Raw genomic sequence first — 112,801 nt, 5'->3', positions numbered from 1 at the left:
GGCGCCCAGGGCACCCCGCGTCACGATCAGCTTCGCCAGCTCGTCGCGCTTCGCCACGTCCATCGGATGGTTCCAGCAGACGAGGCCGCCGTGGGCGTGCAGGCGGCGGACCATGGACCCGGTCAGGTCGGGGTCGTTGTCGCGCAGCGGCGGGCTCGGAAACGGTGGGAAAGTCAGGTCGCCGCCGAACCAGTTCAGGTGCCTGACCATCGAGGCCTCGAGGGCCCGGAACTGGGTGACGTCCGGGTAGCGTTTCGCGACCGCGGCGATGACCTCGGCGCGCAGCTGCTCGCCGGCCTGCCCGGCGCGGCGGGCGCGGTCGAAGGTGAGCCGGTCGACCACGAACCGAGCCTGCCGGACCTCCAGCGCCAGCCCCGTGAGGGCGTTGTCGCCGGCGGTGATGTCGGGCCACAGCGCCGCGATGTCGTCGCACAGGTCGAACGTCAGCGACTGCCACACACCCGCCTTCACGGGGCGCGTCACCGTGCCGACCGCCTTGTCGGCCTTGCGCGTGACCAAGGTCGCGCCGCCGATGTCGTACCGCAGCCGCAGCACCCCCTTGCCCGGCTGGTTGGACAGCTGGATCTCCAGCGTCAGCGACCCGCCGGCGAGCTGCTCGGGCAGCACGTCCAGGGTGAGGGTGGTGTCGGCGACGCAGGCGTTCGCCATCGCGTTCCAGGCGATGCCCTCCATGCGCAGCGTGCCGCCGCCGGTGGCGCTCAGGCGCAGCGCCTTGCCGGTGCCGTCGCGCGGGGAGTGCGGCGAGGCGACGAAGTCGGCGGCGTGACCGCGGGGCTTGCCGGCGAGGTGCTGTTTCCACGTCCAGCCGAGGCCGTGCTCGGGCTCGGAGGCACCGTCGAAGTGCACGGCCTGGCGGTGCCCGGCCGCCGCGATCCGGAAGTCGTGGTCGGTCCACCAGACCACGTCGACCTTGTGCTTGCGGGCCTGCTCCAGGTGCGCGGCGTAGCTGGCGAGCCCTTCGCTGAACGGCCCGTGAATGTGCGTAGCCATGCTGACCGGCAGCAGCGCGCCGGCCGAGGGTGCCGCCGAGGCGTCAGTGGCGACTCCCGCGCCCGCACAGGCGGCCGCGAGCAGCACCGCGCGCCGGCTCAGCCCCGTTGCGTGATCCACTCCGTTGACGTTGCCCCGCCGCCGCCCTCACCCGCAGGTGAACAGCGAAACATCTGTGTTATGCGTCATTTGTACGATTTGAGGGCGGGACGGTCGACCGGGCCGCGGCGAACGGCGACGGTTCGGCTCCTGATAGTCTCATCGGGCCGTTCTTCCTTCGGCTTTCCTGGCTTCTCGCGGCGCATACGTGAAGGAGGAGCATGGCGGACACGACCTTGTGCACGTTCGCGGAGCTGGAGTTTCTCCTCCGCTCCGCCGCCGGCCCGCACGGTGAGCGCACGGCCGCGATGGATGGCGTCCGGCGCCGTCTCGCCCTGCAGCCCGAGGCGGCCACCGACATCGTCACCGCTGCCGGGGTCGCGTCGCTGCTGGCCCGCGGCCTGTGCACCGACGAGGGCGGCGATGTCGTGCCGGGCCCGCTGGTCCTGGGCGCGGTCGCGGCCCTGGCGACGCTGCACACGACGACGGAGGCGGCCGGGTCGACCGGCGACAAGACCATCGCGATGCACGTGTTCAGCGGCACCGCCGGCCGTGTCGCGACCTATCCGGGGCCGTTCGGGCTGTTCGGGATCGAGGTCCTCGACCCGGCCGAGCCCCTCGCGTCGCCGCTGGCCAGGTTCGTCGACCGGTGCACGGCCGGCGAGGGCGAGGCGGCCGTGGCGATCGCGTCGGACGGCGCGGGGGTCGCGATCGCCCGCGACGCCGACGGGACCTGGATGCTGTCGGCGGACGACGGCTCGGGGCCGCTGTCGCCGGTCGGGCGGGACGATGTCGTCGCCGCGCTGGTGTCGCGGTTCGGCGGCACCACGGTGCGGGCCGGTGCCTCGTGACGACGGTCCGGGCCGGCGCCGCCAGTGACGTCGGCCGGGTGCGCCAGCGCAACGAGGACAGCGCGCTGGTCGTCGACGGGGTGTATGCCGTCGCCGACGGCATGGGCGGGCACGCCGCCGGTGACGTCGCCAGCGAGCTCGCCGTCGCGGCGCTGCGGCGGCTCGCGGACCTGCCGGACCGCACCCCGCAGGATGTGCACGACGAGATCGCCCGCGCCAACGCCGACATCCTCGCCTCCGCCGTCGAACACCCCGTCCGCACCGGCATGGGCACCACGGTCACCGGTCTCAGCCTCGTGCTCGACGGCGACGCCGAGCGCTGGGCGGTGTTCAACGTCGGCGACTCCCGCGTGTACCGCTACGACGGCGAGGTCCTCACCCAGCTCACCGTCGACCACACCGCACCCCAGAGCGTCACCCGCCGCCGCGGCGTGATCACGCGGGCACTCGGCACCAGACCCGCACCCCCCGCCGACCTGTGGGTCCTGTCGCCGGTGCCGGGAGAGCGCTTCGTCGTCTGCTCCGACGGGCTGCCCCTGGAGCTGACCGACGACGAGATCGCCGCCGCCCTGCGGGCCGAACCGGTCGCCCAGGCCGCCGCCGACCTCCTCGTGCACCGGGCCGTCCTCGCCGGCGGCCGCGACAACGTCACCGTCGTCGTCGTGGACCACCTCGCGACCGGTCCGGACGCCGGGCCGCGCACCCGTGGCGCACACGCCGCCCCCGAGGACGAGGACACCGACCCGGGCCTCATCACCTATCTCGGCCTGGACACCGACCCGCTCGGCATCCCCACGCGCCCCTGACCGCCCGCCGCGGCGGGCGGGCTGGCACCATCGGGCGATGCATCTCGGCATCGATGTCGGCACCGGCAGCACGGTCGCGGTCCTCAAGGACACCGACGGGCGGGTGGCGCCGCTGCTGTTCGACGGGTCGCCGCTGCTGCCGTCGGCGGTGCACCTCGACGTGGCCGAGGGGGTCCTGGCGGTCGGCGCCGCCGCGCTCCGGGGCGGGGCCGGGGATCCCGAGCGGTTCGAGCCGCATCCGAAGTCGCACGCCGCCGCGGAGAGCGTGCGGCTCGGCGGGGTGGACGTCCCGGTCGTGCACCTGTTCGCGGCGATCCTGTGGGCCGTGCACGCCGAGGCGCTGCGGGTCACCGGCGGGGCCGCGCTGCAGGAGGTCGCCCTCACCCACCCCGCGTCCTGGGGCGCCCACGCCCGCGGCGCGCTGCTGACCGCCGCGTCCATGGCGGGGTTGCCGGCCGCCAGGCTCGTGCCGGCGCCGGTCGCGCTCGCCGGCGCCCTCGCCGCGCGGGTGCCGGTCACGTCAGGGCGGAGTTTCATCACGTACGAGCTGGGCGCCGCCACCTTCGAGACCGCCGTCGTCCAACCCTCCGCCGACGTCCCACGGATCGTCGCCTCCGCGGGCCTGGCGGGCGCCGGCGGCCTGGACCTCGACGCGGCGATCGCCGCCCACCTGCGCGCGGCGGCCCCGGGCGGCGGCTCCGGCGCCTGGCGCAGGCTCCTGGACCAGGCACGGCGCGCGAAGGAGCTCCTCGCCACCGGGGTGCCCGTCACCGTCCGCGTCGCCGCCGGCGTCGACGTGACCCTGACCCCGGCCGACCTGGAGCGGATCGCGACGCCCCTGCTGCGCCCCACCGCCGAGCTGACCCTGCGCACCATGCGGGCCGCCGGCGTCGACGAGACGTCGGTCGAAGGCGTGTACCTGGCCGGCGGCGCCACCCTGCTGCCGCTCGTCGCGACCCTGCTCCACCGCGTCACCGGCATCGAGCCGGTCGCCGCCGAGCACCCGAAGCTCGCCGCCGCCGAGGGCAGCCTGGCGGTCCTGAGCGGGTTCCCCCGGCAGGCGGCCGCCCCCGCCCCCGCGCAGCCGGCGCCGAGACGGCCGGGGCGCGACGGCGCGCACCTGTGGAGCTGGCTGCCGGACCCCTGGGCGGTGGTGCCCGGCGACGTGTGGCGGGACGCGCCGGTCCACCCGCTGCACCTCGGCCTGCCCTCCGGCAGCGGCTGGACGATCCGCGCCCGCCTCACCGAACCCGAGCGGACCGTGTTCCTCGCCCGGGCCGGCGGCCCGCTGCTGTTCCGCAGCGTCGAAGGGCTCACGGAGTACCTGCTGGACGACGACACCCACGAGCTCGCCGCCGTCCCGGGCTGGGACGCCGCCCGCGAGCGGTTCGTGACGCTCGTCGGCCACCCCGGCGACGAGGACGTGATCGACCTGGACCTGGTGCAGTACAACCTCGGCCACCCGCCGCAGCAGTGGCTGCCCGACCTGCTGATCGGCGCCCGGGACGTCGCCGTCGAGCTGGCCGACGCGTTCGACCTGCACGACGTCGGCGCCCTCCTCGCCCCCGGCACGCTCCTCGACACCGTCGACGACCTGCTCCGCACCGCCGACCAGCCCTTCACCGCCCGATCCACCCGCCGCCGCCTCGCGACCGTCGACGCCGACACGGTCCGCGCCACCTGGCACGCCATCGCCGCCCGCCTGGACGGCGTCGCCGCCTGGTCCGACTGACCGCGGGGGCTTACGGCAGCCGCAGCCCGTACCGGTCGCCGGGATGGACCTCCTCGACGGCGCCGGTGCGGACGACCAGCACCGGCACCCCTTCCGGCAGGTCGAAGCGCTCCCGCTCGCGCCGCGTCGGCATCCGGGCCGACACGACCCCGCCCGGCGGCACGTCGAGCACGTCGTCGGGGATGCTCAGCGGCCCGCGCGTGGCCCGGCCCGCGACCGGACCGACCCGGATCGACTTGTCCGGGGCCAGGAACAGCAGCCCCTCCCGCCGGAGGACGGCGATGCCCTTCAACGCCGTGTCCCGGCCGACGCCGTGCTCGTGGGCGAGCGCACCGGCACTGGGGATCAGCGACCCCGGGCGCAGCGTCCCGGCCATGATCTGGGCCCGGAGGGCGTCGGCGACCAGCTCGTACCGTGGCGGCATGCGCTGACTGTAGCCACTAGGCCACAGGCGGGGGAAGCGTCAGTTCGCGGCGGCGCCGAGGGCGCGCAGCGCGAAGTCGGTGACCTGCCCGGCGGCGGCCTCGGCGGCCTCGGGCGACGGGCTGGCGGCCATCCGCTCCTGGAACGCCGCGGACAGCGCCGCCGTGATCGTCCGCGCGTCCGCCTCGGGGTCGGCCCACGGCAGCGACCCGTCCACGCGCCCCCGCTCCAGGATCGCGGCGATCGCGCACCGGTGCGCGCCGAGCTGGCGCGCCCGCTCCGCCGCATAGCCGGCGGTGCCCATCAGCTCGCCGCACGACATGACGAGGACGCCCCGCCGGCGCCGGCTGTCGGCGGTCAGCGACAGGAACCCGGAGATCCACGCCCGCAACGCGTCCGGCGGCGTGGCGGCGGAGTCGGCGACCGCGGTCAGCTCCGCGTGGACCCGGTCGCTCTCGCGGCGGAACATCGCCAGCAGCAGCGCGTCCTTGGATCCGAAGTGCCGGTAGAACGCCCTGGTGGACAGGCCTGCGGCGGTGAGGACCCCGGTGACGGACAGGCCTTCGCCGCCGGTGTCGACCAGGCAGCGGTGCGCGGCCTCGATGATCCGCGAACGCTCGCCGGTGTCTGCGGTCACGGACATCAGCCCATGGTATCGCCTGCGCCACGGCGCGATCCGGTCATCGTGCGGTGAACGCGCCATCGGCCCGTGTCGCTGGATTACGCTGCGCCTCGTGAACCCGTACTTCGTCTGGGAGGACCACACGGCGGCGGACGGCTGGCGGCCGTTCACCGACCTGCTCACCCCGGCAGTCGCGGCGGAGCGGGTCGGGGTGGCGCGCGAGACGCTCCTGACGATGTTCGGGCTCGACCCCGCGGTGGTGCCGGTGCGGGTCGTCGCGTCGGTGACGTTCCTCGGTGTCGCGTCGCGGTTGCTCGCCCCGCCGCTGCTCGACCCCCGCTATCCGGATCCGGGGCAGCTGTTCTGGAAGCCTGTGCCCGCCGGGCCCTGGCCGATCGCGTGCACCACCCCGGCCGGCGGCCCTCTGGCGCGCGACGCCTTCCGCGAGCGGATCCTGCTGGGGCTGGTCGCGCCGTTGCTCGAGGTGTTCCGGGCCGAGTTCCGGCTGTCGCCGAAGGTCCTGTGGGGCAACGTCAGCTCGGCCCTCGCCGGTGCCGCCGGCCAGCTCGACGACCCCGCCGTCTGGGCGTTGGTCGCCGACCTGCTGACCGCCGACCCGCTCGCCGGCACCGCCGACCTGCACGGCCGCGCGCTGCGCCGCCGCAACTGCTGCCTGTACTACCGCATCCCCGGCGGCGGCACCTGCGGCGACTGCGTCCTGCGACGGCCCTGAACCCGGCTCAGTCCTCGGCGGCGGTGCCCAGCAGATGGCCGTCGCGGTCGGGGCCGGCTCAGTCCTTGGCGGCGGCGCCCGGCAGGTAGCCGTCGTGGTCGGAGACGGCTCAGTCCTTGGCGGCGGTGCCCAGCAGGTGGCCGTCGTGGTCGGAGACGGTGACCTTGTCGACGTTGGGCAGCTGGATCGAGCTGGCGCCCGTCACGCGGGCCGAGGCCGACGTGGTGCGGCCCCAGCACGCGGCCTGCTCCTCCTGGCCGCCGCGGCCCACGACCCGCAGCACGAACGGCCCCTCGCCCGGCAGGTCGGTCAGCTCCAGGGCCACCGACACGCCCCACTGCCGCGGCGTCAGCGTCGCCCGGCCCGACATGGCGCTGCCCGCGGCCGCGACGAACTGGACCACCGTCCCGGCGGCGGGCGACGATGACGGGGACGGCTGCGTCGACAGCTGCGTCACCGACTGCGGGACCGTCCGTGGTGTCGCCGTCGGTACCGGCGACGACTCCGGCCAAACGGCGAAGGCGACGGCTGCCAGCACGGCGGCGGCCGTGGCGACCCCCGCGATCAGCCGCGCCCTCCGGCGGCGCTCCGGCAGCGCGGCCCGGCGCAGGAACGCGTCGAGGCCGTCGCGGGTCGGGGCCTCCAGCGGAGCCGACGCCGGTCCGGCCGGCAGCCGTTGCAGCAGCTCGGGCACGGGGGCGAGCCGGTCGACCTCCGCGCGGCACCCGGCGCAGCCGCTCAGGTGCGCGTCGACGAGAGCCTGGTCGGCGTCGTCGAGGCCGCCGAGGACGTACCCGCCGAGCAGCGGACGCACCGCGTCATGCTCGTCGCTCATCGCAGCACCCCCATCTCCTCGAACACCGCGCGCAGCGCCCGGACCGCATAGTAGGCACGCGACTTGACGGTCCCCTCGGGCACGGACAGGTGGCGGGCGGTGTCGGCGACGGTCCGCCCGTCGTAGTAGACCGACTCCACCACCTGCCGGTGCTCCACGGACAGCCGGTCCAGGGCGGCACGGACGAGCCAGCCCTCGACGAGCTCGTCGACGTTGTCGGCGTCGGCGACCGCGGCGATCGCGTCGGGGTCGTCGACGAGCCGGGGCCGCCGCTGGTCGGCCCGCCACGCGTTGCTGACCACGTTGCGGGCGATCGTCAGCAGGTACGCCCGCGTGGTGTCCCGGCTGACGTCGATCCTCCCGATGTGCTTCCACGCCCGCAGCAGCGTCTCCTGGACGAGGTCCTCGGCACGGTGGCGGTCGCGCTCGTACCGTGACACGAAGCCGAGCAGCACACCGTAATGCTCGGTGTACAGCGCGGTCATCAGCTCCTCGTCCCTGGTCAACCGGGTACTCCCCTCGTCCGCGCCGGTCCTTGAGAGGTGTACACCACCAAACGGTTGCGGGTTCAACCACCTGCCGCATTCCGCCTCAAGGCCGCCCCGGGAGGCTGGCGGGTGCTGGCTCTTGCCGGGTCTGCGCGTCCGACGCCGACCAGCAGGGCCTCGCCCAGCCGTACCTCTTCGGCGCTCCGCATGGCGAAAGCCAGCGGCGACAAGGCATTCGGCGCGTCCGTCGTGGCGCTGACGAGCACCCACGCGTTGCACAACAACCAACCGCGGCTCGTCGTGCAGTACGCGGAGTCGGCGCTGCGCGCGGCGCGGGGGCATCTCAGCCACGCCCTCGCCGCCGATCTGCACTCCCTGGCGGGGAAGGCGTACGCCCGGATGGGACAGAGCGCCGACCGTCAGCGGCACATGGCCGAGTCGGAGTGGACCGCCGGGCGCATCAACCAGACCGACGAACCGGCCGAAGCGTCCTACGTCCAGCCGGGCCTCATCGAGACGCAGGTCGCGGAGGCACTGTGGCGCCTGGGTGACCTCAGCGCCGCGCAGACATACGCGGAGGAGTCCGTACGGACAGCTGGCGGAACGCACCTACGCGGCCGGGTTCACCGCTTCGCCGGCCTCGCGCTCATCGTCGCCCAGCGCGGCGACGTCGACGACCTCCCGAACTTCCGCTCAGGCTGCGGCGCCTGCTGCCGCGTCACGTATGCAGCCCAGGTGCTCCGAGTGACGCCGAGAAAGCGCGCACAGTCGTCCGCCGTCCACCGATCGTCAGGCAAAGTCAGTCGGTTCCATCGTCCCGTTCATTGCGTCCCACCGTTCGGCACCACACAAGCCGCCACAGCACACTGTCGATCGTGCAGGTGCATGCCGTCATTGACTTGTTCGCGATCCGGCGTCGAGTCAAGGGAGAAGATGTCGCCTGACGGGCCGCTGCGCGCCGCTCGGGGCACGCCGCACCTTGCCGCTTCGCTCCCGGCGCGGCGACCCCGGCTGCGCGAGGTCCAGCGGGCACACCGAAGCCCCGGCCATCCTCACCGCGAGGGACCGGGGCAACGTCGAGCACGGTTATGAACGTGCGTCAGACCTTGCTGCCATTGTCGACGGAGCGGGAGGCTGCGGCCGGCCACCGCACCGGACTGCGCCAGGTCCGTCGCGCGTCACCGTCTTGCCTCCGGCGGGCAGGGTCTCCGGCCGCTGCACCCGGAGGTGCGCCTCCGGCGGCCAGGGCTGCGCGCCCGTGGACCGCGGCAACCCGGGAAGCCCGGGGGGCGGCTCCGGGTTGGACCTTGTCACGGAGGCGACTACGACCTCGACCAAATCGCGGCTGAATGCGCACTGGCCAGGGCACACGGGCACTCTTACGATGATCGCCGGTTGGGGCAGCGGCTGAGGAAGGCAACAGTATGGGCGCGTGGGGCATAGGTCCATTCCAGAACGACAGTGCGTTGGACTGGCGCAACGATCTGGAGCATTGCGCCCCGCACGAGCGCGGCGGGCTCATCCGTCGCACGTTCATGGCCGTAGTCGAGCAGGGTAGCTCGTACCTTGACAGCGACTTCGCAGTCGAGGCCATCGCGGCAGCCGCAATTCTCGCGTCGCAACTGCCTGGCGGACCGACGACGGCGTCGTTGGGTGCCGACTTCATCACCGCAGATGGCGGGTTCGACGTACCGACCGATCTTCCGCCCCTTGCATTGCGCGCATTGGACCGAGTCGTCGCCGAGAACTCCGAGTGGCGCTCGCTCTGGGAAGAGGGCAGCCGTTTCGAGGAACTCGTCGGCGTGCTTGCACCCATCCGGTCCGTCCTTGAGCGTGCCGGTGACTGACACCGGACGTTCCTCGTCGGCCGGCAAGGTGGTGGCGACTCCCAGGCGGTCGTTCGGGTCGCGTCGGCAGATGTCACCCCTGCCCGACTCTGGGAGAAATCTGGGAGACGATCTTGCAGATTGACCCCGAGAACACCCACGGAGACCGACAGGCGCCAACGCTCTGAGCAGGGTAAACAGGATGAGCGCCAGTTCGTTGACCTGGGTCCGTACCTCGGGTTTCAGGACGGGCCCGACGAGACCTTCCCGCCGAGCGACCGCAGGACGAGCCTGACCACCGCGGCGCGACGCACGTCCGCCAGTGCGACTGGTCCCGCTTGCGGCTGGCAGCGTCGATCCGCCGCGACGACGGTGGCGACGATGAGCGGCGTCTGGTCGGCCAGGACGCGGTCGAGCTCGATCGGGCCCAGGGATGCCTTGACACGAAGAGGTCACTGGTTCCGCCCACGGAGCTTCGCTTCACCCACCCCCTCAACCGCAGTCGCCGGTTGCTCACGTGGGCGTCGGTTGATCGGATTCGCGTCGAGGTGCAGCACCAGGTGAATACGACGCAGCTCCTGGCAAGCTGGTCGCGACCATGAAACCAGGGGGAGAGACAATGAGCAGGGGTTTCGCGCTGGTCGTCCGGTTCCGGCTCCACGACGACGTGGCGGCGAAGGGGTTCGATGCGCTGGTTGCGCGGACGACTCCAGAGATCGAGCGGCTCGAAGCGGGCACGTTGGCGTACGTGGTGCACTCCGTGCCCGGCGAGCCGCTGATTCGCGTGTTCTATGAGTTGTACGCCGACCGGGCTGCCTTCGACGCGCACGAGCAGCAGCCGCACACGAAGCGTTTCCTGGCCGATCGGGCGCAGTACACGAGCGGCGTCGACGTGACGTTCATGCAGGCCGACTCCGGGAAGGCGCCGATGCCACGGTGACCATGAGGAGCACCGCGCGGTGGGTGGGGTGTGGCGCAGAATGCGACCGTGGTGGCGAGCGTGGGCGCAGGTCCACGATACTTCGGCAACAGCGACGGATGGGAATTGATCGCCCCGTATGTCGCCATCTCCAGTACCCGCACGGGCAGCCGCCAGTTGAAGCCGTGCACAACCACCAGATCCGGCCGGTAACCGACGAGTTGACGGGCCAGTCCATCGCCGCTCGCCGGCACCAGAAGGTCAATGTCGTCCGGCAGTTGGGTCACGATCTTTGAAAGCGATTCAGCCATCCACGCGTCAACTGATGAACGGGGACGCATCGACCTCGATACCACGTATGCAACCGGTTCATGGCCCGCCGCCAGGCACGTGTCGCGCAGCAGGTCGAACTGCTCAGCCCCGCTGGCGGCGAGCACCACGCGCATAGGTTGGGGCATCGGTTCACCATATCGGGCGGTCGTGTCCGCGCTGGTGGCGTAGGAGGCGGTCAGCGCTGATCCGTTGTGGTTGATGTCAGGCGGCGGTCAGTTGCTGGCCCAGGGGGCTGGGTCCCGTCTGGGTCTTTGGGCTCAGGCGCGGGGGCGGGTGCGCCGTTAGCGTCCTGGCCGGTGGGTGCCGGGCGGCGGTGCCCCGGGCCGACGCAGGAGACGTGCATGACATCCCTTCGACGCGCGCCGCGGTCGCGGCTGTTCGTCCTGGCTGGTATCGCGGTCGCGCTGGCCGGGTTCCTCGGCTGGTTCGCGACCGGGCCGCTGCACCTGGCGAGCGCGGGCGACACGCCGCTGTCGCAGGGGAAGCCGGCGACGGCCTCATCGCTGGAGGGGCAGGGGTATCCGGCGAAGGCCGCGTTCGACGGTGATCCGAAGACCCGGTGGTCCAGCGCGTTCAGCGACCCGCAGTGGATCCAGGTCGACCTCGGCGCTCCGGTGGCCATCGGCAAGGTGGTGCTCACCTGGGAGCGGGCCTACGCGACGGCGTTCGAGGTGCAGGTGTCCGTCGACGGGGCGGGCTGGCGCACGGCGTACACCACGACGACCGGCACCGGAGGTGTGCAGAGCCTCGCGGTGAGCGGCCTCGCGCGCTACGTGCGGATGTTCGGGACCAAACGGTCCAGCGGATACGGCTTCTCGCTGTGGGAGTTCCAGGTGTACGGGTCGGGCTCGGCCCCGGCCACCGCGACCGTGAACCCGCCGACGACGGCACCCCCGACCAGCCCCCCGGTGAGCCCCGGGGGCAACGGGGGCAACGGCGGCACTGGCGGCACTGGCGGCACCGGCTGGATCGACGCGCCCAACCCGGTGACGAACGTGAAGGCGTCGCACGAGGTGCCGCCGAACAAGGGCGGGTTCCACGAGTTCCAGGCGAACTGCTCGGTCAGCCGGACCAACCTCGGCGACGACCCGATCGTGTTCCCGGGCCTGCCCGGGGCCTCGCACCTGCACACGTTCATGGGCAACACCACCACGAACGCCGGCACGACCATCGAGTCGCTGGCGAAGGGCCAGACGACCTGCAAGGCCAAGGGCGACCTGTCCGCGTACTGGATGCCGACGCTGTTCAACGGCGACACCCCGGTCAACCCCGAAGGCCTGCAGGTCATCTACTACAAGGCCGGCGTGACCGACTACCGCAGCGTCCGGCCGTTCCCGAAGGGGCTGCGGTTCGTGGTCGGCAACGCGAAGAACACCGACGCCGACAAGTTCCTCGCCGCGACCGAGGAAGGCTTCGAGTGCGGCAACAGCTACAAGAACAAGAACATCCCGCTGACCTGCTCGTCGGCGCGGGACGTGAAGCTCAACATCCGGTATCAGGCACCGAGCTGCTGGGACGGGCGGCACCTGGACTCGCCGGACCACCAGAGCCACATCGTGTACCCGGTGGACAGTCACACCGCGTCGGGCTGGGTCTGCCCCGACAGCCACCCGGTCGCGGTGCCGAAGCTGGAGTTCAAGATGGCCTGGCCGGTCAACGGTGACATGTCGAAGGTGCGCTTCGCCAGCGGCGCCGGCCCCACGTTCCACTACGACTTCATGAACGCGTGGGACGAGCGGACCCTGGCCGCGATGGTCGACGGGTGCATCGTGGCGGCCCGGCAGTGCGACCCGCGGGGCCACGACGGCCGCGACGACCAGCAGCCGGCCCCGTACGTGCTGAACGAGAACTACCTGCTGCCCTGACCCCCCACAGGGCACCCGGCGCCGCCGTCCACGACAGAGGACGGCGGCGCCGCCGTCTGTCCAGACATGTGCCGTAGGGTCCGTCCGGGACGGGTGAAGGAGTGCAGTTGAGCCGGCGGCAGTGGCTGGGTGTGACGGTGGTCGCGGCCGGGATGGCCGCGGCGACGGTGCTCGTGCCGCCGCTGATCGCCCCGGACCGGGACACCGACGGCGGGACGCCTGTCGTTTCAGCGCCTCCTGTACGGGGTTCGGCGGCCGTGCCCGGCAGCGCACCGGCGAGCTTCGCCCCGATCGTCGTGGAGGCCGAGGACCCGGGCAACCGGCTGACCGGCGGCGCCGCCGTCACCGCGTGCGGCACCTGCCACGGCGGCGCCCGGGTCCGCTACCTGTGCTTCACCTGCGTGCTGGAGGTCCGTGCCGTCCTGCCCGCGGCGGGGTCGCGGACGATCACGGTCGGGTACGAGGTGGACGGCCCGCGCGCGGTGAAGGTCCGGGTGAACGGGGCGGCGCCGCGCACGTTCCAGGTGACCGGCCCGGCGTGGACGGTCCCGCGGTCGTTCCAGTTCACCGCCGACCTGCCGGCCGGGGAGCTGCGGCTGACGCTCTTCAACGACGACACGCCCGCGCCGGACATCGACGTCGTGACGATCACCTGACTTATCGGCTGATCAACATGGGCTGAAATCCGGCTTAGGCGCCTTGCCGGGGGTTCGGCGGCCGCGGCACGGCGGGTAGCGTTCGCTGTCGCGATCGCGTTTCCAGCACAGGCGGGTGTCCAGTGATGCAATCGGCGGGCCGGGAGATCGCCGCTGCGGCGTTGACCCGGGCGGTGCTCATCGCGCGGGCCGCGGCGACGATGAGCGCGGCCGCCGCCGGGCTGCTGCTCGTCGACGACCCGGGCCCGGTGATCGCGGTCCTCACGCTCGTCGCCATCGCCACCGCCGCCCAGCTCGGCGCCCTGGCCCGGTGGCCGGGGCTGGTCGCCCGGCCGGTCGTGGTCGTCGCCGCCGACCTCGCCCTGGTGTTCACGGTCCTGGCGGTGAGCCGCGGCGGCATCGCGTACTTCTGTTACGCCGCCGGCGCCGGCGGGCTCGCCGGGGTGGTGCTCGGCATGCGGGCGCTGCCGGTGTGGGTCGGCCACGCCGCGCTCAGCTTCGCGGTCACCGCCGAGGTGCTGCGCCGCAGCGATCCGCCGGCGGAGATCGCCGCGTTCGTCGTCGCGTTCCCGATGGCCGGCGCCCTCGCCGGGCTCGGCGCGGTCGTCGCGACCAACGCCCTGGCCCGCCACCTGGAGCTGTCGACCAGCCTCCTGGTGGCCGCGCAGCGCTCGGCGGCCGCGTCGGAGCGGGCCCGGCTCGCCCGCGAGCTGCACGACTCGGTGGCCAAGACGCTGCGCGGGGTGTCCCTGGCGGCGCTGGCGCTGCCGTCGTCGCTGCGCCGGCAGCCGGCGCTCGCCGAACACCTCGCCACCACCGTCGCCGCGGGTGCGACCGCGGCCGCCCGGCAGGCCCGCGAGCTGCTGCGGGAGATGCGCTTCGACGTGCCCGACCAGGACCTCACCACGAGCGTGGCGGAGGTGTGCGCCGCGTGGAGCGCCACGTCCGGCATCCCGGTGCGGACCGAGCTCGGCTCCGTCCAGCCGCCGATCATGGTGGCGTACGAGCTGATCCGGATCCTGCGGGAGGCCCTCGCCAACGTGGCCCGGCACGCGTCCGCGCGGCACGTCGTCGTCCGCCTGGCGCCGGTCCGGCGGGGCGCGCTGCTGGAGATCAGCGACGACGGGGTCGGGTTCACCGTCCCCGACGACCTGTCCCGGCTGCAGTCCGCGAGCCACTTCGGCATCGTCGGCATGGCGGAGCGGGCCCGGATGGCGGGCGGCCGCCTGCACCTCGACTCCGCCCCGGGCCGCGGCAGCGTCGTCGCCGTCCATGTACCGCTGGGCGCGGCATGACGCATCCCGTCGGGGTCCTGGTCGTCGACGACAACCCGATCGTGCGCGCCGCCGTCCGCGGCATCCTCGACGGCGACGACGGCCTGCGCGTCCTCGGTGAGGCCGCCAACGGCCGCGAGGCGCTGGCCGCGGCCCGCCGGCTGCGCCCCGCCGTCACCCTGCTCGACCACCGGATGCCGGTCGCCGACGGGCTGTCGGTGATCGGCGTCCTCGCCCAGCACTCCGCCGTGCTGGTGCTGACCAGCGACGACCACCCCGACCTGATCCGCGGGATGCTGCACCAGGGCGCCCGCGGCTACCTCGTCCACGGCGAGTTCAGCCCCGCGGAGCTGCTGCGCGCCGTGCACGAGGTCGCCCGGGGGCGCGGCTGGCTGTCCCCGGTGGCGGCGTCGGTGGCCGCGTCCGTGGTCGCCTCGGTGGGCCGCGACCAGCACCGGCGCCGCGACGGCCGGTCCCGGTTCGGGCTCACCGACCGCGAGGAGGACGTGATGGGCCTGCTGTGCCGGGGCCTGTCCAACGCGGCGATCGCCCGGCAGCTGCTGCTCACCGAGAAGACCGTGAAGAACCACCTGAACCACGTCTTCGCCAAGCTGCACGTCCGCAGCCGCACCGAGGCCGTCGTACGCTGGACGACCCCCGACCCGTAGCCGGCGCCGTCAGTCGACCGTGGCGTACAGGATGACCATGGCGATGGAGAACAGGATGCCGAAGGTGCCGCAGAGGACGCCGGCGATGGCGAGGCCGCGCCGGTTGCCCGCGCCGCCGGCACCGAGCAGGGCGACGACGCCGAGCACGACGGCGACGATCCCGGCGATCACGCCGACCGGGCCGCAGGCGGCCGCGGGGAGCGAGAAGATGCCGAAGACGAGGGCGAGCACCGGCGCCACCGGCTGCGGGTCGGCCTTCGGCTGGGCGGGCGCCGGCAGCGGGGGCAGGTCGCGGACGATCCGCAGCAGCTCGCCCCAGGTGCGGGCGGCGTACGTGTGGCGCGTGAGCGCGTCGAACTCGGACAGGCTGAGCCGGCCCTCGGACAGGCAGGTGCCCAGGTGCGCCACGACGGCCTCACGGTCGGCGTCGGACGCCCGGAACGACGGCGACGGGTACATGTCATCGACCGTACTGCGGTCGGACAACAACGGAGGGTGACCGGGATGGCGGCATCGGGCGGTATGTGGGTGCCTTCCGAGGATGAGATCCGCGCGCTGCACGAGCGGCACGCGCCGGACCGGGACACGTTCGACCTGGTGTGGGCGCACTGCGTGACCGTGTGGCGCATCGCCGAGCAGCTGCTGCCGAGGGCGGCCGGCGTGGACCCCGCCCTGGTCAAGGCCGGTTGTCTGGCGCACGACATCGGCGTCTACCGGCTGCGCGGCGACCCGTACATCAGGCACGGCGTCCTCGGGCACGAGCTGCTGCGCGAGGAGGGACTGCCGGAGGCCCTGTGCCGGTTCTGCTCGTGCCACACGGGGGTCGGGATCACCCGCGCCGACGTGGCCCGGCAGGCGCTGCCGATCCCGCCCGGCGACTACGTCGCGGTGAGCGAGGAGGAGCGGCTCGTCATGTACGCGGACAAGTTCCACACGAAGAGCAACCCGCCGAGGTTCGTGACCGCCGACGGCTACCGGCGTGACGTCGCGCGGTTCGGCGTGGACAAGGTGGTGTGCTTCGACGCGATGGTCGCCCGGTACGGCGAGCCCGACCTCACAGCGCTTCGACCGTGACGTCCAGCTCGCGCGGGGTGCGGGCGTCGACGGTGTACCCGAGCTCCCGCAGCGCCGTCGCGAGGGCGGCCGGGGTACGCGGCCGGGCGCCCGCCAGCACCAGCGCGCGGACGATCCGGCCCTTGGTGGCCTTGTTGAAGTGGCTGACGACCTTGCCGCCGTGCAGGACGCGGACCGTGACGCCGTTGTGCGGGGTCCACGTCGAGGCGTACGCGGAGGAGCGCAGGTCCAGCACGAGAGCGTCGCCGGCGAGCTCGTCGAGGACCGGGGGCAGCGCCGTGCGCCAGTGGGCGGCGAGGGGCCCGACGGTCGGCAGGCGGACGCCGATCGAGCAGCGGTACGACGGGATCCGGTCGGCCGGGCGGACCGCGCCCCACAGCCCGGAGAAGATGAGCAGCTGCTTGCGGGCCCGGGCCAGCGCGGGCCCAGTGAGCGACGCGAGGCCGAGCGCGTCGTAGAGGACGCCGGTGTACAGCGCGGCGGCCGGGAGGGTCGGCGCGGTGCGCAGCGCCTCGTTGCGGGCGGCCTCGTCGGCCAGGCCCGGGGTCAGCCCGAGCGTGGTGAGGGCGAGCGCCGGGTCGCCGCTGAGCTTCACCAGGTCGTCGACGACGGTGGTGCGGGCGTCGGACAGCGCGGGCAGCGACAGCCGGTCGAGATCCAGGGCCGCGCCGCGCCGCGGGGCGGCGGCCTTGCCCTCGGACGGTGGCAGCAGGATCAGCACCGCCCGAGGGTACAGCCGTCCTTACGCGTGCCGGCCCGACTGGACGAACGGCATGCCGTGGTGGTTGGTCTGGGCCAGCCGGCTGTTGAGGTTGCCGGCGTTGGCGATCTTGTCGTGGTACGCCTCGCGGCGGCGGGCGACGCAGCCCGTCGGTTTGTCGCTGATCGAGACCAGATCCGGGTCGAGGTGCGTGTTGAGGCCGTCGCGCAGCAGCATGAGCGCCTCGGCGCGCAGCTGCGACACCCGCGACTCGGTGACGCCCAGGTCGTGGGCGATCTCCATCATGGGCCGCTCCTGGAAGAAGTACCCCTTCACGACCTTCCCGAGCCGCTCCGGCAGCGCCTCGACGGCGTTGTGCAGGTAGCCGATCCGCTCACGGTGCAGGATCAGGTCCTCCGGGCCGGCGGCCCGCTCCGGCACCATGTCCTCGGCGCTGCCGGCCGCGAAGCCCTGCAGCGACAGCACCGCCGCCCGCTGCACGTCGTCGTCGATCGCCTGGAGCTCGTCGACGCTGACGCCGAGCGCCTCCGCCAGCTCGTGGTTGGTCGGGGTGCGTCCGAGCGCCGCGGTCAGCTCCTGTTGCATCGCGTCCGCCTGCCTGGCCCTGGCCCGCACGGATCGGCTCGCCCAGTCCAGTCCGCGCAGCTCGTCGAGGATCGCGCCGCGGATTCGGGTCGTGGCGAAGCTGCCGAACGGGATGCCCCGGCTCGGGTCGAACGCCTTCGCGGCGCCGGCCAGGGCCGCCATGCCCGCGGAGACGAGGTCCTCGCGGCTGACGTGGGCGGGTAGGCGTCCGAGCGTCTGGCGCACCAGATGCCCGACGAGTGGCAGGTGCTCGCGGATCAGGTCCTCGAGCTCGCGGCCTTCCAACTGGACCTTGAGCGTGGCACCCTCAAGGGTCGCTGTCATCGGTTCCCCCTCGTGTCTGTGGTGAACCCCGTGCAGGCGGTCCACCTGCTGACACGAAGAACTTTCGACTACGAAGGGTGCTGGCACCGTCACTTTCGGGTGCCTTTTGGTTGCGAGACAGTGAGAGTGCTCAGATTCGGCGTGTCGCGACAACTCGCTCAGCGCGCCGATGCATTCGAACACCGGTACAGTCGCCCGCGATGAATCTTGTGCCGCTCGCACCCCGCCTACGCCGCGCCGCCCGCCAGCACTTCGGCTGGGACCAGTTGCGCGCAGGACAGCTTCCGCCGATGCGCGCCCTGCTCAAGCGGCGGGACGCGCTCGTGGTGTTACCCACTGGCGGCGGAAAATCAGCCATCTACCAGGTTCCGGCGATGCTGCTGCCCGGGCCCACTGTCGTCATCTCACCACTCCTCGCGTTGCAGCAGGACCAGATCGCCGGACTGAACCGCCGGGCCGCCGGGCAGGCCGTCAGGATCAGCTCGGCCGAGACGCCCAACCAGCAGCAGGCCGCGCTCGAGGCGCTGCGGGCCGGGACGGCCAGGTTCCTGTTCATCACGCCGGAGCAGCTCGGCAACCCGGCGCGCCTGGCGGAGGTCAAGGCGCTGCGGCCGAGCCTGGTCGCCGTCGACGAGGCGCACTGCGTCTCCGCGTGGGGCTACGACTTCCGCCCCGACTACCTGCAGCTCGGCCACCTCATCCGGGAGCTCGGCGACGGGCGGCACCGCCCGGTGATCGTGGCGCTGACCGCGACCGCGTCGCCGCCCGTGCGGGCGGACATCACCGAGACGCTCGGGCTGCAGGACCCGTTCACGCACGTCGCCGGCCTCGACCGGGCCAACCTGGAGCTGTCGGCGGTGCACTGCACCAGCGACGAGCAGCGCTGGCAGCGGCTTCTCGCGCAGGTCCGCAAGGAGCCGCACCCCGGGATCGTGTACGCGCCGACGCGGGCGATCGCCGAGCAGTACGCGACCCGGCTCACCGAGCACGGCGTCGAGGCGGTCGCGTTCCACGCCGGGCTCGCCGCCGGCGAACGCAACCGCCGGTACACCGACTTCATGGCCGACAAGATCCCGGTCATGGTCGCGACCAGCGCCTTCGGGATGGGCGTCGACAAGCCCAACATCCGCTGGGTGCACCACGTGGCGCTGCCCGACTCCCCCGACAGCTACCTGCAGGAGATCGGCCGCGCCGGCCGGGACGGCGCGGCGTCGCGCACGGTGCTGTTCTTCCGGCCCGAGGACGTATCGCTGCAACGGTTCTTCGCCTCCGGCGCGCCCGACGGCCACGAGCTCACCCAGCTCGCCGCCGCCCTGCGGGAAGGGTCGGTGAGCCGGACCGCGCTCGCCACCCGCAGCGGCCTGCCGGCGCGCAAGGTGACGTCGCTGCTGAGCCTGCTCGAGCAGGTCGGCGCGGTCGAGGTCCTGCCCGGCAACAAGCTCGGCACGCCCCGCTACGCGCCCACGCCGGCGGAGGCGTCGCGGCTCGCGCTCGCGCAGTTCGAACGCCACCAGACGCTGCGGCGGTCCCGGATCGACATGATGCGCCAGTACGCGGAGAGCGCCAACTGCCGCGGCAACGCGCTGCTCGCGTACTTCGGCGAGCAGGCCGAGCGCGCCTGCGGGCACTGCGACAACTGCGCCAACGGCACCGTCGTCGTGGATCCCGTGGTGCCGCGCGTGCCGTGGTACCGGCGGCTGTTCCGGCGCCCCGCCGTGGCGGTGGCGGCGGACGAGGTCACGGTCGTCGACTCCGGCCGGCCGTTCCCCGTCTCCAGCGAGGTCCGGCACACCGCGTGGGGCACCGGCACCGTGATGGCCTACGAGCAGGACCGGGTCGTGATCCTGTTCGAGGAGGTCGGCTACAAGACGCTGTCGGTGCCGATCGTGCAGAAGTCGAAGCTGCTGGAGCCCGCGTGACCCCGGCGCCCGCCTTGGTCGGCGGGCGCCACGGCGGCCGCGGTTGCCGGGCGCCACGGCGCGGCACCGTCGCGGCGTCGGCCGCGGTTGGCGGGCGCCGCCGCCGGGCACCGCTTAGGCTGGTCGCATGACCGAGCTGCCCGTCGACCAGCGTGCGTACAACCGCGAGCTCATCGCCGAGTTCCGGGCCTCCGGGCGGCGGCTGGGTGACCGGCCGCTGCTGCTGCTCACCACCTCGGGCCGCAGGTCCGGCGCGCCGCACACCAGCCCGATGATGTTCATCCGGATCGACGACAAGATGTACGTCATCGCCTCCAACGCGGGCGCCGTCAACGACCCGGACTGGTTCCGCAACCTGGTCGCCGAGCCGGCCGTCACCGTCGAGGCGGAAGGCGAGGAGTACGCCGCCACCGCCCGCCCCGTCGCCGACGAGGACCGGCCCGTGCTGTGGACCAGGATCTGCGAGCGGTATCCGTTCTTCACCGACCACCAGAACGGCGTCGACCGCAGGATCCCGGTCGTCGAGCTGGTCCGCCCCTCGTACTAGGCGGGGCTGATCACCTTCTCGGGCTCGACGAACTCCCGGTCGGTCCCCGTCGCTTCCCCGCCCGTCCACCAGGAGTCGTCGCGGAACTCCTCGGGCAGCTCGTCCTCCCACGGGTCGAGGCCGCGCACCTCGACCGCGTCGAACCACGCGTCCCGCCGCGATTCCGGCAGCCGCCCGCCGCACCACGGGCAGTACCCGATCACGACCATCGACGTGCCGCCGTCGCGGACGGGCAGCCCGTACTCGTCGAACCTCGCGTCATGGACGACGACCACATCCGGGTCGTCCTCGCCGGCCTCGGACTCGGCCAGCGCCAGTTGGGCCCGCATTCCGTCGCAGCAGTGTTTGCGCACGGCACGCAGTATGGCGGGCGCGTCCTGTCGGGTGTCCGGCAGGCCCGCAACTGTCGTTTGAAGGATAGTCCAGGCCGCTGAGCACGGTATACGCTCGTTTCCACGGCAGTTGAACGGCTGGCACGTTTCCAGGATTCGACGCCCCCGACGGCGCCTTAGCGTCATCTGCGACACCGAACACCGAATCGCAAACACCCCCATCGCAATACCGAGAGGACCCACCATGAGCGAGTACGACGGCGGCGACACCGGCGCGGAATACGGCCACGTCGAGGCGGGCGAGAACCACGAGTCGCTGGACCAGCTGCACCAGGTCGACGCGAGCCAGAACAACTACGACTCGCAGTTCGGCGTCTACGAGCAGGACCACGCGTCGGCCGAGTCGACCTCCTTCGACCAGGGCCACCAGGTGTCGTACACCGACGCGAGCGGCGCGCAGTACCAGGAGTCGGACTTCACCTCCTACGACCACTCCGCCGCCGAGACGGACCACGTCTTCGCCGCCGAGGGCTCCGAGTCGGCGTCCTCCAGCGAGTTCCACCAGCTCGACGCGATCCGGGCGCAGCTCGACTCCGCCTTCAGCGAGGCCACCGTCATCGACACCGACACCCCGCCGTCGATCGCCGCCGGCTGATCTTCTCTACTGTCGCTGTTCTCCGGCGCCGGCCCGCGGACCTTCCGCGGGCCGGCGTTCTGCGTCCGGCCCGCCCGGCGGGTGTGCGGGCCGGCGTCCGGCCCGTCCGGCGGGTGTGCGGGCCGGGTGCGGGGCCGGGCAGGATGGCGGGCATGACCAACGCAGCGCTGTTCCGCTCCCTGCACGACCCCGCCGACCCGCTCGTGCTCGTCAACGCCTGGGACGCCGCCTCGGCGCGGGTCGTCGCCGCCGCCGGTGCCCGGGCGGTGGCGACCACGTCCGCCGGGGTCGCCTGGACGCTCGGCGTGCCCGACGGTGACGCGCTGACCCGCGACGCGATGCTCGCGCACCTGCGCCGGGTCGTCGCCGCGGTGGACGTGCCGGTGACCGCGGACGTCGAGTCGGGCTTCGGCGCCACCCCGGACGAGGTGGCGGAGACGCTGCGCGGGGTCGCGGACGCCGGCGCGGTCGGCGTGAACCTGGAGGACACCGTCCGCGGGGAGCGGCCCGGCCTGCGTGAGGTGGCCGGCCAGGTGGCGCGGATCGCCGCCGCCCGGGCCGCCGCCCCCGACGTCTACATCAACGCCCGCATCGACACGTACCTCCGCGGCACCGACGACCTCGAGCAGACGGTCGAACGGGCGCGCGCCTATCTCGACGCCGGCGCGAGCGGGATCTTCGTGCCGGGCGTGGTGGACACCGACACCATCGGCAGGCTCGCCGCCGCGATCCCGGCGCCGCTGAACATCCTGGTCGGGCCGGGCGCGCCGACGGTCGCGGAACTCGGCAAGCTGGGCGTGGCGCGGGTCAGCCTCGGCTCGTGGGTGGCGGAGGCGGCGTACGCCGTCGCCCGTCGCGCCGCCGAGGAGGCGTTCACCACCGGCACGTACACCAGCCTCGACGGCGCCATCGAATACTCGGAGCTCAACCGTCTGATGGGCTGACCAGCGCCGCGAGGATCTTCTCCAGCCGGCGCTGCCGGGTCGCGTCCGTCTTCGCGCCGTCGAGGGCGAGCACGTGCTGGCGTCGGCCACTGTACGAAAGTGCCTCGAACCTCGCCTTCGCGGTCGGATCCCCGGCCAGGGCGGCGGCGAGATCGGCCGGCACCACGACGGTGCGGGGCGCGGTGTCCGGCTCCAGGTCGACGTCGATCTCGTCGCCGGCCTCGACGCCCGCCCCGGCGCGGACCTCGGCGGAGACGGGCACCATGAACTGCCCGTCGCGGACGGCGACGGTGCTGCGGTACGTGTAGCCGTTGATCGTGACGAGCACCTGGGGCTTCCTGCCCTGCCCGAACGACTCGACGACCTCGGCGGGGACCGTCATGCCCGTGGCGGTCTTCCCGCCGAGGACCAGCGTCGTGCGAAACCTCATGCCCTCATTGGAGCAGCTTCAGCGCCGTTCTGACGGGCAGGCGCTCGACGGTACGTTCGAACGACATCTCCCCGAGGCAGAACCGCTCGAACATCCGCCACCCCGGCGGGGTGCGCAGCATCGCGTGGAAGAGCCCGGGCCGGCGGCTGAACGTGTCCAGCAGCCGCCGCCCGGCCGTCATCGCCGGGGCGAGCCGCTGCTCGACGGCGGTGACGTAGGCGTCGAGGTCACCGGCGGCCGCGGCCGCGCCGGCCAGGGCGCCGGAGCGCACGGCGAAGCTGATCCCTTCGCGGGTCCACGGCTCGAGCAGACCGGCCGCGTCGCCGGCGACGAGGACGCGGCCGGTGCGCAGCGGGGACGTGGCGGTGCGGCAGCGGGTCAGGTGGCCGGAGTCGTGCACGGGCTCGATGCCGTCGAGGCCGAGCCGGGTCACGAAGTCGCGCAGGTACCGCTTGGTCCGCTCGCCCTGCCCGCGGGACGCGATCACGCCGACGGTGAGCAGGTCGTCCTTCGGGAACACCCACGCGTAGGAGCCGGGCAGCGGACCCCAGTCGATCAGCAGCCGCCCCTTCCACCTCGCGGCGACGTCGGCGCCGACGGGCAGCTCCACCTCCAGGCCGAGGTCGACCTGGCCGTACTCGACGCCAGCGTGCCGCGCCGTGATCCCCGACGACCCGTCAGCGCCGATGGCGGTGCGGCCGGTGACGGTCGAGCCGTCGGCGAGCCGGACCACGACCGCGTCGCCGGTCTGTTCCAGGGACCGGGCCGTCGCCGACTGCCGCACGACCGCGCCGGCCTTCTCCGCGGCGAGCCGCAGCGCGTCGTCGAACCTGGGCCGGCGGACCATCTGCAGCAGCGGGCCGCGCCGCGCGGACCGGGCGAACGCGCTCCGCCCGTCGTGGGTGAACTCGACCCGCGTGATGTGGTCGTCGGCGGGGATGTCGATGCGGTCCTCGACCGACTGGACGGTGAAGCCGATCAGCCCGCCACCGCAGGTCTTGTACCGGGGGTGCACCGCCTTCTCCAGGACGAGCGTCCGGGCGCCGGCGGTCGCCGCCGCGTGCGCCGCCGACAGCCCGGCGGGCCCGCCGCCCACGACAACCACGTCCCAGCTTGCTGCGCTGTTGGGTTCACTCACCCGAGCAGACTAGAGGTCGGGGTTCACAGGTGAGATTGGCCTCGTGTGACGCAGACGTCATCCGAATGAGTGACCGATCTGTTTGACTGGCGGAATGTCGGCGATCGACCACCTCATCCACGCCAACGAGCAGTACGCGATCACGTTCCCCGGCCCCCGGCCGGTGCGTCCGAAGCTGCGGCTGACCGTCATCACCTGCATGGACTCGCGCCTGGACCTCTTCGGTGCGCTGGGCCTGGAGATCGGGGACGCGCACCTGATCCGCAACGCCGGCGGCCTGCCGACGGAGGAGGTGCTGCGCTCGCTCGCGATCAGCCAGCGCCGGCTCGGCACCCGTGAGGTCGTGCTGATCCACCACACCGAGTGCGGCATGCAGGACTTCGACGACGACGAGTTCCGCGCGACGCTCACCGCCGAGACGGGCCGGGCGCCGGGCTGGGACGTGCCCGGCTTCACCGACCTGCACGAGACGATGCGCTCCTCGATCGAGACGGTCCGCCAGTGCGCCTGGCTGCCGCACCGCGAGGACGTGCGCGGCTTCATCTTCGACGTCGCCAGCGCCAAAATCGAAGAAGTCCGCTGACGCCGGTGCGGTCCTACGTCGTGACGGGCGGCGGCCGCGGTGTCGGCCGCGCCGTCGCCGAGCGGCTGCTCCGCGACCCCGGCACGACCGTCGTCGTGCTGGAGCGCGACGCGGACGCCCTGACCTGGATCACGCCGGGCGGGCGGGTCACGGGGGTCACCGGGGACGCCGGGGACGAGGACGTCACCGAGCGCGCCGCCGACCTCGCCGAGGCGCGGGGCCCGCTCGCGGGCTGGGTCAACAACGCCGCGGTCTTCCGCGACGCCTGGGTGGATGCCGTATCGGCCGGCGAGGTGCTCGCCCTGATCGTGGCGAACCTCGCACCCGCCGTGACGGGCAGCGCCACCGCCGTGCGGCGCTTCCGCGCGGCGGGCCACGGCGGCGCGATCGTCAACGTCTCCTCGCACCAGGCGCAGCGGGCCGTGCGCGGCGCCCTGCCGTACGCCACCGCCAAGGCCGCGATCGAGGGCCTGACCCGCGCTCTCGCCGTCGACCACGGCCCGCACGGCATCCGGGTCAACGCCGTCGCCCTCGGGTCGATCGGGACCGAACGGTCGGCGGCCTTCCTGTCCGCCCGCCCACCGGACGAGGCCGCCCGCATCGTGGACCAGCTCGCCCACCTGCACCCGATCGGCCGCGCCGGCGACGCGGCCGAGGCCGCCGAGGCGGTCGCGTTCCTGCTCTCACCTGCCGCGTCGTTCATCTCCGGCGCGGTCGTCCCGGTCGACGGCGGCCGCGCGGCCAGGGGCGACGACCCCGAGTCCCGCTGATACCGGTCGCTTTCGCGCCCTTGGGGTGCGTTCTTCGCGAGTGGGATGCAAACAGCAGGGGTCCCCGCGAGGGGGGCAAGGGGCCTCACAGACGCCGGGTCATGTTGCACGATCGATCCCATGCGATACGGGGGGCGGCTGAACCGCATCGAGTTCACAGCGCTGATCGACCAGCGGGCGAACCGGATCCGTGCGAGCGCCGCCGCGCTGCCGCTGTACGGGATGGCGGGCTGGAGCGGCCCGTGCCGCATCGGCGCCTGGACCTGGGACGAGGACCGGCTCGTGCACGCCGGCCTGACCTTCGGCGACCCGGCCGCGGGCGGTGGCTGGGTCGAGGTCGTGACCACCGCCGGCCCGCCCCTGCCGCTGCTCATCGACATGCGCGTCGCCGCCGTCATGCCCCAGCCCCCCGAGGACCGAAAGACGTACGAGCGCAACCTCCGCGCCGCGTCGACCCCCGCCCCGCACCGCGTGGGCATCACCGTGGACGGCGTGCCGAAACCCTTCCAGCGCTGGCCCGACCAGCAGGTCACCGCCGGGCAGCGGGGCTGGCTCGCGGTCCTCGACGAGGTGCCCGGCCTGCTGCTGCGCGTCTCCAACCTCGCCCCGGCCGAGATCGGGCTCGCCCGCGTCGGCGACCTGGAGCCCCACCTGGTCGGCACGAGGACCCAGCTGCTCGCCGGCTACGACGACCACGCCGAGGACCCGGCGCCCTCATAAACGCGTCTTTTCTTGCCCACGACGGCTGGAGAGCCGCGCGGGCCGACGCCGGCTCGCGTGGGGCGGTTCAGTACCGCGAGGCGAGCGCCTGCGCGAAGTTCACCCGTTGCAGCGCCTCCGCCGCGTGCTGCGGCGAGTACACGACCTCCCGCGCCATGTAGTGGTACTGCCCCGCCTGCACCGACACGATCATCGGCCCCGACATCGTGTGCGTCTTCGCCGTCAGGAAGAACAGCCCGAACAGCAGGAACAGGCTCAACCCACACGTGAACGGCGCGAACACCACCCCCAGCACCGTGAACGTCACCCCCAGCGCGATCCCCCACCCCGCCGTCGTGACGACCGGCATCGGCTGCGAGATCACCATCCACCGGCTGCCCTGGATCGGCCACACCCCGACCGGCGTGTAGATCGCCCTGCCGTCGACCCGCACATCCCCGATCTGTACTTCCGGCCCGTTGTACGCGGGCACACTCCCGCCACCGCCGCTGTAAGGGATGGGCAACGTCACGACAGCATTGTGCCGCCTCCCCCACCGCTCCGGGGACCCCCTCGCTGGTTCCATCCCGTCGGCTGAACAGTCGCCCCTCAGCCGCCGCTCCTGACGGCGAGCCCGGTGAGGTCCTCGGCGCCCGAGACCGGGTGCGGCTGCTCGCGCCCTGTCCCGGGACCCGGCCACTCCCCCATCCAGCGCACGACTCGCCCTGCAGCGAGCGCGCCGACCCAGCGGTCAACTCCCCGCCTTCAGCGCACGACCGCCCCGCAGCGCACGCGACGCCCCTGAGGACCGCGGGCCCAGGCCTGGGCCTGGACCTGGGCCTGGGCCGCACAACGACGCCGTAGGAACCGCCTCGCATGGCGCGACTCGCCCCTCCGACGGGACCGGCCGAGAGCAGAACCAGCCGGCTCAACGTCACCGGGACGCCGCTGGTCCGTCGCTCAGCCACAAGCAGGCCCGTCGCATCCGGGCCCCCGTCACGTGGTGCACGAGACCATCCAGCAGCGACACCCGCTTCTGTGGAACTCGGAAGCAGTGCGCCCGACTGCCGGAACACACCGCTGCGGCCGGGGCCGGGGCAAAGCTCGCCGACTCCGACTTCGACTCCCACCCCGACCTCGACTCCGACCTCGACCCTGACTCAGACCTCAACTCCGACTCCCACCCCGACCTCGACCCCGACTCAGACCTCAACTCCGACTCCCACCCGACCTCGACCCTGACTCAGACCTCGACTCCGACTCCTACCCCGACTCCGACTCCGACCTCGACCTCGACCTCGACCGTGGCCGCCGGTCCCACCCCGCCGCGGTTTCAATGCTCGGCAAGGTGCTCCGCCAGCCGGTCGAAGAAGTGACGCCAGCCCGCCGCGGCGCCTGCGGCGTGCTCGGCGTCCGTGTTCACACCCTGCTGGCGCATCGTCATCTCGGTGCAGCCGTCGCCGGTCGGCTTGAACATCACGCTGACGGTCGAAGCGACGTCGCCGGTCGTGTTGTCGGGGTCGCCGGTCGTCATGACGAGCCGGGCGGGTGCGTCGAGCTCACGGTAGAAGCCGCCGAGCGGATACTCGTTGCCGGCGTCGTCGAGCATGACGACCTGCCACGCGCCACCCGGCCGGGTCTGCATGACGATGCGGTCCTCGGGCGTGGTGAACTCCCGCGGCCCGAACCACTGGCTGAAGCCGGCCGGCGTCGTCCACGCCATGTACACACGTTTCGGCTCTGCGGGGAGCCTGCGGGTGATCGAATACTCAACGGCGTTCACGGCGTGCTCCTTGCGAGAGTGGAGAGCCGGCACGTCGCCGGCCCTCCACGTGCGATCAGGCGTAGACGGCTGCGAGCCACTCGGACCAGGTGCCCTCGGCGGTCGCCTGGTCGATGTCGGCGAAGATGTGGTGGCCGGTGAGGATCATGCCGCCGCCGCCCACGAACCGCAGCAGCGCGTCGTCGGTGCGCACGCCCAGGAACCCGGGCTCCAGGGCCACGTCGACCACGCCGACGATGTCCCGCCCGCCGACGGTGAACTGCGCCTTGTCGCCCTCGCTGACCGGCCCGGTCAGACCGACGGCGCCGACGATGCCGGCCCACGCCTGCTCCTGGTCGGACTGCTGCGGTCCGAACGCGGTGACCGGCACGGCGGCACGGCCCGGGAAGTGCACCAGGTACTGCTCGAGCGTGCGCAGGTAGAGCGGGTTGCCCTTGCGCAGCGCGTCATACTGCTCCTCCCAGTCGCCGGTCATGATGCCGCTGTGCACCAGCCGCAGTGCGGTGCTCCCGCCGTCGCGGCCCTCGACGAGATACTCGAACGCCATGAACGCGCCGTCTTCGGCGGGCGCGCCCTTGTACGCGAAGCGGTGCGGCGGCTCCCACGCGGTCACCGTCGACTCGGCGGTGAACCCGGGCATCGTGAGCGTCCCGCGGCCGCCGACGCGCGGCTCGACCTCGGTCCTGCCCATGAACCAGGAGTCGATGCCGGGGCCGGTGGCGATCGCGTCCCAGACCTGCTCGGGCGTGGCCGCGATGTCGATGTCGTGGGTGAGCTCGAATTCGTGCGACATGTCAGGACTCCTCGGTCTGTGAGCGGTGCTGGCTTTCGATCTGGACGTCGATGTCGGCGTCGACGGCTGCCACGTCCATCGGACGGCCGCCCTCCGGACGCAGGCTCGGATGGATCGCGACGATGACCCTGTGGTCACGGCCGCCTTCGGCGTGCTCGTCGTGATATCGGCTCACCAGCGCGGCGACGGCCGCGGTCAGCTCCTGGGCGAACGCGGCCCGGTCGGCCGCGGAGGCGAACCGCACGGTGCCGTCGAGCGCGAAGGTGGCGACCGGCTTGCCCGCCCGGGCCGCCCCGGTGATGAGCGTGCCGACCTCCTTGACGAGCCGGGCCGCGACAGCGAGCAGCCATCGCGCGGACAGCCTGTCGGGCGACTTCGCCGGGTCGGGCGCCACGGCCGAGAGCGCCGTCGGCGAGATCACGAACGACGCGGCCGCGGCTCGCAGCACGCGCTCCGTGACGTTGCCCTTGCGTCGCTCCTCGACCAGCTCGACGAGCCCGTGCGCTTCGAGCGTCTTGAGGTGGTAGTTCACTTTCTGCCGGGGCAGGCCGACGATCGCCGCGAGGCTGGTCGCCGAGTGCGGCTCGACCAGCAGCGACAGCAGTCGCGCCCGGATCGGGTCCAGCGCCACCTCTGCCGCGCTGGCCTCCTCGATGACTCCCACTTCGAACATGCGAGAACGGTACCCGCCGAAAACTCGAACTGTCAAGACAAGAAAAATTGTCGGACCCCATCGCTACAGTGACCGCTGTGACATCGCAGGTGCGGGGACCGCGGGTCTCCACCATCGAGTTGTTCTTCGACCTTGTCTTCGTCTTCACCGTGATGCAGCTGGCCAACGTGTTCGTCAAGCACGTGGACACCTACGCGCTCCGGGTGCTGCTGATGCTCGGCATCATCTGGTGGATGTACGGCGGCTACGCCTGGCTGACCAACGCGGTCGCGCCCAGCAGCACCCTGCGCCGCACACTCCTGCTCACCGGGATGGCCGGCTTCATGGTCATCGCCCTGTCCATCCCGTATGCGTTCGACGGCGACGGCTGGGCCTTCGGCGTGGGGTATGCCCTCGTCACCGTCGTCCACTCCGCACTGTTCCTGCAGGCCGACGACAACGCCTCGATCGGCACCGCGATCGCCGGGCTGGCCCCGATCAACGGCACCGCCGCCCTCATGGTCCTCGCAGGCGGGTTCCTCGGCGGCGCTTGGCAGTACGGGCTGTGGACCGCGGCGCTCGTGCTGGTCGTCGTCGCGCCGTACCTGCAGCGCAGCATGGGGATCTGGACGATCGACGCGGGCCACTTCGCGGAACGGCACGGGCTGGTCGTCATCGTCGCCATCGGCGAGTCGGTCATCTCCATCGGCCTGGCCTTCGCCGGCATGCACATCGACCCGGCGGCGCTGCTCGTGGCGTTGCTCGGCCTCTGCATCGCGTACTACCTGTACTGGAACTACTTCTCCGGCGACGAGACCCGCGCCGAGCACGCGCTGCACGCCATCGCCGAGCCCGTCCGCAAGGCCCGGGTCGCCGTTGTGGCGTGGGGCTACGCGCACTACTTCCTGATCGCCGGCATCGTGTTCACCGCGGTCGGGGTGAAGCTGTCGGTCGGGCACGCCTTCGAGCCGCTGCACTGGCCGAGCGCCATCGTCCTGAGCGTGGGTGTCGCCACGTTCCTGCTCGGCCACGCCTGGTTCCTGTCCACATTGGAGGTGCCTGGAGCCTGGTACCGGGTGGCCGCGGCAGCCGGCGTCATGGCGGCGATCCCGTTAGGACACTGGCGGGCCGTCGCCCAGGTCACCGCGGTCCTGCTCGTGCTGGCCGCCGCGGTCATCGCGAAGGACATCAAGACCGTCCGCGCCCAGCACACCACCGCCATCCACGACTTCGGCCGCTGACCGCCCCGGCCGTCGGCCCGCCCGCAATGACGACGGGCCCGGCGGCCATGCCCGACGAATCGGCCCTGCGGCGGGCTGAGGGACATGACCCGATGGAAAGCAGGCCATCGGGCAGGACCTGACGGGCGCCGGGGCCAGCGGGCAGAGCCCGGCGAGCCGCAGGCAGAGCCCGGCGAGCCGCAGGCAGAGCCCGGCGAGCCGCAGGCAGAGCCCGGCGAGCCGCAGGCAGAGCCCGGCGAGCCGCAGGCAGAGCCCGGCGAGCCGCAGGCAGAGCCCGGCGAGCCGCAGGCAGAGCCCGGCGAGCCGCAGGCAGAGCCCGGCGAGCCGCAGGCAGAGCCCGGCGAGCCGCAGGCAGAGCCCGGCGAGCCGCAGGCAGAGCCCGGCGAGCCGCAGGCAGAGCCCGGCGAGCCGCAGGCAGAGCCCGGCGAGCCGCAGGCAGAGCCCGGCGAGCCGCAGGCAGAGCCCGGCGAGCCGCAGGCAGAGCCCGGTAGATGGCAGGCCAGCGGACAGAGCCGACGGGCCGCGGGCCAGCGACTGGGCCCGATGGATGGCAGGCCAGCGGACAGAACCCGGCCGAACGGCGGGCAGCAGGCAGAACCCGGCCGAACGGCGGGCAGCAGGCAGAACCCGACGGGCGGTGGGCCAGCAGGCAGGAACAGACCGACGGCGGGCCGGCGGGCAGGAACCCGGTGGGCGGCGGGCTGGCGGGCTGGGCTCGGTGGGCGGGTCAGCGGGCAGGACCTGGCAGGCCTCGGCCGAACCGTCCGGCGTATGTGGCGGTCGGGTCGGTTGGCGGGTGCGGCGGGTCGGTGACGCTGGATCGTGCGTGATGCCGACGTTGAGCGTTCGCGTTGGCGCACGGACAGGGGCTGCCCAGTCAGGGTTCGGGCACGGGTGGGTCTGTGTCTGTCCGCGCGGGCGACGGGCCGGAGAGCGATGTGGTCGGCGGGGTGCGGGAGTCGCAGGCAACCGACGGGCCTGCGAAGCGCCCGCGTGGGTCAACACCGACAGGAACAGGTCCATGGGATCGATGGCCGTGGAGAAGCAGGGGCGATTGGCGGGGCTGCGGGGAACCGTGGGCGATCAGCGGGGTCCTCGCGACGCGCTGGCACGGTCGACATGGACAGGAGCAAGCCCCGCGGGGCAATGGTCGTGGAGAAGCGCGGGCGAATCGGCGCGGGGGTAACGGGTGCGAGGGCTGCGGGCGATCGGCCGATGCAGGAGGAAGTCGCGAGGGGACCTGGTTCGGTGGGTGCCACGGGTGTTGACGTGGTTGACGATGCGGGTGGTGTGGTTGTCCAGGGGTCCGGGGGGGTAACGGGTTGGGTGTCCGGGGGTCAGGGGCGGGTTTGGGGAAGCAGGCCCAGGGACATGGCGGTGGTGACGGCGGCGGTGCGGTCGCTGACGTCGAGCTTGTTGAAGGTGCGGAGCAGGTGGGTCTTGACGGTGGCCTCGGTGATGTGGAGGGTGCGGCCGATGTCGGCGTTGGTGGCGCCGGTGGCGACGAGGGAGAGGACCTGCAGCTCGCGGGTGGAGAGGATCGGGGGCTGAGGCGGGTTGCGGACCTGTTGGACGAGGCGGCCGGCGACGGACGGGGCCAGGACGGTCTCGCCGCGGGCGGCGGCGCGGATGGCGGTGGTGAGGTCGGTGCGGGAGGCGTCCTTGAGCAGGTAGCCGCTGGCTCCGGCTTCGACGGCGCGGAGGATGTCGGCGTCGGTGTCGTACGTGGTGAGGACGACGACGCGGGTCTGCGGCAGGGCGGCGAGGATGCGGTCGGTGGCGCCGGCGCCGTCGAGGCCCGGCATGCGCAGGTCCATCAGGATGACATCGGGGCGGTGGGTGTGGGCGGCGGTGACGGCCTCGTCGCCGGAGCCGGCCTCGCCGACGACGGTCAGGTCGGGCTCGGACTCGAGCATGCCGCGCAGGCCGTCGCGGACGACGGGGTGGTCGTCGACCAGTAGGACGCGGATCATGACGGGCCCGTAGAGACCGTAGAAACCGAAAAAACGGTGGGAGGCATGGCATTGATCATTTCAGCTGGAGCCCGTGGCGATGGCCGTGCCGGGAAAGCACAGAGGGTCATGACAGCTCGACCGTGATGGTGGTGCCGGCGCCGGGGCGGCTTTCGATGGTGCAGGTGCCGCCGGCGTCCTCGACCCGGGCGCGCATGCCGGCCAGGCCGTAACCGGCGGCGGGTGCACCCGGAACGCTGAATGCAACGGGGGAACCAGAAGAAGGAACAGTGAAGCCGGCCCCGTCGTCGGTGACGGTGAGGACGACCGAGGTGCCGGTGGTGGTGAGCCAGACGTCGACGGTGGTGGCGCCGGCGTGTTTGCGGACGTTGGTCAGGGCCTCCTGCAGGGAGCGCAGCAGCACCACCTGCTGCGCGGTCGGCAGGTCGATGAGGGCGCCGGCGGGGGACGGCAGGTGGCAGGCGGTGCGGATGCCGGTCTCGGCCGCCAGGCGGGAGAGCTGGCGGCGGACCGCGGCGACGAGGCCCGCGGTGTGCAGGTCGGCGGGGCTGAGGGCGGCGACGAGGGCGCGCGCCTCGGCGAGGTTGTCGCGGGCGGTGCCGACCACCTGCTCGAGGCGCCGCGCGGTCTGCGCGGGGTCGGTGGCGGCCTGGGCGAGGGTGATGATGCTCGTGAAGCCCTGCGCGAGGGTGTCGTGGATCTCGGCGGCGAGGCGGGCCCGCTCGGTGAGCACGCCGGCCTCGTGGGAGAGGCGGGCGACCTCGGCGCGGCTCGCGGACAGCTCGGCGATCATCGCGGCCCGTTCCTCGTTCTGGTCGGCGAGCCGGTCGATGTACGTGCCGGAGACGATCGCGAAGGCGAGGCCCAGCACGGTGAGCGGGATCAGGCCGTGGACCCGGGTCAAGGTGCCGTCGCGCAGGTAGGCCAGCGGCACCGGGACCAGGTCGAGGACGGCGACGACCGCGATGGCAGGGCGCAGCGGGAGCGCGGCGAAGAGCATCGCGCCCCATGCGAAGAGCGCGAACGCCGCCGTGTGGTCGAGCCAGACCGCGGTGAGGTGCAGCAGCGCCAGCACCGCCACGAAGAGCGGCGTGGCGAACTGCACGAGGCGGAACACGAGATACCAGCCGAGGCACGCCACCACCAGCACGCACGCGAGCACGGAGCCGGGAGGGTCGGCCAGCATGAAGCCGACGACCGACCCCACGACCGCCACGTGCAGCGCGTCCCACAGGCCGAACGTCACCGGCGCGACCAGCGGAACGTCAGCAGGCTCAGGACCAGGCCGATCAGGCACCACGCCCCCAGGACCAGGGCGGTCTTGCCGGGCTCCCATGAACCTGCCACCTCCTGCGCGGCGAGGGCGTCGGGCAGGAACACCGAGCGGAATCCCTGCCCCATCCACTTGACGGGGAACAGCGCCGAGACGTTGACCATCGCCGATGGCAGCGCGGCGATGTGGACGAAGATGCCGGACGTGAACTGCAGGACCAGGACGGGCAGGTTGAGCACCGCCGGGGCGCTGCGGGCCGAGCGGGCCAGCGACGACGCGGCGATGCCCAGCAGAGTACAGGCGACCACCGACAGAACCAGGAGCCAGCCGAACGTCAACCAACGATCAACACTCAAGGACACCCGCAGGTCGAAGAGCAGCACACCGACCAGCAGGAGCAGCAGCACCTCGAAGAGGGCGGCGAAGAAGACCAGCACGATCTTGCCGACGAAGTAGGCGCCGGCGGTGACGGGCGTGCCGCGCAGGCGTTTGAGGGTGCCGTCCTCGCGGTCGACGGCGATGCCGACGCCCATGGAGATGAACGCGGTGGACAGGATGCCGTAGGCGATCATGCCGGCGGCGAACACCTGGCTGTGCGTGGTCGGGGACCCCGGCGAGACGGGCGTGTCGAAGATGAGCCCGAGCAGGATCGTGAGCAGCGCCGGGAACGCGAACGTGAAGATGACCGCGTCCTTCTGCCGGATCAGCTGGAGGACCTCGACGAAGCCGCGGGAGCGGCCCATGGCGAGCGTGGACGGCATGGTCATGACCGGGCTCCGATGAGGTCGAGGTAGACGTCTTCCAGGCTGGGGCGGCGGATCTGGAGGTCGAAGGCGTCGGGCGGCAGCGCGGCGACGACGCTGTTGGGCGAGTCGGTGCGCACCTCGTGCAGGCCGGTGCCGTCGCGCCAGGTGACGGTGGCCTGCGCCCGGGCCAGTCCGCCCACAGTGGACGGTGTACCGGCGGCCACGATCCGCCCGCCCGCGATGATGGCCAGCCGGTCGGCGAGCGCCGCGGCCTCTTCGAGGTAGTGGGTGGTGAGCAGGACCGTGGTCCCGTCGGCGGCGAGGGAACGGATCAGCGCCCAGAACTGCCGCCGCGCCTCGGGGTCGAAGCCGGTCGTCGGCTCGTCGAGGAAGACCAGGGCCGGGTTGCCGATGATGCCGAGCGCGACGTCGACGCGGCGCCGCTGCCCGCCGGACAGCGTTCGCACCCGGGCGCCGGCCTTGTCCGACAGCCCGACGAGGTCGAGCACGAGCGAAGGGTCGCGCGGAGCAGGGTAGAAGCGCGAGTAATGCCGGACGGTCTCGCGAACCGTGAGGTCGGCGGCGTCGGTGGCGGTCTGGAGCACGATCCCGATCCGGGACCGCCACCGACGGCCGGCGGAGAACGGGTCCTCGCCCAGCACCCGTACATCACCGGAATCGCGGCGACGGTGGCCTTCGAGGATCTCGACGGTGGTGCTCTTGCCCGCGCCGTTGGGCCCGAGCAGGGCGAAGATCTCCCCGGGCCCGACGGCGAGGGAGATCCCGTCGACGGCCGGGATGCCCCCGTACGCCTTGCGCAGCCCGTGCACTTCGATCGGTGTCATGAGGACATCGAAACGCGTACACACCCTGCCGCGGGACGACCGGAGGACTGAAGCCGGCTGTCAACCGGTCGGTGGACAAGCGCCGAGCCGGAGGACCTGGGCGGGTAGGTCCTCCGGCTCGGCAGGGGATAAAGCGCTAGAGGCTCGTCACGTAGATGATCTGGTTGGCCGTGTTGGCCGGACCACCCGTGTTGTTGATGACGTGGTTGATCGTGCCGACGCCGCCGAGCGAGACGCTGACCATGTTGCGCAGCGCGACGCCCGCCTTGACCGGGACCTCGAAGGAGCGTTCGCCGACGACGGCCGGGTTGGCGTTGAAGTAGCAGTAGCTGCCCAGCCCGTACGCCTCGTGCGTGGTGACGGCGTCGGCGACCTTGTAGGCGGCCCATCCCCGGGTGGAGCCGTTCATCCAGGCGGCCTGGTTCGGCGGGTCGTAGGGCATCTCGTTCTGGAAGAAGTACGTGCGGCCGCCGTTGCCGTTCCAGATGACCTGGTACTGCTGGTAGTGCTCGACGAACAACCCGTACATCGTGACGTTGTCGCCGTTGACGACCATGCCGTTCTGGCCGGTGTTGATGTTCCAGCCGTAGGTGCCGGCGTTGCCGTGGTCGGCGCGCCAGATCCACATGTGGTCGCCGATCACGTTGTTGCTGTTGACCTGCAGGCTGACGGTGGCCTTGCCGACGTGGGCGCCGCCGACGCGGAAGTACACGTCGTGCAGCGAGGTCGGGTTCGCGGCGTGTGAGGCCGAGGACCCGGCCGGGCCGAGCTCGACGAGGGTCGGCGAGTTGACGGTGCCGGCGTCGATGAGCAGGCCGGCGAGCTTGACGCCGTCGACGTCGGCGACCTTGATCGCGGTGACGCCGTTGTCCGGCACGAACGTGGCGAGGCCGAGGCCGAGGACGACCGTGTTCGGGTTGTTCACCTGCAGCGGCGCGTTGAGGTGGTAGACGCCGGGCGTGACGAGCAGGTGCCGGCCGGCGGCGAGCGCCGCGTTGATCTGCGCGGCGGTGTGCCCGGGGCGGACGATGAAGAACTGGTCGAGGGAGATCGACGAGCCCGCCGGGGTCTTGCCGAACCAGCTGGTGCCGGTCGTGTTGCTCTGCAGCGCCGGGACGAACACCCGGTAGGTGCCGGTGCCGTCGATGTAGAGGAACGGCTTCTCCCGCTGCAGCGGCGTCTGGTTGATCACCGTGTGCGACGGGTTCGGGAAGTGCGGCGGCGGGGCGCCCTGCACGCCCTGGAAGACCATGTTCCACACGGAACCGGCCCAGCTGCCGAGCTCGCTGTTGCGGGTGTACCACTGCTGCTGCGAGCCGGACACGACGCGCCCGTCGACCTTCGTGTCGGCCATGAGTCCGCCGGAGGACCAGCCGTCGCCGCCGTTCCAGAGCTGGATCTCGTTGTTGCCGCCGCGCAGGTGCATGCGGCGGTACTGCACGGCCTGCGAGACGGCCCAGCGCTCGACCTGCACGCCGTTGCCGGTGTTCGGCAGGGTCACGGACAGGTTCTCCGCGCCGCGCCAGAAGTTCTGGGTGGCGTTGCCGCCGAACCAGGTGGCCTCGGCCCGGACGTGGCCGTTGATGTTGACGTCGTCGGGTGAGAACCCGAGGCCGGCGACCTGGGTGTAGAAGCCGACGTTGGCGTCGACGGTGTGGTTGCCGGGCTTGAACAGCACCGCGTAGCGCTCGGTGCCGAACTGGTTGGTCTCCTGACCGGCGAAGATCTGGTTGAGCCGGGCCTGCGCGGCGGCCTGCTGCGACGGGTCGAAGACGGAGACGTTGGGGCCGAAGTTGGGGTTCTTCGGGTCGGGCGTCTCGATCGGCCCGCTGCTCGTGGGACCGCTGCTCGACGGGCTGGCGCCGCCCAATACGTACACCTCGAACTCCCACAGCGAGACGCCCCACTGCGTGGCCTTGGCGGTGGCGTTGACCCGAACATAGCGGCCGGTGCCGGTCACGTCGATCGTCTGGACCCCGCCGGTGCCGGTGGTGGTCGAGTGGATCGTGGTCCAGACGGCGTTGTCGCTGGAGACCTGGATCTGGAAGGCGTTGGCGTACGCGGCCTCCCAGCGCAGGACCACCCGGCAGAGCTGGTACGACGCGCCGAGGTCGACGGTGATCCACTGCGGGACGGAGGCTGCGCTGGCCCAGCGGGTGCCGGTGTTGCCGTCGACGGCGGCGCTGGCGGGCGTGCCGGCGTTCTCGGTCGAGGAGGCGGTGACCGGGCGCGTGATCGCGCGGTTCGTCGGGCCGCAGGTCTGGCCGGTCGGCGAGGACTCGCCGTACACCTGGAACTCCCACAGCGAGTAGCCGTAGGCGGTGTTGCGCTGGGTGCCGTACATCCGCACGTAGCGTCCGGTGCCGGTGACGTTCAGCGTCTGGGTGCCGCCGGCGCCGGTGGTGGTGCTGTAGACCTGCGTCCAGGTCGCGGCGTCGTTGGAGATCTGGATCTGGAACGCCTTGCCGGACGCGGCCTCCCAGTTGAGCACGACCTGCGACAGGGCGGCGGGCGCGCCGAGGTCGACCTGGATCCACTGGGGGTCGGCGAAGGCGCTGGCCCAGCGGGTGCCGGTGTTGCCGTCGGTGGCGGCGGTCGCCGGCGTGCCGGCGTTCTCGCTGGAGGAGGCGGTGGTGGGCTTGCCCTGCGACAGCAGGGTGGGTGCGGCGCTCGCGTTGGGCAGCGCGATCGCGGCGACGGCGGTGGAGAGCATCAGGGTGGCGGCGCCACCGAGGAGCCAGCGGCGCAGACCGTTGCGCCGCGGTGGCGCATCAGCGGGCGCATGCGCCGCGGGATAACGCGACAAACGCGGAAATTTCATGATCCTGCCTGTCAGTCGGGGGACGTGGCGGGGCCGTGAGCTGGGCGGACGGAACCGTGGGCGGTGACCTGTCGAGGCAAGGCGGTGCGTCGACGGTCGTCGACATTTTCATGTCGGGAGCCACACATGAGAGAGCGCTCTCTCAGAACCACGAGTGTTACGCCGAGGTTGCACCGGCGTCAAGACATACTTCGATCGCGACGTAAACAATCCTGTTTTGTCCGATTCAACGGACCGCCGGAACCGCCTCCCGACCTTGACGTCCAGGTGACGCACCACTTTAATGACGACATTATTTAAGTCCCGACAGAAACCAACTGGTCGCGGCAACACCCCGTTCGGCTGGGACCAGCACCACCTTCACCCCCCTGTCGAGCGTGCGACCGTCACGCCGCAGCCCCAACCCCTGCGGTCGCTTCGGCACGCCGGTCGGCACCCATCGAAAGGGCAGACACGTGCCGAGACGAAGGCTCGCGTTACTGACGGCGGCCGCCCTCCTGACCGGTTCGCTCGCCGCGTGCGGCAACCCCGTGGCGGACGCCAAGACCCTGACCTACTGGGCGAGCAACCAGGGCAGCAGCCTCGAGTTCGACAAGCAGACCCTGGCCCCCGTCCTGGAGCGCTTCGAACAGCAGACCGGCATCCACGTCAAGGTCGAGGTCGTGCCGTGGTCGGACCTGCTCAACCGGCTGCTGGCGGCGGCGACGTCGGGGCGCGGCCCGGACGTGGTCAACATCGGCAACACGTGGTCGGCGTCGCTGCAGGCGACGAACGCGCTGATCTCGTTCGACGCGGCGGCGTTCGACCGGATCGGCGGCCGGGACCGGTTCGTGCCGGCGGCCCTCGCCTCGGCGGGCGCGCCGGGCAAGGCACCGGCGGCGGTCCCGCTGTACTCGCTGTCGTACGCGCTCTATTACAACAAGCAGATGTTCGCCGACGCGGGCATCAGCAAGCCCCCGGCGACGTGGGAGGAGCTCGTCGAGGTCGGCAAGCGCCTCACCAACGGCAAACAGTGGGGCCTGGCGATCGAGGGCGCGAACCTGTCGGAGAACGCGCACCATGCGTTCACGTTCAGCCAGCAGTACGGCGGCGAGTGGTTCGACCTGAGCGGCAAGCCGACGTTCGACACGGACCAGAACGTCAAGGCGATCAAGCGGTACATCGACCTCATGGCCGTCGACAAGATCGTCAACCCGAGCAACGCCGAGTACGCGAAGAACGAGTCGCTGTCCGACTTCGCCAACCGCAAGGCGGCGATGCTGCTGTGGCAGGCGGCCGGCTCCGCGTTCCAGGCGCAGGGCATGCGCCCCGAGGAGTACGGCATCGCGCACGTGCCGTTCCCGGCGAACCCGCCCGCCGGCGGCCGGAAGGTCAACAGCATGGTCGCCGGGATCAACATCGCGGTGTTCCGGCACAGCAGGAACCTGGAGGGCGCGATGGAGTTCGTGAAGTTCATGACCAGCGACGACGAGCAGGTCGCCCTCAACAAGGTGTACGGGTCGCTGCCGTCGGTCAAGGGCGCGCTCACGAACCCGGCGTTCCAGGCGCCGGAGCAGAAGATCCTCGCCGAGGTGCTCGCCTCGACGGCGTCGCCGCTGCCGCAGGTGACGACGGAGAGCCAGTTCGAGACCCTCGTCGGCGCGGTGATGAAGGAGCAGTTCGCCAACGCGGCGAACAACAAACCGATCACCGAGGCCGCCATCCGGGCGAAGCTGAAGGCCGTCGAGCAACGGATGAAGGCATGACCGCCGGGCACCCGCAGCGGCGGGTCACACCGATGCAGTCGGCCCGCGGGTCGGCGACCGTCCCCGTCCGCCGGCCCATGCACGCCGCGCCGGACGTGCGGCAGCACCGCGGCTCCGCCCCCAACGCCGCGCCGCGGCGGGCGAGCACGCCCGCGCAGCGCCGGAGGCGGCGGCTGCGGTCCAAGTACCTGCCGTACATGCTGGTCCTGCCGGCCGCGTTCCTGGAGATCGCGATCCACGTCGTGCCGATGCTCGTCGGCGTGTGGATGAGCCTGCTGGAGCTGACCCAGTTCCACATCCAGGACTGGTCGACGGCGCCGTTCGTCGGGTTCGGCAACTACAGCGCGACCCTCGACGTCAACAGCGAGACCGGCAAGGCGCTGCTGCACTCGTTCGGCATCACCGTGCTGTACACGACACTGTCGGTGGCGATCTCGTGGCTGTTCGGCCTGTCGGCGGCGGTGTTCCTGCAGCGGCCGTTCCGTGGCCGGGCGCTGCTGCGCACGCTGTTCCTCACCCCGTACGCGCTGCCGGTCTACGCCGCCGTCATCACCTGGGGGTTCCTGTTCCAGCGGGACACGGGCCTGGTCAACCACGTGCTCGTCGACCAGCTCGGGCTCGTCGACGGGGAGCGGCCGTTCTGGCTCATCGGGGAGAACAGCTTCTGGGCGCTGCTGGTGGTGTCGGTGTGGCGGACGTGGCCGTTCGCGCTGCTGTGCATCACCGCCGGCCTGCAGAACGTGCCGACGGAGATGTACGAGGCGGCCGCGATCGACGGCGCCGGGTTCTGGCGGCGGATCACGTCGGTGACGCTGCCGTCGCTGCGGCCGATCAACCAGGTGCTGCTGCTGGTGCTGTTCCTGTGGACGTTCAACGACTTCAACACCCCGTACGTGCTGTTCGGCGGCTCCGCGCCGCCGGAGGCGGATCTCATCTCGATCCACATCTACAACAGCTCGTTCAGCACCTGGGACTTCGGCACGGGCTCGGCGATGTCGGTGGCGCTGCTGCTGTTCCTGCTGCTGGTCACGGCCGTCTACCTGTTGATCACGAACCGCAGGAGGATCCATGCGTGAGGGCCGGGGCGAGCGGATCGCCCGCTGGATCGTGCTGACCTTCCTGGCCGCGTTCGTGCTGACGCCGCTGTACGTGATGGTGAGCTCGGCGTTGAAGCCGCTGCAGGACGTGCAGGACTACTTCACCTGGTTCCCCTCGACGCTGACGTTCCAGGCGTTCGTCGACATGTGGAGCACCGTCCCGCTCGGCAACTACCTGCTCAACAGCGTGATCGTGGCGTCGGTCGCGGCGGTGTTCTCGGTGGTGATCGCGGTCTTCGCGGCGTTCGCGATCAGCCGGTACCGCTTCCGCGGCCGGAGCGTGTTCTCCGTCGCGGTCCTGTCGACGCAGATGTTCCCCGGCATCCTGTTCCTGCTGCCGCTGTTCCTCATCTACGTGAACCTCGGCACGGCCGGCGGCGTCGACCTGTACCAGACCCGCCTGGGCCTGGTCATCACGTACCTGACGTTCTCGCTGCCGTTCTCGATCTGGATGCTGGCCGGCTACTTCGACTCGATCCCCCGCGGCCTCGACGAGGCGGCGCAGGTCGACGGCGCCGGGTCGATGCGCACCCTGTTCACCGTCATCCTGCCGACCGCGGTGCCGGGGATCGTCGCGGTGACCGTCTACGCGTTCATGACGGCGTGGGGCGAGGTGCTGTTCGCCTCGATCATGACGGACCAGGACAGCCGGACCCTCGCCGTCGGCCTGCAGGCCTACTCCACCCAGTTCCAGGTCTACTGGAACCAGGTGATGGCCGCGTCCCTGGTCGTCAGCGTCCCGGTCGTCGCCGGGTTCCTGGCGCTGCAACGGTACTTCGTGGCCGGCCTCACCGCCGGCGCGGTCAAGTAGGGCACCGCGCCGGCGGCACGGTCACGCGAGCCGCCGGCGCGGCCGAGCAACGCGCAAGCAGCCCCCGTCCTCAACCACCAAGAGGAGAACCGTCCCGTGCTGGATCTGTCCAACCTCCCACCGAACTTCATCTGGGGGTCCGCGACCGCGGCGTACCAGATCGAGGGCGCCGTCACCGAAGACGGCCGTGGACCGTCCATCTGGGACACCTTCAGCCATGCGCCGGGCAACGTCGACAACGGCGACACCGGCGACGTGGCCTGCGACCACTACCACCGCTGGCCGGAGGACATCGCGCTGATGCGCAGGCTGGACCTGGCGGCGTACCGCTTCTCGGTGGCGTGGCCGCGGGTCATCCCGGCCGGGACGGGCGCGGTGAACGAGGCCGGCCTGGACTTCTACGACCGGCTCGTCGACGGGCTGCTCGAGGCGGGCATCCGGCCGTTCGCGACCCTGTACCACTGGGACCTGCCGCAGGCGCTGCAGGACCGGGGCGGCTGGCCGGAGCGGGCGACGGCGGAGGCGTTCGCGGACTACGCGGCGGTCGTCGCGGGCCGGCTCGGCGACCGGGTCGCGGACTGGAACACGGTCAACGAGCCGCTGTGCGTCTGCTGGATCGGGCATCTCGAGGGCCGGATGGCGCCGGGCGAGCGGGACCTGACCCGGGCGGTCCGCGCGTCGCACCACGTGCTGCTCGGCCACGGCCTGGTCAACCAGGCGATCCGCGCGTCGGCGCAGCTGCCGCCGGCGGTCGGGATCGTGCTGAACCTGAGCCCGACGGAGCCCGGCAGCGACCGGCCGGAGGACGTGGCGGCGGCGCGGCGCGCCGACGGGCACATCAACCGCTGGTGGCTGGACCCGCTGCACGGCCTCGGCTACCCCGCGGACATGCTCGACACGTACCGGGTGGAGGTGCCGGTCCGCGACGGCGACCTGGAGCTGATCGCGGCGCCGACGGAGTTCCTCGGCATCAACTACTACTTCCGCCAGGTCATCGTCGACGACCCGGGCTCCCACGCGCCGTTCGTCCGGCAGATCCCGGTGCCGGGCTCGATCGAGACGGCGATGCCGTGGGAGGTCTACGCGAAGGGCCTGGAGGACATCCTGGTGCGGGTCGCCGAGACGTACCGGCCGCGCAGCATCCTCGTGACGGAGAACGGCTCCGCGTGGGCGGACACGGTCGAGCCGAACGGCGACATCCAGGACAAGGAGCGCGTCGACTACCTGGAGCAGCACCTGGACGCGGTCCGCAACGCGGTCGTCCGGGGCGCGCCGGTCGACGGCTACTTCGCCTGGTCGCTGCTGGACAACTTCGAGTGGGCGTACGGCTACGACAAGCGCTTCGGGCTCGTCCGGGTCGACTACGACACGCAGCAGCGCACGATCAAGGCGAGCGGCCACCGGTACGCGGAGCTGATCCGGAGCCACCGAGCCACTCATCAGTCCGGTCAGCAGGCAGGGCACGATCCGGTGATTTAGGGTCGAATGTGGCGCTGCCGGGTATGCAACACGGCAGCGCCACGCCACCTGCGACCGAGGAGACGTGATCATGAGCTCTGAAACCGCGAGCTGGGACCCGGCACCGGACGAGGAAGGCCAGCTGTCGGCCCAGGACACCCTGTCGGACCGCGGCCTGGACGACGCCCTCGACGAGGGGTATTCGCCGCCGGAGAAGCCGCTCGGGTTGAACGCGTTCGGGGTCACCCAGGCCGAGGCGCAACGGGGCGAGTCCTGGGACCGCCGCCTACGGCAGGAGGAGCCGGACCCGCTGGCCCGGCCCGACCTCGACGACTACGGCACGACGACCGAGTCCGGCGAGTTCTTCGACGCGGGCGAGGTCGGCGACCGGCGGGCCGGGCGGCTCGTCGCCCCCGACGAGGGCTGGGGCGAGGACGAGGAGAAGGACGAGATCGGCTCCGACGTGGGCATCGACGGCGGCGCGGCGTCGGCCGAGGAGGCCGCCATGCACATCATCGAGCCCGACCTGCGCTGACGCCGTACAGTGGCGGCGAAATAACCGAGAGCGACCATCGCCACCGCGACCGGCCACAGCACATACCATGTGGTGAGGGCGAGCAGCCCGACCACACACAGCAGCGCCACGACCGCGACGCGTCGGGACCAGCTCCCGACCGGCAGCAGCTTCACCGCGGCCGCCGTCCCCAGGACGTACACGACGACGAACGACGCGGTCGTGGCCAGCAGCAGCGGCTTCGCCCCGACGCCCAGCGGCCCCGCGACGGCGAGGCACGCGCCCGCGAGCCCGGCGACCACGGCCAGTGACCGGCGGGGCACCTCCCCCGCGCCCGCGCCCTTGGCGAGCCACGCGGGCATCGCCCCGTCGCGGCCGAGGGCGGCGCCGAGCTTGGCGGCGCCCGCGAAGTAGGCGTTGACGGCGCCGGCGGTGAGCAGCAGCGCGACGACCGCGGTGAGGATCTTCACGTCGCGGCCGAGGCCGATGGTGAGCAGCTCGGCGAGGGGCGCGGCCACGGTGCCGGCGCGCGGGCCGAGGACCAGCTGGCTGGTGGCGGCGACGAGCAGGTAGAGCACGCCGACGACGGCGACGGCGATCCAGGTGGCGCGGGTCACGTCGCGGCGCGGGTGGCGGTAGTCGGCGGCGAGCGACGTGAGCGCCTCCCAGCCGGCGAACCCCCAGACGAGCACGGCCATCGCGGGCCCGATCGCGAGCCAGCCGTGCGGGGCGAAGGGCCGCAGGTTGGCCAGGTCGGCGTGCGGCAGCGCGGTGCCGACGGCGAGCAGCAGCAGCGCGGCGAGGACGCCGGCGAGCCACAGCTGCGCCTTGCCGGACACCTTCACGCCGCCGAAGTTCAGCCCGGCGACGACGACGATGAGGGCTCCGGCCGTGAGCAGCGTCGTCCGGTGGCCGCCGCCGACGACCGCGGTGACGTAGGCGGCGCCGAAGCCCGCGGCGGGCAGGAACCCGACGGGGACGGCGGCGTAGAAGATCCACCCGACGACGGCGGCGGCGCGCGGGCCGAACGCCGCGCCGACGTACGTGGAGACGCCACCCGCGTCCGGGTACCTGGCGCCGAGCGCGGCGAACGTGGCGGCCAGGGGCGCGGACAGCACGACGAGGGCGAGCCACGCGACGAGCGAGGCGGGGCCGGCGACCTGGGCGCCGAGGGCGGGCAGGGCGATCACGCCGGTGCCGAGGACGGCGCCGACGGACAGGGCCGCGCCTTGCTTGACGGTGAGCATACGATCGACGCTAGGCCCGGGTTTGGCCCGGTAGAAGTACCAATATCCTCCTACTTGGAGTGGGCCAAGTTGGATCTGCACATCACGCTCGGCGGCCGGGGTGACCAGGCGACCCGCATCTATCGGCAGGTCCGCGACGCGATCCTCGACGGGCGGCTGCGGGCCGGCGAGCGGGTCCCGCCGAGCCGGGAGCTGGCGCGGGACCTCGCGGTGTCGCGCAACACGGTCGCCGTCGCCTACGACCGCCTCGTCGGCGACGGGTTCCTGGAGGGGCGGGCGGGCGCGGGCACGTTCGTGGCGATGCCGCCACCGGCGTCCGGGTCGCGCCGCGCCCCGGTCGGCGCGCTCCGCCCGTCGCCGCGCTTCACCTTCCACGAGCGGCCTTCCGTCGCTCCGGCGCGGTACGACCTGCGGGCCGGCCACCCGGACGGCGCCCTGTTCCCCCTCGCCACGTGGCGGCGCCTGCTGACCCGGTCGCTCAGCGCGTCCCCCGACTACGGCGAACCGGCCGGCCTGCCCGCGCTGCGGGCCGCGATCGCGCGGTCGGTGGGGCTGTCCCGGTCGGTGCGCGCGTCGCCGGAGGACGTGCTCGTCACCAACGGCGCCCAGCAGGGCCTCGACCTCGTCGGGCGGGTCCTGATCGAGCCGGGCACGGTCGTCGCGGTCGAGGAGCCCGGCTACCCACCCGCGCGCGAGGCCTTCGAGTCGCTCGGCGCCCGCGTCGTGCCCGTCCCCGTCGACGGGTCGGGCCTGGTCGTCGACGCGCTCCCGAGGTCGGCGCGGCTGGTGTACGTCACACCCTCCCACCAGTACCCGCTCGGCGTCCCGATGACGATGCCGCGACGGTCGGCGCTGCTCGGCTGGGCCGAACGGCACGGCGCGGCGATCGTCGAGGACGACTACGACAGCGAGTTCCGTTACTCCGACCGCCCCCTGGAGCCGCTGCAGAGCATCGACCGGGCGGGCAGGGTCGTCTACGTCGGCTCGTTCGCCAAGACGCTCCTGCCCGCGCTGCGCCTCGGGTTCCTGGTCGCACCCGCGTCGCTGCGGCCCGCGCTCGTCGCGGCGAAGCGCCTCACCGACTGGCACGCCGAGCCCGCCGCGCAGGCCGCGCTCGCCTCGTTCATCGACGACGGGCAGCTGCGGCGGCACGTGCGGTCGGTGACGCGGGTGTACGCCACCCGCCACGACCTCGTGACCGCCGCGGCGCGCGGGGTGCTCGCCGACCGGTTCACGCTCGTGCCGTCGTCGGCGGGCCTGCACGTGACGCTCCTCGCCGCCCCGCACGTCGACGTGCCGCGGGTCGTCGCGCGGCTGCGGTCCGCGGACGTGGCGGTCGAGCGGCTCGCCGGCTTCTTCCTCGAGCCCGCACCGGTGGACGGGCTCGTCGTGGGGTTCGGCATGATCGGCGCCGACGACCTGCCCGTCGCCCTCGACCTGCTCGACCGGTGCTCCTCTGACCGGCCGACAGACCTCCCGTGACGGCTCCGCTATCTTGGACGGATGCTCGTGCGCCGCGCCGCCGCCCTGACCGCGCTCACGATCTGCCTCACCGGCTGCGGCTCCTCGCCGTCGAAACCGGCTCAGTCCGCCGCCCCTTCGGCGTCGTCGCAGGCACCAGCCTCCGCATCGCCGTCCGTACAGGCGGCCGCGCCCGCCTCCGCCGCACCGGCCCCCGCCGGCATCCCCACGATCACCTACACGAAGGCCGCGACCGGGTTCCCCGCCGACCCCGACCAGTCCTCGACGGTCCCGCTGACCGAGGCGGCGCACCCGACGGCGAAGCTCGCCGCCTACGACGCGCCCGGCGGCACCGCCCGCGCCTACCTGACCCCCGACATCAGCGGCGTGCCGCTGGTCATGCCGATCGTCGCCCGGCGGTCCGGCTGGGTCGCGGTGCTGCTGCCGTCGCTCAACCGCAGCATCGGCTGGCTCCCCGAGGGCGGCTGGAACAGGGTGCCGCTGCACGACCAGCTCATCGTGCGGCGCGGCGCGTTCACGCTCACCTGGGTCCGCGACGGCGCCGTCCAGCAGACGTGGACCGTCACCATCGGCGCGCCCGAGACCCCGACGCCGCTGGGGCGCACGTTCGTCCTGGGGCGCTCGTCGCTGCCGAGCAAGGTGTACGCGGGGCTCGACGTCCTCGCCCTCGGCGCCGTCCCGGACGACAAGGGCGCCGTCGCGGAGGGCCTGGCGGACGCGCACACCGGCATCCACGCCTGGTACCGCAACGAGTTCGGCTTCCGTCGCTCCAACGGCTGCGTCCGGATGCCGCCGGCCGCGCAGCAGGCCCTGCTCGACGCGGTCCCCGCCGGCACCAGCGTCGTCGTCCTGCCCTGATCCTTGCTCCGCCTTCTCTGATCGGTCGGCTTCGCGCGGTCGTCTTCGCTCGGTCGTCTTCGCGCGGTTCACTGGCGCTTCACTCGCGACGGCTTACCGTAGGGAAGGTGATCCGTACAGTGGCACTGATTGGTATCGACGGCGCCGGCAAATCCACCCAGGCCCGGTGGCTCGCCGACTGGCTCGACGCGAGCGGCACCCCCGCCCGCTACCACCGCAACGCCGCCGGACGGGTCTTCTTCGGCCGGCTCGCCCAGCGCCTCGGCCGCCGCGACGCCGAAGACCTGCTCGGCGTGCGGCTCTTCCTGCTGGTGGAGACGCTGCTGCGCGGCCTGGTCATCACGAGGGCGCTCCTGGTGTCCCGGCTGACCGGCACGGTGGCCGTCATGGACCGGTACACCTACTGCCAGTACACCAGCATCACCGTCCGCAAGGGCAGGCTCTGGCCCGCGCGGCTGCTCTTCCGCCTCCTGCCGCAGCCCGACCTGGTCTTCTACCTGGCGGTGCCGCCGCCTGTGGCCCAGGCCCGGGTCGAGGCGCGGGGCAAGGACCACGAGGAGCTGGACTACCTGACGGCCTGCGACGAGGCGTACCGGGCGCTGCCGGAAGCTCCCCGGTTCACGATCGTCGACGCCGGCACCGACCCGTCGACGGTCCAGGCGTCGCTGCGCGCCGCGCTGCGCCCCGACCTGCTGCCCGGCGCGACCCAGCAGCCCCCGGCCCGCAGGACCTCCCACCTGCTCCCGATCGGCTGACCACCCGCACCCCTGCTCCCCACGGGCCCGCCTGCCCGGCACGGATCTTCGGCGCTGCCAGCCGGTCCACCGTCGCGGCGCCTCGCGGCCGGTCCGCCAGCGCGGCGTTTCGGTGGACGCCGCCTCGCGGGCCGCCGCTCGCACGGCTGTCCCGTTCGGGTGACCTGCTCGCCTGTCGGAGAGCCGGCAGCTCGGACGCCGGTTAGCGTCGATGTCTCGGGCCCCGCGGGCATCCGAGCACGACGAAAGGAACGCGCGTGTTCTCCACCGGCGACGATCCCGCGGCGCGACTGCGACACGAGCTGCACACCCCGTTGACGTCGATCCTCGCGTACACCCGGCTGCTGCGCGACGACCTCGCCGGCGCCCCCGCCGCGGAAGCCCTGCGCGAGGGCGTCGCCTGCCTCGACGCCATCGACCGCAACGCGGTCCGCCTCCAGCGCTACGTCGACGGCGTCATCCTCCCCCTGGCCGCCGTCGACGAAGACCCCACAGGCACCCACCGCGCCGGCGCCACCGACCTGGTCGCGGTGCTGCGCGACGCCGTCGACCTGGCCCGCCGCGTGGCGGTCGCGGCAGCGGTGAGCATCCACGCGGACGCGCCCGCCACGGTCCCGGTCGCGGTCGACGACCTCGTCTGCCGGCACCTCGTCGGCCAGCTCGTCCTGTGGCTCGCGACAACCGCACCGAGCCGCGCCCACATCGAGATCGCCCTGCGCGCGGACCCTGTGCCGGCCATCGACGCGAAGATCGTCGCCCACGGCGAGCTGACCGCGCCGCACCCCCGCCCCAGCGACCCGCAGAAGCCCGCCGACCTGCGCGTGGCGAGCGCCGTCGCCAGCCTCTGCGGCGGCGAGGTCCGCCTGGACGAGACCTCGTTCCGCCTCACCCTGCCCGCCAGCGTCCTCGCAACAGCAAGCCACCTATCCCCGTAGCGCGCGACTCCCCGTAGCGCGGCGGCTTGCCGCCCTCTCGCGTACCTGCTCGGCCCGGGCTCCCGCAGCGCGGCTCCCGCAGCGCGGCTCCCGCAGCGCGGCTCCCGCAGCGCGGCTCCCGCAGCGCGCGACTCACGTCGCTGTGGCAGCAGTTCACCGGGGCGATGGACGGCAGCTGCCGCACCCGTCCGTGCCCGGCCAAGCGACCGTCCGCTCCAAGACCTTCCTCGCCGGCCTCCCCGCAGTGCGCGACTCCCCGCTGTGCGCAACGCGCGAGCGTCACGCAGGCGACCGTCGCGCACAGCGCGTGCGGGCGTCGCGCTCGCGCACAACGTGCGTCGCGCGGGCGGGCGTCACATCGATCGGGGGGTCACCTGAGTCCGTGGCTGGACTGCTCGCTGGCGGCGCCTGCTGTCAGGCACAGGCTCGGGTCCGGTGACCGGCGGGCCTTCTTCGTCGACCGTAACACTGCCCACCAAATCATGGATGCGGAGCGAATCCAGACTGTCGCTTCCCGTCACGAACCGTTCGGAACCGCAGGTCAGAGGTCGACGATGCCGTCGAGCTCGCCGATGGTACGGCGGACCGTGGGGCCGTGGGAGGTGAGCAGACGGGCCTCGTGGCGGTGGGCCTCGGCGACGGCGTGGGCCAGGCCGAGGCTGCCGTTGAGCCGGGACGCGAGCCGTCCGAGGCCGACCGCGTCGCCACCGTCGAGCGGGGCGACCGTGGCCGTGCTGAGGAGGGTGTCGAGGCGGGCGAGCTCCTCGGCGTACGCGAGCTCACTGCGCGTCTCGGCCAGCGACACCGCAGGCACCACGACCGTGCCGCCGTCGGCGAGGACGAGGCTGACCAGGTCGGCGACGCCCAGGTCGCCCTGCGTGTACGCGAGCACCGCCGCAGGGTCGAGCACCAGCCCGACGGGGCCGCTCATGACCAGCCCATGAGGTCGCGGACCTGCTCACGGGACTCGGTACGGGCCTCGGCGGTGACCTTGGCGCCCGCGTCGTCGAGCCGCTTCCTGGCGCGGGCGCGGCGCTCCCGGTCAGGTCCGGAGTCAGGTCCGGAGTCAGGTCCGGACTCGGCGGCGGCACCGGCACCGGGGTCGATCTCGGTCATGGCGTGACCGTACCCCTTAACATCGATCGCCGCGGTCCCCCGAAACGCCGATGCTCCGCAACGGCCGCCGGGCCACCGAAGCGGGCGGGTGGGACAGCGGCGGGTCGGGTCAGCGGCTGTGGGAGCGGAACGCGACCGGGTCGAACCGGCCGTACAGCAGCGGCGCGAGCCAGTGCGCGGCCTCCCGGCGGAACAGTGCCGGGGCGAGCGACCCCGCACCGTCCGGGACGGCGCCGACAAGGTCGCCGTCGAGGTCGTGCAGGTTGGTCCGGTGGACGAGCTCCGGCTCCGCCGGCCACGTGCCGAGGACCACGACCGCCGGTACGTCCCGATGGGCGAGGGTCCGCAGGGTGAGCGCCGTGTGGTTGAGGGTGCCGAGGCCGGGACGGGCGACGACCACGGCGGTGGCGCCGAGCGCGGCGGCGAGGTCGAGCATCGTCCAGCCGCCCTCCCCCATCGGCACGAGAAGCCCGCCGGCGCCTTCGATGAGGGTGACGTCGTGCTCTTCCACGATCGTACGAAGGGCGAGCTGCGCCATCACCGCCGTCAGCGGGTCGTCGCCGGCGACCCGGGCCGCGGCCAGCGGGGCGAGTGGGTCGGGGAAGCTGGCGAGCGTCCGCACCGTGACAGGCTCCGCGAGCCGCGAGACGGTCGCGGCGTCGGGCTCGTCGCCGTCGGCGGTGCCGGTCTGCGCGGGCTTGACGACCGCGACCCGCCGCCCCGCAGCGGTCGCGGCGGCGGCGATGGCGGCGGTGACGATGGTCTTGCCGACGCCGGTGTCGGTGCCGGTGATGACGACGGCCCCGGTGATGGGCTCGGTCTCCGCCGGGGTCATGTCCTCCGACAGCACCGCCTCGGAGCGCAGCGCCTCCGACAGGAGGGCCTCAGCGGGCGAGACGTCGTGGTCGGCGGTGCGCGGATCGCTCAAGGCACGTCCTTCATGGGCGCCGGGGGTGGCGCGGTTCGGCCGGCACACCCTTCAGGGGCGGCTCGGCTGGTCGGCACGCCCACACAGGGCGCTTCAGGTCAGCGTGGCAAAGGGAACGCACCGGCCGCCTCGCAAGCCGCTCGGGCCGGCCAGCACGGCAGAGCGGTGGACCCGGCGGTCGGCACGCCGTCCAGCAGCGCCGCTGACGGCACCACCTCTCAGTCGCCGGCGGCTCAGGTAACGGGCCGCCCTTCAGCAGTGGCCGCGGCGCCTTCCGGGAGCGTGCGGGGTCTGCCGCGCGCCGCCCGTCAGGGGCGCTCCTTGACGACGATGTCGAGCGCGTGCTCGAACGCCGCCGGTGGCACGCCGACGTTGACGGTGAGCCGAAGGCGCGACCGACCGTCCGGTGTGGACGGTGGGCGGAAGCAGCCTACCGCGACCCCCCGCTCACGACAGGCGGACGCCCACGCGAACGCCTCGTCGGCGCTCGGCGCACCGACGGAGATCACCCCGCCGGACGGGTCGGAGACCTCCAGGCCCTCGCCGCGCAGGCGGCTGACCGCGGTCGCGGCCCGGGCGGCGAGCTCGGCCCGCAGGTCGTCGCCGGCGACGAGGAGGTCGAGGGCCGCGAGGGCGCCGGCGGCGACGGCGGGCGGGAGGGCGGTGTCGTAGATAAACGTGCGGCCGGTGTCGACGAGCTGCCGGCCGAGCTGGTGCGGGCCGGCGATCACCCCGCCGGCGGCGCCGAGCGACTTCGACAGGGTCGCGGTGACGATCACGCCGGGCAGCCCGGAGAGGCCGGCGGCGGCGACCCCACCCGCACCGCGGGGACCGATGACGCCGAGGGCGTGCGCGTCGTCGACGAGCAGCAGCGCGCCGCCGGGGTGCGTCTGGCAGGTGGTGTACAGCGCAGCGAGCGGCGCGAGGTCGCCGTCGACGGAGAACACGCTCTCGGTCACCACCACGGCGGGCCGGTCGGGCGAGGCGGCGAGCAGCGCCCGGACGGCGTCTGGGTCGGCGTGCGGCGCGACGACGGTCGCGGCACCCTTCGAGGCGCTTCCGGCGCAGGCGAGCCGGCAGCCGTCGACGATCGAGGCGTGGTTGTGCGCGTCCGACACCACGAGCGTGCCGGGCCGCACCAGCGCGCGGATGGCGCCGAGGTTGGCGAGGTACCCGGACGAGTACACGAGCGCGGTCTGCGTGCCGAGCAGCCCGGCGAGGCCCGCTTCGAGGGCCTGGTGCGCGCCGGTGGAGCCGCGGACGAGCCGCGAGCCGGTCGCCCCGAGCCCGTAGTCGGCGAGGGCCCGGGCCGCGGCGGCGAGCACGTCGGGGTGCCGGGACAGGCCGAGGTAGTCGTTGCCGGCGAGGTCGATCACGTCGTCGTCGGCGCCGCGCGGGCGCAGCTCCCGGCGCAGCCCGGCAGCCTGCCGACCGGCGGCCTCAGCGTCCAGCGTGGACAGCCAGGATCCGTCGCGCACTCCCGCACCCTCCCGTTCTCGTTGTAGAACCTCTACGATGCCGTTTGTGCGATGTGCACAACATAGCCGACCACCTTCGGGCGGACCGCCCGACCCTAACGTTTTGTAAGGTACGAGCATGCTTGATGCTGCCAAGGCTGTCGTGGACACCGGAGTCGGGCTCGACCTCGAGGGCGTGCTCGCCGTGCTGCGCTGCTCCGACGAGGAGCTGCCCGACTATCTCGCGATCGCGCACGAGGTACGGATGACGTGGTGCGGCCCGGAGGTCGAGGTCGAGGGCATCGTCTCGCTCAAGACCGGCGGCTGCCCCGAGGACTGCCACTTCTGCTCGCAGTCCGGCCTGTTCACGTCCCCGGTCCGCGCCGTCTGGCTCGACATCCCGTCGCTGGTCGAGGCCGCGAAGCAGACCGCCGCGACCGGAGCCACCGAGTTCTGCATCGTCGCCGCCGTCCGCGGCCCCGACCAGCGGCTCATGACGCAGCTCGCCGACGGCGTCGCCGCGATCCGCGCCGCCGTCGACATCAACATCGCCGCGTCGCTGGGCATGCTGACCCAGGAGCAGGTGGACCAGCTCGCGGAGTTGGGCATCCACCGGTACAACCACAACCTCGAGACCGCGAAGTCGCATTTCCCACAGGTCGTCACCACCCACACCTGGGACGAGCGGTGGGACACCCTGCGCATGGTCCGCGACGCCGGCATGGAGGTCTGCTGCGGCGGCATCCTGGGCCTGGGCGAGACGGTGGAGCAGCGGGCCGAGTTCGCGATCCAGCTGCAGGAGCTCGACCCGCACGAGGTCCCGCTCAACTTCCTCAACCCCCGCCCGGGCACCCCCCTCGGCGACCAGCCCGTCCTGGACCCGAAGGACGCGTTGCGGGCCATCGCCGCGTTCAGGCTCGCCCTGCCGCGCACCCTGCTGCGGTACGCCGGCGGCCGCGAAATCACCCTCGGCGACCTCGGCACCCGCGACGGCCTGCTCGGCGGCGTCAACGCGGTGATCGTCGGCAACTACCTCACGACCCTGGGCCGCTCCGCCGACCAGGACCTGGCCCTGCTCGACGAGCTGAGCATGCCGGTCAAGGCCCTGTCGGCAACGCTGTGACCGCCCCCGTGCCGAGCATCGACACCGCTACCTGGTGCGACCGCTGCGGCGAGTCTCTCACCACCGCCGCCCCACACCCGGCATGCGCGGCGGCCCGGCAGCTGGAGCCACCCCGCTTCTGCCCACAGTGCCGCCGCCGGATGAAGGTCCAGGTCCTACCTCAGGGCTGGTCCGCCACCTGCGTCGAACACGGCGAAACCCACAACTGACCCCAGACCCCGACCCCCAGCCCGGGCCAAGCCTCCCGACTCGGCCCACCACCGCGGCGAGACCCTCACCGCCGCCGCACCACACCCGGCATGCGCGGCGGCCCGGCAGCTGGAGCCACCCCGTTCCACCCACAGCGCCGCCGCCGGATGAAGGTCCAGGTCCTACCCCAGGGCTGGTCCGCCACCACCGGCACAGACGTTGATCAATGCCCAGCTTTGCGGCATTTGTCACATCGACGCTGCGCTATCCACCCCCAAAACGATCACTGAAATCGCGGTGGATCGCGCAACGTCTATGGCGAAAATGGAACATATCCGGGCATTGACCAACGTGCGTGCCGAGGGGTCGCGTGTCACGCCAGAAGGCGGCCCGACGGAGGCCAAGAGGGCGTCCGGCCCAGGTCAAACCAAGGGCGGGCCGAGGTCGGGAGGAGATCAACCGGAGGCCGGGGTGGGTGCCAGAATCAGGGCAAATCACACAATGCCATGGCGCAACAGGGCACTTCAGGGCATTGATCAACGTACATGCCGAGCGCCGCGCGGCACGCCAGAGGGCGGCCCGACGGAAGTCAGAAGGACGTCTGGCCGAGGTCAGGTGGAGGTCGGGCCTGACCATTCGGCGGCTGCGGCGGCGGCCTTGTCCAGGGTGCGGGGGTTGGCGCGGCCCAGGGCGGCGCCCACGGCGCGGCTGGTGAGGCCGCCACGGGGGTGCAGGACGGCGGACGCCTTGCGGGTCTGCTGCAGGACCCTGGTCACCCTGGGGCGGCGCAGGCGGCTGTACTCGTCCAGGGCCGGCGGGAGGGCCCCCCGCGAGGCGGTGAGGACGGCCTGCAGCGTGGCGACGTCCTCCAGGGCCAGACAGGCGCCCTGGGCGAGGTGGTGCGGCATGGCATGGGCGGCGTCGCCGATGAGGGCGTAGCCGCCGCTGCCGGCCCTGACGCCGAACGTCTCCGGCAGCGGGGTCAGCTCGCCGATGGGCTCCTGGACGAGGTCGTCGGGCTCGGTGGCGGCGAGCAGCTGCGGGATCGGGGCGTGCCAGCCGGCGAACCAGCGGCGCAGCAGCGCGAGCTGGCCGGCGGGCGGCTCGGGGCGCAGGGCTCCGGGGACGGTGGCGACCCAGGAGATGCCGCCACGGGTGGAGCCGCCGGACGAGCCGCGGTCGCCGAGCGAGGCGTGGCTGAACCGGTGGCCGGCGTCGAGGGTCTCGCCGTGGTCGGGGAGGCCGGGCGGCAGGTCGGGGACGCGGTACCAGGGAATGACGGCCCGCCAGGCGGCGACGCCCGCGCTCGCGAACGACGTGGTGGGTGCCAGCCGGCGGCGGACGGCGCTCTGCACCCCGTCCGCGGCGACGATCAGGTCGGCCTCGAACGTGACCCGGCCGTCGCCGACGGCGGGCCGCTCGCGGTGGACCCTCGCGGGCTGCACCTCGATGCCGCTGCGGATGTCGACCTGCTCGCCGAGTCCCGCGATGAACGCGTCGTGGAGGTCTTCCCGGTGTACGACCACCGGCGGCGACTCCACGTCATCGGCGACCGAGCCGGGACGGACGAGCCACTGGCCGTCCGGGCGGCGGATGCCGACGGGCGGGACGGGGGTGGCGATGCCGTCCAGGCCGCCGGCCAGGCCGAGACCCCGCAGCGCCCGGACCCCGTTGGGCCACAGGACGAGTGCGCCGCGGCCCGGGCGGAGCCGGTCGTCGCGTTCGAGGAGGGTGACCTGCCAGCCGGTCCGGGCGAGCGCGCCGGCCGCGGCGATCCCGCCGATGCCGGCGCCCACCACGACAGCGGTGCGCATCCGCTCGGTACCTCAGCCCTTACCGGACGTGCTGGCGGACGAACTGTCCGAGGCGCTGTCCGAGGCGCTGTCCGACGGGTCGTCGGCGTCGCCGGCCTCCGGCTCCTCGTCACCCACGGTATCCGACGAGTCCGATGTGTCCGACTTCACCAGTGACGGGCCCTCGGACGACTCAGCCGCATCCGACGAGTCCGAACCCTCAGACGAGTCCGAGACATCGGACGAAGCCGGCGCGAGCGCGGCGGAAGGCTCGCCGGCGACCGGGGTGATGCGGCCGTTCTCGTCGTACGTGACGCGCTCCTGCGGCCCGCGCACCCGCAGGAAGTACACGAGGGCGGCGGCAAGGACGATGAGCGACGTCCAGTTGTTGAGACGCATGCCCAGGAAGTGGTGGGCGTCGTCGATGCGCAGCGCCTCGATCCAGAACCGGCCGGCGCAGTACAGCGCCACGTACAGCGCGAACGCCCGCCCTCTGCCCAGGGACCAGCGCTTGTCGACGTACCAGACGACCGCGGCGACGCCGAGGCACCACAGGAACTCGTAGAGGAACGTGGGGTGGAAGGTGCCGAGCTCCATCGGCTCGCCATTGACCATCTGGGCGTGGCCGGCCTTCGCGTCCCAGGTGTAGACCTTGAGCGCCCACGGCAGGTCGGTCGCCTTGCCGTACAGCTCGTTGTTGAACCAGTTGCCCCAGCGGCCGAGCGCCTGCGCGACGGGCAGGCCGACGGCGAGCGTGTCGGCGGCCATCGCGAAGGGCAGGTTCATCCGGCGGCAGGCGATGTAGGCGCCGACGGCGCCGCCCGCGATGCCGCCCCAGATGCCGAGGCCGCCCTCCCAGATCTTGAACGCCTTGATCAGGTCACCGTTCTCGCCGAAATACGCCTCGGGCGAGGTGATGACGTGATAGAGACGGGCGCCGATGATGCCGGCGGGGACCGCCCACACCGCGATGTCGAGAATCACCCACGGCGGGGCGCCTCGGTGGCGAAGCCGCCGGTCGGCGATGAAGCACGCGGCGACGATGCCGAGCACGATGCACAGCGCGTAGGCGCGCAGCGGCACCGTTCCGATCTCCCAGACGCCCTGCGTGGGGCTGGGGATCACGGCCAGCGGGGTAAGGGCAGCATCCACGGGTGCACACGCTACCGCCGATCCGCCGAAACGCGATGCCCTGGGTTCGCCCAATTCGCCGCCCCACGCCCGACGGAAAGCCACTCCGACCGGCGAAGATCACCACCAGCGAAGGTGTCGCAACGGTCCGCTATGGCGCCTAGAGTGCGAATATGAGCTACGAAGTCACGTCTGCCGTCGCCGCGATCATCGAGGATGCCGCCGGCCGCGTGCTGCTGTGCCAGCAGGCCGGCGGTCACCAGCTGTGGGGCCTGCCCGGAGGGCGGGTCCGTGCGGCGGAGAGCCCGGTGCACGCCGCCGTCCGCGACATCTTCGAGGAGACCGGCCTGGAGGCCCAGATCGTCGAGCTCGTCGGCCTGTACGAGGTGACGGGCGACGGCTGCGGCGAGGCGATGCCGGATCTGTTCGTCCACGTGTTCCGCGGCCGCCTGGACGGCGGCGGCGGGCCGGCCCTGAACGCCCCGGGCCGGATCAGCCGCCTGGCCTGGCACGACCCGGCCTCGCTGCCGGAGCCGCTGACCGCCACCACGCGGACCGCCATCGCCGACGCGGGCGCGGGCCGCACCGGGGTGATCCGCCAGATCAAACGCGACATCCAACGCGAGGTCGAGGCCGCAGAGGCCGTCGAAGCCTGAGCGGCCCTTGAGCGGCCCTTGAGCGGCCCTGAGCGACCCCGGAGCAAGCACTAGAGCAGGCACAGGAGCAGGCGCCGGAGCAGGCACGGGAGCAGGCGCCGGAGCAGGCGCCGGAGCAGGCACAGGAGCGGCCCCCGGACATGTCCGCTCCGCGAATATGTCCGACATTTCGGTTATGTCGGGGAGCGCAGCGAGTCGACATAACCGGGGCGGCCACCGACACGACCGAAGCGGCCACCGACACGACCGAAGCGGCCGTCGGCACGACCAGAGCGGTGGCGCGACGGCTGGGTCACCGGCGGCTGAAAAATTCACGGGACCTGGATGATGTACTGGTCCCGTGGCCTACTACGCGCTCGGCGACTCCATGTCCATCGACGAGTATGCCGGCGGCCCCGGGCTGGGTGCCGCCTCGCTGCTCGCCGACGACTTCGGCATCGAGCTGACGCTGCTCGCCCGCGACGGTGCGACCAGCGACGACGTCGTGCGCTTCCAGCTGGACAAGGTCGAGGGCCGGCCCGCCTTGATCACGCTGACGATGGGCGGCAACGACCTGCTGGAGACCCTGTTCAGGGCCGGAGCGGACCGCGAGGTGGCGGAGCGCGCCCTCGCCAAGATCGCCGGCAACTTCGAGGTCGTGCTGCCCACCCTCGCCGCGACCGGGGCCCGTGTGATTGTCAGCACGGTGTACGACCCGACCGACGGCACCGGCGACCTGACCTGGGCGGGGCTGCCGTCGTGGCCGGGTGGCCTGGAGATCCTGGCGGCGCTGAACGGCGCGATCCGCGACGCGGCGGCCCGGCACGGCGCGGTGGTCGCGGACCTGCACGCCGCGTTCCTCGGCCACGGCGCGAAGGCCGGCGACGTGACCGCCGCCGACCCCCGCCCCACCAACCGTGACCTGTGGCTGTGCGGCCACATCGAGCCCAACGCCTGGGGCGCCGAGGCGATCCGCGACGCCTGGCGAGCAGCCCTGCGCTAACCCCAGCCGCGACACCCGGCGAGGCGCCCCCACGCCAGACTTGGCCGCGACACCTGGCAAGGCCGGCCCGCGGCTAAGCCAACCGCGGAAACACCGGGTCGGGGGTGCCGACCCGGTCGCCGGAGCCGAGCCGCACGGCGAGCCGGGACGCGCCGGACGGCAGGAACGGCGCCAGCTCGCGGCTCACCTCCCGGCAGAGGGCGACGAGTTCGCCGAGCACCGCGTCGAGCTCCGCGTCCCGCCCCTGCTTCGCGAGCTCCCACGGCCGGGCAGTCTCCACCAGCCGGTTGCCGCCGGCGACGGCGGCGCACAGCGTCTCGGTCGCCGCCCGGAAGTCGAACCCCGCCAGGGCCCGGTCCACCGCCGACGACAGCCCGGTGTCCTTGACGGTGGACCCCGTGACGACCCCGGACCGGAACCGCCGCACCAGGCTCACCGTCCGGTTGACGAGGTTGCCGACCCCGTTGGCGAGGTCCTGGTGGTACCGCTGCCGCAGCCGCTCCTCGGTGAAGTCGGTGTCCCCCAGCGGAGCCACCTCGCGCAGCAGCCACCAGCGCAGCGCGTCCCCGCCGAACCGGGCGGCGAGGTCCCCCGGGTCGACCGCGTTGCCGGCGCTCTTGGAGAGCTTGGCGCCGTCGACCGTCAGGTACTCGTGGACGAAGATCGTCGTCGGCAGCGGCAACCCGGCGGACAGCAGCAGCGCGATCCAGTACACGGCGTGGAAGCGCACGATCCCCTTGCCGATCACGTGGACCCGCTCGGCGGCGTCCTGCCACCAGTCGCGGTAGAGGTCGGGGTCGTCGAGCGCGGTGACATAGTTGGCGAGGGCGTCCCACCAGACGTAGACGACCTGCGACGGGTCGCCCGGCACGGGGATGCCCCAGCCGCCGGCGCGGGCGGCGGGCCGGGACACGCTGATGTCCTGCAGGCCGGCCCGGACGAACGCGAGCACCTCGTTGCGTTTCGCCGCCGGCTCGACCCGGACCTCGCCGGACTCCAGGGCCGCCAGGACGCGGCCGGTGTACGCCGACAGCCGGAAGAACCAGTTGGACTCGGTCACGACCTCCAGGGGCGCGTCGTGCTCGGCGCACCCCTCGGACGGCTCGTAGAACTGCTCGCAGCCCTGGCAGTACAGGCCCTGGTAGTCGCGCTGGTAGAAGTCGCCGTTCGCGGCGGTGCGCCGCCACAGGGTCTCGACCCCCCTGCGGTGTCGGGCGTCGGCGGCGGTACGGATGAAGTCGTCGAACGACAGGTCCAGCACCGGCCGGAGCGCGGCGAACCGGTCGGCGTTCGCGGTGACGAACGCGGCCACGTCGACGCCCGCGGCGGCGGCCGCCGTGACGTTCTTCAACGCGTTCTCGTCGGTGCCGGTGAGGAACCTGACCCGTTGCCCGCGCAGCCGCCGGTGCCGGGCGAGGACGTCGGCCTGGACGAGCTCCAGGGCGTGCCCGAGGTGCGGGGCGGCGTTGACGTACGGGATGGCGGTGGTGACGTAGAAGCTCATGTCGGATCTCCGGTCTGCCTGGACGGGGCGACCTGATCCGGCTCGCCCCGGGACCAAGGGGCGAGTGGTGAGCGGATTCAGCGCACGCCGACGGACCCCGTGACGGGGCGCATCATTCGACCGGCGTACATGGGGTCAGCGTACCCCGAGCGCGAACAGCTTTTCGAGCGCCGCGAAGTACACGTGGTCGCCGGACAGCAGCAGCGGCTCGGCGCCGTGCAGCGCGTCGAAGGCCAGCTCGTGGCGCAGCAGGAGGGTCCCGGCGGCGGCGTCGAAGGCGAGCAGCTCGCTGCGGTGCACGGGCGCGCCGTCGCGGATCGCGAACTGGTACACGACCGCGTAGAGCACGCCGCCGCCGGTCACCGGCGCCCAGTAGGACGTCGCGACCTCGGCGCCGGCCATGCCCCAGTCGCGGGTCCAGCGGACCGCGCCGTCGCGGACCGCGAACCCGGCGGCGCGGCCGTGCGCGTCGAGGACCATGAGGGTCTGCCCGTCGGTCGTGGCCGAACGCGGGTCGATCAACGTCCTGGTGTCGCACCAGCGGCGGGCGCCGTCGGCGACGGACACCGCGCAGACGCCGCTGAGGCCGGTGGTGTAGGCGACGCCGCCGGCCGCGATCACCCACGGGCCGCTGACGTCCTGCCGCCACACCCGCGCGCCGGTCCTCAGGTCGAACGCGGCCAGCCCCGTGCCGGTGCCCGCCTCGAACGGCTGCAGGGCGACGCCGGCGTCCGCGACGGGCGGGTGCAGGCCCGCCTCGCCGTCCAGGGGCGCGGTCCACGCGACGGCGCCGCCGTCCAGGCGCAGCGCGGTCAGGGTCGCGCCCGCCGCGCGCAGCACCAGGTCCCCCACGACGGTGAACCCGCCGGACACCTCACCGGGCAGCGGCGTCTCCCACCGTTTGTCGCCGCGGCCGGTGTACGACGTGAGGTAGCGCGCGCCGAGGTCGCCGGACGGCACGTCGATCGCCTGCGACTCGACCAGCAGCGTGCCGCCGGTGCCGCCGGCGCTGCCCGGGACCGACGCGAGCTGGCCGAACCTGCGGTCCGGGGCGTCCACGACCGGGCCGAGGTCGGCGCCGGTGACCGCGTCGTACCGGCGGATCTGGCCGGTCGGGCCGCCGGAGGAGCGCAGCAGGACGCCGTCGGCGACGACCGCGCCGCCGACCTGCTCGTCGGGGCGGGACACGGGCGCGGTCCACACGGTGTCGAGCCGCGCGGCGGACCGCGTGCCGAGATAGGGGGTCACCGGCTGGTACCCGCTGCGGCCCGGGCCGTTGCCGTCCTGCCGCCAGCCGGCGTCGACGACGGTCGCCGCCGGACGTTCCGTGCCCGGGACGGCCAGGGCGAGGCCGGGCGCCGCGGAGAGCAGGAGCGCTACAGGTACCAAACGGAAAAATCGCCGCACGCCCGGCTCAACGACTCCGGTCGGGCGGAGTGACTCACCGGCGCCGCACGCCGCCGGCACTCAGCGCGACTCCGGCCGGGCGGGCCGGCTCAGCGACGCCGCACGCCTGCAGCCGGACGTGACGCCGCGACGACGCCGCACGCTTTCGACCCGACGTGACCGTCTCAGCAGCGCCGCACCACCTTCGGCCCGACGTGACCTGCTCAGACAGCGGCGCACCGCCTTCGGCCCGGCGTGGACCGGCTCAGCGGCGGCGCACGCCCTCCGCCAGGTCGGCGCTCAGCGCGGCGACGGCGGCGACGCCCTCGGCCGGGGTCGCGGCGTCCAGCAGGCATCGCACGAGGGCGCTGCCGACGATGACCCCGTCGGCGAACGCGCCGACCTCCGCGGCCTGGTCGCCGTTGGAGACGCCCAGACCGACCGCGACCGGCACGGACGGGTCGGCCCTGCGGACCCGCTCGACGAGGGCCGGAGCGGCGCTGCTGGTGCTGCTGCGGGCGCCGGTGACGCCCATGACGCTGGTCGCGTAGACGAACCCGCGGCACTTGCCGGCGGTCATCGCGATCCGGGCGTCGGTCGACGACGGCGACACCAGGAACACCCGGTCCAGGCCGTGCGCGTCGGACGCGGCGAGCCACGGCGCCGACTCGTCGGGGATGAGGTCGGGCGTGATCAGCCCGGCGCCGCCGGCGGCGGCCAGGTCCGCGGCGAACCGCTCGACGCCGTGCCGCTCGACCAGGTTCCAGTACGTCATGACGAGGATCGGCGCGCCGGCCGCGGCGACCGCCTCGACGGTGCGCAGCCCGTCGGCGACCCGGAAGCCGCCCGCGAGGGCCGCCTCGGTGGCCCGCTGGATCACGGGGCCGTCCATGACCGGGTCCGAGTACGGCAGGCCGACCTCGACGATGTCCACCCCGTTGTCGATCATCGCCTTGATGGCGTCGATCGCGCCGGGCACGGTCGGGAACCCGGCCGGCAGGTAGCCGATGAGCGCGCTGCGGCCCTCCGCGCGGGCCTTCTCGAACGCGACGGAAACACTCACTGTCGTCACACCCCGAAGAAGTCGCGCGCGGTGTCCATGTCCTTGTCGCCGCGGCCGGACAGGCAGATCAGCACGACCGGCTCCCGGCCGAGGTCGGCGGCGAGCTTCGGGACCACCCGCAGCGCGCCGGCGACCGCGTGGGCGCTCTCGATCGCGGGGATGATCCCCTCGGTCCGGCACAGCAGCTTGAACGCGGCCATCGCCTCGGCGTCGGTGACCGGCTCGTAGATCGCGCGGCCGGTGTCGTGCAGGTACGCGTGCTCCGGGCCGACGGCCGGGTAGTCCAGGCCGGCGGAGATGGAGTGCGACTCGATGGTCTGCCCGTCCTCGTCCTGCAGCAGGTACGTGCGGGCGCCGTGCAGCACGCCCGTGGAGCCGCCGGTGATGCTGGCCGCGTGCCGGCCCGTGTCGACGCCGTCGCCGCCGGCCTCGAAGCCGTACAGCTTGACGCCCTCGTCGGGGACGAACGCGTGGAACGCGCCGATCGCGTTGGACCCGCCGCCGACGCACGCGGCGACCGCGTCGGGCAGCCGGCCCGTCTGCTCCAGGATCTGCTTGCGGGCCTCGACGCTGATGCCGCTGACGAAGTCGCGGACCATCGCCGGGAACGGGTGCGGGCCGGCGGCGGTGCCGAGCAGGTAGTGGGTCGTGTCGACGTTGGTGACCCAGTCGCGCAGCGCCTCGTTGATCGCGTCCTTGAGCGTCTTCGAGCCGGTCGTGACGGGCACGACGGTCGCGCCGAGCATCCGCATGCGGGCGACGTTGAGCGCCTGGCGGCGGGTGTCCTCCTCGCCCATGTACACGATGCACTCGAGGTCGAGCAGGGCGCAGGCGGTGGCGCTGGCGACACCGTGCTGGCCGGCGCCGGTCTCGGCGATGACCCGGTGCTTGCCCATCCGCTTCGTCAGCAGCGCCTGGCCGAGCACGTTGCGGACCTTGTGGGCGCCGGTGTGGTTGAGGTCCTCGCGCTTGAGGAACACGCGGGCACCGGCGTGCGCGGACAGCCGGTCCGCCCGGTACAGCGGCGACGGGGTGTTGGCGTAGTCGCGCAGCAGCCGGCCGAACTCGGCCTGGAACGCCTCGTCCGCCTGGGCGTGCCGGTACGCGGCGTCGAGGCCGTCGAGCGCGGCGATGAGCGCCTCGGGGACGAACCGCCCGCCGAACTCGCCGAAGTGCCCCGACTGGTCCGGCAGCAGGCCCGCGGCAGACAGGAACGCGTTCACCGGGCGGGCCGCGGCGTCGCCGGGTGGCTGCCGGCAGTGACGAGCTCGGCGACCGCGTCACGCGGGCTCTTCTGCGTGACGAGCCCCTCGCCGACCAGCACCGCGTCGGCTCCGGCCGACGCGTACCGGATCAGGTCGTGCGGCCCGCGGACCCCCGACTCGGCGATCTTCACGACGTCGTTGGGCAGGCCGGGCGCGATCCGCTCGAACACCGTCCGGTCGACCTCGAGCGTCCGCAGGTTGCGCGCGTTGATCCCGATGACCCGCGCGCCGGCCTCCAGGGCGCGGTCGGTCTCCTCCTCGTCGTGCACCTCGACCAGGGCCGTCATGCCCAGGCTCTCGATGCGGTCGAGGAGTCCCGACAGGGTGTTCTGGTCCAGCGCGGCCACGATCAGCAGGACGAGGTCGGCGCCGAACGCCCGGGCCTCGTGCACCTGGTAGGACGACACGACGAAGTCCTTGCGCAGCAGCGGCACGTCGACGGCGGCGCGCACCGCGGCGAAGTCGTCGAGGCTGCCGCCGAACCAGCGGCCCTCGGTCAGCACGCTGACGGCGCGGGCACCGCCCGCCGCGTACTCCTTGGCCAGCTCCGCCGGATCCGGGATCTCGGCGAGCTGCCCCTTCGACGGCGACGCGCGCTTGACCTCGGCGATCACCCCGACACCGGGGGCCCGCAGTTTGGCGTAGGCGTCGATGGGCGGTGCCGCCTGCGCCGCGGCTGCCTTGATCTCGTCCAGGGGCTTCTGCGCCTCGCGGATGGCCAAGTCTTCGCGCACGCCGGCGAGGATCTCGTCGAGCACACGGCCAGATTCCGCGTTGATCAAGGAGCTCCCCTCTCCGGTGGTCATGCGTCCGATGCTAGGAGCCCCCCGGTCAGTGGATGGCCGTGGGGGTATGGCCGACGTCACCTGATGGACTAGGGCATAATGCGTTGCCGTTCGTATGGTTGAGTGCATGAGCGTCGCTGCCGCAAACACCCTGACCTCGCGTTGGGCGGCCGCCTCCGACGACCCGGCGGTCTTCTCCGGCGCGGGGGTCTACCCGCTGCTCAGCACCCTCGCGGGCGTCGCCGCCGGCCCGGCCCGCGACGAGCTGCTCGCGGTCGCGCCGTCGCCCCTGCCGCTGCCGCCCGGCTTCGCGGCCGGCGTCTGGACGCGGCACGACCTCCCGCTCACCCCCGGCTGGGATCCGGGGACCCGCCTGTCCGGCGACCCCGCCGCCGACCAGCGCCGCCTCGACGCGTGGGCCGCCGAGCAGACCGGCGGGCGCATCACGGCGCTGCCGGTCGCCGTCGACGGCGACACCGGGCTCGTGCTCGCGTCCGCGCTGTCCGTGGTCACCGAGTGGGTCCAGCCGTTCGGCGACTCGACCATGACCCCGGCCGCGGGCCCCTGGTCCGGGCGCCCGCTGCCCGCCCTGCTCCGCAAGCACACCGCCGCCGACGCCCTCGAACCGCTGCGCCACGTCGACGGGGTCACGCTGCTCACCGTCGCGGGCACCGGGGACATCGACGTCGTCCTCGCCCTCGGTACCGACGCCGCCACCCCCGGCTCGGTCCTGTCCACCGCCATCGACGGCCGGCACCGGGCCACCCCGTCGACCGGCGGCCCCGGGGTGACCGTCCAGGACGTCGACTCCGCCACGCCGGAGCCCGAGCTGGTGGTGAGCCTGCCGTCGTTCGACGCCACCGCCCACCACGACCTCCTGGCCCTCGACCGGCTCTTCGGCCTGCGGACCGCGGCGCGGGACGGCACGTTCCCCGGGATCAGCCCCGTCGACCTGGCCGTGTCGTCGGCCCGCCAGCAGGCCGTGGCGTCGTTCACCGCCCTGGGCTTCCAGGCCGCGACGGTGACCGCCCTCGCCGTGTTCCCCCTCGCCTACCACCCGCTGACCACCCGGAAGCTGCGGGTGACGGTCACGTTCGACCGCCCGTTCGGCTTCCTCGCCGTGCACCGCCCGACCGGCCTCGTCCTCGTCGCCGGCTGGGTCACGACGCCGTGACCCCCTAGTCGCGGCGTAAGGGCCACGATCATGGGCCGTGCCGCGACATACTGCGGGCATGCGGAGGGGCGTGGCGACGCTGGCGGTCGCGGTCACACTGGCGGGGTGCGCGCCGGCGGGTGGGCAGCCGCCGGCGGCCGACCGGGCGTGGACGGCGGTGGCGCAGGCGCCGCTGCGGGCGCGGCACGACGCGCTCGGGGTGTGGGACGGGCGGCGGTTCGTCGTCGTGGGCGGATCGGCGGAGACGCCGTGCCCGCCGACCGCGTCCTGCACGCCGGTGACCGCCCTGACCGACGGTGCCGCGTACGACCCCGCCGACGGCACCTGGCGGCCGATCGCCGCGGCGCCGGTGCCGCTGGGCGTGGGTGACCAGCTCGTGGCCGCCGGAGGTCGCGTGTACGCGCTGACCCCTTCGGGCTTCCTCGTGTACGACGGCGACCGCTGGACGAAGCTCCCTCCGCCGCCGGGTGCGGGGACGCTGCTCGACGCGGGCGGCACGCCGGTCGTCATCGCCGGGACCGACGAGCACGGCCCGACCGTCGACGCGGCGTTCGACGTCGCGACCGGCGCGTGGCGGGTCCTGCCCGACGACCCGCTCGGCCCGTCCTTCAACCGCACGGCGGTGTGGACCGGCGACCGGCTACTGCTCGGCGCGAACGATCTCGTGCCGGACCCCGGCGCCACGAAGCCGTCGCTGCTGCGGCTGGCCGCGCTCGACGCCGCGCTGACGACGTGGGCGGCGCCCACGACCACCGAGATCCTCGGCGGCAGCGTGACGACCGCGGGCGGCGCCGTCGTGTGGACCGGCACCGGCAGCGCGGACGGCGGGCAGGTCGGCAACTGGGGCCGCGCCTACGCCGAGGGCGGCATCCTCGCCTTCGCCACCGGCACCGGGACCGGCACCTGGCGGCCGCTGCCGGCGGCGCCGCGGCGGGCCGGTCCGCTGCCGATCGACCCGGCGCTCAGCACCGGCAGCCGGGTCACGGTCGGCGGGCACCTGCTGGACCCGGCGACCGGCGAGTGGCTGCGCCTGCCGGACCCGCCCGGCGGCAGGCGCTTCGCCGCGACTGTGGTGGCCGGCCCCGACATGGTGCTCCTGTGGGGCGGCGCGGTGGAGCGCGACGCCGGGCGCAACCTCGGCGACGGCCACCTCCTGCGCGTCTAGGTCGCCGGCTCCTCTTCGTTCGCAGGGTCCGCGGGGCGGCGCCAGCGGGCCGGGGTCTCGCCGCGGGCCTGCATCTCCTTCCACTTCGCGAACGGGTCGTAGTCGACCTCCAGGGGCTCCTGCGCCGGGCGGTCGGCCTCAGGGACGTGCACGAGGTTGAGCCGGATGCGGGTCCACAGGCTGTTGACGCCGCGCATCGAGTCGACGAGGACGTCGGCGGGCTCCAGGAGCGGCCAGACGGCCGGGTGGCGGGCCTTCCAGCGTTCGAGGCCTTCGAGGGCCTCCTCCTTCGTCGCGGCGCGGGCGATCTCGATCAGCGGCATGGTCGGCACGCGGCGGCCCGTGCCCTTCTTCGCCGGGGTCTTCTTGAAGGTCGCGGCCAGCTCCAGCAGCGGCGTCAGGTCGCCCCGGGCGTCCTCGATCCCGGCCCACGCGTCCGGCCGGCCCTGCACCGACTCCATCGTGTAGTCGGCGGGGTCGCAGCCGGGCACCTCGTCCCAGGTGAGCGGGGTGGAGACCCGCGCCTCCTCGGACGGCCGGACGGAGTAGCCGGAGGCGGTGGTGTGGTCCTTCGCGTTCTGGTTGTAGTCGACGAACACGCCGTGCCGCTCCTCCTTCCACCACGCCCCGGTCGCGATCTCCGGCGCCCGGCGGGCCACCTCCCGGGCGAAGCCCTCCGCGGCCCTGCGGACCTCGGCGAACGTCCAGTTGGGGTGGATCCGTGCGTACACGTGAAACCCGCGCGAACCGGAGGTCTTCGGCCATCCGACGAGGCCGTGGTCGGCGAGCACGTCGCGGGCCACCAGCGCCACCTCGACCACCTGCGACCACGGCACCCCGGGCACCGGGTCCAGGTCGATGCGCAGCTCGTCGGGGTGCTCGACGTCCTCGGCGAGGACCGAGTGGGTGTGCAGCTCCAGGCAGCCGAGGTTGACGACCCAGGCGAGCTGGGCCGCGTCGCGCAGCACGACCTCCTCGGCGGTGCGGCCCGACGGGTACCGCAGCTGCGCCGTCTCGATCCAGTCGGGGCGCTTCTCGGGCGCGCGTTTCTGGAAGAACGCCTCGCCCTCGATGCCGTTGACGTAGCGTTTCAGCGCCATCGGCCGGCCGCCCGCGCCGCGCAGGGCACCGTCGGCGACGGCGACGTAGTAGCGGACGACGTCGAGCTTCGTGCGGCCCGACTTCGGGAAGTACACCTTGCCGGGATTGGTGACGGTCACCTCGCGCCCGGCGACCTCGATGACTTCCTTGCTGCTGCTCGCCGCGTTGCTCGCCATAGGCGAAACCCTACTTGTCCGCGGTCGGATCCTCGCCCCGATCGAGGGCGTCCCAGAGCTCCGTCTGTGGTGTCTTCGCGGCGGTACGGGCGGTGGGCCGGTCGTAGCGGGCGCCCATCTCCGGCCACGTGTCGCTGCTGCGGATGGCGACGCCACCGGCGACCACGACGACGAGCGCGGCGACGATCGTGACGATCGGCCAGCCCACGTCGATGTGATGCTGCAGGGCCTCGGTCACCGCGCCGACGATGCCGATGCCGGCGAGGGCGAGGAGGCCGCCGACGATCGTCCTGAGCCGGCCGCGGGTCGCGAGCAGGGCGCCCGCGCCGGCGAGGCCGACCGCGCCGAGGGCGGGCAGCCACGGCGACAGCTCGCTGCCCGTGCGGTACTCGGTCATGGGCGGCAGCGGCGACACCTGATGCGTCATGACCGCGTCCCAGTGGCGGGTGGCGGCGAACAGCACCACCGCCGAGGCGGCCGCGGTCGCGATCGTGGTGACCGCCAGCCCCCGCCGGCCGTGCGTCGGGCCTTGTTTCGGATCGGCCATGGGGCTCTGTCCTGAATCGGTCGCGGGGCTTTGTCGTGGACCGGTCGTGGGACTTTGTCCTGGACCGGTCGTGGGGCTTTGTTCTGGACCGGTCATCGGGCCGGCCGCAGGGTCTCGGCGGTCGCGATCGCGGCGAGGACGGCGGCGGCCTTGTTGCGGGTCTCCGTCTCCTCCGACAGCGGGTCGGAGTCGGCGACGATGCCGGCGCCGGCCTGCACGTACGCCATCCGGTCCCGCATGAGCGCGGTCCGGATCGCGATGGCCGTGTCCATGTCGCCGCCGAAGCCGAAGTAGCCGACGACGCCGCCGTACAGGCCGCGCCGGGTCGGCTCGAGCTCCTCGATGATCTCCATGGCCCTGACCTTCGGCGCCCCGGACAGCGTCCCCGCCGGGAACGTCGCGGCGAGGGTGTCGAACGCGGACCGGTCGTCCTTGAGCTCGCCGACGACGGTCGACACGATGTGCATCACGTGGCTGTACCGCTCGACGGTCATGAACTCCGGCACCTCGACCGTCCCGGGCTTGCAGACCCGCCCCAGGTCGTTGCGGGCGAGGTCGACGAGCATGACGTGCTCGGCGCGCTCCTTCGGGTCGGCGAGCAGGTCCGCGGCGAGCGCGTTGTCCTCCTCGGGCGTCGCGCCCCGCCAGCGGGTGCCCGCGATCGGGTGCAGCAGCGCGCGCCGCCCGTCGACCTTGACGTGCACCTCCGGCGACGAGCCGACGACGTCGAAGCCCTCGAAGCGCAGCAGGTACATGTAGGGGCTCGGGTTCGTGGAGCGCAGCACCCGGTACACGTCGAGGGGGTCGGCGTCGGTGGCCCGCTCGAACCGCTGCGCGACGACGATCTGGAAGCACTCCCCGGCCCGGATCGCCTCCTTCGCGACCTCGACGGCCTTCGGGTACTCCCCCGCCGGGGTCCGGCTGACCACCTCGCCCGGCCCCTGCTTGTCCACTGTGGACACCAGCGGCGGCGTCGGCCTGGACAGCGCCGACGTCATCGCGTCCAGGCGGCCGATGGCCTGGTGGTACGCGGCCCTGACGGTCGCCTCGTCGGCGTCCTTCCCGGGCAGGACGGCGTTGGCGATGAGCAGCGCCGTGCCCTCGAAGTGGTCCAGCGCCACCAGGTCGGTCGCCACCATCATGCCGAGCTCGGGGTGGTGCAGGTCGTCCTCGGCGAGCTGCGGCAGCCGCTCGAAGCGCCGGACCGCGTCGTACGACAGGAACCCGACGAGACCGCCCGACAACGGCGGCAGGTCCAGCCCCTTGAGGTCGGCGTCGTCGCCGGTGAGCGCCTCGACGGTCTGCTTGAGGACGTGCGTGGGGTCGCCCGTGGTGGGCAGGTTGGCCGGCGGCTCGCCCAGCCACTGCGCGTCACCGTCCCGCTCGACGAGCGTCGCGACGCTGCGCACGCCGATGAAGCTGTACCGCGACCACACCGCACCCGCCGAGCCGGCGCCCTGCTCCGCGGACTCCAGCAGGAACGTCCCCGGGCCGCCGGCGAGCTTCCGGTACACCCCGACCGGCGTCTCACCGTCGGCGAGCAGCCGCCGGGTCACCGGCACCACCCGCCGGGTCCTCGCCAGCTCGCGGAACGTCGCCTCGTCCGGCGCCACCATCCCGGTCGTCATCGCGTCACCTTCAGGTCCGTGTAGAAGCAGGTGTGGTTGCCCGTGTGGCACGCGGCGCCGGTCTGCTCGACCGTCACCAGCAGCGTGTCGCCGTCGCAGTCGATCGCCACCGACCTGACGTGCTGCACGTGACCGGACGTCTCGCCCTTCACCCAGTACTCGTTGCGGCTGCGCGACCAGTACGTCGCCCGCCCCGTCGTCAGCGTCCGATGCAACGCCTCATCGTCCATCCACGCCAACATCAACACCTGCCCGGTCCCGTGCTCCTGCACGACCGCAGGCACCAACCCGGCCTCGTTACGACGCAGACGGTCCGCAACTTCTGGATCAAGGTTCGACGACACCCCCCAATTCTCCCGCACGGCCCTCTCCCGCCAGTTTGGGGTCTATGGCTGGCCGTGTTTGCGGAGTACCTTGACGGTGCGCCGCACGGAAGTCTGGGCGGTCGCTCATCCCTCCCCGCCTGCCGTCGGCCGACCCTCCTCGCCGGGGGCCCCGCCTGCCGTCGGCTCGGTGGCTCCGGGCCGGGCGCCGTTTGGCCTCCCGGCGTCCGCGACCCCAGCGCTGAGCCCACAGCAGTCTGAACGGGTGGCCCTCTCCCCCGTTCCGACCGAGCGGACGGAGGACCTCCTCATGCACCCCAACGTCAACGACCAGACCGGCCCTTCCCCTGAAGTGACAACCCCACCGGGCATCCCCGAGCAGCGCCAGCCCATCGAGGACACCGTCCCCCTGGTCTCGGCCGCCGCCGCCTCCGCCGCGGGCGCCGACCCGGCCCCCGCCCCGACCACGGACCTGACCTCCGACCCGGCCACGGACTCGGACCTGGCTTCGGACTCGGCAACGGACTCGGCAACGGACTCGGCTGCGGATTCGGGTTCGGACCTGGCTTCGGATCCGGCCGACGCCGCCGAGTCACCGGCCGCGGAGTCACCGGCCATCGACTCGCCGCTCGCGGACGACGCCGCCATCACCGTCGCCGTCCCCGACGACATCTCCGACATCGTCGGCCCCGCCGACGAGGAGTCCCCCGCCTCCACCGACGAGGAGCCGGCCGCTGGGGTCGACGCACACGCCGCCGAGTCCACCCCGACCGCCGACCTCCAAGCGACCGACACCCCCGCCGAAGAGGCAACCGCCGAAGCCACCACCGTCGAGGAAGTCTCCGCCGAGACCACCTCCGACGACGAAGAGGCTGCCGAGCCCGAGGCCGTGGACGCCGCCACCGAGGCCACCGCGGACGACGTCGCCGAAGAGGCCGAAACGGTCGAAGACGTCACCGCCGAAGCCTCCACCGCCGACGACGCAGACGCCGAGCCCGCCGCCGAAGCCTCCACCGAAGAGGCCGAGACCGTCGAAGACGTCACCGCCGAAGCCGACACCGTCGAGGAGGTCGCCGCCGAGACCACCTCCGACGACGACGCAGCCGACAGCGAACCCGAGGCCGTAGACGCCGTCGCCACCGAGGACACCTCCGCCGACGACGAACCCGCCGCCGAGGCTTCTGCCGACGAAGGCGACGCCGAGGATCTCGAGACCCTCGAAGAAGTCGCAGCCGAAGCTGCCGACGACGAAGAGCCCGCCGCTGAGGCCTCCGACGCTGACGCCGAAGCCATCGAGGAGGTCGCCGCCGCAGACGACGACGCGGCCGAGACGGTCGAGGAAGTCGCCGCAGAGGCAACTGACGACGAAGCCAGCGAGGCGGACGCATCCGAGGACGCGACCGCCGAGGACGACACCACCACCGACGCCGTGACGGAAGAGCCCGCAGCCGAGTCGGACTCCGACGACGAGCCGGAAGCCGTCGAAGAGATCGCCGCCGAGGACACCTCCACCGACGACGAACCCGCCGCGGAAGCCACCGCCGACGACGCCGACGACGCCGACGCCACCTCCACCGACGACGCCGAAGAGGCCGAGACCGTCGAAGAGGTGGCCGCCGAGGCCACCGACGACGCCGACGAGACCGAAACGGTCGAAGACGTCGCCGCCGAAGCCGACACCATCGAAGAAGTCGCCGCCGAGACCACCTCCGACGACGACGCCGCCGAGGACACCTCCACCGACGACGAACCCGCCGCCGAGGCTTCTGCCGACGAAGGCGACGCCGAGACGGTCGAAGAAGTCGCCGCAGAGGCCACCGACGACGAAGCCGGCGAGGCGGACGCATCCGAGGACGCAACCGCCGAGGACGACACCACCACCGACGCCGTGACGGAAGAGCCCGCAGCCGAGTCGGACTCCGACGACGAGCCGGAAGCCGTCGAAGAGGCCGCCGCCGAAGAGACCTCCACCGACGACGAACCCGCCGCGGAAGCCACCGCCGACGACGCCGAAGAGGCCGAGACCGTCGAAGAGGTGGCCGCCGAAGCCACCGACGACGCCGACGAGACCGAAACGGTCGAAGACGTCGCCGCCGAAGCCGACACCATCGAAGAAGTCGCCGCCGAGACCACCCCCGACGACGAAGCCGGCGAGGCAGACGCATCCGAGGACGCAACCGCCGAGGACGACACCACCACCGACGCCGTAACGGAAGAGCCCGCAGCCGAGTCGGACTCCGACGACGAGCCGGAGGCCGTAGCCGACGAGGCCACCGACGACGAACCCGAAGCAGCAGCGGCCGACGACGAGCCTGACGCGGTTGCTGATGAGGTGGTTGCCGATGAGGAGGCCGCCGAGCCCGAGGCGGTCACCGAGGACGAGCCTGTCGCCGAAGCCGACGAGACCGACGCTGCCGGCGATGAGCCGGAGGCCGAGGTCGCCATCGAAACAGCCGCCACGGACGACGAGGCCGGCGACGACGAAGCCGCCGAACCCGACGCCGAGGCCACCGTCGAGGACGAGGTCGCCGAGGCCGACGCGGAGGCCGTCACCGTCGAGGACGAGGCCGCCAGCGACGAAGACGAAGCCGCCGAGCCTCAGGCCGAGGCCATGGACGAAGACGCAGCCGCCGAATCCGAGGCCGAGGCCACTGCCGAGGACGAGGCTGCCGACGGCGGCGACGAAGCTGCCGAGCCCGACGCAGAGGCCACGGCCGAGGACGAGGCCGCCGAGCCCGACGCAGAAGCCACCGTCGAGGACGAGGCTGCCGACGAGCCCGAGGCCGAAGTGGCGGTGGACGACGAAGCGGTCGCCGTCGAAGCGGTCGCCGTCGAAGCGGTCGCCGTCGAAGCGGTCGCCGTCGAAGCGGCTGCCGAGGACGCGGCCGGCGAGGACGAAGACGGCGGCGAGGCGCCGGAGGCCGAGGCCGTTGTCGAGGGCGAAGAGGTCGCGGCGGTGCCGGAGGCTGAAGCGGCCGCCGAAGAAGGTGCCGCTGAGGACGAGGCCGGCGATGATGAGGCTGCCGAGCCCGACGCCGAGGCCGTGGTCGCCGAGGACGAGGCCGCTGAGAGCGAGCCGGAGGCCGAGGCTGCCGCGGAGGACACGGACGGTGACAGCGCCGAGGACGTCGCCGCGGAGGCCGAAGCCGAGGTCGACGCCGAGGCGGACGACGACAGCGACGACGAGCCCACCGCAGAAGCGGAAGCGGACGACGACAGCGACGACGAGGCCGCCGGCGACGCTGAAGCCGAGGTCGACGCCGCAGCCGATGTTGAGGTGGAGGAGCCGACCGCCGGCGAGGAGGACGACGCCGAGGTCGAGCCTGCCGCAGCAGCGGAGGACGCCGAAGCGGAAGACGCTGCGGACGATGTCGAGGAGATCGCGGCCGAGGCTGCGGACGACGATGACGCCGCTGATGCCGAAGCCGACAGCGACGACGAGCCGGCCGCGGAAACGGACGCGGACGACGAAGCCGACAGCGACGACGACGAGCCCACCGCAGAAGCAGAAGCAGACGCTGAGGACGACGAGGACGACGACGACGAGGACGACGAGCCGGTCGCGGAGGCTGACGCGGAGGACGAGGACGAAGACGCGGACGGTGAGCCGGTCGCGGAGGCCGACGCCGAGGACGACGCTGAGGACGAAGCGGCCGACGACGAGCCGGTGGCCGAGGTGGAGGCGGACGACGACGAGGAGCTCGAGTACGCGACCGCCGGGCCCCTCCCGCTGCGGCCCGGGGACCTCGCCGAGCAGCGGATCGTGTTGTGGAAGCCGAAGCGGGCGGACAAGTTCCGGTCGCGGCTGGTCAAGGCGGAGTCCAAGTTCGTCGACGACCCGGTGAAGGCGCTGACGCGGGCGTCGGCGGTGGTGAGTGACGCCATCGAGACGCTTGCCGAGAAGTTGCAGGAGCAGCAGCTGGCGATCGACCCGCACCGGTCGGCCAAGAACCCCGACACCGAGGCGCTGCGGGTGGCGTTGCGGCAGTACAAGGAGTTCCTGGAGCGCGTGCTCGCGTTGTAGACGAGAAGCGCGAAACGGGGCGGACCGCACACATCGGTCCGCCCCGTTTCGTGTTTGACGCACGTTCAAGATTTCATCTACCGTTGAGTTCATCACTCGTTGAGTTTCAGGGAGTGACCGGAGGAATCCAAGATGGCCAACGCGATCGAGGTCGAGCACCTCGTCGTCGCGCGGGGCAAGCGGCGGGTGCTGCATGACTTCACCTGCACGGTGCCCAGCGGGAGCGTCACGGGGCTGCTCGGACCGAGCGGCAGCGGCAAGACCACGTTCATGCGGGCGGTCGTCGGCGTGCAGAAGATCGTCAGCGGGACGGTGACGGTGCTCGGGCACCCGGCGGGGTCGAAGCCGCTGCGCGACAAGGTGGGCTACCTGACGCAGGCGCCGAGCGTCTACGCGGACCTGACCGTCCGGGAGAACGCGCGGTACTTCGCCTCGCTGTACGGGCTCGGTGCCGCCGCGGCGGACGAGGCCGTGTCCGACGTGGGGCTGGGCCAGGCCAAGAACCAGCTCGTCGGGACCTTGTCGGGCGGCCAGCGGGCCCGGGCGTCGCTCGCCTGCGCGATCGTGAGCAAGCCGCAGCTGCTCGTGCTGGACGAGCCCACCGTCGGGCAGGACCCCGTGCTGCGCAACGAGCTGTGGCAACGGTTCCACGCCCTGGCGAAGGCCGGCTCGACGCTGCTGGTGTCGAGCCACGTGATGGACGAGGCGGGCCGCTGCGACCGCCTCCTGCTGATCCGCGAGGGGCTGCTCATCGCAGACGAGTCGCCCGCCGCCGTACGCGAGCGGGCCGGCACGGAAGACCTGGAAGAGGCGTTCCTGCGACTCGTACAGGCGCAGGAGACGGAGAAGGAGAAGGTGGCCTGACATGTCCGCACGTCTGACGTTCGCGACCGCCGGGCGCATCCTGCGGCAGCTCCGCCACGACCGGCGCACGATCGCGTTGATCCTCGTCGTGCCGACGGTGCTGCTCACGCTCCTGCGCTACCTGTACGACACCAACCCCCAGCTGTTCGACCGCGTCGGGCTCGTCATGCTGGGCGTGTTCCCGCTGGTGATCATGTTCCTGCTGACCAGCGTGGCGATGCTCCGCGAACGCACCACCGGCACCCTCGAGCGGCTGCTGACCACGCCGATCGGCAAGGTCGACATCCTGCTCGGCTACGGCATCGCGTTCGCCGTAGCGGCCGCGGTGCAGGCGACGATCGCGTCGGCGCTCGCGTACCTCCTCCTCGGCCTCGACACGCTCGGACCGGCGTGGCTCGTCGCCGTGATCGCGGTCGGCAACTCCGTGCTCGGCATGGCGCTCGGCCTGCTGGTCAGCGCGTTCGCCAACAGTGAGTTCCAGGCGGTGCAGTTCATGCCGGCGGTGGTCCTGCCGCAGGTGCTGCTCTGCGGGCTGCTGCAGCCCCGCGACCAGATGGCCGGTTGGCTGCAGGCCATCAGTGATGTCTTTCCCATGTCGTACGCCGTGCAGGCGCTCACCGAGCTCGGCACCCACACCGAACCGACCGGCCTCATGTGGAGGGACCTCGGCATCATCGTCGGCTGCGTCATCGTGGCACTCTTGCTCGGGGCGGCGACGCTACGCCGGCGCACCCCGTAAAGCCCCTGAAGCAGACGCACGACGGGAAAGCAGGCTCATGGCACGCACCGGACGACGCCCCGGCAACCAGGACACCCGCCAGGCGATCCTGACCGCCGCCCGCGAGGCGTTCGCCGAGCGTGGCTACGACGGGGCGTCCATCCGCCAGATCGCCACCAGCGCCGGGGTCGACCCGGCGCTGGTACACCACTACTTCGGGGCGAAGGACAAGCTCTTCCTCGCCACGATGGACGCGCCGATCGACCCCGGCGAGATCGTGCCCAAGGTCTTCGAGGGCGACCTCGACGGCGTCGGCGAGCGGCTCGTCCGCACGTTCCTCGGCGTGTGGGACTCCCCCGCCGGCTCGTCCGCGGCGGCCCTGTTCCGCAGCGCGATGCAGCACGAGTGGTCGGCGCGGATGTTGCGCGAGTTCCTGGTGAGTCAGATCCTGCGCCGCGTGGTCGCGCAGCTCAAGCTCGACCCGGCGGAGGCCCCGAAGCGCGCCGCCCTGGTCGCGTCGCAGATGGCGGGCCTCGTCATGGTCCGCTACATCCTGAAGATCGAGCCGATGACGACCATGTCGCAGGACGAGATCGTGTACAGCGTCGCTCCGACCATCCAGCGCTACCTCACCGAACCCCTGCCGGCCCTCGCACCGGCCACCGCACCGGCGTCTGCACCGGCCTCCTCAGCGTCCTCCTCACGGGCCTCGAAGCGCTGAACCGCCACCGCGCCCGGACCACCAGATGCCGGCGCCGGAGCGCCGTTGTCGCCCGGTTCGCCGGGCGGCGCGAGGCCGGATCGGCTAAGCGGGTTGACAGAGGTTCTGCGCGTAACCAGGCGTGGGTGGGTCGCCAGGGGCGAAGACGACACGGCCTTGCCGGTTGTTGATGATTGGTGAAGAACCAGACACCACCACAACGAACCGGCAAGGTCGTGTCCATTATGCGCCCTGTCTGTGTATCCGCCGAGGTCTCCAGCAGCGCCCGGGCCCAGATCATGCACCTGCTGCACGGCCGGTGGCGTACCGCCACCCGCCTGATCATGGTCGTGCTGTCCACCGCCGGCATGTCCCCGGCCCAAATCGCCGACCTGCTGGACTACCACCCCGCCACCGTGCGCCGCTGGCTGCACCGCTACACCATCGACGGCATCCCCGGCCTACCCGACCGGCCCCGACCCGGACGGCCCCGCCTCGGCGGCCCAGCCCTCACCGCACGCATCACCACACTGCTCGCCAAGCCCGGGCCGTGGACCATCCAGCGAATCCGGCAGCAGCTGGGCAGACCCCAGGTCAGCCTGCACACCCTGTGGCGACGCACCCGCACGGTGGCCCAGTGGCGACGACCCCGCCTCGTCCCCAAAGGCGACCCCGACCACGACCGTGTTGTGGCGGGCATCCGCCGCCGCATCGCCCGGCTCCCGGCCGGATCGGTCGTCCTCGCCGCGGACGAGGCCCACCTCGACCTGCTCCCCACAGTGCGGGCCACCTGGACCCTGCACAGACGCCGCCACCGGGTCATGACACCGGGCAAGAACCGGCGCGCCACCATCTTCGGCGCCCTCGATCTGGCCACCGGCGCCTGGTGGTCGCTCTGGGCCCGCCGCAGCGCCGCCGGTTTCACCACCATGCTGCAACTGCTGCTGACCGCCTACCCCACCGCCCCAGCAGTGGCGGTCATCTGCGACAACGACAACATCCACCACGCCGCGAGGGTGCAGCAGTGGGTCAGCGACCACCCGCGGCTGCGGTTGTTGTACGGGGCTACGTACAGTCCGCATGACAATCCGGTGGAACGCGTCTGGGCTGCGCTCAAAGCGCAGTTGGCCAACACCGCGGTCACCTGGACCGAACGCATCCACCAAGCCCGCGTGTTCTTCCGGCGACGAACACCACAGCAGATGCTGACCACCGCCGCCGCATGGACCTCACCGTGGCTGCCCCGCAGTTACGCGCAGAACTTCAGGGAATCCGCTTAGTCGTCGACGTCGGCGCAGTGGTACCGCGCCTGCGGGGTCAGCAGCAGCGCCACCAGCACGCCGGCGCAGCAGACCGGCACGACCGCGAACGGCAGCGGGGCCGGCAGCAGCCACGTCAGCAGCGGCGCCATCGCCCCGACGAACGCCCAGAACACCAGGCTCGCCAGCCACGCCCAGTGCTCGCCCCGCTTGATCCGCGTGCCGAGGAACACCAGCACCACCGCGAGGGGGAACAGGAACAGCACGGCGTTGAAGAACAGCACGAAGTCCAGGTAGCCGGTGCCGCCCTGGTTGGCCGGGTCGACCTGCATCCCGGACAGCAGCACGCCGAGCGCCGCCAGCGCGAGGGTCAACATGACGCCGCCGATCGCGTTGAACCCCGTCACCGCGACCCGGACCTGCATCGGCACGTATCGACGCCCCCCGGCTGGCACACCGCAACTGTAGGTCCTCCGCCGCGGTTCACCACCCCCGACGCGCGGTCCCCGACCGGTCACCCGCCCGGGGACACGCGATGGCCGCCGTCAGCGGGTCTGTTCGAGCCACGACGCGTACAGGCGGCCGTAGATCGAGTCCGGATCGGCGACGAGCTCCGCGTGCGGACCCCGCTGCACGACGTGCCCCTTGTCCACGACGATGACCTCGTCGGCGCTCTGCGCGGTCGACAACCGGTGCGCGATCGCGATCGTCGTCCGCCCCCTGGTCACCGCGTCGAGGGTCCGCTGCAGCCGGACCTCGGTCGCCGGGTCGACGGCGCTCGTGGCCTCGTCGAGCACCAGGAGGTCGGGGTCGGCGACGTACGCGCGGGCCAGCGCCACCAGCTGCCGCTCACCGACCGACAGCGCCTCCCCGCGCTCGCCGACCTCGGTCTGCAGGCCGTCGCTGAGCCCGTCGACCCAGTCGAGCAGCCCGAGCTCGGTGAACGCCAGCTCCAGGTCCACGTCGCTCAGGTCGGGCCGGGCGAACCGCACGTTGTCGGCCACCGTCGCGTCGAACAGGAACCCGTCCTGCGGCACCATGACGACCCGGCGGCGCAGCGAGCCGAACCGCACCTCGGTCAGCGGCACCCCGGACAGCAGCACCTCGCCGGTGGTCGGGTCCATGAGCCGCGTCAGCAGCTTCGCGAACGTCGTCTTGCCGCTGCCCGTCTCCCCGACGACCGCGACCCGTGTACGAGCGGCGACCGTTAGATCGACGTCGGTCAGCACCTCAGGCCCGTCCGGATACGCGAAGTGCACGTGGTCGAACCGCACGTCGACGGCGCCTTCGGGCAGGTCCCGGCCCTTGTCACCGGGGTCCGCGACGTCCGGCGACGTCTCGATGATGTCCAGGACCCGGCGCCAGCCCGCGATCGCGTTCTGCGCCTCGTTGAGCACCTCGGTCGCGACCTGCACCGGCTGCACGAACAGCGTCGCCAGGAACAGGAACGCGGTCAGCTGCCCGATGGTGAGCTGCCCGTCCACGCCCAGCAGCGTGCCGACCACGACGACGCCGCCGAGCGCCAGCCCCGCCGCCAGCTCGCCGAAGCTCATGCTGACCACGTTGTTGGTCTGCGCCCGGAACTGCGCCCGCCGGCTCCGGTCGATCGCCGTGTCGAGCCGCTCCGCGGTGCGGTGCTGCACGCCGTACGCCCGAACGACCGACGCCCCGACGACGCTCTCCGCGATCGCCCCGAGCATCGCCCCGATGCTCTCCCGCACGTCCAGGTACAGCACGCTGAGCCGCCGCTGGAAGTGCCGCACCACGAACACCAGCGGCGCGAACGCGAGGATCACCACCAGCGTCAGCTGCCACGAATAGAAGATCATGACGCCGGTCGTCACGAAGAGCTGCCCCAGGCTGATCAGGAAGATCAGCCCACCGAACTGCAGGAACTGGCTGATCTGGTCCACGTCCCCGGTCACCCGCGAGACGAGCGCCCCGCGCCGCTCCGACTGCTGGTGCAGCATCGACAGATCGTGAATGTGCCGGAACGTCCGCGTGCGCACCCCCGCCAGCGCCGTCTCGGTGACCGTGAACAGCCGCACGTTCATCATCGCCGCGCTGAGCATCGTCAGGAACAGCACCCCGGCCGTGATCGCCACGATCGTGGTGAGCACCCCGACGTCGGGCCCGCCCGGCGCCCGCAGCCCCTTGTCGATGCCCTGCTGGATGGCGACCGGCACCGCCACCCGGCCGGCCGTCGCCAGCACCGCCAGCCCGAGCGTGCCCGCCAGCCCGGTGAACAGCTCCGGCGACAGGCTCAGCCCGCGCCGCAGCACCCCCACCTTCGGCGCCTCGCCGGCCTTCGCCTGCTCCGCCGCCTCAGCAGTCGCCGCCGTCATGCCGACACCTCCGCCGTCCTTGAACACCGACCCGACCCGAACCCGCCGCCACGCATCCCAGCCCCTCCCCCACGCCCCCGCACCAACCCGCCGGCAAGCCAACCCGCCGGCCACGCCCCGAACCAGACATCCCACCCGGACAGGGGCGGGACGGGAGTGGGAGCCGTCATGCGGTCACGGACTCCTCGTCGTCGAAGAGGTGCTCGCGTTCCTTCTCGGCTTCGGCCTTCTCGTACGCGGTGACCAGGTCGGCGTAGCCGGGGACGGTGGCGAGGAGGTCGGCGTGGGTGCCGCGGGCGGCGACCCTGCCCCGCTCCAGCCAGACCACCTCGTCGGCCAGGGCGATCGTGGCCCGCCGGTACGCGACGACGAGGATCGACGCCTGGCGGTCGTCGTCACGGCGCAGCGCGGCGAGGATCGCGGCCTCGACGCGCGGGTCGACGGCGCTGGTCGCGTCGTCGAGGACGAGCAGGCGCGGTGCGCCGGCCAGGGCGCGGGCGATCGTGAGCCGCTGCCGCTGCCCGCCGGACAGTGAGGTGCCGCGCTCGCCGACCTTCGTGTCGAGCCCGTCGGCGAGCTGGTGGATGAACCCGTCGGCCTGGGCGAGGCGCAGCGCGGACCAGGCCGCCTCGTCGTCGACGGCGTGCCCGGCGGCGGTGCGCCGGTCGAGCGTCACGTTGCCCCGGACGGTGTCGTCGAAGACGAACGGCACCTGGGCGACCAGCGCGACCGTGCCGACGAGCGCGTCCTGGCTGAGGTCGCGGGCGTCGACCTCGTCGACCCGGACGGTGCCGGTGTGCGGGTCGACGAGCCGGGCGGCGAGCGCGGCGATCGTCGACTTGCCGGAGCCGGTCGAGCCGACGAGCGCGACCGTGCGCCCCGCCGGCACGTCGAACGTGACCCCGCTCAGCACGTCGCCGCCCCGGTTGCCGTCGGCGTCGGCATACGCGAAGTGCACGTCCTCGAACCGCAGCGCCGCCGGCTTGTGCGCGTCCGGCAGCGTGGCCGTGCCATAGGCCATGTCGCCCTCGGCGTCCAGCACGTGCCGGATCCGCTCCCAGCCGACGACGCTGCGGGGCAGCTCGGCGAGCACCCAGCCGATCGCCCGCACGGGGAACGCGAGCACGGTGAACAGGAACGCGACGCTGACCACCTCGGCCACCTCGACGGCGCCCTGGCGGAACCGCAGGCCACCGACGACGAGCACGGCAAGGGTGCCGATGCTCGGCAGCGCGTCGAGCACCGGGTCGAACATCGCCCGGACCCGCCCGACCTGGATCGTGGCGTCGCGCAGCTCGATCGTCTTCGCCGAGAACCGCTCGGTCTCCGCGGCCTCCCGGCCCATCGTCTTGACCACGAGCGCGCCGTCGAAGCTCTCGTGCGCGACCGCGCTCACGTCGGCCCGCAGCTGCTGCGACTTCGCGACGCGGGGCGCCATGCGGCGCGAATAGGCGACGTTGACCCCGAGCAGCGTCGGGAAGATCGCGACCCCGACGAGCGCCATGGCCCAGTCGGTGGCGAACAGCGAGACGATCGCGGCGACGAGCATGACGACGGTGCCGACGGCCATCGGGAACGGCGCGATCGGATACCACGCGGACTCGACGTCGGCGTTGGCATTGGACAGCAGCGTCCCCGTCGCATGCCGCTGGTGCCACTCCAGGGGCAGCCGCAGGTAGCGCCGGGTGACGGCCTGCCGGTAGCGCGCCTGGAGGCGGAACTGCATCGCCCCCGCCCCGAGCCGCCGGCCGAAGATACCGAGGATCTTGCCGAGGCTGACCGCGAGGATCGCGACGCCGCCGAGCAGCAGCGTGCCGAGCGTGACGTGCCGCTGGTCGATCGCGGGCAGCGCGATCTCGCCGACGACCCGCCCGGAGACGAACGCGGTCGCGATCGTCAGCAGGCTGAACACCACGCTGCCGACCACCGAGATCGCGAACACGTGGGGCTCGTCACGGACGGCCCGGCCGAGCACCCACAGCCCCTTGAGGAGCACCTTGCCGCTGGTCACATCCGCCCTCCGTAGCGTCGGGCCGGTAAGTCGCCCCGACCGTCTGCAACCTTACCGACGGGGTACGACAGAAACCGGCTCCGGCGGGACGCGACTAGCGTTACGTGTATGACTTCATTCGCGCGGGCCGAGCGCCTGGCGCTCGCCGAGACGCTCCTGGCCGCGGGTGCCGACGCGCCGACCCTCTGTGACGGCTGGGTGACCCGTGACCTCGCCGCGCATCTGGTGCTGCGGGAGCACCGCCCCGACGCCGCGGCCGGCATCCTGCTGAAGCCGGTCGCCGGGCACACGAAGAAGGTCCAGGACCGCCTCGCCGCGGGCGACTACGAGCAGCTGGTCGGCAAGGTCCGCCGGCCCGCGCTCTGGGTCAGGCCCGCCTTCGCCGAGGAGGCCGTCAACATCACCGAGTTCCTCATCCATCACGAGGACGTGCGGCGGGCCGTGCCGGGGTGGACGCCGCGCACGCTGGACGCGGCCTACGAGCAGGCCGTGGCGAAGCGGCTCAAGGGCGCCGCGAAGCTGTCCGCACGGCGGTTCCCCGCCGCGATCACCGTGCGGCCGGCGGACGCCGAGCCCTTCGCCGTCGGTACAGGCGGAGAAACGCTGACGGTCCAGGGGAAGCCCTCGGAGCTGCTCCTGTTCTTCACCGGCCGCCAGGCGCACGCCGACGTGACCGTCACGGGCCCCGATGCGACGGCCGAGCGGCTCAGAACGGCGCGACTGGGACTCTGAGTCTCGAATCTGGCCCCAGGCAACAGGATTCGCCGTTCCACTACGTTTCGGTTTCGGGTCTAGCCGGTAACACGACGGACCCTTTACCCTCCAGTAACCGACGGGACGTGATGCCAGTCACCGTTACGTCCACGCCAGCCCGGAGGCGCCCCACATGACCCAGACCCAGCGGCTCGAACTGCCCTACCGCTCGATCCCGGACATGTTCCTGCACCGTGTGGCCGAGACCCCCGACAAGCGCGCGTTCGGCAAGCCCGCGGCCGACGACGCCGGCGACCCCGTCTGGCTCACCTGGCGCGAGGTCGACGAGCACGCCCGCGCGATCGGCGCCGGCCTCACCACGCTCGGCGTGCGCCCCGAGGACCGCGTCGGCATCCTGGCCAACACCCGCCTCGACTGGATCCTCGCCGACCTCGGCATCATGCTCGCCGGCGCGGCCACCACGACGGTCTACCCGACCACCGAGCCCGAGGACGCCGTCTACATCGTCGCCGACTCCGGCTCGAAGGTCCTCTTCGCCGAGAACCCGGCGCAGGCCGCCAAGCTCGACGGCGCCGACCTGCCCGAGCTGGTCGCGGTCGTGCTCCTCGACGGGGTCCCCAGCGGCGGCGAGCAGCGCAAGACCCTGTCCCTCGCGCAGCTGGAGGCCGCCGGGCGCGAGGCGCTCGACCAGGACCCCGAGCTGATCACCCGCATCGTCGCCGGCATCACCGGCGACCAGCTCGCCACCCTCATCTACACGTCGGGCACGACCGGCCGCCCCAAGGGCGTCGAGCTGATGCACGCCGGCTGGGTCTGGCAGGGCTACACGCAGGTCGACATGGGCCTGCTGACCGCCGACGACCTGCAGTACCTGTGGCTGCCGCTGTCGCACTCGTTCGGCAAGACGCTGCTCTGCGGGATCGTGTACGTGGGGCTCCCCACGTACGTCGACGGCCGCGTCGACAAGCTCATCGACAACCTCGGCAAGATCCAGCCGACGCTCATGTGCGCCGCGCCCCGCGTCTTCGAGAAGGTCTACAACCGGGTCGTCACCGGCGCGCAGGCCGACGGCGGCGCCAAGTGGAAGATCTTCACCTGGGCGGTCAAGGTCGGCAAGCAGGCCTCCGCCGAGCGCCTCGCCGGCCGCACCCCGGGCGGCATGCTCAAGGTCCAGCACGGCATCGCCGACAAGCTGGTCTTCAGCAAGCTCCGCGCCCGCCTCGGCGGCAAGATGCGCGCCATGGTGTCCGGCTCCGCGCCGCTGTCGAAGGAGATCGGCGAGTTCTTCTTCGCCGCCGGCCTGCCGATCCTGGAAGGCTACGGCCTGACCGAGACGTCGGCGGGCTCGTTCGTCAACCGCGAGGCGACCCCCCGCATCGGCACCGTCGGCACGGCTCTGGGCGACCTGGAGGCGAAGCTCGACACCGACGGCGAGATCCTGCTCAAGGGCACCCCGATCATGCGCGGCTACCACAACCTGCCCGACGAGACCGCCGCGTCGTTCACCGAGGACGGCTGGTTCCGCACCGGCGACATCGGCGAGTTCGACGCCGACGGCTACCTGCGCATCACCGACCGCAAGAAGGACCTCATCAAGACCTCCGGCGGCAAGTACGTCGCGCCGAGCCACATCGAGGGCCTGTTCAAGTCGGTCTGCCCGTACACCTCGCAGTGCGTCGTGGTCGGCCAGGCCCGCAACTACGTCACGATGCTCGTCACCCTCGACCCGGACGCCATCAAGGGCTGGGCCGACGGCACCCCCCTCGCCGGGAAGTCCTACGACGAGATCGCCGCGTCACCCGAGGCGAACGCCCTGATCGAGGGCTACGTCAAGGAGCTCAACACCAAGCTCAACCGCTGGGAGACGGTGAAGAAGTTCTCCATCCTCAGCCGCGACCTGTCCATCGAGGACGGTGAGCTCACACCGTCGCTCAAGGTCAAGCGCCGCGTGGTCGAGAAGTCCTTCGCCTCGGACATCGACCGCATGTACACGGGGTCGCTCGCCGAACTCTGATCACACCCCACAGTGTCATGGCCTCCGGGAACCGCCATCCCGGAGGCCATGACGCTTTTCAACCCCGAAGAGCAAGAACAAGTTCATGGCTCCGGTCCGCCGTGCGAAAGACCGTCGCTCCCGTCAGCCGCCGGTCGGGCCCTGGGGGCCCTCCCTCTCCGTCCGCGTGTAGTTGCGCCGACGCGACCTGCGGCCGCGACACCCCACCCGCCCCCCTCATGATCCGGAAGACTTCATGTCGCCAGAGCAGCAAGAACTCTTCCGGATCACGGAAAGCAGCCCCGGCACCGACCAGCCCAGCCGCGACAGACCCCGTCCGCGCCCCACGTGATCCGGAAGACTTCATGTCGTCAGGGCAGCACAAACTCTTCCGGATCACAGAAACGGGCCAGCAGCAAGCAGCTCAAGCCCGACCAGACAGCCGCCCAACTCGCGATCCACATGATCCGGAAGACTTTTCGTCGCCAGAGCAACAAGAACTCTTCCGGATCACGGAAAACGGGTCGGCAGCGAGCAGCCCGGACCGGCTAGCCAGCCGCGCGACGCCGCGATCCCCACATGATCCGGAAGACTTCATGTCGCCAGAGCAGCACGAAGTCTTCGGGATCATGTGGAAAGCAGGTCAGGCGACCACGACCGGGGTGGACCAGGCGTGCCGGCGGGGGCGGTCCAGGTCGGCGCGCGCCGCCGCCAGCCTGTGGACCGCTTCGACGAGGTCGGTCTCCGGCAGCGTGTACGGCAGCCGCATGAACCGCTCCATCGTGCCGTCCGCACCGAAGCGGGGCCCCGGCGCGACCCGCACCCCGAGCTCCTCGGCCGCCCGCGCCAGGGCACTGGACACCGGCGCGTCGAGCTCGACCCACAGCACCATCCCGCCGCCCGGCAGGACGAACCGCCACTCCGGCAGCTCGGCGCGCAGCGCGGCGGCCAGGGTGTCCCGGCGGGCGAGCAGCTGCCGGCGACGGGCCGACACGATCTCCGACCGGCGGCGCAGCAGCTGGACGGCGACGAGCTGGTCGAGCACCGGCGACGCCATGTCGACCCCGACCCGGGCCGCGGCGAGCCGCGCGATCAGCGGCGCCGCCCCGCGGACCCACCCGATGCGCAGGCCGCCCCAGTACGGCTTGCTCATCCCGCCGATCGTCAGCACCCGCGCGCTGCGGTCGAACGCGGCCACCGACGGCGGCAGCGCGCCGTCCGCGAAAGCAGGGTCCAGCGCGAGATCCACGAACGACTCGTCGATGATGAGGTCGGTGCCGGCGGCGTGCGCGGCGGACGGCAGCCGCTCCCGCAGCGACGTCTGCATGAGGTGGCCGGTCGGGTTGTGGAAGTCGGGGATCAGGTACGCGACCCGCGCCTGCGCCGCCCTGACCGTCGACAGCAGCAGGTCCTCGTCCCAGCCGTCGGGCCCGATCGCGTAGGCGCTGATCCGGGCGCGGCTGGCGGTGAACGCGCTCAACGCGTTCGGGTACGTCGGCGTCTCGACCAGGGCCCGCTGCCCGGGCGCGACCAGCAGCCGCAGCAGCAGGTCGAGCGCCTGCTGGACGCCGCCGGTGACCATGACCTGGTCGGGGTCGGTCGGCAGGCCGCGCTCCGTGTAGCACTGCGCGATCGCCTCGCGCAGCACCGGCAGCCCCATCGGCTGATAGCCGGCGCCGAGCGTGTAGGGGCCGAGCTCGGCGATCGCCTCGGTGGCCGCCTCGTTGAGCTCCGCCGGGGCGGGCATCGCCGCGCAGCCGAGGTCGATGAGATCGGCGTCGTCGCTCGGCGTCCACAGCCCGGACGTGCCGACGCGGTGCCCGGCGGGCAGCGCCGTCCAGCTGCCGGCGCCGCGGCGGCTGCTGAGGTGGCCGCTGTCGCGCAGCTCACGGTAAGCGGCGGTGACGGTCGTCCGGCTGATGCCGAGCGCCGCGGCGAGCTCGCGCTCCGCGGGCAGCCGGACCCCGAGCGCCAGCCGCCCGTCGATGAGCAGGCCACGGACGGCGCTGGCGAGCACGACGTACTCGGGGCGGCGGCCGGCGGGCCCGCGCACGCCGACGGCGACCTGCCAGGCATTGAGCATGCGGGCCAGTTGCGCGCCCCGGACGATCGCTGACAAGGCCAGTCCCCCTCAATTGGCTCTTTGCATGTGTCGGATTGGCCCTAGGGTGGCACGCATGGACGCCCCAGGCAAGACCAATCCCATCCCGCTGCGCCACCGCTTCACGCGTCGCTTCGTGCAGCTGCAGCTGGGTCTGCTGGTGTACGGGGTGAGCATCGCCTTCCTGGTGCGGGCCCATCTGGGGCTCGATCCGTGGGACGTGTTCCAGCAGGGCATCTCGAAGCGCACCGGGCTGAGCCTGGGCACCGTGGTCTGCGCGGTCGGCGCGCTCGTGCTGCTGCTGTGGATCCCGCTGCGCCTGCGGCCGGGCCTGGGCACCGTCAGCAACGTGGTGGTCATCGGCGTCACCGCCGACCTGACCCTGCGGGTCGTGCCGGACGCCGGCGCGTGGTGGCTGCGGGGCGCGCTGATGGTCGCCGGCGTGGTGCTCAACGGGGTGGCGACGGCGCTCTACCTCGGCGCCCGCATGGGGCCCGGCCCGCGCGACGGGCTCATGACCGGCCTCGCCGCGCGGTACTCCTGGCTGTCGATCCGGGTCGCGCGCACGTCGATCGAGGTGACCGTGCTCGCCGCGGGCTTCCTGCTCGGCGGCTCGGTCGGCGTCGCCACCGTCCTGTACGCGTTCGGCATCGGCCCGCTCACGCAGCTGTTCCTGCCGCTGTTCGCGATGCGCGACCCGCGCCCGCTGCCGGCTCCGGCGGCGGCTCCCGCCTGACGCGCACCGCGCCGAGCAGCACCCCGCCGAGGATCGCGGCGCCGCCGGCGGCGTCGTACCAGTGCAGGCGCTCGCCAAGCAGGAGCGCCGACGACAGCAGCGCGAACACCGGTGCGAGGGCCGCGAACGGGGCCACCGTCGCCGCGTCGTAGCGGGCGATCAGCCTGCCCCACACGCCGAAGCCGAACAGCGTGCTGAGGTAGGCGATGTACGCGATCGCGCCGAGCGCGGTCAGGTCCAGGCCGCGCAGGCTGTGCCAGACCGCGGACGGCCCGTCGACGGCGAGGGTCAGCACGACCAGCGGCGGGGTGGCGACCGCGCTCACCCACACCATGAAGTTCAGCATGTCGGCGGCCTGCGCCTTGCGCATCGCGATGTTCGCCAGCCCCCACGCCGCGCCCGCGGCCACGACCAGCAGGAACGCGCCGACCGGCCGGTCCAGGCCGAGCTGCGAGGCGATCAGCACGATTCCCGCCCCCGACAGCGCCACCCCGGCGAAGCGACGACGGCCCGGCCGGTCGCCCAGCAGTACCATCGCGAAAATCAAGGTGAAGACCACCTGGCTCTGCAGGACGAGCGCGGACAGCCCCGACGGCAGCCCGGCCGCCATCCCGGCGAAGAGCAGCGAGAACTTCACGACGCCGAGCGCCACCCCGGTCGCGACCACCCACCGCCACGGCACCTTCGGCCGCCCTACCAGCAGCACCGCGGGCAGCGCCGCCGCCCCGAACCGCAGCGCGCAGAACAGCAGCGGCGACATGCTGTCCAGCCCGACGTGGATGACCACGAAGTTCACGCCCCAGATCGCCGAGACCAGGATCGCCAGCGCGACGTCACGATGCTTCATGGGTCGATCGTCATCCCGGAAAACCGTGAAGCACTATCGAAAGGTTCTACACGATTGTTGTAGCATCGCTTCATGCTTGATCTGCCGAGGCTTCAGGCGCTGCGGGCCGTCGCCGTGTTCGGCACGGTCACGGCCGCCGCGGGCGCCCTGCACTGCACCCCGTCGGCGATCTCCCAGCACCTCGCCAAGCTCGAGCGGGAGACCGGAAGCACACTGGTGGAGAAGGACGGCCGGCGGCTGCGGCTGACCGAGGCCGGGCGGGTCCTGGTCGAGCACGCCGGCCGGATCCTCGCCGTCGTGGAGGAGGCCGAGGCCGCGCTCGCCGCCCACCGCGAGACGGTGTCCGGGCACCTGAGCATCGCCTCGTTCCCGACCGCGTGCCGCGGGCTGCTACCGCACGCCCTGCGCAGCCTCGCCGTCGACCATCCGCAACTGGAGCCGACCCTGCAGGAGGGCGACCGCGAGTCGTCGTTCGACGGGATCCTCCGCGGCACCGTCGACGTCGCGCTCATCGACGAGTGGCTCGACATGCCGGCGACGTACCCGACCGGGGTCGCGAGCGTGGAGCTCGGCCTCGACGTCGGCGACCTGATCCTGCCCGTCGACCACCCCCTCGCCGGCTCGTCCGGCCCGGTCGGCCTCGACGCGCTGCGCGGCGAGCGGTGGATCGCCTCCAAGCCCGGCACCGTCTGCCACGAATGGCTGCAACGGATGCTGCCCGGCGCCCGCCCCACGATCCTCGTCAACGAGTTCGAGACGCAGCTGACCTTCGTCGCCGAGCGGCTCGGCGTCGCGTTCATCCCCCGGCTGGCCCGCAGCACCCTCCCGCCGGGCGTCGTCGCGCGCCCGATCACCCCCGAGGCCGCCCGCCGCGTCAGCGTCGCCTGGCGGGTCGCCGCCGGCGGCCGTCCCGCGATCTCCGCGACCGTCGCCGCGCTGCGCGATGCCTGGTCACACCGCGACCACTGGCCCACCGACCACGGCATTCACGTCGTATAACCGCAGGTCATCGGGGCAATTCCGGGTTAAACGCTCACTCACTCATTCATTTCTGCGGGTTTCCCCGGCACCCCTTACATTGATGCCATGGCCATCTTCGGACGCACCCGCACAGCCACCGGCGCAGGCGTCCTGGCGACGCTGCTCCTCGTCCTGCTCTTCGGTAACCAGATCTTCTCGGAATGGGCCGACCGGCACGCGGACACCAACACCGTGTGGGGCTGGTTCCTGCATCTGCTCACCTGGCCCCGCTGGTGGCTCGTCCCCCACGACGACTCCGGCAAGGCCGCCCGCGAGCTGCTCGCGAACGACCTGAAGGCCCTCCTCCTCATCCTCTTCACCGCCCTCATCCTGGCCATCGCCGGCCGCTCCATCGTCACCGGCGGCGGCGCCTTCATCCTCGGCTGGGCATCGCTGATCTTCGGCGCCGCCCTCGCCGGCTTCGCCACCGACTTCCTGCTCTCCGACCCCACCCTGATCGGCGCCTTCAACGCCGCCGCGGCCGCCGCCGGCTACGGCCTCTTCGTCGGCTGGCTCGTCGGCATCGCCGTCACCACCGGCAAACGCGGCGACTGACCCCCGCCACCAAGACGCTGTGCGATCTACAGGCTGACCCCCCCCAGAACCGGAGATCGCACGACGTCCCTCGGCCCCCGCACGAGCAGACCGGCCCATAGCGAGGTAACGACCCCACGCCGCCATGGACCACGGTCGACAGCCACCCGCCCACCGCGTAGAGCAGACCGCCGCGCCCAATCGACCTGACAACACACCCCGATCGACTGTGGACTCGCGGCAGCCATCCCAGAAACCGCCACGCCCAACCGGCCCGGCCGGCACCCGCCCCGGAACGGCCGGTCCCCCACGCTGTCCGCCGGGGCTGCTCCCGGAAGGCTTCGTGCAGCCATCAGCACGAACGGACCGGATCATGGCAAGCCGTGACCACCCGCCCGCCGGGCCGCTGGCCGGTCGGGCAACCCGGGCGGTCGTCAGCGGACGGAGTGGCCGGCGTCCCGGAGGGTGGTCTTGACGTCGCCGATGGCGAGGTCGCCGAAGTGGAAGACGCTGGCGGCGAGGACCGCGTCGGCGCCGGCCGCCACCGCGGGGACGAAGTGCTCCAGGGCACCCGCGCCGCCGCTGGCGATGACCGGGATCGTCACGACCTCGCGGACGGCCTTGATGAGCTCCAGGTCGAAGCCGTCCTTGGTGCCGTCGGCGTCCATGGAGTTGAGCAGGATCTCACCCGCGCCGAGCTCGGCGACCCGGGCGGCCCACTCGACGGCGTCGAGGCCCGCGCCGCGGCGGCCGCCGTGGGTGGTCACCTCGAATCCGCTCGGCTGACCCGCGGCCCGGCGCACGTCCAGCGACAGCGTCAGCACCTGGTTGCCGAACCGTTCGGCGATCTCGGCGATCAGCTCCGGCCGGGCGATCGCGGCGGTGTTGACCCCGACCTTGTCCGCGCCGGCGCGCAGGAGGGTGTCGACGTCGGAGACGGCGCGGACGCCGCCGCCGACGGTGAGCGGGATGAACACCGTCTCCGCGGTCCGGCGGACCACGTCGAGCATCGTGGAGCGCCCGTCGGACGAGGCCGTCACGTCGAGGAAGACCAGCTCGTCGGCGCCCGCGGCGTCGTACGCGGCGCCGAGCTCCACCGGGTCGCCGGCGTCGCGGAGGTTGACGAAGTTGACGCCCTTGACGACCCGGCCCGCGTCGACGTCAAGACACGGGATGACCCGCACCGCGACGGTCATGACGGCTGCTCGGCCAGGACCTGGAGGGCTTCGGTGACGTCGAAGGCGCCCGCGTACAGGGCCTTGCCGACGATGACGCCCTCGACGCCGGCGGGTTCGAGGGCGGCGAGCTGGCGCAGGTCGTCGAGCTTGGAGACGCCGCCGCTGGCGATGACCGGCTTCTTGGTGCGGCCGGTGACCTCCAGCAGGAGGGTCAGGTTGGGCCCGGTGAGGGTGCCGTCACGCATGACGTCGGTGACGACGTAGCGGGCGCAGCCGGCGCGCTCCAGGCGGTCGAGCACCTCGAACAGGTCGCCGCCCTCCTTGGTCCAGCCGCGCGCGGCGAGCTGGTGACCGCGGACGTCGAGCCCGACCGCGACCTGCTCGCCGTACGTGGCGCAGACGTGGTCGCACCAGTCGGGGTTCTCCAGGGCGGCGGTGCCGAGGTTGACCCGGGTCGCGCCGGTCGAGAGGGCCGCCCGCAGCGAGGCCTCGTCGCGGATGCCGCCGGACAGCTCGACCTGCACGTCGAGGCGGCGGACGACGTCGGCGAGGAGCTCGGCGTTGGAGCCCCGGCCGAACGCGGCGTCGAGGTCGACCAGGTGGATCCACTCGGCGCCCTGCCGCTGCCAGGCGAGGGCGGCCTCGAGCGGGTCGCCATAGGTGGTTTCGCTGCCGGCGGCGCCCTGGACGAGACGGACCGCCTGGCCGTCGGCGACGTCGACTGCGGGCAGGAGCTGCAGGGCCATGGGTTAGATCCTTCGGTCCAGAACGAGCACGGTGAGCGCCGGGGTGGCGACGATGACGAGGGCACTGAGGCCGATCCGGGCCGCGACGGTGTCGACGAGCAGCCAGATGAACGTGAGTGCCACCAGGACGAGCAAGATGATGACGGAGCGCTGGCCACGGGAACGACGTGCGAAAAGCTTACCGGTCCGGCCGATCTTGACCTTCGGCACCAGCCGCCGGGCGGCGATCCGCCGGCGGCGACGGCGCTCGGCCTTGAGCAGGCGCTCGGCCCGCTCGGCCTCCAGCACCGCCCGCCGCCGGGCGCGTTCCTTAGACAAGGCTGCCGAGCCAGTTGGACAGCAGCGTCGCCCCCGCGTCGCCGGACTTCTCCGGGTGGAACTGGGTGGCTCGCAGCACCTCCGACTCGAACGCGGCGACGAACAGCTCGCCGTGCACCGTGGTCGCGACCTCGATGCCCGCGGCCCGCTGGGCCTCCACGGGCGTGGGCGCGTAGGAGTGCACGAAGTAGAACCGGGTGTCGGCGGGCAGGCCGGCGCCCAGGACCGTGCCGGCGGGCCAGGTCACCGTGTTCCACCCCATGTGGGGCACGACCGGGGCCCGCAGCCCGGTCACCGTGCCGGGCGCGAGGCCGAGGCCCTTGGTGACGACGCCGTGCTCCTCGCCCTCCTCGAACAGCACCTGCATGCCGACGCAGATGCCGAGCACCGGCGCGCCGACGCGGACCCGCTCGGCGATCGTCGGGCCGGCGCCGAGCTCGTCGATTCCGGCCATGCAGGCCGCATACGCCCCGACGCCCGGCACGACAAGCCCGTCGGCCCGGGCCGCCTTGCCCAGATCGGACGTGACCTCGACCTCGGCGCCGACCCTGGCGACGGCCCGCTCGGCGGAGCGCAGGTTGCCGGAGCCGTAGTCGAGGATGACCACCTTCTTCATGCCGTCCCCTTTACAGCCAGAGCAGCCCGCCGGCCGCGGCGACGGCGGCGAGCAGCAGCGTGATCACGAACGGCACCTTCGACGTGCTCTGCTGCCGCAGCGACAGCGCGCCGCCCAGCAGCAGCCCGGCGAGCCCGAGCAGCAGGATGCTCACCACGGGCCGGCCACCGATCCGGCGCCGCCGAGCCGGCCGGCACCCACCGGCACCCCGCCGCCCCCGAAGGAAGCACCGCGCCCAGCGGCGCGGCGAGCGGCGCGCCCAGCGGCGCGGCCCAAGGCACCACCGCCGACGGCGTCATCCCAGACGGCACGGCCTGAGGCTCCGCGCCCAGTGCCATCCCCGACGGCGCGGCCCGAGGCATCACGCCCAGCGCCACTCCCGGCGACGCCGGCCAGAGCGCCGCGCGCCACGCGGCCGGACAGGACACCGCTCACAGGGCGCCCTTGGTGCTGGGCACCACGCCGGCGTTGCGGGGGTCGAGCGCGCACGCCTGGCGCAGCGCCCGGGCGACCGCCTTGAACTGGGCCTCGACGATGTGGTGCGCGTCGGGCTGGGCGCCGTGCCGGCCCGCCCGCAGGATGCTGACGTGCAGCGTGACCCGGGCCGCGTGGGCGAACGACTCCCAGATGTGCCGGGTCAGGCTGGTCGGGTAGTTGCCGCCGATGTGCGGGGCGATGTTCGCCGGCTCGTCGTGGACCATGTAGGACCGCCCCGACAGGTCGACGACGGCGGAGGCCAGGACCTCGTCGAGCGGGACCTGGGCGTTGCCATAGCGGGTGACGCCCGCCTTGTCGCCCAGCGCCTCGGCGAACGCGGCGCCGAGCGCGAGCGCGGTGTCCTCGACCGTGTGGTGCGCGTCGATCTCGAGGTCGCCGACGGTGTGCACCCGCAGGTCGAACCCGCCGTGCTTGGCGATCTGGTTGAGCATGTGGTCGTAGAAGCCCACGCCGGTCGAGATCTCGCCGACCCCGGTGCCGTCGAGGTCGAGCTCCACGGAGACCTTGGTCTCCTTGGTGACCCGCTCGATCTTGGCGGTGCGACTCACAGCAACTCCTCCAGTGCGTTCAGGAAAGCGTCGGTCTCCTCGGGCGTGCCGGCGGTGACCCTCAGCCAGCCGGGGACGCCGACGTCGCGGATCAGCACGCCGCGGTCGAGCAGCGCCTGCCAGACACCCTTGCTGTCGCCGCGGGGCGCGCCGAAGAGCACGAAGTTGGCGTCGCTGTCGGCGACCGTCAGGCCCCAGCCGCGCAGCGTCTCGACGATCCGGTCGCGCTGGGCCTTGACCGCGTCGACGGTCGACAGGAGCGCGCCGGTGTGCGCGAGCGCCGCCCGCGCGGCGGCCTGGGTCAGCGCCGACAGGTGATACGGCAACCGCACCAGCTGCACGGCGTCGACGACGGCCTCGCCGGCCGCGAGATAGCCGACCCGCCCGCCGGCGAGCGCGAACGCCTTGCTCATCGTGCGGGTGACGACCAGCCGCGGGAACCGCTCGATCAGTGACAGCGCGAACGGCGTGCCGGGGCGCGCGAACTCCGCATACGCCTCGTCGACGATCACCATCCCGTCGGCCGCTTCGGCGACGGCCCGCACCACGCCGAGCGGCAGCGCGGTGCCGGTCGGGTTGTTGGGCGAGCAGAGGATGACCACGTCGGGCCGGTGCTCGCGGACCTTCGCGACGGCGTGCTCGGCGGTCAGCGTGAAGTCGGCGTCGCGCCGCCCGTCGATCCACGCGGTGCCGGTGCCGGCGGCGAGCAGCGGGTGCATCGAATACGACGGCGTGAAGCCGAGCGCGGTGCGGCCCGGCCCGCCGAACGTCTGCAGCAGCTGCTGCTGGATCTCGTTGGACCCGTTGGCCGCCCACGTGTTGCGCCAGGTCAGCCCGTGCCGCAGGTATGCGGCGAGGTCGGTGCGCAGGGCGACGGCGTCGCGGTCCGGGTAGCGGTTGAGGTCGCGCAGGACGGCGGAGAGGGCCTTCTCCATCTCCGCGACGGCCTCGTCGGGCAGCGGATACGAGTTCTCGTTGGTGTTGAGCCGCACGGCCACGTCGAGCTGGGGCGCGCCATAGGGCGTCAGCCCGCGCAGCTCGTCGCGGAGCGGCAGGTCCTGCAGGCCGGTCACTGTGCGAACCTCACCTTCACGGCGGCGCCGTGCGCCGGCAGATCCTCGGCCTCGGACAGGGCGACGACGTGGTCGGCCACCTCGGCGAGGGCGTCGCGCCCGTATTCGATGAGCTGCACGCCGCGCAGGAACGTCTGCGTCGACAGCCCCGACGAGTGCCGGGCGCAGCCACCGGTGGGCAGCACGTGGTTGGACCCCGCGCAGTAGTCGCCGAGCGACACCGGCGACCAGGCGCCGACGAAGATGGCGCCCGCGTTCCAGACGCGCTCGGCGACGGCCCGCGCGTCGCGGGTCTGGATCTCCAGGTGCTCGGCACCGTAGGCGTCGACGACCCGCAGCCCCTGCTCCAGATCGTCGACGATGACCGTGGCCGACTGGGTGCCGGTGAGCGCCTCGGTGACCCGCTGCAGGTGCTTGGTCGCCGCGACCTGCCGGGCGACCTCCGCCTCGACGGCCTCGACGAGCTCCAGCGACGGCGTGACGAGGACGCTCGCGGCGAGCGGGTCGTGCTCGGCCTGGCTGATCAGGTCGGCCGCGACGTGCCGCGGGTCGGCGGTGTCGTCGGCGAGGATCGCGATCTCGGTCGGCCCCGCCTCGGCGTCGATGCCGACGATGCCGCGGAGCATGCGCTTGGCGGCGGTGACCCAGATGTTGCCCGGGCCGGTGATCATGTCGACCGGCTCGCAGCCTTCCTGGTCGCCGTAGCCGAACATGGCGACCGCCTGCGCGCCACCGACCGCGTAGACCTCGTCGATGCCGAGCAGCGCGCACGCCGCCAGGATGTTGACGTTGGGCAGGCCGGTGTCCTTCTGCGGCGGGCTGGTGACCGCGATCGACGGCACGCCCGCGACCTGCGCCGGCACCACATTCATGATCACGCTCGACGGGTACACGGCGAGACCGCCCGGCACATAGAGCCCCACCCGGCGGACCGGCACCCACCGCTGTGTGACGGTGCCGCTGGTGCTCAGCAGCGTCGTCACCTCGGTGCGCCGCTGGTCGCCGTGGACCTTGCGGGCCCGCTTGATCGACTCGAGCAGCGCGGCGCGCACGGCCGGGTCGAGCCCGGCCTCGGCCTTGGCGATCGCCTCGGCCGGCACCCGCAGGTCGGTCAGCTCCACCCCGTCGAGCCGGCGGGTGGCGTCACGGACCGCGCTCGCCCCATGCTCGTGGACCGCCTCGACGATCGGGCGCACCTGCTCGGTGGCGACGGAGACATCCAGGGCGGCACGGGGCAGCAGACGGCGCGGATCCGTGGTGGAGCCGCGCAGGTCGATCCGGTTCAGCACCCTTGGGAGTCTAGGCGGAACCACCGACAATTATTCGGTCGCGTCCCGCTGTGCGGGCTGTCGGGATTGCGCCCAGCGCCAGTTCAGCTCGGCCGCGTCCGGTGGCGGCCCGGGCAGCACGGACCGCAGGTCAGCGCCGTCCCGCCGCATCCCGTCCAGCAGCAGGGCCAGCTGGCGGCGGCGCAGTTCGGCGGTGCGGTCGCGGTCCGGCACGCGGATCGCCGCGCACGCCTCCAGGATCAGCGTGACGTCCGCCACCACGACGTCCGGGCGCAGCCCGCCGTCCTCGTGCGCCCGCCGCACCAGGTCACCCGCGAGCACACCCGCCCGCACCGCATCCGCGCGCATCTCTGGGGTCGAGGTGAACGTGCCGGCGAGGTGCACGGTGAGCGAGTGCACGTCCGCCTCGACGACCCCGCGCAGGAACCGCACCAGCGCCGCCCACCCATCCGCCTCCTCGGCGGCCGCCTCCGCCTCCGCGACGAAGGTGCGCAGACCGTCGTGGCACAGCGTGCGGAGCAGGTCGTCCTTGCCCTTGTACCGCCGGTACAAGGCGCTGATCCCGACCCCGGCCCGCTCGGCGACGGCGGCGATCGGCGCCTTCGGGTCCTCCAGGAACACGTCGCGCGCCGCGGCGAGGATCACACCGTCGTTGCGGGCCGCCTGCACACGCCGGCCGGACAGGTTCGTCATGCCGCCACTGTACCGCCCGAGCGGAACGGACCGTTCCGGTCTGCCTCATTCGACGCTCATCTGTTTCGCAGTAGCCGTCACGGTGCGGCAAACGGGGTCCGCTCGGCTAGGCTTCGCCCGTGGAGGAAGCGAACGAACCCGAGCGGACCCTCCTGCCGCTGTTCCCTCTCGGCACCGTGCTGTTCCCGGGGCTGGTCCTGCCCCTGCACGTGTTCGAGCCCCGCTACCGCACGCTCGTCCAGCACCTCGCGGAGCTGCCCGCCGACCTCCCGCGCGAGTTCGGCGTGATCGCGATCCGCCGCGGCTGGGAAGTCGGCCGCGTCGAGGGGGAGGTCGGAGAGACCACCGACGCGTCGATCACCGCCGGCGAGGCCCTGTCGCTGTACGAGATCGGCTGCGCGGCCGAGATCCGCCAGCTGACCGAGCTCGCCGACGGCCGCTTCGACCTCATGACCGTCGGCCGCCGCCGTTTCCGCCTGCTCGGCCTCGCCCGCAACGACGCCCCGTACCTCACCGGCGAGATCGAATGGCTCCCCGAGCCGAAGGGCGAACCCGACCGCGAGGAGGAACTGGCGGCCGGCGTCCTCGCCGCGTTCCAGCAGTACCTGAAGGCGGTCCGCAGCGACGAGGACGGCGACGGCGAGCAGCTGCCCGACGACCCCACGGTCCTGTCACACCTGGTCGCCGCCACGGCGTCGCTGACCCTGGAGGACCGGCAGTCACTGCTCGCCGAGCCCGACACGACCAGCCGCCTGAAAGCCGAACGCGCCCTCCTCCGCCGCGAGGCCGCCCTCCTCGGCCAGGTCCGCGCCGTCCCGGTCGCCCTGTCCGACCTGGCCGTCCCCTCCAGCCCGAACTAACCCCCGCAGCCCCTGCGCCGCCGGCCTCGCCCGGACACGGCACGAGGACGGCGACAAGCCAGGCCGAAGGCAGGGCCGTTCCCGAGACCACGGACAGGGCCGCGCAAGGACGGGATGAGTCGGACCGTAGCCAGTGCCGCTCCGAGACCACGGACGGACGGAAACGAGTCCGCCCCCGAAGCGGTGCCCAGCACAAGGCCAGGGACAGGAATCAGGCCGAACCCGCGCCCGCAACACGGGACGATGACGGGGATGAGCCGGACCTGAGGCGGTGCCGAGAACGGGCGACCACGAACGGGCACGACCCGAGGACGGGGAGGTGGCTCAGCGCCGGGGTTGGGCTCTCGGGGCTGGGGATGCGGACCGGGTCGGGCTGGGTCGTGTCGGGTGCGGATCAGGTCGGGTCGGGTGCGGGTGGGGTCGAGGCGCCAGGCGGGGCGGCGTCGTGTTGGCCTGCGGAGGTCTGGGCAGCCGCACCGGACGGACCGGAGGCGGGCTTGCGGAGGTCGGGGCGGCCCGGTGCGGGATCGTCGTGTGGCTGAGGGGTGGGCTGACCGCCAGCGGTCGGGGTGCCGGTGCTGGACTGGGTGCCGGTGGGCGGGGCGGGCCACGGTGAAGGGCTTGCTGGGGACTCGCCCCCGGTGGTGGGTTGGCTGAAGGAGGCGTCGGTCGGGGGGCCGCCGTGTCCGGGATGCGGATAGCCGGGGTGCTCGGGGGCGGGCCAGGGCTGAGCGGGCTGATCGAAGCCGTGCTGGGCGGCGGGGCCGGGGTAGACGGGGCCGGGCCGGGCAGGGTCGAGTGAGCCGAACACGGGATGGGCGGGGCCGGCGTAGGGGCCCACGTTGTCCGGGTGGCCGGCGTAGGGGCCGCCGCCGTCCGGGTAGCCGGCGTAGTACGGGTCGCCGGTGGGCACGTCCGGGTCAGGGTCGTGGGTCAGGGTGGGCGACGTGTGGAAGCCCGCGAGGCACGTGTACACCACGGCGGCCACGAGGGCCTGGATGAGCAGGGAGCCGCGGACCCACGGGACGAAGCCGTGCCACAGGCTGGCCTCGCCGGCGCGGACCTTGGCGGGGCGGAAGATGTGGGTGTCGACGGGGGCGTGCCCGGCCAGGTCGAGGTAGTGCGCATAGCCGATCTTGTTGCCGAGCCACGCAGCCAGGGCGGCCGCCGCGGCCGAGCCGACGACGAGGCCGGCGAGGATGAACGGGCCCCGGTAGCGGCGCAGGATGACCCAGGCGGCGACGGCGATCAGAATCCCGGCCGCCGCGCCGAGGATCATGAACCAGCCGTCGTCGGCGAAGTAGCCTTCGGGCTCGCCGTCGATGGGATATGGGCCATACGGCGTCTGGACCAGCTCCACCTTCGGCGCGATCCACGACCACAGCAGGCCGACGGGGGCGCCGAGCGCGACCACCACGGCGGCGACGATCAGGCCGAACAGGGCCTCCAGCCCGAGTGACCGGCGCCGCGGCGGGGACGGCTTGGGAAGCTCCGGCTGGTCGATCGGCTCGATCGGGGCGATGCTCACCATCCCATCCTGCCAGGCCCGGCGCCGGCGCCCCGACCCGTGCCGCCGCTCGCGGGCACACCGCCCGCCGGGCCACCGCCGGGAGGCACATCGCCGGTCGAACCACCGCCGGCGGGCACACCGCCGCCGGGCACCGCGGCCGGCCCCAGCAGCGACGTGAGCTCCCGGAGCAGCTCGGCGGTGACCGCGACCCGCTGCGGCCCGATCGAGATGAGGGTGCGCCTCGGGCCGTTGACCAGGTCGACCTGCACCTCGGTGGGGCCGGGATGTCGGCCGACGACCTCCCGCAGCCGCTCGACGAGCGGCGTGGTGCACCGGTCCGGCGGCAGGGAGAGCACCAGCGGCCCGTCGGCGGGAGCGGCCGGGGCGGTCAGGTCGGGGACGGACAGGTCGCCGGCCATCAGGCGGGGCGCCTCCTCGCGGCGGTCGACGCGACCCTTCACCGACACCACCGCGTCCTCGGCGATGTACTGCCCGATCAGCTCATACGTGTTGGGGAAGAACATCACCTCGACGGCGCCGTCCAGGTCCTCCAGCGTCGCCGACGCCCACGGGCGGCCCTGGCGGGTGACGCGGCGCTGCACGCCGGAGAGGATGCCCGCGAGGATCACGGACGTGCCGTCGGGCACGGTCTCCTCGTCGGCGAGGGCGGCCACGGAACGGTCGGCGGAGCGGCGCAGCACCTCCTCCAGCCCGCGCAGCGGGTGGTCGGAGACGTAGAGGCCGAGCATCTCGCGCTCGAAGGCGAGCCGCTCCGCCTTGTCCCACTCGATGGCGGGGACGGGCGGCGACGCGACGAGGGCCGCCGAGCCGAACAGGTCGAACTGGCCGATGGCCTCGTTACGCTTGGTGATCATGACGGACTCGACGGCGTCGGCGTGCACGGCGATCAGGCCGCGCCGGGTGTGGCCTAGGGAGTCGAAGGCGCCGGCCTTGATGAGCGACTCGATCGTCTTCTTGTTGCACACGACCTGGTCGACCTTGGCGAGAAAGTCGTAGAAGTCGGTGTACGGCCGGGCGCGCACGATCGCCGCGACGACCGCCGGCCCGACGTTGCGCACGGCGCTGAGGCCGAAGCGGATGTCGGCGCCGACGGCGGAGAAGCGGCCCTGCGAGGCGTTGACGTCGGGTGGCAGGACGCGGATGCCCATCCGGCGGCACTCGGCGAGGTAGAAGGCGGAGCGGTCCTTGTCGCCGCCGATCGAGGTGAGCAGCCCGCTCATGTACTCGGCGGGATAGTTGGCCTTCAGATACGCGGTCCAGTAGGCGACGAGCCCGTAGGCGGCGCTGTGTGCCTTGTTGAACGCGTAGTCGGAGAAGGGCACGAGCAGGTCCCACAGGGTGCGGATCGCGTCGTCGGAATAGCCGCGCTCGCGCATGCCGGCGGAGAACGGCGCGAACTCGCGGTCGAGGATCTCCTTCTTCTTCTTGCCCATGGCGCGGCGCAGCAGGTCGGCGGCGCCGAGGGAGTAGCCGGCGACGCGCTGCGCGATCGCCATGACCTGCTCCTGGTAGACGATCAGGCCGTAGGTGTCGCCGAGGATGTCCGCGAGGGGCTCGGCCAGCTCGGGGTGGATCGGGGTGACGGGGCGGCGCCCGTTCTTGCGGTCGGCGTATTCGTTGTGCGCGTTGGCGCCCATCGGGCCGGGCCGGTAGAGCGCGCCGACGGCGGAGATGTCGGCGAACGCGTCGGGCGCCATGGAGCGCAGCAGGGCGCGGACGGGGCCGCCGTCGAACTGGAAGACGCCGATCGTGTCGCCGCGGGACAGCAGCTCGTAGGTCGCCTTGTCGTCGAGCGGCACGCTCTCCACCGCGAGGTCGGCCCCCCGGTTCTGCCGGATCGCGTCGAGGGCGTCGTCGAGGATGGTGAGGTTGCGCAGGCCGAGGAGGTCCATCTTGAGCAGGCCGATGTCCTCGCACGCGCCCATGTCCCACTGGGTGATGATCGCGCCGTCCTGCTCGCGGCGGTGGACGGGCAGCACGTCGAGCAGCGGCTCGCGGGACAGGATGACGCCGGCGGCGTGCACGCCCCACTGCCGCTTGAGCCCTTCGAGGCCGCGGGCGGTGTCGACGACGGTGCGGACCTCCTGCTCGCCCTCGTAGAGCCGGCGCAGCTCGGCGGCCTCCTGGTAGCGCGGGTGGGCCTGGTCGAAGGCGCCGCTGAGCGGCATGTCGCGGCCGAGCACCGGCGGCGGGACGACCTTCGTGATCCGCTCGCCGACGGAGAACGGCAGGCCGAGGACCCGGGCCGAGTCCTTGATCGCGGCCTTCGCCTTGATCGTGCCGAACGTGATGATCTGGGAGACGCGGTCGTCGCCATAGCGCTCGGTGGCGTAGCGGATGACCTCGCCGCGGCGGCGCTCGTCGAAGTCCATGTCGATGTCGGGCATGCTGACCCGCTCGGGGTTGAGGAACCGCTCGAAGAGCAGCCCGTGTTCGAGCGGGTCGAGCTGGGTGATGCCGAGCGCATACGCGATGAGGGCGCCGGCGGCGGAGCCGCGGCCGGGACCCACCCGGATGCCCTCGCGGCGGGCGTGGGCGACGAGGTCGGCGACGACCAGGAAGTAGCCCGGATAGCCCATGCTGCTGATCACGGACAGCTCATAGTCGGCCTGGCGGGCGTGGTCGGCCGGGATCCCCGCCGGGAAGCGCCGGGCCAGGCCGCGCAGCACCTCGGCCCGCAGCCACGAGTCCTCGGTCTCGCCCTCCGGCACCGGGAACCGCGGCATGAGGTCGCGGTGCGCGAACACCGGCGCGTAGGAACCGATGCGCTCCGCGACGGCGAGGGTGGCGTCGCAGGCGCCGGGCACCTCGGCGTCCCACAGGGCGCGCATCTCGCCGGCGGACTTGAGGTAGAAGTCGCGGGCGTCGAACTTGAACCGCTTCGGGTCGGCGAGGGTCGTCGCGGACTGCACGCACAGCAGCACCTCGTGGGCGTCGGCGTCGCCGGGGTGCGTGTAGTGCAGGTCGTTGGTGGCGACCGGGGTCAGGCCGAGCCGCTTGCCGAGCCGCAGCAGGTCCTGCCGGACGCGGGTCTCGATGCCGAGGCCGTGGTCCATCAGCTCGAGATACAGGTTGCCGGGGCCGAAGATGTCGCGCAGCTCGGCGGCGGCGGCGCAGGCCCGCTCGAAGTCGCCGATGCGCAGCAGCGTCTGCACCTCGCCGGAGGGGCAGCCGGTGGTGGCGATCACCCCGCGCGAATACTCGGCCAGCAGCTCACGGTCGGCGCGCGGCTTGTAGAAGTAGCCTTCGATGCTGGACCGCGACGACAGCCTGAACAGGTTGCGCAGCCCGGTCTCGTCGGCGGCGAGCATGGTCAGGTGCGTGTACGCGCCGCCGCCGGAGACGTCGTCCTCGCCGCCGGCCGCCCAGCGGACCCGGGTGCGGTCGCCCCGGTGGGTGCCGGGGGTCAGATACGCCTCGATGCCGAGGATCGGCTTGATCCCGGCGGCGACGGCCTGCCGGTGGAAGTCGTAGGCACCGAACATGTTGCCGTGGTCGGTCATGGCGAGCGCGGGCTGGCCGAGCCGGGCCGCCTCGGAGAACAGGGACCCGAGCCGGGCGGCCCCGTCCAGCATCGAATACTCGGTGTGCACGTGCAGATGTACGAACGACTCCCCCACGTCGCAGAACCTATCCCCGGGGTACGACACTTTGCGAGACTCGCAGCATGATCGACCGTGACCGTCTGGGCGCACTGTTGCGCCGCGAGCGAGCCGCCTTCGCCGACCGTAACCCACGCTCCGCCGAGGAGTACGCGAACGCCGGGAACCTGTTCGGCCGCGTCCCGATGACCTGGATGAACAAGAACGCCGCCGGTTTCCCGCTCTACCTGGCCACGGCCCGGGGCGCGACGCTCACCGACGTCGACGGTCACGAGTACACCGACTTCTGCCTCGGCGACACGGCCGCCATGGCGGGGCACGCTCCGGAGGCGACCCGGAAGGCGGCGCAGGAGCAGTTCGCGAACGGCGCCTGCGCCATGCTCCCCACCCCGGACGCGGCCTGGGTGGGCAAGGAGCTCACCAGGCGGTTCGGCGTCACCGAGTGGAGCTTCGCGCTCACCGCCACCGACGCCAACCGCTGGGCCATCCGCCTGCTGCGCGCCGTCACCGGACGGCCGAAGATCCTCTTCAACAGCTACTGCTACCACGGGTCGGTCGACGAGTCGCTGATCGTGACGAGCGACCAGGGCCCGCGCAGCCGCGAGGGCAACGTCGGCGCCCCCTGCGACGTCACCACCACCAGCCGGGTCGCGGAGTACAACGACCTCGAAGGCCTCGAGCGCGAGCTCGCGCACGGCGACGTCGCCGCGGTCGTCATGGAGCCGGCCCTGACCAACATCGGCATCGTGCTGCCGGAGCCGGGCTACCTCGAAGGCGTGCGGGAGCTGACGCGGAAGTACGGCACGTACCTGGTCAACGACGAGACCCACACGTTCTCCGCCGGCCCGGGCGGCGCCACGGGACGCTGGGGGGCTGGAGCCGGACGTGGTCACGATCGGCAAGGCGATCGGCGGCGGCATCCCGGCGGCCGCCTACGGGCTCTCCACCGAGATCGCGCGGCACATCGGTCAGCGAAAGGACCTCGACCTCATCGACATGGGCGGCGTCGGCGGCACCCTCGCCGGCAACGCGCTGTCCATCGCCGCGACCAGGGCGACCCTGGAGCACGTGCTGACCGACGAGGCGTTCACCGGGATGGAGCGCCTCGCGGAGCGGTTCGAGGCCGGCACGAAGCAGGTCATCGACGCGCACGGCCTGCCGTGGTCGGTGAGCCGGCTCGGCGCCCGCGTCGAGTACCGCTTCGCGAACCCGGCCCCGCGCAACGGCACCGACAGCGCGAAAGCCGCGGACGCGGACCTCGAGGACTACCTGCACGTGTACCTGGCGAACCGGGGCATCCTGCTCACGCCGTTCCACAACATGGCGCTCATGTCACCGGCCACCACGGAACAGCAGGTGGATCAGCACGCCGTCGTGTTCGGCGCGGCGATCGAGGAGCTTCAGCGCGCGTAGGGGTCCATCATCACGGCAGCCGCCCGCAGCCACGCGCGCTTCGTCGCCGGCGCCAGCATCGTGTACTCGATGTTGGAGCCGCTCTCGAGCGCCGGGTCGTACGGCACGACGACGACGGCTCTGGTCCGGGAGCGGAAGTGCCCGGCCAGGTCGTCGATGAGCGGCGTCGGGTTGGGCGTCGGGCAGGACAGCAGGGTCACCGCGTTGGCGACGAGCTCGTCCATGCCGGCCTCGTCGAGCAGGTCGAGCATCCAGTCGGCCGTGAACGCCGCGTCCTCCCGCGGGACGCTGGTCACGACCAGCTGGTCCGCGGTCTGCAGGACGGTCTGCCAGTTGGGGCTCTCCACGTTGTTGCCGGTGTCGACGCAGATCACGTCGTGGGTGCGGCGCAGCAGCTCCAGGACGCGGCGCACCGTGTGCGGGTCGAGCCGCTGCGCGAAGCGCGGGTTCTCCTCGCCGGCGAGGACGTCGTACGAGCCGTCCGAGGCGTGCCGCAGGTAGTCGTCGAGCTGGTCGTACAGGTCGTAACCGGAGGCGTTCTCCACCCGGACGAGGTCGGCGATGAGGTGCCGGATGGTGCGGGCGTGCCGGGCGCTGCCGGCGCGCAGGCCGAGGGTGCCGCGCAGCTCGTTGTCGTCCCAGGCGATGACGCCCTTGCCGCGCACGCTGCCGATGGTGGCGGCGGTCAGCACGGTCGCGGTGGTCTTGTGGACCCCGCCCTTCGGGTTGGCGAAGGCGAGGACCTTGGGGGTCGGGATCTCCTGGCGCAGGACCTGCACCATCTGCTCGGTCGGGTCCGCCGGGCGGGCTTGATACTCCACCTGAGGACCTCGACGACTCTCATAGGGGTCGACGACCCGACGCTGCGACGGAGCGTCGGCGAGGGGGCGCGTGCCGTTGGGATGCATTGGCTCGTCATCGTAGGGCCGCGCGGGCGGATATGGGGCGCTGGGGCGCTCGAACCTTCCGTCGTAATCCAGATCACCCGGGCTTGACCGGCCGAGCAGGGCCCGGTCGAGCAGCGAACGCCAACGGGCGGGCGGCTCCGACGACCTGTCCCAACCGGCATCGGCCCGCTCTGCCACGCTGGCCCTCCCTCCGCACCGCAGCGTCCACCCGTACCCCAGGCTACGGACCGAACACTATTCGGACCACACCTGCGGGAGCATCCCCTGCATCAACTGCACGACAGGCCGAAGAGATATCGCCTCAGGACGGACCGGCCGACGCGGAGGCGGCCGGCAGAGGCCCCGCGACCTGTGCCTGCTCTGGCAGCGGCGGCAGGAACACCGTCCGGTCGAGGCGGCGCAGGTCGGTGATCGGATCGACGGCGCGGGTCTCCGGGCGGGCCGCGACGGCCCGCAGCCCGGCCGGCGCGGCGTAGATCACCGCGGCGTAGACGCACGAGCAGTGCTCCCGGTACGCGGTCGCCTCCTTGTCGGCGATGATCGCCCCGTCGAGGTACACGGCACGGACCTCGCCGGGCTGGTTGGCGGCCTTGTCGAGCAGCTGCCGGTAGTGCGCGGCCTCCCCGGTCTTGCGGGCGGCGGTCGCGTCCATCGCCTTCACCACGTCGGAGGGCACCTCGTAGGCGCCGAGGCGGACCAGCTCCGTCTGCTCGCCCGGCAGCGGCACCCGCGCGAAGACACTCGACAGGGCGACACCCGAGAGCACCGGGGTCAGCCGGTCGGGGCCGAGGTACGCGGTGAACGACACCAGCGCGTACACGGACTGTTCACCCGTGAGTGCGGCCAGCTCGTCGGCGGAGCTCCGCACGTACACCGGGATCGAGCCGCCCTCGTCGACGCCGACGCGCAGCACGTCGCCCAGGGAGGGGTCGCTGCGCTGGTGCCGCTGCGCGCCGTGGACGACCAGCAGGGTCGCCGTGACCGCGACCAGCGCGACCACGGCGGTGAAGACGCGCAGGCGGACGGCGCCCCGGAACAGCCGGGCGAGGACGTTGCCGGCGGCGGGGAGCAGCCGCTGGTCGAGCCGCTGGAAGAAGTTCATCGCGCGTCGAGCGTCGCACAGGCAGGTTGCACGCCTCTTGACAGGGGTGGCCAGTGAAGACTATCTATCAGGAAGGTTTCCTAATAGAAAGGTGCCTTCGTGAGAGCTCCCGCCATCGCGACCGCCCTCGGTGCCGCAGCCGCCCTCGGTGCCGCCGTCGCGTTCATGGTCGCCGCCCCCGCCCAGGCGGCCGCCACGCTCCCCGCCCACGTGTTCGCCCCGTACTTCGAGGCGTACAACGGCGACAGCCTCAACGGGCTGTCCCAGCAGTCCGGGGTCAAGCACCTGACCCTGGCCTTCGTCCAGACCGCGACCCGCGGCTCGTGCACCGTCTACTTCAACGGCGACACGTCCATGCCGATCGCGAACTCGACGTTCGGCGCCGACATCGCCGCGATCCGCGCCCGCGGCGGCGACGTCATCCCCAGCTTCGGCGGCTACGCGGCCGACAACGGCGGCACCGAGATCGCCGACAGCTGCACCGACGTCAACCAGATCGCCGCCCAGTTCCAGAAGGTGATCACCACGTACGACGTGACCCGCATCGACCTGGACATCGAGGACAACTCGCTGACCAACACCGCGGGCATCGACCGGCGCAACAAGGCGATCAAGCTGACCGAGGACTGGGCCGCCGCCAACGGCCGGACCGTGCAGTTCCAGTACACGCTGCCGACCACCACGACCGGGCTCGCCCCCAGCGGCCTCGCCGTGCTGCGCAACGCGGTCACCAACAACGCCCGGATCGACTACGTCAACCAGATGACGTTCGACTACTACGACAACCAGCCGCACCAGATGGCCCAGGACACGATCACCGCGTCCAACGGGCTGCACACGCAGCTCGGGCAGCTGTGGCCGGCCAAGACGGCGGCGCAGCGGTGGGCCATGATCGGCGTCACCGAGATGATCGGCGTCGACGACTTCGGCCCCGCCGAGACGTTCACCCTCGCCGACGCCCGTACCGTGCTCAACTGGGCCAACCAGCAGGGCATCGCGGCGCTGTCGTTCTGGGCGCTGCAACGCGACAACGGCAGCTGCCCCGGCGGCGCGGCGGCCGACAACTGCTCCGGCATCCAGCAGCAGACCTGGGAGTTCTCCCACATCTTCAACCCGTTCACCAGCGGCGACAGCGGCCCCGGCTCGCCCAGCCCGTCGGTGTCGAAGAGCCCGAGCACCAGCCCCAGCACGAGCCCGAGCACCCCGCCCGGCAGCGGCATCGTCAACGGCGGCTTCGAGACCGGTGCCCTGAGCCCGTGGACGTGCGCGCTCGGCAGCGTCGTCACCACCCCCGTGCACGGCGGCACGAAGGCGCTCAAGGCGGCCGCGTCCAGCTCGGACACCGCGCAGTGCTCGCAGACCGTCGGCGTGTCCGCGAACCGCACGTACACGCTGAGCGCCTGGGTGCAGGGCAACTACGCGTTCCTCGGCGCCACCACCGGCACCGGCGACGTGAGCACCTGGACGCCGGGCGGATCGACCTGGACGAAGCTCACCGTCACGGTCAACACGGGCAGCTCCACCTCGATCAAGGTGTGGGTGCACGGTTGGTACGGCACGGGCACGATCTACGCCGACGACGTCACCCTCGTGTAGCACTGTCTTCGCCAAGAAACCTGACCGCCGCGGTTCATCCAGGGACGGACCACGGCGGTCAGGCCGCGAGGACCTCCAGGGCGTTGCTGAGGTCCGGCGGGTAGTCGCTGACGAACGACACGTACTCGCCCTCCCGCGGGTGGATGAAGCCCAGCTCCCGGGCGTGCAGCCACTGCCGCCCCAGCCCCAGCCGGGCCGACAGCGTCGGATCCGCGCCGTACGTGGTGTCACCGACGCACGGGTGCCGCAGGGCGGAGAAGTGCACCCGGATCTGGTGGGTGCGCCCCGTCTCCAGCTTGACGTCGAGCAGGCTCGCCGACGGGAACGCCTCGATCGTGTCGTAGTGCGTGATGCTCGGCCGGCCGCCGGAGACGACCGCGAACTTGTAGTCGTGGCCGGGATGCCGGTCGATCGGGGCGTCGATGGTGCCGCGCAGCGGGTCCGGGTGGCCCTGGACGACCGTGTGGTACCGCTTCTCGACCTCGCGGTCCTTGAACGCCCGCTTCAGGATGCTGTAGGCCATTTCGCTCTTCGCGACGACCATGAGCCCGGTGGTGCCGACGTCGAGGCGGTGCACGACCCCCTGGCGCTCGGCGGCGCCGCTGGTCGCGATCGTCAGCCCCATCGCGGCGAGCCCGCCGATGACCGTCGGCCCCGTCCAGCCGGGGCTCGGGTGCGCGGCGACACCGACCGGCTTGTCGACCACGACGATGTCGTCGTCGCTGTACACGATGCGCAGGCCGTCGACGGGGATGGCCTCGACCGTGACCTCCGACGGCGGCGCGGGCAGGGTCACCTCGAGCCAGGCGCCACCGGTGACCTTGTCGGACTTCGCGCGGATCTGCCCGTCGACGGCGACGTCACCCGCCTCGACCAGCGCCGCAGCCACGGTCCGGCTGAAGCCGAACAGCCTGGTGAGCGCCTGGTCCAGGCGGCTGCCGTCGAGCCCGTCGGGGACGGGCATCGACCGGGTCTCACGCATCGCTGGGGTCCTTGCCGACCCGGCCGCTGGGCCCGTAGCCCAGCGAGAGCGGGTTGGACTCGGCGGGCTCGCCCTTCCCGGCCCGGGTGCCGTCGCGGCGGCGGCCCGTGAACTCCAGCAGGATCGCCAGCGCCACGCCGACCGTCAGCGCCGAGTCGGCGATGTTGAACACCGGGAAGTGCCCCGCGTGGTCGTCGAGGAAGCTGAACATGTCCACGACGTGGCCGTGGAACGGCTTCGGCGCCCGGAAGATCCGGTCGCCGAGGTTGCCCGTGGCGCCGCCCAGGATGAGGCCGAGCGCGACCGCCCATGGCACAGAGACGGTCGTGCGGACCATGACGAGCAGCCAGGCGATCACCGCCGAGGCGATGATCGGGAAGACCCACGTCAGGTCGCTGAACATGCTGAATGCCGCGCCGCTGTTGCGGGCGTAGATCACATAGATCAGGCCGCCGAGCAGCTTCACCGGCTCGCCGTGCGCGATGACGGAGGTGGTCCACTCCTTCACTGCGAGGTCGATGCCGATCACCACGACCGCGACAGCGCCGAACAGGCTCCAGGCCTTTCGCCGGCTGCCGCGGGGGGTGGTCGTGGTGGTGTCGTCCTGGGTGGTCAGCGCCGCTCCTCCAACTGCTTGCAGGTGACGCAGAGCGTAGCCGACGGGAACGCCGCCAGCCGCTCGACCGGGATCGCGTTGCCGCACTTCTCACACCAGCCGTAGCCGCCCTCGTCGAGCCGCTCCAGGGCCCGCTCGACCTGGTTGACCCGCTCGAGGATGTTGTTGGCGAGGGTGATCTCCTGCTCGCGCTCGAACGTCTTGGTGCCGGTGTCGGCCTGGTCGTCGCCCGCCGAGTCGGTGAGCCGGTGCTGCTGCAGCTCGGCGATCTCGGCCAGGGTCTGGTCGTGCTCCGCCTTGAGCTCGTCGCGCCGCTCGATCAGCGCGACGCGGATCTTCTCCGTCTCCGCGGCGGTGCGCGTGCCACGGGCCTTGGCTGCGGCGGTCTTCGGTTCGGCGGTCTTGGCCATCGTGGCTCCCTTGGCCGCACGAGCGGCGATCGGCGACGTGTTGGATGTGGTGCCTGAGCCGCCCGCGTCGTCCGCAAGCCCCCCAGTGTTGCCGCGCTTGCTCTGCGCCGACGTGGTGCTGTTCCCCCGAGCCGCCGCTTGCCGAGTGCCGCGTTTCTGTGCTGTTGTCACAGTGGTCACACGCGTCACATCAGCGGCGTCATGCTGCCCGGCGGTGCTCGCGGACGTGTCTTTCGGCACGCCACCCGCTCGCTCGGCCATGGCTTCCCCCAGATGCAAAACGGGCGCGCGACGCGCCGTCGCGCACTCCAGTGGCTGGCAAGAATACGGAATGTACACGCGTCCGACAAACATGCCACACGCATTCCGACCAATTGGATCAGTTATTGGCGCCGATCCTCGCCATGTTCGGCAAACCAGCGCGCAAGTCTTCCTCGCCTGCTCACCGCTCGCAGCCTGCGCTCCGCCGCGTCACGCACCTGCTCGGTGGCGACGATCAGCAGACTGTCGCGGGTCTTGAGGCGGGTCTGCGATTCCGGCACGAACGCGCCGCCGTCGCGAAGCACCAGCGTCACGACCGCACCGACAGGCAATCGTAGCTCGTCCACGTGCACGCCGTTGAGCTTCGAGCCGACCGGCACCTCAAGCTGCAGCAGGTCAGCGCCCATCCGCTCCAGCGGCGCCGACTCCACCTGCAGGTCGGTCGTCTCGCCGGGTGCCGCCACGCCCAGCCGCTTCGCGACCGGTGGCAGCGTCACCCCCTGCACCGCCGTGTAGACCACGACCAGCACGAACACGACGTTGAACAGCGTCTGCGCGCCCGGCAGGCCGGCCGACAGCGGGATCGTGGCGAGCACGACCGGGACCGCGCCGCGCAGCCCCGCCCACGACAGGAACGCCTGGTCGCGCCAGCCGTACCGGAACGGGGTGACGCTGACCAGCACCGACAGCGGCCGCGCGAGCAGGATCAGCACCAGGCCGACGACCAGCGCCGGCAGCACCGCCGCGCCGAGCTCGCTGGGCGACGCGAGCAGGCCGAGCAGCACGAACAGCCCGATCTGGGCGAGCCACGCCAACCCGTCCGCGAAACCGAGCATCGCCCTGCGGTGCGGCAGCCGGGAGTTGCCGAGCACGACACCGGTCACGTACACCGCCAGGAAGCCCGACGCGTGCGCGACGGAGCCGACCGCGTACGCCAGCACGGTCAGGCCGACCGCGGCCAGGGGGTACAGGCCGGCGGACGGCAGCGCGGCGCGGCGCAGCGCCCAGGCCCCGCCCAACCCGACGACGAGCCCGATGACGGCGCCGGCGAGCAGCTCGTAGCCGACCAGGCCCAGCTGCTCCCACCACGGGCCGGTGACCCCCTCCGGCAGCGACAGCAGCACGACCAGGATCACCACCGGCGCGTCGTTGATGCCGGACTCGGCCTCCAGGATCGCGGCGAGCCGTGGCCGGACCGGCATCCTGCGCAGCGTGGAGAAGACGGCCGCGGCGTCCGTGGAGGACAGCACCGCCCCGTACAGGAGCGACTGCTGCCAACCGGCGCCGAGCGCGAAGTGCGTGATCACACCGACCACCGCCACACTCACCGCGACGCCCACCGTCGACAGCACCACGGCCGGCCCCAGCACCGGACGCAGCGTCGACCAGCGGGCCGTCAGACCACCCTCGGCGATGATCACCACGAGCGCGCAGATGCCGAGGGTACGGGTGAGCTCCGCGTTCTCGAAGTTGATGCCGAGCCCCGCCTCGCCGATCACGACACCCAGCAGCAGGTACACCAGAAGGCTGGGCAGACCGAGCCGCACCGACAGACGCACCGCACCCACGCAGACCAGCAGCACCGCCGCGCCGATGAGCAGCGCGAGGTTGAACTCGTGGCTCAATGCGAGGGGTCCATCAGCGCGGCCAGCCGTGCGGCGTGCCCCTCCGGCAACGTCTCGGGCAGCTCCACGAGCTTGTCCCGGCTGGCGGCGCCCGCCTTCAGCCGCAGCGCCGACGGCCGCAGCCCCAGCGCGCCGGCGAGGGCCTTCAGCGCGGCCTCGGTGGCCTGCCCGTCAACGGGGCGGGCGCCGACCGCGACGATCAGCGCCGGGCCGTACGGTCCGGCGTGGCTCCCGCCGACCGCGGTGCGCGAGGCACCCGGCTTGACACGGATCGCGATGGTGGGCATGCCTTTATTGTGAAGGTTCACCCGTTCGTGGGCGATCGACCAGACCGGTGGACCATCACCCGGACCGGTCACCTCTCACGACCCGCCACCCGCAGCTACCTTGCCACCACTGAAGGTAGTAACTCCGAGATCAATTTCTCCCGATACGTTACGGTGTAGGACAAGGCCGCCGTCACCGCCGAGGTCCCCGACGTGCCCCGCAAACGACGCCCGTGCCGGGTCCGTCGCCCCCAGCACGACGACCAGGCCAGCCACGGACGCCTCGCCTCGCCCGCACGGCCGCCCGCGCGTAAGCACCCGGTCGCGGCGCCGGCCAGGCCGGCTCAGCCGGGGGCGAGCAGGCAGGCCCACGGACGCCTCGCCCGAGGTCGTCTACGCGTCAGCGCCCGGGCGTCCAGAC

At 72.5% G+C, this 112,801-nt stretch carries 103 protein-coding genes and 5 pseudogenes (1 of these 108 running past the window's edge); 48 read left to right on the top strand and 60 right to left on the bottom strand.

The genetic code is table 11. From position 1 onward, the window contains the following. Positions 1–1,131, bottom strand: the 5' portion of a protein-coding gene (locus ACQEVZ_RS36670) for a hypothetical protein (RefSeq protein ID WP_433375085.1). 567 nt of this gene lie to the left of the window's left edge; the window shows 1,131 of its 1,698 coding nt (coding positions 1–1,131); it begins with the start codon at positions 1,129–1,131; its stop codon lies beyond the left edge, outside the window. A gap of 200 nt (positions 1,132–1,331) precedes the next feature. Here ACQEVZ_RS36670 and ACQEVZ_RS36665 point away from each other — a divergent pair, with 200 nt between their 5' ends. From ACQEVZ_RS36665 to ACQEVZ_RS36655, 3 genes are read left to right on the top strand one after another with little or no spacing between them, the layout of a single operon-like run. Further along, complete coding sequence (locus ACQEVZ_RS36665; protein WP_344503278.1) at positions 1,332–1,961, top strand: hypothetical protein; 630 nt, start codon at positions 1,332–1,334, stop codon at positions 1,959–1,961. Beyond that, positions 1,958–2,767 carry a PP2C family protein-serine/threonine phosphatase gene (locus ACQEVZ_RS36660; protein WP_344503277.1) on the top strand — a complete coding sequence of 270 codons (810 nt, stop codon included), beginning with the start codon at positions 1,958–1,960 and terminating at the stop codon, positions 2,765–2,767. The genes ACQEVZ_RS36665 and ACQEVZ_RS36660 overlap by 4 nt, the downstream gene beginning before the upstream one ends. 37 nt (positions 2,768–2,804) lie before the next feature. Beyond that, positions 2,805–4,499, top strand: coding sequence for an Hsp70 family protein (locus ACQEVZ_RS36655; RefSeq protein WP_433375080.1), 1,695 nt, complete (start codon positions 2,805–2,807; stop codon positions 4,497–4,499). A 10-nt stretch (positions 4,500–4,509) separates the two neighbouring features. Here the strand turns inward: ACQEVZ_RS36655 and ACQEVZ_RS36650 are convergent, their stop codons facing one another. Continuing rightward, on the bottom strand, positions 4,510–4,923 hold the full coding sequence (locus ACQEVZ_RS36650; RefSeq protein WP_433375077.1) for a GntR family transcriptional regulator: 414 nt from the start codon (positions 4,921–4,923) through the stop codon (positions 4,510–4,512). A gap of 39 nt (positions 4,924–4,962) precedes the next feature. Beyond that, positions 4,963–5,565: a TetR/AcrR family transcriptional regulator gene (locus ACQEVZ_RS36645; RefSeq protein ID WP_433375074.1), complete on the bottom strand. Its 603-nt coding sequence runs from the start codon at positions 5,563–5,565 to the stop codon at positions 4,963–4,965. Positions 5,566–5,656: 91 nt separating this feature from the next. On the opposite strand from ACQEVZ_RS36645, the gene ACQEVZ_RS36640 reads away from it, so the two are divergent. Further along, positions 5,657–6,277: a (2Fe-2S)-binding protein gene (locus tag ACQEVZ_RS36640; RefSeq protein ID WP_433375071.1), complete on the top strand. Its 621-nt coding sequence runs from the start codon at positions 5,657–5,659 to the stop codon at positions 6,275–6,277. A gap of 109 nt (positions 6,278–6,386) precedes the next feature. Here ACQEVZ_RS36640 and ACQEVZ_RS36635 read toward each other — a convergent pair whose 3' ends face one another. Beyond that, on the bottom strand, positions 6,387–7,112 hold the full coding sequence (locus tag ACQEVZ_RS36635) for an anti-sigma factor family protein (protein WP_433375068.1): 726 nt from the start codon (positions 7,110–7,112) through the stop codon (positions 6,387–6,389). Continuing rightward, positions 7,109–7,618, bottom strand: a complete 510-nt coding sequence (locus tag ACQEVZ_RS36630) for a sigma-70 family RNA polymerase sigma factor (protein WP_344503270.1) — start codon at positions 7,616–7,618, stop codon at positions 7,109–7,111. Before ACQEVZ_RS36630 ends, ACQEVZ_RS36635 begins: the two co-directional genes overlap by 4 nt. Positions 7,619–9,024: 1,406 nt before the next feature. On the opposite strand from ACQEVZ_RS36630, the gene ACQEVZ_RS36625 reads away from it, so the two are divergent. Beyond that, positions 9,025–9,447 carry a DUF4259 domain-containing protein gene (locus tag ACQEVZ_RS36625; RefSeq protein WP_433375065.1) on the top strand — a complete coding sequence of 141 codons (423 nt, stop codon included), beginning with the start codon at positions 9,025–9,027 and terminating at the stop codon, positions 9,445–9,447. Between the two features lie 598 nt (positions 9,448–10,045). Then, positions 10,046–10,366, top strand: a complete 321-nt coding sequence (locus ACQEVZ_RS36620) for a putative quinol monooxygenase (RefSeq protein ID WP_433375062.1) — start codon at positions 10,046–10,048, stop codon at positions 10,364–10,366. Between the two features lie 71 nt (positions 10,367–10,437). On the opposite strand, the pseudogene ACQEVZ_RS36615 reads toward ACQEVZ_RS36620, so the two are convergent. Further along, a pseudogene (locus ACQEVZ_RS36615) lies at positions 10,438–10,791 on the bottom strand (formyltransferase family protein); the annotation flags it as partial. Positions 10,792–11,019: 228 nt separating this feature from the next. On the opposite strand from ACQEVZ_RS36615, the gene ACQEVZ_RS36610 reads away from it, so the two are divergent. From ACQEVZ_RS36610 to ACQEVZ_RS36595, 4 genes are all read left to right on the top strand, one after another. Beyond that, positions 11,020–12,543 (top strand): DUF1996 domain-containing protein, encoded by a 1,524-nt coding sequence (locus tag ACQEVZ_RS36610; RefSeq protein WP_433375059.1) that lies wholly within the window; start codon positions 11,020–11,022, stop codon positions 12,541–12,543. A gap of 107 nt (positions 12,544–12,650) precedes the next feature. After that, on the top strand, positions 12,651–13,199 hold the full coding sequence (locus tag ACQEVZ_RS36605) for a hypothetical protein (RefSeq protein WP_433375056.1): 549 nt from the start codon (positions 12,651–12,653) through the stop codon (positions 13,197–13,199). A gap of 125 nt (positions 13,200–13,324) precedes the next feature. Continuing rightward, on the top strand, positions 13,325–14,494 hold the full coding sequence (locus ACQEVZ_RS36600) for a sensor histidine kinase (protein WP_433375054.1): 1,170 nt from the start codon (positions 13,325–13,327) through the stop codon (positions 14,492–14,494). Beyond that, positions 14,491–15,141 carry a LuxR C-terminal-related transcriptional regulator gene (locus ACQEVZ_RS36595; RefSeq protein ID WP_433375051.1) on the top strand — a complete coding sequence of 217 codons (651 nt, stop codon included), beginning with the start codon at positions 14,491–14,493 and terminating at the stop codon, positions 15,139–15,141. The genes ACQEVZ_RS36600 and ACQEVZ_RS36595 overlap by 4 nt, the downstream gene beginning before the upstream one ends. 9 nt (positions 15,142–15,150) lie before the next feature. On the opposite strand, the gene ACQEVZ_RS36590 is transcribed toward ACQEVZ_RS36595, so the two are convergent. Next, a complete protein-coding gene (locus tag ACQEVZ_RS36590) occupies positions 15,151–15,627 on the bottom strand; it encodes a DUF1707 SHOCT-like domain-containing protein (RefSeq protein ID WP_344503263.1) in 477 nt (158 codons plus the stop codon). 36 nt (positions 15,628–15,663) lie between these two features. Here ACQEVZ_RS36590 and ACQEVZ_RS36585 point away from each other — a divergent pair, with 36 nt between their 5' ends. Continuing rightward, positions 15,664–16,215 carry an HD domain-containing protein gene (locus tag ACQEVZ_RS36585; protein ID WP_433377176.1) on the top strand — a complete coding sequence of 184 codons (552 nt, stop codon included), beginning with the start codon at positions 15,664–15,666 and terminating at the stop codon, positions 16,213–16,215. Here the strand turns inward: ACQEVZ_RS36585 and ACQEVZ_RS36580 are convergent. Continuing rightward, positions 16,196–16,936 (bottom strand): YaaA family protein, encoded by a 741-nt coding sequence (locus tag ACQEVZ_RS36580; protein WP_433375048.1) that lies wholly within the window; start codon positions 16,934–16,936, stop codon positions 16,196–16,198. The two genes, ACQEVZ_RS36585 and ACQEVZ_RS36580, sit on opposite strands and share 20 nt — an antisense overlap. Positions 16,937–16,957: 21 nt before the next feature. Beyond that, positions 16,958–17,845, bottom strand: coding sequence for a sigma-70 family RNA polymerase sigma factor (locus tag ACQEVZ_RS36575; RefSeq protein WP_344503261.1), 888 nt, complete (start codon positions 17,843–17,845; stop codon positions 16,958–16,960). Positions 17,846–18,045: 200 nt separating this feature from the next. On the opposite strand from ACQEVZ_RS36575, the gene ACQEVZ_RS36570 reads away from it, so the two are divergent. After that, complete coding sequence (locus ACQEVZ_RS36570; RefSeq protein WP_433375045.1) at positions 18,046–19,764, top strand: RecQ family ATP-dependent DNA helicase; 1,719 nt, start codon at positions 18,046–18,048, stop codon at positions 19,762–19,764. A 127-nt stretch (positions 19,765–19,891) separates the two neighbouring features. Then, a complete protein-coding gene (locus ACQEVZ_RS36565) occupies positions 19,892–20,311 on the top strand; it encodes a nitroreductase/quinone reductase family protein (protein WP_354897942.1) in 420 nt (139 codons plus the stop codon). Here the strand turns inward: ACQEVZ_RS36565 and ACQEVZ_RS36560 are convergent. Continuing rightward, positions 20,308–20,664: a DUF6980 family protein gene (locus tag ACQEVZ_RS36560; protein ID WP_354897945.1), complete on the bottom strand. Its 357-nt coding sequence runs from the start codon at positions 20,662–20,664 to the stop codon at positions 20,308–20,310. The genes ACQEVZ_RS36565 and ACQEVZ_RS36560 overlap by 4 nt on opposite strands. 223 nt (positions 20,665–20,887) lie before the next feature. Between ACQEVZ_RS36560 and ACQEVZ_RS36555 the strand changes: the two genes are divergently transcribed. Together ACQEVZ_RS36555 and ACQEVZ_RS36550 are read left to right on the top strand one after the other, a co-directional pair. Next, entirely contained in the window at positions 20,888–21,298 is a 411-nt protein-coding gene (locus ACQEVZ_RS36555) for a hypothetical protein (RefSeq protein WP_433375041.1), read from the top strand. A gap of 152 nt (positions 21,299–21,450) precedes the next feature. After that, a complete protein-coding gene (locus ACQEVZ_RS36550) occupies positions 21,451–22,242 on the top strand; it encodes an isocitrate lyase/PEP mutase family protein (RefSeq protein ID WP_433375038.1) in 792 nt (263 codons plus the stop codon). Here the strand turns inward: ACQEVZ_RS36550 and ACQEVZ_RS36545 are convergent. Together ACQEVZ_RS36545 and ACQEVZ_RS36540 are read right to left on the bottom strand one after the other, a co-directional pair. Further along, a complete protein-coding gene (locus tag ACQEVZ_RS36545) occupies positions 22,223–22,672 on the bottom strand; it encodes a YdeI/OmpD-associated family protein (protein WP_433375035.1) in 450 nt (149 codons plus the stop codon). The two genes, ACQEVZ_RS36550 and ACQEVZ_RS36545, sit on opposite strands and share 20 nt — an antisense overlap. Positions 22,673–22,676: 4 nt before the next feature. Then, positions 22,677–23,810 (bottom strand): geranylgeranyl reductase family protein, encoded by a 1,134-nt coding sequence (locus ACQEVZ_RS36540; RefSeq protein ID WP_433375032.1) that lies wholly within the window; start codon positions 23,808–23,810, stop codon positions 22,677–22,679. A 94-nt stretch (positions 23,811–23,904) separates the two neighbouring features. Here ACQEVZ_RS36540 and ACQEVZ_RS36535 point away from each other — a divergent pair, with 94 nt between their 5' ends. From ACQEVZ_RS36535 to ACQEVZ_RS36525, 3 genes are all read left to right on the top strand, one after another. Beyond that, positions 23,905–24,393, top strand: a complete 489-nt coding sequence (locus ACQEVZ_RS36535; protein ID WP_344504002.1) for a beta-class carbonic anhydrase — start codon at positions 23,905–23,907, stop codon at positions 24,391–24,393. Positions 24,394–24,398: 5 nt separating this feature from the next. Further along, complete coding sequence (locus tag ACQEVZ_RS36530; protein ID WP_433375029.1) at positions 24,399–25,163, top strand: SDR family NAD(P)-dependent oxidoreductase; 765 nt, start codon at positions 24,399–24,401, stop codon at positions 25,161–25,163. A gap of 120 nt (positions 25,164–25,283) precedes the next feature. Continuing rightward, on the top strand, positions 25,284–25,883 hold the full coding sequence (locus ACQEVZ_RS36525) for a hypothetical protein (RefSeq protein WP_433375026.1): 600 nt from the start codon (positions 25,284–25,286) through the stop codon (positions 25,881–25,883). Between the two features lie 67 nt (positions 25,884–25,950). On the opposite strand, the gene ACQEVZ_RS36520 is transcribed toward ACQEVZ_RS36525, so the two are convergent. The 4 genes from ACQEVZ_RS36520 to ACQEVZ_RS36505 all read right to left on the bottom strand — a co-directional run bounded on the left by ACQEVZ_RS36520 (position 25,951) and on the right by ACQEVZ_RS36505 (position 29,111). Further along, on the bottom strand, positions 25,951–26,394 hold the full coding sequence (locus ACQEVZ_RS36520) for a hypothetical protein (protein WP_344503999.1): 444 nt from the start codon (positions 26,392–26,394) through the stop codon (positions 25,951–25,953). 801 nt (positions 26,395–27,195) lie between these two features. Next, a complete protein-coding gene (locus ACQEVZ_RS36515) occupies positions 27,196–27,645 on the bottom strand; it encodes an SRPBCC family protein (RefSeq protein ID WP_433375023.1) in 450 nt (149 codons plus the stop codon). A 55-nt stretch (positions 27,646–27,700) separates the two neighbouring features. Continuing rightward, positions 27,701–28,438, bottom strand: a complete 738-nt coding sequence (locus tag ACQEVZ_RS36510) for an SRPBCC family protein (RefSeq protein WP_344503997.1) — start codon at positions 28,436–28,438, stop codon at positions 27,701–27,703. Position 28,439: 1 nt separating this feature from the next. Further along, positions 28,440–29,111, bottom strand: coding sequence for an ArsR/SmtB family transcription factor (locus tag ACQEVZ_RS36505; protein WP_344503996.1), 672 nt, complete (start codon positions 29,109–29,111; stop codon positions 28,440–28,442). 77 nt (positions 29,112–29,188) lie between these two features. On the opposite strand from ACQEVZ_RS36505, the gene ACQEVZ_RS36500 reads away from it, so the two are divergent. Beyond that, entirely contained in the window at positions 29,189–30,331 is a 1,143-nt protein-coding gene (locus tag ACQEVZ_RS36500; RefSeq protein ID WP_433375018.1) for a low temperature requirement protein A, read from the top strand. A 1,337-nt stretch (positions 30,332–31,668) separates the two neighbouring features. Here the strand turns inward: ACQEVZ_RS36500 and ACQEVZ_RS36495 are convergent. From ACQEVZ_RS36495 to ACQEVZ_RS36475, 5 genes are all read right to left on the bottom strand, one after another. Then, the gene (locus tag ACQEVZ_RS36495; protein WP_433375015.1) at positions 31,669–32,304 is read right to left on the bottom strand and encodes a response regulator; all 636 of its coding nucleotides are present in this window, start codon (positions 32,302–32,304) and stop codon (positions 31,669–31,671) included. 106 nt (positions 32,305–32,410) lie between these two features. Then, on the bottom strand, positions 32,411–33,550 hold the full coding sequence (locus ACQEVZ_RS36490) for a sensor histidine kinase (RefSeq protein WP_433375012.1): 1,140 nt from the start codon (positions 33,548–33,550) through the stop codon (positions 32,411–32,413). Next, entirely contained in the window at positions 33,547–34,344 is a 798-nt protein-coding gene (locus tag ACQEVZ_RS36485) for an ABC transporter permease (RefSeq protein ID WP_433375009.1), read from the bottom strand. The genes ACQEVZ_RS36490 and ACQEVZ_RS36485 overlap by 4 nt, the downstream gene beginning before the upstream one ends. Continuing rightward, on the bottom strand, positions 34,341–35,168 hold the full coding sequence (locus ACQEVZ_RS36480) for an ABC transporter ATP-binding protein (protein WP_433375006.1): 828 nt from the start codon (positions 35,166–35,168) through the stop codon (positions 34,341–34,343). The genes ACQEVZ_RS36485 and ACQEVZ_RS36480 overlap by 4 nt, the downstream gene beginning before the upstream one ends. Before the next feature lie 136 nt (positions 35,169–35,304). Beyond that, positions 35,305–37,881: a discoidin domain-containing protein gene (locus tag ACQEVZ_RS36475; protein WP_433377173.1), complete on the bottom strand. Its 2,577-nt coding sequence runs from the start codon at positions 37,879–37,881 to the stop codon at positions 35,305–35,307. Positions 37,882–38,444: 563 nt separating this feature from the next. On the opposite strand from ACQEVZ_RS36475, the gene ACQEVZ_RS36470 reads away from it, so the two are divergent. The 5 genes from ACQEVZ_RS36470 (at position 38,445) to ACQEVZ_RS36450 (ending at position 43,635) form a co-directional block, all read left to right on the top strand. Further along, the gene (locus ACQEVZ_RS36470) at positions 38,445–39,734 is read left to right on the top strand and encodes an ABC transporter substrate-binding protein (RefSeq protein ID WP_433375003.1); all 1,290 of its coding nucleotides are present in this window, start codon (positions 38,445–38,447) and stop codon (positions 39,732–39,734) included. Continuing rightward, positions 39,731–40,810 (top strand): carbohydrate ABC transporter permease, encoded by a 1,080-nt coding sequence (locus tag ACQEVZ_RS36465; protein WP_360558518.1) that lies wholly within the window; start codon positions 39,731–39,733, stop codon positions 40,808–40,810. Before ACQEVZ_RS36470 ends, ACQEVZ_RS36465 begins: the two co-directional genes overlap by 4 nt. Further along, positions 40,803–41,642 (top strand): carbohydrate ABC transporter permease, encoded by an 840-nt coding sequence (locus ACQEVZ_RS36460; protein ID WP_344503987.1) that lies wholly within the window; start codon positions 40,803–40,805, stop codon positions 41,640–41,642. The genes ACQEVZ_RS36465 and ACQEVZ_RS36460 overlap by 8 nt, the downstream gene beginning before the upstream one ends. Positions 41,643–41,738: 96 nt before the next feature. Continuing rightward, a complete protein-coding gene (locus tag ACQEVZ_RS36455; RefSeq protein WP_433374999.1) occupies positions 41,739–43,121 on the top strand; it encodes a GH1 family beta-glucosidase in 1,383 nt (460 codons plus the stop codon). 70 nt (positions 43,122–43,191) lie between these two features. Beyond that, positions 43,192–43,635, top strand: a complete 444-nt coding sequence (locus tag ACQEVZ_RS36450) for a DUF5709 domain-containing protein (protein ID WP_433374996.1) — start codon at positions 43,192–43,194, stop codon at positions 43,633–43,635. Here ACQEVZ_RS36450 and ACQEVZ_RS36445 read toward each other — a convergent pair. Then, positions 43,581–44,861, bottom strand: a pseudogene (locus tag ACQEVZ_RS36445) (APC family permease); the annotation flags it as partial. The gene ACQEVZ_RS36450 and the pseudogene ACQEVZ_RS36445 sit on opposite strands and share 55 nt — an antisense overlap. Positions 44,862–44,930: 69 nt before the next feature. Between ACQEVZ_RS36445 and ACQEVZ_RS36440 the strand changes: the two are divergent. The 4 genes from ACQEVZ_RS36440 to ACQEVZ_RS36425 all read left to right on the top strand — a co-directional run bounded on the left by ACQEVZ_RS36440 (position 44,931) and on the right by ACQEVZ_RS36425 (position 48,891). Beyond that, the gene (locus tag ACQEVZ_RS36440) at positions 44,931–46,343 is read left to right on the top strand and encodes a PLP-dependent aminotransferase family protein (RefSeq protein WP_433374993.1); all 1,413 of its coding nucleotides are present in this window, start codon (positions 44,931–44,933) and stop codon (positions 46,341–46,343) included. Between the two features lie 21 nt (positions 46,344–46,364). Next, positions 46,365–47,201, top strand: a complete 837-nt coding sequence (locus ACQEVZ_RS36435) for a L,D-transpeptidase (RefSeq protein ID WP_344503983.1) — start codon at positions 46,365–46,367, stop codon at positions 47,199–47,201. Positions 47,202–47,308: 107 nt separating this feature from the next. Next, complete coding sequence (locus ACQEVZ_RS36430; protein WP_433374990.1) at positions 47,309–47,956, top strand: dTMP kinase; 648 nt, start codon at positions 47,309–47,311, stop codon at positions 47,954–47,956. Positions 47,957–48,213: 257 nt separating this feature from the next. Further along, entirely contained in the window at positions 48,214–48,891 is a 678-nt protein-coding gene (locus tag ACQEVZ_RS36425; protein WP_433374987.1) for a histidine kinase dimerization/phospho-acceptor domain-containing protein, read from the top strand. Positions 48,892–49,432: 541 nt separating this feature from the next. Here ACQEVZ_RS36425 and ACQEVZ_RS36420 read toward each other — a convergent pair. The 4 genes from ACQEVZ_RS36420 to ACQEVZ_RS36405 all read right to left on the bottom strand — a co-directional run bounded on the left by ACQEVZ_RS36420 (position 49,433) and on the right by ACQEVZ_RS36405 (position 52,413). Then, entirely contained in the window at positions 49,433–49,822 is a 390-nt protein-coding gene (locus ACQEVZ_RS36420) for a hypothetical protein (RefSeq protein WP_433374984.1), read from the bottom strand. After that, positions 49,819–50,007: a hypothetical protein gene (locus ACQEVZ_RS36415; RefSeq protein ID WP_433374981.1), complete on the bottom strand. Its 189-nt coding sequence runs from the start codon at positions 50,005–50,007 to the stop codon at positions 49,819–49,821. Before ACQEVZ_RS36415 ends, ACQEVZ_RS36420 begins: the two co-directional genes overlap by 4 nt. A 109-nt stretch (positions 50,008–50,116) precedes the next feature. Further along, complete coding sequence (gene bioD / locus ACQEVZ_RS36410; RefSeq protein ID WP_433377170.1) at positions 50,117–50,842, bottom strand: dethiobiotin synthase; 726 nt, start codon at positions 50,840–50,842, stop codon at positions 50,117–50,119. A gap of 401 nt (positions 50,843–51,243) precedes the next feature. Further along, positions 51,244–52,413, bottom strand: coding sequence for an 8-amino-7-oxononanoate synthase (locus tag ACQEVZ_RS36405; RefSeq protein WP_433374978.1), 1,170 nt, complete (start codon positions 52,411–52,413; stop codon positions 51,244–51,246). A gap of 118 nt (positions 52,414–52,531) precedes the next feature. Here ACQEVZ_RS36405 and bioB point away from each other — a divergent pair, with 118 nt between their 5' ends. Beyond that, positions 52,532–53,515, top strand: coding sequence for a biotin synthase BioB (gene bioB / locus ACQEVZ_RS36400; RefSeq protein ID WP_344503977.1), 984 nt, complete (start codon positions 52,532–52,534; stop codon positions 53,513–53,515). Beyond that, the gene (locus ACQEVZ_RS36395) at positions 53,512–53,724 is read left to right on the top strand and encodes a hypothetical protein (protein ID WP_344503976.1); all 213 of its coding nucleotides are present in this window, start codon (positions 53,512–53,514) and stop codon (positions 53,722–53,724) included. The genes bioB and ACQEVZ_RS36395 overlap by 4 nt, the downstream gene beginning before the upstream one ends. A gap of 591 nt (positions 53,725–54,315) precedes the next feature. On the opposite strand, the gene ACQEVZ_RS36390 is transcribed toward ACQEVZ_RS36395, so the two are convergent. Beyond that, positions 54,316–55,518, bottom strand: coding sequence for an FAD-dependent oxidoreductase (locus ACQEVZ_RS36390; RefSeq protein WP_433374974.1), 1,203 nt, complete (start codon positions 55,516–55,518; stop codon positions 54,316–54,318). A gap of 12 nt (positions 55,519–55,530) precedes the next feature. After that, positions 55,531–56,649: a prolipoprotein diacylglyceryl transferase gene (gene lgt, locus ACQEVZ_RS36385; RefSeq protein WP_433374971.1), complete on the bottom strand. Its 1,119-nt coding sequence runs from the start codon at positions 56,647–56,649 to the stop codon at positions 55,531–55,533. A gap of 152 nt (positions 56,650–56,801) precedes the next feature. Between lgt and ACQEVZ_RS36380 the strand changes: the two genes are divergently transcribed. Both ACQEVZ_RS36380 and ACQEVZ_RS36375 read left to right on the top strand, forming a co-directional pair. Further along, positions 56,802–57,284, top strand: a complete 483-nt coding sequence (locus tag ACQEVZ_RS36380) for an NUDIX hydrolase (RefSeq protein WP_344503973.1) — start codon at positions 56,802–56,804, stop codon at positions 57,282–57,284. A gap of 340 nt (positions 57,285–57,624) precedes the next feature. After that, on the top strand, positions 57,625–58,266 hold the full coding sequence (locus tag ACQEVZ_RS36375; RefSeq protein ID WP_344503972.1) for a GDSL-type esterase/lipase family protein: 642 nt from the start codon (positions 57,625–57,627) through the stop codon (positions 58,264–58,266). A 73-nt stretch (positions 58,267–58,339) separates the two neighbouring features. On the opposite strand, the gene ACQEVZ_RS36370 is transcribed toward ACQEVZ_RS36375, so the two are convergent. The 5 genes from ACQEVZ_RS36370 to trpC form a co-directional block, all read right to left on the bottom strand. Then, positions 58,340–59,770 carry a methionine--tRNA ligase gene (locus tag ACQEVZ_RS36370; protein ID WP_433374967.1) on the bottom strand — a complete coding sequence of 477 codons (1,431 nt, stop codon included), beginning with the start codon at positions 59,768–59,770 and terminating at the stop codon, positions 58,340–58,342. Between the two features lie 135 nt (positions 59,771–59,905). Then, the gene (locus ACQEVZ_RS36365; RefSeq protein ID WP_433374964.1) at positions 59,906–61,159 is read right to left on the bottom strand and encodes a PQQ-binding-like beta-propeller repeat protein; all 1,254 of its coding nucleotides are present in this window, start codon (positions 61,157–61,159) and stop codon (positions 59,906–59,908) included. Positions 61,160–61,421: 262 nt separating this feature from the next. Further along, complete coding sequence (trpA, locus tag ACQEVZ_RS36360; RefSeq protein WP_433374961.1) at positions 61,422–62,219, bottom strand: tryptophan synthase subunit alpha; 798 nt, start codon at positions 62,217–62,219, stop codon at positions 61,422–61,424. Between the two features lie 5 nt (positions 62,220–62,224). Next, the gene (gene trpB, locus ACQEVZ_RS36355) at positions 62,225–63,442 is read right to left on the bottom strand and encodes a tryptophan synthase subunit beta (protein WP_425552271.1); all 1,218 of its coding nucleotides are present in this window, start codon (positions 63,440–63,442) and stop codon (positions 62,225–62,227) included. Next, positions 63,439–64,242: an indole-3-glycerol phosphate synthase TrpC gene (trpC, locus tag ACQEVZ_RS36350; protein WP_344504037.1), complete on the bottom strand. Its 804-nt coding sequence runs from the start codon at positions 64,240–64,242 to the stop codon at positions 63,439–63,441. Before trpC ends, trpB begins: the two co-directional genes overlap by 4 nt. Positions 64,243–64,396: 154 nt before the next feature. Here trpC and ACQEVZ_RS36345 point away from each other — a divergent pair, with 154 nt between their 5' ends. Further along, a complete protein-coding gene (locus tag ACQEVZ_RS36345; protein WP_433374958.1) occupies positions 64,397–65,443 on the top strand; it encodes a serpin family protein in 1,047 nt (348 codons plus the stop codon). 58 nt (positions 65,444–65,501) lie between these two features. Beyond that, positions 65,502–66,608 (top strand): hypothetical protein, encoded by a 1,107-nt coding sequence (locus tag ACQEVZ_RS36340; protein WP_433374955.1) that lies wholly within the window; start codon positions 65,502–65,504, stop codon positions 66,606–66,608. On the opposite strand, the gene ligD is transcribed toward ACQEVZ_RS36340, so the two are convergent. The 4 genes from ligD to hisI all read right to left on the bottom strand — a co-directional run bounded on the left by ligD (position 66,605) and on the right by hisI (position 70,422). Continuing rightward, positions 66,605–67,885, bottom strand: a complete 1,281-nt coding sequence (ligD, locus tag ACQEVZ_RS36335; RefSeq protein WP_354898017.1) for a non-homologous end-joining DNA ligase — start codon at positions 67,883–67,885, stop codon at positions 66,605–66,607. The two genes, ACQEVZ_RS36340 and ligD, sit on opposite strands and share 4 nt — an antisense overlap. Before the next feature lie 10 nt (positions 67,886–67,895). Continuing rightward, positions 67,896–68,432 carry a Trp biosynthesis-associated membrane protein gene (locus ACQEVZ_RS36330; RefSeq protein ID WP_344503965.1) on the bottom strand — a complete coding sequence of 179 codons (537 nt, stop codon included), beginning with the start codon at positions 68,430–68,432 and terminating at the stop codon, positions 67,896–67,898. Positions 68,433–68,524: 92 nt separating this feature from the next. Beyond that, the gene (locus tag ACQEVZ_RS36325) at positions 68,525–70,060 is read right to left on the bottom strand and encodes an anthranilate synthase component I (RefSeq protein WP_433374952.1); all 1,536 of its coding nucleotides are present in this window, start codon (positions 70,058–70,060) and stop codon (positions 68,525–68,527) included. Next, complete coding sequence (gene hisI, locus ACQEVZ_RS36320) at positions 70,057–70,422, bottom strand: phosphoribosyl-AMP cyclohydrolase (protein WP_344503963.1); 366 nt, start codon at positions 70,420–70,422, stop codon at positions 70,057–70,059. The genes ACQEVZ_RS36325 and hisI overlap by 4 nt, the downstream gene beginning before the upstream one ends. Positions 70,423–70,648: 226 nt before the next feature. Here hisI and ACQEVZ_RS36315 point away from each other — a divergent pair, with 226 nt between their 5' ends. From ACQEVZ_RS36315 to ACQEVZ_RS36295, 5 genes are all read left to right on the top strand, one after another. Next, a complete protein-coding gene (locus ACQEVZ_RS36315) occupies positions 70,649–74,407 on the top strand; it encodes a hypothetical protein (protein WP_433374949.1) in 3,759 nt (1,252 codons plus the stop codon). A 132-nt stretch (positions 74,408–74,539) separates the two neighbouring features. Then, positions 74,540–75,271, top strand: coding sequence for an ABC transporter ATP-binding protein (locus ACQEVZ_RS36310; RefSeq protein ID WP_344503961.1), 732 nt, complete (start codon positions 74,540–74,542; stop codon positions 75,269–75,271). Position 75,272: 1 nt separating this feature from the next. Continuing rightward, a complete protein-coding gene (locus tag ACQEVZ_RS36305) occupies positions 75,273–76,010 on the top strand; it encodes an ABC transporter permease (RefSeq protein WP_360558561.1) in 738 nt (245 codons plus the stop codon). 37 nt (positions 76,011–76,047) lie between these two features. Beyond that, positions 76,048–76,710: a TetR family transcriptional regulator gene (locus tag ACQEVZ_RS36300; RefSeq protein WP_433374944.1), complete on the top strand. Its 663-nt coding sequence runs from the start codon at positions 76,048–76,050 to the stop codon at positions 76,708–76,710. 224 nt (positions 76,711–76,934) lie between these two features. Next, positions 76,935–77,969: an IS630 family transposase gene (locus tag ACQEVZ_RS36295; RefSeq protein ID WP_433362362.1), complete on the top strand. Its 1,035-nt coding sequence runs from the start codon at positions 76,935–76,937 to the stop codon at positions 77,967–77,969. On the opposite strand, the gene ACQEVZ_RS36290 is transcribed toward ACQEVZ_RS36295, so the two are convergent. From ACQEVZ_RS36290 to ACQEVZ_RS36280, 3 genes are all read right to left on the bottom strand, one after another. Then, complete coding sequence (locus ACQEVZ_RS36290; RefSeq protein WP_344503958.1) at positions 77,966–78,403, bottom strand: hypothetical protein; 438 nt, start codon at positions 78,401–78,403, stop codon at positions 77,966–77,968. The genes ACQEVZ_RS36295 and ACQEVZ_RS36290 overlap by 4 nt on opposite strands. A 90-nt stretch (positions 78,404–78,493) precedes the next feature. Further along, the gene (locus ACQEVZ_RS36285) at positions 78,494–80,293 is read right to left on the bottom strand and encodes an ABC transporter ATP-binding protein (protein ID WP_433374941.1); all 1,800 of its coding nucleotides are present in this window, start codon (positions 80,291–80,293) and stop codon (positions 78,494–78,496) included. 166 nt (positions 80,294–80,459) lie between these two features. Beyond that, complete coding sequence (locus ACQEVZ_RS36280; RefSeq protein ID WP_433377167.1) at positions 80,460–82,289, bottom strand: ABC transporter ATP-binding protein; 1,830 nt, start codon at positions 82,287–82,289, stop codon at positions 80,460–80,462. A 123-nt stretch (positions 82,290–82,412) separates the two neighbouring features. Here ACQEVZ_RS36280 and ACQEVZ_RS36275 point away from each other — a divergent pair, with 123 nt between their 5' ends. Next, positions 82,413–83,036: a TIGR03085 family metal-binding protein gene (locus ACQEVZ_RS36275; RefSeq protein ID WP_433374938.1), complete on the top strand. Its 624-nt coding sequence runs from the start codon at positions 82,413–82,415 to the stop codon at positions 83,034–83,036. Between the two features lie 154 nt (positions 83,037–83,190). Then, on the top strand, positions 83,191–85,032 hold the full coding sequence (locus tag ACQEVZ_RS36270; RefSeq protein WP_433374935.1) for an AMP-dependent synthetase/ligase: 1,842 nt from the start codon (positions 83,191–83,193) through the stop codon (positions 85,030–85,032). A 622-nt stretch (positions 85,033–85,654) separates the two neighbouring features. On the opposite strand, the gene ACQEVZ_RS36265 is transcribed toward ACQEVZ_RS36270, so the two are convergent. Beyond that, on the bottom strand, positions 85,655–87,130 hold the full coding sequence (locus ACQEVZ_RS36265; protein ID WP_344503954.1) for a PLP-dependent aminotransferase family protein: 1,476 nt from the start codon (positions 87,128–87,130) through the stop codon (positions 85,655–85,657). 58 nt (positions 87,131–87,188) lie between these two features. On the opposite strand from ACQEVZ_RS36265, the gene ACQEVZ_RS36260 reads away from it, so the two are divergent. Continuing rightward, positions 87,189–87,848: a YczE/YyaS/YitT family protein gene (locus ACQEVZ_RS36260; RefSeq protein ID WP_344503953.1), complete on the top strand. Its 660-nt coding sequence runs from the start codon at positions 87,189–87,191 to the stop codon at positions 87,846–87,848. On the opposite strand, the gene ACQEVZ_RS36255 is transcribed toward ACQEVZ_RS36260, so the two are convergent. Then, positions 87,772–88,695: an EamA family transporter gene (locus ACQEVZ_RS36255; protein ID WP_360558572.1), complete on the bottom strand. Its 924-nt coding sequence runs from the start codon at positions 88,693–88,695 to the stop codon at positions 87,772–87,774. The genes ACQEVZ_RS36260 and ACQEVZ_RS36255 overlap by 77 nt on opposite strands. A gap of 72 nt (positions 88,696–88,767) precedes the next feature. Here ACQEVZ_RS36255 and ACQEVZ_RS36250 point away from each other — a divergent pair, with 72 nt between their 5' ends. Then, entirely contained in the window at positions 88,768–89,694 is a 927-nt protein-coding gene (locus ACQEVZ_RS36250) for a LysR family transcriptional regulator (protein ID WP_433374930.1), read from the top strand. An 87-nt stretch (positions 89,695–89,781) separates the two neighbouring features. Further along, a complete protein-coding gene (locus ACQEVZ_RS36245; RefSeq protein WP_344503950.1) occupies positions 89,782–90,270 on the top strand; it encodes a hypothetical protein in 489 nt (162 codons plus the stop codon). A gap of 413 nt (positions 90,271–90,683) precedes the next feature. Here ACQEVZ_RS36245 and hisF read toward each other — a convergent pair whose 3' ends face one another. From hisF to ACQEVZ_RS36200, 9 genes are all read right to left on the bottom strand, one after another. Next, positions 90,684–91,445, bottom strand: coding sequence for an imidazole glycerol phosphate synthase subunit HisF (gene hisF / locus ACQEVZ_RS36240; RefSeq protein ID WP_433374927.1), 762 nt, complete (start codon positions 91,443–91,445; stop codon positions 90,684–90,686). Beyond that, positions 91,442–92,173 (bottom strand): bifunctional 1-(5-phosphoribosyl)-5-((5-phosphoribosylamino)methylideneamino)imidazole-4-carboxamide isomerase/phosphoribosylanthranilate isomerase PriA, encoded by a 732-nt coding sequence (gene priA / locus ACQEVZ_RS36235; protein ID WP_433374924.1) that lies wholly within the window; start codon positions 92,171–92,173, stop codon positions 91,442–91,444. Before priA ends, hisF begins: the two co-directional genes overlap by 4 nt. A gap of 3 nt (positions 92,174–92,176) precedes the next feature. Next, positions 92,177–92,461 (bottom strand): hypothetical protein, encoded by a 285-nt coding sequence (locus ACQEVZ_RS36230; RefSeq protein ID WP_425552269.1) that lies wholly within the window; start codon positions 92,459–92,461, stop codon positions 92,177–92,179. A gap of 22 nt (positions 92,462–92,483) precedes the next feature. Further along, entirely contained in the window at positions 92,484–93,107 is a 624-nt protein-coding gene (gene hisH / locus ACQEVZ_RS36225; protein ID WP_433374921.1) for an imidazole glycerol phosphate synthase subunit HisH, read from the bottom strand. Between the two features lie 10 nt (positions 93,108–93,117). Beyond that, positions 93,118–93,264 (bottom strand): hypothetical protein, encoded by a 147-nt coding sequence (locus ACQEVZ_RS36220; protein ID WP_344503945.1) that lies wholly within the window; start codon positions 93,262–93,264, stop codon positions 93,118–93,120. A 274-nt stretch (positions 93,265–93,538) separates the two neighbouring features. Next, on the bottom strand, positions 93,539–94,153 hold the full coding sequence (gene hisB, locus ACQEVZ_RS36215; RefSeq protein ID WP_433374918.1) for an imidazoleglycerol-phosphate dehydratase HisB: 615 nt from the start codon (positions 94,151–94,153) through the stop codon (positions 93,539–93,541). Beyond that, positions 94,150–95,226: a histidinol-phosphate transaminase gene (locus ACQEVZ_RS36210; protein WP_433374915.1), complete on the bottom strand. Its 1,077-nt coding sequence runs from the start codon at positions 95,224–95,226 to the stop codon at positions 94,150–94,152. The genes hisB and ACQEVZ_RS36210 overlap by 4 nt, the downstream gene beginning before the upstream one ends. Continuing rightward, the gene (gene hisD, locus ACQEVZ_RS36205; protein ID WP_433374912.1) at positions 95,223–96,515 is read right to left on the bottom strand and encodes a histidinol dehydrogenase; all 1,293 of its coding nucleotides are present in this window, start codon (positions 96,513–96,515) and stop codon (positions 95,223–95,225) included. Before hisD ends, ACQEVZ_RS36210 begins: the two co-directional genes overlap by 4 nt. Before the next feature lie 30 nt (positions 96,516–96,545). Further along, entirely contained in the window at positions 96,546–97,208 is a 663-nt protein-coding gene (locus ACQEVZ_RS36200) for a TetR/AcrR family transcriptional regulator (RefSeq protein WP_433374909.1), read from the bottom strand. A gap of 119 nt (positions 97,209–97,327) precedes the next feature. On the opposite strand from ACQEVZ_RS36200, the gene ACQEVZ_RS36195 reads away from it, so the two are divergent. Beyond that, entirely contained in the window at positions 97,328–98,068 is a 741-nt protein-coding gene (locus ACQEVZ_RS36195) for an LON peptidase substrate-binding domain-containing protein (RefSeq protein WP_354898052.1), read from the top strand. A 394-nt stretch (positions 98,069–98,462) separates the two neighbouring features. On the opposite strand, the gene ACQEVZ_RS36190 is transcribed toward ACQEVZ_RS36195, so the two are convergent. Both ACQEVZ_RS36190 and dnaE read right to left on the bottom strand, forming a co-directional pair. Continuing rightward, positions 98,463–99,596: a DUF2567 domain-containing protein gene (locus tag ACQEVZ_RS36190; RefSeq protein ID WP_433374906.1), complete on the bottom strand. Its 1,134-nt coding sequence runs from the start codon at positions 99,594–99,596 to the stop codon at positions 98,463–98,465. A 128-nt stretch (positions 99,597–99,724) separates the two neighbouring features. Further along, positions 99,725–103,219: pseudogene (dnaE, locus tag ACQEVZ_RS36185) on the bottom strand (DNA polymerase III subunit alpha); the annotation flags it as partial. A 47-nt stretch (positions 103,220–103,266) separates the two neighbouring features. Between dnaE and ACQEVZ_RS36180 the strand changes: the two are divergent. Both ACQEVZ_RS36180 and ACQEVZ_RS36175 read left to right on the top strand, forming a co-directional pair. Continuing rightward, positions 103,267–104,010: pseudogene (locus ACQEVZ_RS36180) on the top strand (aminotransferase class III-fold pyridoxal phosphate-dependent enzyme); the annotation flags it as partial. Positions 104,011–104,086: 76 nt separating this feature from the next. After that, entirely contained in the window at positions 104,087–104,614 is a 528-nt protein-coding gene (locus ACQEVZ_RS36175; RefSeq protein ID WP_433374903.1) for an aminotransferase class III-fold pyridoxal phosphate-dependent enzyme, read from the top strand. Here ACQEVZ_RS36175 and ACQEVZ_RS36170 read toward each other — a convergent pair. Then, positions 104,602–105,585: pseudogene (locus ACQEVZ_RS36170) on the bottom strand (MinD/ParA family ATP-binding protein); the annotation flags it as partial. The gene ACQEVZ_RS36175 and the pseudogene ACQEVZ_RS36170 sit on opposite strands and share 13 nt — an antisense overlap. 238 nt (positions 105,586–105,823) lie before the next feature. Beyond that, entirely contained in the window at positions 105,824–106,624 is an 801-nt protein-coding gene (locus ACQEVZ_RS36165; RefSeq protein WP_433374900.1) for a hypothetical protein, read from the bottom strand. Between the two features lie 99 nt (positions 106,625–106,723). On the opposite strand from ACQEVZ_RS36165, the gene ACQEVZ_RS36160 reads away from it, so the two are divergent. Next, complete coding sequence (locus tag ACQEVZ_RS36160) at positions 106,724–108,220, top strand: glycosyl hydrolase family 18 protein (RefSeq protein WP_433374897.1); 1,497 nt, start codon at positions 106,724–106,726, stop codon at positions 108,218–108,220. A gap of 58 nt (positions 108,221–108,278) precedes the next feature. Here the strand turns inward: ACQEVZ_RS36160 and ACQEVZ_RS36155 are convergent, their stop codons facing one another. The 5 genes from ACQEVZ_RS36155 to ACQEVZ_RS36135 form a co-directional block, all read right to left on the bottom strand. Then, positions 108,279–109,202 carry an RluA family pseudouridine synthase gene (locus tag ACQEVZ_RS36155; RefSeq protein ID WP_433374894.1) on the bottom strand — a complete coding sequence of 308 codons (924 nt, stop codon included), beginning with the start codon at positions 109,200–109,202 and terminating at the stop codon, positions 108,279–108,281. Further along, on the bottom strand, positions 109,195–109,818 hold the full coding sequence (gene lspA / locus ACQEVZ_RS36150) for a signal peptidase II (protein WP_433377164.1): 624 nt from the start codon (positions 109,816–109,818) through the stop codon (positions 109,195–109,197). The genes ACQEVZ_RS36155 and lspA overlap by 8 nt, the downstream gene beginning before the upstream one ends. Next, positions 109,815–110,228, bottom strand: a complete 414-nt coding sequence (locus tag ACQEVZ_RS36145) for a TraR/DksA family transcriptional regulator (RefSeq protein ID WP_344503934.1) — start codon at positions 110,226–110,228, stop codon at positions 109,815–109,817. The genes lspA and ACQEVZ_RS36145 overlap by 4 nt, the downstream gene beginning before the upstream one ends. Positions 110,229–110,611: 383 nt before the next feature. Then, positions 110,612–112,114 (bottom strand): potassium/proton antiporter, encoded by a 1,503-nt coding sequence (locus tag ACQEVZ_RS36140; protein WP_344503933.1) that lies wholly within the window; start codon positions 112,112–112,114, stop codon positions 110,612–110,614. Further along, entirely contained in the window at positions 112,111–112,401 is a 291-nt protein-coding gene (locus ACQEVZ_RS36135) for a DUF167 domain-containing protein (RefSeq protein WP_344503932.1), read from the bottom strand. Before ACQEVZ_RS36135 ends, ACQEVZ_RS36140 begins: the two co-directional genes overlap by 4 nt. Between the last annotated feature and the right edge of the window lie 400 nt (positions 112,402–112,801).

This window comes from Dactylosporangium sp. CA-152071 (genome assembly GCF_050936335.1).
Taxonomy (GTDB): Bacteria; Actinomycetota; Actinomycetes; order Mycobacteriales; family Micromonosporaceae; genus Dactylosporangium; species Dactylosporangium maewongense.
Note: the sequence above shows the minus strand (reverse complement) of the source record. Positions and strands in the feature narration are given on the sequence as shown.

What these genes read in the sequence shown, in the direction of transcription:
- ACQEVZ_RS36635 (WP_433375068.1), bottom strand. Translation starts at nt 7,112, where the DNA reads ATGAGCGACGAGCATGACGCGGTGCGTCCGCTGCTCGGCGGGTACGTC.
- ACQEVZ_RS36625 (WP_433375065.1), top strand. Translation starts at nt 9,025, where the DNA reads ATGGGCGCGTGGGGCATAGGTCCATTCCAGAACGACAGTGCGTTGGAC.
- ACQEVZ_RS36295 (WP_433362362.1), top strand. Translation starts at nt 76,935, where the DNA reads ATGCGCCCTGTCTGTGTATCCGCCGAGGTCTCCAGCAGCGCCCGGGCC.
- ACQEVZ_RS36620 (WP_433375062.1), top strand. Translation starts at nt 10,046, where the DNA reads ATGAGCAGGGGTTTCGCGCTGGTCGTCCGGTTCCGGCTCCACGACGAC.
- ACQEVZ_RS36380 (WP_344503973.1), top strand. Translation starts at nt 56,802, where the DNA reads ATGAGCTACGAAGTCACGTCTGCCGTCGCCGCGATCATCGAGGATGCC.
- ACQEVZ_RS36450 (WP_433374996.1), top strand. Translation starts at nt 43,192, where the DNA reads ATGAGCTCTGAAACCGCGAGCTGGGACCCGGCACCGGACGAGGAAGGC.
- ACQEVZ_RS36575 (WP_344503261.1), bottom strand. Translation starts at nt 17,845, where the DNA reads ATGACAGCGACCCTTGAGGGTGCCACGCTCAAGGTCCAGTTGGAAGGC.
- hisF (WP_433374927.1), bottom strand. Translation starts at nt 91,445, where the DNA reads ATGACCGTCGCGGTGCGGGTCATCCCGTGTCTTGACGTCGACGCGGGC.
- bioB (WP_344503977.1), top strand. Translation starts at nt 52,532, where the DNA reads ATGCTTGATGCTGCCAAGGCTGTCGTGGACACCGGAGTCGGGCTCGAC.
- ACQEVZ_RS36305 (WP_360558561.1), top strand. Translation starts at nt 75,273, where the DNA reads ATGTCCGCACGTCTGACGTTCGCGACCGCCGGGCGCATCCTGCGGCAG.
- ACQEVZ_RS36260 (WP_344503953.1), top strand. Translation starts at nt 87,189, where the DNA reads ATGGACGCCCCAGGCAAGACCAATCCCATCCCGCTGCGCCACCGCTTC.
- ACQEVZ_RS36340 (WP_433374955.1), top strand. Translation starts at nt 65,502, where the DNA reads ATGCGGAGGGGCGTGGCGACGCTGGCGGTCGCGGTCACACTGGCGGGG.
- ACQEVZ_RS36600 (WP_433375054.1), top strand. Translation starts at nt 13,325, where the DNA reads ATGCAATCGGCGGGCCGGGAGATCGCCGCTGCGGCGTTGACCCGGGCG.
- ACQEVZ_RS36525 (WP_433375026.1), top strand. Translation starts at nt 25,284, where the DNA reads ATGCGATACGGGGGGCGGCTGAACCGCATCGAGTTCACAGCGCTGATC.
- ACQEVZ_RS36155 (WP_433374894.1), bottom strand. Translation starts at nt 109,202, where the DNA reads ATGCGTGAGACCCGGTCGATGCCCGTCCCCGACGGGCTCGACGGCAGC.
- ACQEVZ_RS36250 (WP_433374930.1), top strand. Translation starts at nt 88,768, where the DNA reads ATGCTTGATCTGCCGAGGCTTCAGGCGCTGCGGGCCGTCGCCGTGTTC.
- hisH (WP_433374921.1), bottom strand. Translation starts at nt 93,107, where the DNA reads ATGAAGAAGGTGGTCATCCTCGACTACGGCTCCGGCAACCTGCGCTCC.
- ACQEVZ_RS36275 (WP_433374938.1), top strand. Translation starts at nt 82,413, where the DNA reads ATGACTTCATTCGCGCGGGCCGAGCGCCTGGCGCTCGCCGAGACGCTC.
- ACQEVZ_RS36535 (WP_344504002.1), top strand. Translation starts at nt 23,905, where the DNA reads ATGTCGGCGATCGACCACCTCATCCACGCCAACGAGCAGTACGCGATC.
- ACQEVZ_RS36610 (WP_433375059.1), top strand. Translation starts at nt 11,020, where the DNA reads ATGACATCCCTTCGACGCGCGCCGCGGTCGCGGCTGTTCGTCCTGGCT.
- ACQEVZ_RS36330 (WP_344503965.1), bottom strand. Translation starts at nt 68,432, where the DNA reads ATGGCCGATCCGAAACAAGGCCCGACGCACGGCCGGCGGGGGCTGGCG.
- ACQEVZ_RS36345 (WP_433374958.1), top strand. Translation starts at nt 64,397, where the DNA reads ATGAGCGTCGCTGCCGCAAACACCCTGACCTCGCGTTGGGCGGCCGCC.
- ligD (WP_354898017.1), bottom strand. Translation starts at nt 67,885, where the DNA reads ATGGCGAGCAACGCGGCGAGCAGCAGCAAGGAAGTCATCGAGGTCGCC.
- ACQEVZ_RS36650 (WP_433375077.1), bottom strand. Translation starts at nt 4,923, where the DNA reads ATGCCGCCACGGTACGAGCTGGTCGCCGACGCCCTCCGGGCCCAGATC.
- ACQEVZ_RS36550 (WP_433375038.1), top strand. Translation starts at nt 21,451, where the DNA reads ATGACCAACGCAGCGCTGTTCCGCTCCCTGCACGACCCCGCCGACCCG.
- ACQEVZ_RS36145 (WP_344503934.1), bottom strand. Translation starts at nt 110,228, where the DNA reads ATGGCCAAGACCGCCGAACCGAAGACCGCCGCAGCCAAGGCCCGTGGC.
- ACQEVZ_RS36460 (WP_344503987.1), top strand. Translation starts at nt 40,803, where the DNA reads ATGCGTGAGGGCCGGGGCGAGCGGATCGCCCGCTGGATCGTGCTGACC.
- ACQEVZ_RS36310 (WP_344503961.1), top strand. Translation starts at nt 74,540, where the DNA reads ATGGCCAACGCGATCGAGGTCGAGCACCTCGTCGTCGCGCGGGGCAAG.
- ACQEVZ_RS36325 (WP_433374952.1), bottom strand. Translation starts at nt 70,060, where the DNA reads ATGACGACCGGGATGGTGGCGCCGGACGAGGCGACGTTCCGCGAGCTG.
- ACQEVZ_RS36420 (WP_433374984.1), bottom strand. Translation starts at nt 49,822, where the DNA reads ATGAGCGGCCCCGTCGGGCTGGTGCTCGACCCTGCGGCGGTGCTCGCG.
- ACQEVZ_RS36595 (WP_433375051.1), top strand. Translation starts at nt 14,491, where the DNA reads ATGACGCATCCCGTCGGGGTCCTGGTCGTCGACGACAACCCGATCGTG.
- ACQEVZ_RS36370 (WP_433374967.1), bottom strand. Translation starts at nt 59,770, where the DNA reads ATGAGCTTCTACGTCACCACCGCCATCCCGTACGTCAACGCCGCCCCG.
- ACQEVZ_RS36505 (WP_344503996.1), bottom strand. Translation starts at nt 29,111, where the DNA reads ATGTTCGAAGTGGGAGTCATCGAGGAGGCCAGCGCGGCAGAGGTGGCG.
- ACQEVZ_RS36435 (WP_344503983.1), top strand. Translation starts at nt 46,365, where the DNA reads ATGCTCGTGCGCCGCGCCGCCGCCCTGACCGCGCTCACGATCTGCCTC.
- bioD (WP_433377170.1), bottom strand. Translation starts at nt 50,842, where the DNA reads ATGACCCCGGCGGAGACCGAGCCCATCACCGGGGCCGTCGTCATCACC.
- ACQEVZ_RS36165 (WP_433374900.1), bottom strand. Translation starts at nt 106,624, where the DNA reads ATGAACTTCTTCCAGCGGCTCGACCAGCGGCTGCTCCCCGCCGCCGGC.
- ACQEVZ_RS36245 (WP_344503950.1), top strand. Translation starts at nt 89,782, where the DNA reads ATGGCCATCTTCGGACGCACCCGCACAGCCACCGGCGCAGGCGTCCTG.
- ACQEVZ_RS36555 (WP_433375041.1), top strand. Translation starts at nt 20,888, where the DNA reads ATGAGCGAGTACGACGGCGGCGACACCGGCGCGGAATACGGCCACGTC.
- ACQEVZ_RS36585 (WP_433377176.1), top strand. Translation starts at nt 15,664, where the DNA reads ATGTGGGTGCCTTCCGAGGATGAGATCCGCGCGCTGCACGAGCGGCAC.
- ACQEVZ_RS36200 (WP_433374909.1), bottom strand. Translation starts at nt 97,208, where the DNA reads ATGACGAACCTGTCCGGCCGGCGTGTGCAGGCGGCCCGCAACGACGGT.
- ACQEVZ_RS36570 (WP_433375045.1), top strand. Translation starts at nt 18,046, where the DNA reads ATGAATCTTGTGCCGCTCGCACCCCGCCTACGCCGCGCCGCCCGCCAG.
- ACQEVZ_RS36665 (WP_344503278.1), top strand. Translation starts at nt 1,332, where the DNA reads ATGGCGGACACGACCTTGTGCACGTTCGCGGAGCTGGAGTTTCTCCTC.
- ACQEVZ_RS36270 (WP_433374935.1), top strand. Translation starts at nt 83,191, where the DNA reads ATGACCCAGACCCAGCGGCTCGAACTGCCCTACCGCTCGATCCCGGAC.
- ACQEVZ_RS36655 (WP_433375080.1), top strand. Translation starts at nt 2,805, where the DNA reads ATGCATCTCGGCATCGATGTCGGCACCGGCAGCACGGTCGCGGTCCTC.
- ACQEVZ_RS36390 (WP_433374974.1), bottom strand. Translation starts at nt 55,518, where the DNA reads ATGCGCACCGCTGTCGTGGTGGGCGCCGGCATCGGCGGGATCGCCGCG.
- ACQEVZ_RS36545 (WP_433375035.1), bottom strand. Translation starts at nt 22,672, where the DNA reads ATGAGGTTTCGCACGACGCTGGTCCTCGGCGGGAAGACCGCCACGGGC.
- ACQEVZ_RS36510 (WP_344503997.1), bottom strand. Translation starts at nt 28,438, where the DNA reads ATGTCGCACGAATTCGAGCTCACCCACGACATCGACATCGCGGCCACG.
- ACQEVZ_RS36495 (WP_433375015.1), bottom strand. Translation starts at nt 32,304, where the DNA reads ATGATCCGCGTCCTACTGGTCGACGACCACCCCGTCGTCCGCGACGGC.
- ACQEVZ_RS36135 (WP_344503932.1), bottom strand. Translation starts at nt 112,401, where the DNA reads ATGCCCACCATCGCGATCCGTGTCAAGCCGGGTGCCTCGCGCACCGCG.
- ACQEVZ_RS36565 (WP_354897942.1), top strand. Translation starts at nt 19,892, where the DNA reads ATGACCGAGCTGCCCGTCGACCAGCGTGCGTACAACCGCGAGCTCATC.
- ACQEVZ_RS36645 (WP_433375074.1), bottom strand. Translation starts at nt 5,565, where the DNA reads ATGTCCGTGACCGCAGACACCGGCGAGCGTTCGCGGATCATCGAGGCC.
- ACQEVZ_RS36465 (WP_360558518.1), top strand. Translation starts at nt 39,731, where the DNA reads ATGACCGCCGGGCACCCGCAGCGGCGGGTCACACCGATGCAGTCGGCC.
- ACQEVZ_RS36300 (WP_433374944.1), top strand. Translation starts at nt 76,048, where the DNA reads ATGGCACGCACCGGACGACGCCCCGGCAACCAGGACACCCGCCAGGCG.
- ACQEVZ_RS36475 (WP_433377173.1), bottom strand. Translation starts at nt 37,881, where the DNA reads ATGCTCTCCACCGCCGTCGCCGCGATCGCGCTGCCCAACGCGAGCGCC.
- ACQEVZ_RS36485 (WP_433375009.1), bottom strand. Translation starts at nt 34,344, where the DNA reads ATGACCATGCCGTCCACGCTCGCCATGGGCCGCTCCCGCGGCTTCGTC.
- ACQEVZ_RS36415 (WP_433374981.1), bottom strand. Translation starts at nt 50,007, where the DNA reads ATGACCGAGATCGACCCCGGTGCCGGTGCCGCCGCCGAGTCCGGACCT.
- ACQEVZ_RS36285 (WP_433374941.1), bottom strand. Translation starts at nt 80,293, where the DNA reads ATGACGGCGGCGACTGCTGAGGCGGCGGAGCAGGCGAAGGCCGGCGAG.
- ACQEVZ_RS36255 (WP_360558572.1), bottom strand. Translation starts at nt 88,695, where the DNA reads ATGAAGCATCGTGACGTCGCGCTGGCGATCCTGGTCTCGGCGATCTGG.
- priA (WP_433374924.1), bottom strand. Translation starts at nt 92,173, where the DNA reads ATGGCCCTGCAGCTCCTGCCCGCAGTCGACGTCGCCGACGGCCAGGCG.
- ACQEVZ_RS36480 (WP_433375006.1), bottom strand. Translation starts at nt 35,168, where the DNA reads ATGACACCGATCGAAGTGCACGGGCTGCGCAAGGCGTACGGGGGCATC.